The sequence below is a fragment of the Brevundimonas sp. genome (assembly GCF_044336875.1).
Taxonomy (GTDB): Bacteria; Pseudomonadota; Alphaproteobacteria; order Caulobacterales; family Caulobacteraceae; genus Brevundimonas.
Map to the genome: position 1 here is coordinate 277,552 of NZ_JBIIOP010000002.1, position 85,921 is coordinate 363,472.

83 protein-coding genes and 3 pseudogenes (1 of these 86 cut by a window edge) are annotated in these 85,921 nt (G+C 66.6%); 52 read left to right on the forward strand and 34 right to left on the reverse strand.

Annotated features, from left to right (window positions below; genetic code table 11):
* A protein-coding gene (locus tag ACIQ1T_RS04715; RefSeq protein WP_395943375.1) for a putative bifunctional diguanylate cyclase/phosphodiesterase crosses the window boundary here: on the reverse strand, positions 1-1,457 show its 5' portion. 697 nt of this gene lie to the left of the window's left edge; only the first 1,457 of its 2,154 coding nucleotides appear in the window; the start codon lies at positions 1,455-1,457; the stop codon falls past the left edge of the window.
* Positions 1,458-1,698: 241 nt separating this feature from the next.
* Between ACIQ1T_RS04715 and ACIQ1T_RS04720 the strand changes: the two genes are divergently transcribed.
* The 10 genes from ACIQ1T_RS04720 (at position 1,699) to ACIQ1T_RS04765 (ending at position 15,534) form a co-directional block, all read left to right on the forward strand.
* Complete coding sequence (locus ACIQ1T_RS04720; RefSeq protein ID WP_395943376.1) at positions 1,699-4,464, forward strand: PAS domain S-box protein; 2,766 nt, start codon at positions 1,699-1,701, stop codon at positions 4,462-4,464.
* A gap of 22 nt (positions 4,465-4,486) precedes the next feature.
* A complete protein-coding gene (locus tag ACIQ1T_RS04725; RefSeq protein ID WP_395943377.1) occupies positions 4,487-4,786 on the forward strand; it encodes a hypothetical protein in 300 nt (99 codons plus the stop codon).
* 530 nt (positions 4,787-5,316) lie between these two features.
* Positions 5,317-5,649 (forward strand): hypothetical protein, encoded by a 333-nt coding sequence (locus tag ACIQ1T_RS04730; protein WP_395943378.1) that lies wholly within the window; start codon positions 5,317-5,319, stop codon positions 5,647-5,649.
* Between the two features lie 56 nt (positions 5,650-5,705).
* A complete protein-coding gene (locus ACIQ1T_RS04735) occupies positions 5,706-6,959 on the forward strand; it encodes a TolC family protein (protein WP_395943379.1) in 1,254 nt (417 codons plus the stop codon).
* Positions 6,959-8,167 carry an efflux RND transporter periplasmic adaptor subunit gene (locus ACIQ1T_RS04740; protein ID WP_395943459.1) on the forward strand — a complete coding sequence of 403 codons (1,209 nt, stop codon included), beginning with the start codon at positions 6,959-6,961 and terminating at the stop codon, positions 8,165-8,167. Before ACIQ1T_RS04735 ends, ACIQ1T_RS04740 begins: the two co-directional genes overlap by 1 nt.
* Positions 8,168-8,178: 11 nt before the next feature.
* Positions 8,179-11,400 (forward strand): efflux RND transporter permease subunit, encoded by a 3,222-nt coding sequence (locus ACIQ1T_RS04745; RefSeq protein ID WP_395943380.1) that lies wholly within the window; start codon positions 8,179-8,181, stop codon positions 11,398-11,400.
* Entirely contained in the window at positions 11,400-11,999 is a 600-nt protein-coding gene (locus ACIQ1T_RS04750) for a cation transporter (protein ID WP_395943381.1), read from the forward strand. Before ACIQ1T_RS04745 ends, ACIQ1T_RS04750 begins: the two co-directional genes overlap by 1 nt.
* On the forward strand, positions 11,996-14,083 hold the full coding sequence (locus ACIQ1T_RS04755; protein ID WP_395943382.1) for a heavy metal translocating P-type ATPase: 2,088 nt from the start codon (positions 11,996-11,998) through the stop codon (positions 14,081-14,083). Before ACIQ1T_RS04750 ends, ACIQ1T_RS04755 begins: the two co-directional genes overlap by 4 nt.
* On the forward strand, positions 14,080-14,523 hold the full coding sequence (locus ACIQ1T_RS04760; RefSeq protein WP_395943383.1) for a DUF305 domain-containing protein: 444 nt from the start codon (positions 14,080-14,082) through the stop codon (positions 14,521-14,523). Before ACIQ1T_RS04755 ends, ACIQ1T_RS04760 begins: the two co-directional genes overlap by 4 nt.
* Before the next feature lie 732 nt (positions 14,524-15,255).
* On the forward strand, positions 15,256-15,534 hold the full coding sequence (locus tag ACIQ1T_RS04765) for a hypothetical protein (protein WP_395943384.1): 279 nt from the start codon (positions 15,256-15,258) through the stop codon (positions 15,532-15,534).
* A 3-nt stretch (positions 15,535-15,537) separates the two neighbouring features.
* Here the strand turns inward: ACIQ1T_RS04765 and ACIQ1T_RS04770 are convergent, their stop codons facing one another.
* Positions 15,538-15,852, reverse strand: a complete 315-nt coding sequence (locus ACIQ1T_RS04770; RefSeq protein ID WP_395943385.1) for a DUF411 domain-containing protein — start codon at positions 15,850-15,852, stop codon at positions 15,538-15,540.
* Positions 15,853-16,837: 985 nt separating this feature from the next.
* Between ACIQ1T_RS04770 and ACIQ1T_RS04775 the strand changes: the two genes are divergently transcribed.
* From ACIQ1T_RS04775 to ACIQ1T_RS04795, 5 genes are all read left to right on the forward strand, one after another.
* Positions 16,838-17,734 carry a DUF3313 domain-containing protein gene (locus ACIQ1T_RS04775; RefSeq protein WP_395943460.1) on the forward strand — a complete coding sequence of 299 codons (897 nt, stop codon included), beginning with the start codon at positions 16,838-16,840 and terminating at the stop codon, positions 17,732-17,734.
* Positions 17,735-17,785: 51 nt separating this feature from the next.
* Entirely contained in the window at positions 17,786-19,273 is a 1,488-nt protein-coding gene (locus ACIQ1T_RS04780) for an efflux transporter outer membrane subunit (protein WP_395943386.1), read from the forward strand.
* Positions 19,273-20,304, forward strand: coding sequence for an efflux RND transporter periplasmic adaptor subunit (locus tag ACIQ1T_RS04785; protein ID WP_395943387.1), 1,032 nt, complete (start codon positions 19,273-19,275; stop codon positions 20,302-20,304). Before ACIQ1T_RS04780 ends, ACIQ1T_RS04785 begins: the two co-directional genes overlap by 1 nt.
* A complete protein-coding gene (locus ACIQ1T_RS04790; RefSeq protein ID WP_395943388.1) occupies positions 20,301-23,351 on the forward strand; it encodes an efflux RND transporter permease subunit in 3,051 nt (1,016 codons plus the stop codon). The genes ACIQ1T_RS04785 and ACIQ1T_RS04790 overlap by 4 nt, the downstream gene beginning before the upstream one ends.
* A gap of 146 nt (positions 23,352-23,497) precedes the next feature.
* Positions 23,498-23,842: a DoxX family protein gene (locus ACIQ1T_RS04795; protein WP_395943461.1), complete on the forward strand. Its 345-nt coding sequence runs from the start codon at positions 23,498-23,500 to the stop codon at positions 23,840-23,842.
* A gap of 136 nt (positions 23,843-23,978) precedes the next feature.
* On the opposite strand, the gene ACIQ1T_RS04800 is transcribed toward ACIQ1T_RS04795, so the two are convergent.
* The 3 genes from ACIQ1T_RS04800 to ACIQ1T_RS04810 form a co-directional block, all read right to left on the reverse strand.
* A complete protein-coding gene (locus tag ACIQ1T_RS04800) occupies positions 23,979-24,926 on the reverse strand; it encodes a sensor histidine kinase (RefSeq protein WP_395943389.1) in 948 nt (315 codons plus the stop codon).
* Positions 24,927-25,006: 80 nt separating this feature from the next.
* Positions 25,007-25,681, reverse strand: coding sequence for a response regulator transcription factor (locus tag ACIQ1T_RS04805; protein WP_395943390.1), 675 nt, complete (start codon positions 25,679-25,681; stop codon positions 25,007-25,009).
* A gap of 26 nt (positions 25,682-25,707) precedes the next feature.
* Complete coding sequence (locus ACIQ1T_RS04810) at positions 25,708-26,496, reverse strand: MipA/OmpV family protein (protein ID WP_395943391.1); 789 nt, start codon at positions 26,494-26,496, stop codon at positions 25,708-25,710.
* A 408-nt stretch (positions 26,497-26,904) separates the two neighbouring features.
* On the opposite strand from ACIQ1T_RS04810, the gene ACIQ1T_RS04815 reads away from it, so the two are divergent.
* The 5 genes from ACIQ1T_RS04815 to ACIQ1T_RS04835 all read left to right on the forward strand — a co-directional run bounded on the left by ACIQ1T_RS04815 (position 26,905) and on the right by ACIQ1T_RS04835 (position 33,402).
* Positions 26,905-30,339, forward strand: coding sequence for a response regulator (locus tag ACIQ1T_RS04815; protein ID WP_395943392.1), 3,435 nt, complete (start codon positions 26,905-26,907; stop codon positions 30,337-30,339).
* Between the two features lie 8 nt (positions 30,340-30,347).
* Entirely contained in the window at positions 30,348-31,172 is an 825-nt protein-coding gene (locus ACIQ1T_RS04820) for a CheR family methyltransferase (protein WP_395943393.1), read from the forward strand.
* On the forward strand, positions 31,169-31,741 hold the full coding sequence (locus ACIQ1T_RS04825; RefSeq protein ID WP_395943394.1) for a chemotaxis protein CheB: 573 nt from the start codon (positions 31,169-31,171) through the stop codon (positions 31,739-31,741). Before ACIQ1T_RS04820 ends, ACIQ1T_RS04825 begins: the two co-directional genes overlap by 4 nt.
* Positions 31,738-32,883: an ATP-binding protein gene (locus tag ACIQ1T_RS04830; protein ID WP_395943395.1), complete on the forward strand. Its 1,146-nt coding sequence runs from the start codon at positions 31,738-31,740 to the stop codon at positions 32,881-32,883. The genes ACIQ1T_RS04825 and ACIQ1T_RS04830 overlap by 4 nt, the downstream gene beginning before the upstream one ends.
* Before the next feature lie 195 nt (positions 32,884-33,078).
* Positions 33,079-33,402 (forward strand): hypothetical protein, encoded by a 324-nt coding sequence (locus ACIQ1T_RS04835; protein ID WP_395943396.1) that lies wholly within the window; start codon positions 33,079-33,081, stop codon positions 33,400-33,402.
* A 771-nt stretch (positions 33,403-34,173) separates the two neighbouring features.
* On the opposite strand, the gene ACIQ1T_RS04840 is transcribed toward ACIQ1T_RS04835, so the two are convergent.
* The 3 genes from ACIQ1T_RS04840 to ACIQ1T_RS04850 all read right to left on the reverse strand — a co-directional run bounded on the left by ACIQ1T_RS04840 (position 34,174) and on the right by ACIQ1T_RS04850 (position 37,948).
* Positions 34,174-35,363 (reverse strand): IS3 family transposase gene (locus ACIQ1T_RS04840; RefSeq protein ID WP_395943397.1). Its coding sequence is split into 2 segments (ribosomal slippage): positions 34,174-35,105 and positions 35,105-35,363, totalling 1,191 coding nucleotides; the frame shifts between segments, so codons are not numbered across the junction.
* 417 nt (positions 35,364-35,780) lie between these two features.
* On the reverse strand, positions 35,781-37,004 hold the full coding sequence (locus ACIQ1T_RS04845; RefSeq protein ID WP_395943398.1) for an acetate/propionate family kinase: 1,224 nt from the start codon (positions 37,002-37,004) through the stop codon (positions 35,781-35,783).
* Positions 37,001-37,948, reverse strand: a complete 948-nt coding sequence (locus tag ACIQ1T_RS04850) for a bifunctional enoyl-CoA hydratase/phosphate acetyltransferase (protein ID WP_395943399.1) — start codon at positions 37,946-37,948, stop codon at positions 37,001-37,003. The genes ACIQ1T_RS04845 and ACIQ1T_RS04850 overlap by 4 nt, the downstream gene beginning before the upstream one ends.
* Before the next feature lie 508 nt (positions 37,949-38,456).
* Here ACIQ1T_RS04850 and ACIQ1T_RS04855 point away from each other — a divergent pair.
* The gene (locus ACIQ1T_RS04855) at positions 38,457-39,062 is read left to right on the forward strand and encodes a YoaK family protein (protein WP_395943400.1); all 606 of its coding nucleotides are present in this window, start codon (positions 38,457-38,459) and stop codon (positions 39,060-39,062) included.
* Between the two features lie 221 nt (positions 39,063-39,283).
* On the opposite strand, the pseudogene ACIQ1T_RS04860 reads toward ACIQ1T_RS04855, so the two are convergent.
* Both ACIQ1T_RS04860 and ACIQ1T_RS04865 read right to left on the reverse strand, forming a co-directional pair.
* A pseudogene (locus ACIQ1T_RS04860) lies at positions 39,284-39,896 on the reverse strand (HAD-IC family P-type ATPase); the annotation flags it as partial.
* Between the two features lie 294 nt (positions 39,897-40,190).
* A complete protein-coding gene (locus tag ACIQ1T_RS04865; RefSeq protein ID WP_395943401.1) occupies positions 40,191-40,460 on the reverse strand; it encodes a toxin-antitoxin system, antitoxin component in 270 nt (89 codons plus the stop codon).
* A gap of 540 nt (positions 40,461-41,000) precedes the next feature.
* On the opposite strand from ACIQ1T_RS04865, the gene ACIQ1T_RS04870 reads away from it, so the two are divergent.
* Positions 41,001-41,186: a hypothetical protein gene (locus tag ACIQ1T_RS04870; protein ID WP_395943402.1), complete on the forward strand. Its 186-nt coding sequence runs from the start codon at positions 41,001-41,003 to the stop codon at positions 41,184-41,186.
* A 556-nt stretch (positions 41,187-41,742) separates the two neighbouring features.
* Here ACIQ1T_RS04870 and ACIQ1T_RS04875 read toward each other — a convergent pair.
* Positions 41,743-41,886: pseudogene (locus tag ACIQ1T_RS04875) on the reverse strand (transposase); the annotation flags it as partial.
* A gap of 137 nt (positions 41,887-42,023) precedes the next feature.
* Here ACIQ1T_RS04875 and ACIQ1T_RS04880 point away from each other — a divergent pair.
* A complete protein-coding gene (locus ACIQ1T_RS04880) occupies positions 42,024-42,353 on the forward strand; it encodes a hypothetical protein (RefSeq protein WP_395943403.1) in 330 nt (109 codons plus the stop codon).
* Between the two features lie 607 nt (positions 42,354-42,960).
* Here ACIQ1T_RS04880 and ACIQ1T_RS04885 read toward each other — a convergent pair.
* Positions 42,961-43,425, reverse strand: a complete 465-nt coding sequence (locus ACIQ1T_RS04885; protein WP_395943404.1) for an alpha-ketoglutarate-dependent dioxygenase AlkB — start codon at positions 43,423-43,425, stop codon at positions 42,961-42,963.
* Positions 43,426-43,429: 4 nt separating this feature from the next.
* Positions 43,430-43,693 (reverse strand): DksA/TraR family C4-type zinc finger protein, encoded by a 264-nt coding sequence (locus ACIQ1T_RS04890; protein ID WP_395943405.1) that lies wholly within the window; start codon positions 43,691-43,693, stop codon positions 43,430-43,432.
* Between the two features lie 226 nt (positions 43,694-43,919).
* Here ACIQ1T_RS04890 and ACIQ1T_RS04895 point away from each other — a divergent pair, with 226 nt between their 5' ends.
* Together ACIQ1T_RS04895 and ACIQ1T_RS04900 are read left to right on the forward strand one after the other, a co-directional pair.
* Complete coding sequence (locus ACIQ1T_RS04895) at positions 43,920-44,162, forward strand: hypothetical protein (RefSeq protein WP_395943406.1); 243 nt, start codon at positions 43,920-43,922, stop codon at positions 44,160-44,162.
* A 9-nt stretch (positions 44,163-44,171) separates the two neighbouring features.
* Entirely contained in the window at positions 44,172-44,492 is a 321-nt protein-coding gene (locus tag ACIQ1T_RS04900; RefSeq protein WP_395943407.1) for a hypothetical protein, read from the forward strand.
* A 71-nt stretch (positions 44,493-44,563) separates the two neighbouring features.
* On the opposite strand, the gene ACIQ1T_RS04905 is transcribed toward ACIQ1T_RS04900, so the two are convergent.
* Positions 44,564-45,166 carry a DUF4142 domain-containing protein gene (locus ACIQ1T_RS04905; protein WP_395943408.1) on the reverse strand — a complete coding sequence of 201 codons (603 nt, stop codon included), beginning with the start codon at positions 45,164-45,166 and terminating at the stop codon, positions 44,564-44,566.
* 71 nt (positions 45,167-45,237) lie between these two features.
* Positions 45,238-45,537 (reverse strand): hypothetical protein, encoded by a 300-nt coding sequence (locus ACIQ1T_RS04910; protein ID WP_395943409.1) that lies wholly within the window; start codon positions 45,535-45,537, stop codon positions 45,238-45,240.
* Positions 45,538-45,675: 138 nt separating this feature from the next.
* Here ACIQ1T_RS04910 and ACIQ1T_RS04915 point away from each other — a divergent pair, with 138 nt between their 5' ends.
* Positions 45,676-46,146 carry a hypothetical protein gene (locus tag ACIQ1T_RS04915; protein ID WP_395943410.1) on the forward strand — a complete coding sequence of 157 codons (471 nt, stop codon included), beginning with the start codon at positions 45,676-45,678 and terminating at the stop codon, positions 46,144-46,146.
* Between the two features lie 15 nt (positions 46,147-46,161).
* Here ACIQ1T_RS04915 and ACIQ1T_RS04920 read toward each other — a convergent pair whose 3' ends face one another.
* Together ACIQ1T_RS04920 and ACIQ1T_RS04925 are read right to left on the reverse strand one after the other, a co-directional pair.
* Positions 46,162-46,413 carry a hypothetical protein gene (locus ACIQ1T_RS04920; RefSeq protein ID WP_395943411.1) on the reverse strand — a complete coding sequence of 84 codons (252 nt, stop codon included), beginning with the start codon at positions 46,411-46,413 and terminating at the stop codon, positions 46,162-46,164.
* The gene (locus tag ACIQ1T_RS04925; RefSeq protein ID WP_395943412.1) at positions 46,410-46,592 is read right to left on the reverse strand and encodes a hypothetical protein; all 183 of its coding nucleotides are present in this window, start codon (positions 46,590-46,592) and stop codon (positions 46,410-46,412) included. The genes ACIQ1T_RS04920 and ACIQ1T_RS04925 overlap by 4 nt, the downstream gene beginning before the upstream one ends.
* Before the next feature lie 121 nt (positions 46,593-46,713).
* On the opposite strand from ACIQ1T_RS04925, the gene ACIQ1T_RS04930 reads away from it, so the two are divergent.
* The 6 genes from ACIQ1T_RS04930 (at position 46,714) to ACIQ1T_RS04955 (ending at position 50,628) form a co-directional block, all read left to right on the forward strand.
* A complete protein-coding gene (locus ACIQ1T_RS04930; RefSeq protein WP_395943413.1) occupies positions 46,714-47,115 on the forward strand; it encodes a DUF6766 family protein in 402 nt (133 codons plus the stop codon).
* A complete protein-coding gene (locus ACIQ1T_RS04935) occupies positions 47,108-48,514 on the forward strand; it encodes a hypothetical protein (protein WP_395943414.1) in 1,407 nt (468 codons plus the stop codon). The genes ACIQ1T_RS04930 and ACIQ1T_RS04935 overlap by 8 nt, the downstream gene beginning before the upstream one ends.
* 105 nt (positions 48,515-48,619) lie before the next feature.
* Positions 48,620-48,895 (forward strand): hypothetical protein, encoded by a 276-nt coding sequence (locus tag ACIQ1T_RS04940; protein ID WP_395943415.1) that lies wholly within the window; start codon positions 48,620-48,622, stop codon positions 48,893-48,895.
* Positions 48,896-49,068: 173 nt separating this feature from the next.
* A complete protein-coding gene (locus ACIQ1T_RS04945) occupies positions 49,069-49,419 on the forward strand; it encodes a hypothetical protein (protein WP_395943416.1) in 351 nt (116 codons plus the stop codon).
* A gap of 90 nt (positions 49,420-49,509) precedes the next feature.
* Positions 49,510-50,013 carry a ferritin-like domain-containing protein gene (locus ACIQ1T_RS04950; protein WP_395943417.1) on the forward strand — a complete coding sequence of 168 codons (504 nt, stop codon included), beginning with the start codon at positions 49,510-49,512 and terminating at the stop codon, positions 50,011-50,013.
* A 6-nt stretch (positions 50,014-50,019) separates the two neighbouring features.
* A complete protein-coding gene (locus tag ACIQ1T_RS04955; RefSeq protein WP_395943418.1) occupies positions 50,020-50,628 on the forward strand; it encodes a cysteine hydrolase family protein in 609 nt (202 codons plus the stop codon).
* On the opposite strand, the gene ACIQ1T_RS04960 is transcribed toward ACIQ1T_RS04955, so the two are convergent.
* The 3 genes from ACIQ1T_RS04960 to ACIQ1T_RS04970 all read right to left on the reverse strand — a co-directional run bounded on the left by ACIQ1T_RS04960 (position 50,625) and on the right by ACIQ1T_RS04970 (position 53,407).
* Positions 50,625-51,500, reverse strand: coding sequence for an ATP-dependent DNA ligase (locus tag ACIQ1T_RS04960; protein ID WP_395943462.1), 876 nt, complete (start codon positions 51,498-51,500; stop codon positions 50,625-50,627). The two genes, ACIQ1T_RS04955 and ACIQ1T_RS04960, sit on opposite strands and share 4 nt — an antisense overlap.
* 115 nt (positions 51,501-51,615) lie before the next feature.
* Positions 51,616-52,794 carry a zinc-dependent alcohol dehydrogenase gene (locus ACIQ1T_RS04965; RefSeq protein WP_395943419.1) on the reverse strand — a complete coding sequence of 393 codons (1,179 nt, stop codon included), beginning with the start codon at positions 52,792-52,794 and terminating at the stop codon, positions 51,616-51,618.
* Between the two features lie 40 nt (positions 52,795-52,834).
* On the reverse strand, positions 52,835-53,407 hold the full coding sequence (locus ACIQ1T_RS04970; protein WP_395943420.1) for an SRPBCC family protein: 573 nt from the start codon (positions 53,405-53,407) through the stop codon (positions 52,835-52,837).
* A 120-nt stretch (positions 53,408-53,527) separates the two neighbouring features.
* Here ACIQ1T_RS04970 and ACIQ1T_RS04975 point away from each other — a divergent pair, with 120 nt between their 5' ends.
* Positions 53,528-54,331, forward strand: a complete 804-nt coding sequence (locus ACIQ1T_RS04975; protein ID WP_395943421.1) for an SDR family NAD(P)-dependent oxidoreductase — start codon at positions 53,528-53,530, stop codon at positions 54,329-54,331.
* Positions 54,331-54,900, forward strand: coding sequence for a YbhB/YbcL family Raf kinase inhibitor-like protein (locus ACIQ1T_RS04980; RefSeq protein WP_395943422.1), 570 nt, complete (start codon positions 54,331-54,333; stop codon positions 54,898-54,900). The genes ACIQ1T_RS04975 and ACIQ1T_RS04980 overlap by 1 nt, the downstream gene beginning before the upstream one ends.
* An 818-nt stretch (positions 54,901-55,718) precedes the next feature.
* On the opposite strand, the gene ACIQ1T_RS04985 is transcribed toward ACIQ1T_RS04980, so the two are convergent.
* Both ACIQ1T_RS04985 and ACIQ1T_RS04990 read right to left on the reverse strand, forming a co-directional pair.
* Positions 55,719-56,786 carry an IS110 family transposase gene (locus ACIQ1T_RS04985; RefSeq protein WP_395943423.1) on the reverse strand — a complete coding sequence of 356 codons (1,068 nt, stop codon included), beginning with the start codon at positions 56,784-56,786 and terminating at the stop codon, positions 55,719-55,721.
* Positions 56,787-57,729: 943 nt separating this feature from the next.
* A complete protein-coding gene (locus ACIQ1T_RS04990; RefSeq protein WP_395943424.1) occupies positions 57,730-58,374 on the reverse strand; it encodes a TetR/AcrR family transcriptional regulator in 645 nt (214 codons plus the stop codon).
* 118 nt (positions 58,375-58,492) lie between these two features.
* On the opposite strand from ACIQ1T_RS04990, the gene ACIQ1T_RS04995 reads away from it, so the two are divergent.
* From ACIQ1T_RS04995 to ACIQ1T_RS05025, 7 genes are all read left to right on the forward strand, one after another.
* Entirely contained in the window at positions 58,493-59,242 is a 750-nt protein-coding gene (locus tag ACIQ1T_RS04995) for an SDR family oxidoreductase (protein WP_395943425.1), read from the forward strand.
* Between the two features lie 168 nt (positions 59,243-59,410).
* Positions 59,411-60,151, forward strand: coding sequence for an SDR family NAD(P)-dependent oxidoreductase (locus ACIQ1T_RS05000; protein WP_395943426.1), 741 nt, complete (start codon positions 59,411-59,413; stop codon positions 60,149-60,151).
* A gap of 322 nt (positions 60,152-60,473) precedes the next feature.
* Positions 60,474-60,851 (forward strand): nuclear transport factor 2 family protein, encoded by a 378-nt coding sequence (locus tag ACIQ1T_RS05005; protein ID WP_395943427.1) that lies wholly within the window; start codon positions 60,474-60,476, stop codon positions 60,849-60,851.
* 7 nt (positions 60,852-60,858) lie between these two features.
* Complete coding sequence (locus tag ACIQ1T_RS05010) at positions 60,859-62,028, forward strand: amino acid ABC transporter substrate-binding protein (RefSeq protein WP_395943428.1); 1,170 nt, start codon at positions 60,859-60,861, stop codon at positions 62,026-62,028.
* A gap of 16 nt (positions 62,029-62,044) precedes the next feature.
* Complete coding sequence (locus ACIQ1T_RS05015) at positions 62,045-62,779, forward strand: MoaF-related domain-containing protein (protein ID WP_395943429.1); 735 nt, start codon at positions 62,045-62,047, stop codon at positions 62,777-62,779.
* 28 nt (positions 62,780-62,807) lie between these two features.
* Positions 62,808-63,113: a GNAT family N-acetyltransferase gene (locus ACIQ1T_RS05020; RefSeq protein ID WP_395943430.1), complete on the forward strand. Its 306-nt coding sequence runs from the start codon at positions 62,808-62,810 to the stop codon at positions 63,111-63,113.
* Between the two features lie 17 nt (positions 63,114-63,130).
* Positions 63,131-64,048: an alpha/beta hydrolase gene (locus ACIQ1T_RS05025; RefSeq protein WP_395943431.1), complete on the forward strand. Its 918-nt coding sequence runs from the start codon at positions 63,131-63,133 to the stop codon at positions 64,046-64,048.
* 24 nt (positions 64,049-64,072) lie between these two features.
* Here ACIQ1T_RS05025 and ACIQ1T_RS05030 read toward each other — a convergent pair whose 3' ends face one another.
* Positions 64,073-64,921: an enoyl-CoA hydratase/isomerase family protein gene (locus ACIQ1T_RS05030; RefSeq protein ID WP_395943432.1), complete on the reverse strand. Its 849-nt coding sequence runs from the start codon at positions 64,919-64,921 to the stop codon at positions 64,073-64,075.
* A 95-nt stretch (positions 64,922-65,016) separates the two neighbouring features.
* On the opposite strand from ACIQ1T_RS05030, the gene ACIQ1T_RS05035 reads away from it, so the two are divergent.
* Positions 65,017-65,385, forward strand: coding sequence for a winged helix-turn-helix transcriptional regulator (locus ACIQ1T_RS05035; RefSeq protein ID WP_395943433.1), 369 nt, complete (start codon positions 65,017-65,019; stop codon positions 65,383-65,385).
* 32 nt (positions 65,386-65,417) lie between these two features.
* On the opposite strand, the gene ACIQ1T_RS05040 is transcribed toward ACIQ1T_RS05035, so the two are convergent.
* Positions 65,418-66,347 (reverse strand): SDR family NAD(P)-dependent oxidoreductase, encoded by a 930-nt coding sequence (locus tag ACIQ1T_RS05040; RefSeq protein WP_395943434.1) that lies wholly within the window; start codon positions 66,345-66,347, stop codon positions 65,418-65,420.
* Positions 66,348-66,475: 128 nt separating this feature from the next.
* Between ACIQ1T_RS05040 and ACIQ1T_RS05045 the strand changes: the two are divergent.
* From ACIQ1T_RS05045 to ACIQ1T_RS05055, 3 genes and pseudogenes are all read left to right on the forward strand, one after another.
* Positions 66,476-66,607, forward strand: a pseudogene (locus tag ACIQ1T_RS05045) (hypothetical protein); the annotation flags it as partial.
* Entirely contained in the window at positions 66,598-66,876 is a 279-nt protein-coding gene (locus ACIQ1T_RS05050) for a prolyl oligopeptidase family serine peptidase (protein WP_395943435.1), read from the forward strand. The pseudogene ACIQ1T_RS05045 and the gene ACIQ1T_RS05050, both read left to right, overlap by 10 nt.
* A 268-nt stretch (positions 66,877-67,144) precedes the next feature.
* Positions 67,145-67,633 (forward strand): retropepsin-like aspartic protease, encoded by a 489-nt coding sequence (locus ACIQ1T_RS05055; protein WP_395943436.1) that lies wholly within the window; start codon positions 67,145-67,147, stop codon positions 67,631-67,633.
* Positions 67,634-67,651: 18 nt separating this feature from the next.
* Here the strand turns inward: ACIQ1T_RS05055 and ACIQ1T_RS05060 are convergent, their stop codons facing one another.
* Positions 67,652-68,572 carry a LysR family transcriptional regulator gene (locus tag ACIQ1T_RS05060; RefSeq protein ID WP_395943437.1) on the reverse strand — a complete coding sequence of 307 codons (921 nt, stop codon included), beginning with the start codon at positions 68,570-68,572 and terminating at the stop codon, positions 67,652-67,654.
* Between the two features lie 144 nt (positions 68,573-68,716).
* Between ACIQ1T_RS05060 and ACIQ1T_RS05065 the strand changes: the two genes are divergently transcribed.
* From ACIQ1T_RS05065 to ACIQ1T_RS05090, 6 genes are read left to right on the forward strand one after another with little or no spacing between them, the layout of a single operon-like run.
* Positions 68,717-69,379, forward strand: coding sequence for a hydrolase (locus ACIQ1T_RS05065; RefSeq protein WP_395943438.1), 663 nt, complete (start codon positions 68,717-68,719; stop codon positions 69,377-69,379).
* 50 nt (positions 69,380-69,429) lie between these two features.
* On the forward strand, positions 69,430-70,467 hold the full coding sequence (locus ACIQ1T_RS05070) for an LLM class flavin-dependent oxidoreductase (RefSeq protein WP_395943439.1): 1,038 nt from the start codon (positions 69,430-69,432) through the stop codon (positions 70,465-70,467).
* Between the two features lie 10 nt (positions 70,468-70,477).
* The gene (locus tag ACIQ1T_RS05075; protein WP_395943440.1) at positions 70,478-71,371 is read left to right on the forward strand and encodes a pirin family protein; all 894 of its coding nucleotides are present in this window, start codon (positions 70,478-70,480) and stop codon (positions 71,369-71,371) included.
* Positions 71,368-71,796: an OsmC family protein gene (locus tag ACIQ1T_RS05080; protein WP_395943441.1), complete on the forward strand. Its 429-nt coding sequence runs from the start codon at positions 71,368-71,370 to the stop codon at positions 71,794-71,796. Before ACIQ1T_RS05075 ends, ACIQ1T_RS05080 begins: the two co-directional genes overlap by 4 nt.
* Positions 71,796-72,239 (forward strand): OsmC family protein, encoded by a 444-nt coding sequence (locus tag ACIQ1T_RS05085; protein WP_395943442.1) that lies wholly within the window; start codon positions 71,796-71,798, stop codon positions 72,237-72,239. The genes ACIQ1T_RS05080 and ACIQ1T_RS05085 overlap by 1 nt, the downstream gene beginning before the upstream one ends.
* A gap of 20 nt (positions 72,240-72,259) precedes the next feature.
* Complete coding sequence (locus ACIQ1T_RS05090) at positions 72,260-74,020, forward strand: monovalent cation:proton antiporter-2 (CPA2) family protein (RefSeq protein ID WP_395943443.1); 1,761 nt, start codon at positions 72,260-72,262, stop codon at positions 74,018-74,020.
* A gap of 12 nt (positions 74,021-74,032) precedes the next feature.
* Here ACIQ1T_RS05090 and ACIQ1T_RS05095 read toward each other — a convergent pair whose 3' ends face one another.
* The 7 genes from ACIQ1T_RS05095 to ACIQ1T_RS05125 all read right to left on the reverse strand — a co-directional run bounded on the left by ACIQ1T_RS05095 (position 74,033) and on the right by ACIQ1T_RS05125 (position 81,710).
* Entirely contained in the window at positions 74,033-74,863 is an 831-nt protein-coding gene (locus tag ACIQ1T_RS05095; RefSeq protein ID WP_395943444.1) for an alpha/beta fold hydrolase, read from the reverse strand.
* A gap of 50 nt (positions 74,864-74,913) precedes the next feature.
* The gene (locus ACIQ1T_RS05100) at positions 74,914-75,843 is read right to left on the reverse strand and encodes a hypothetical protein (RefSeq protein ID WP_395943445.1); all 930 of its coding nucleotides are present in this window, start codon (positions 75,841-75,843) and stop codon (positions 74,914-74,916) included.
* A gap of 209 nt (positions 75,844-76,052) precedes the next feature.
* Complete coding sequence (locus ACIQ1T_RS05105; protein ID WP_395943446.1) at positions 76,053-77,009, reverse strand: zinc-binding alcohol dehydrogenase family protein; 957 nt, start codon at positions 77,007-77,009, stop codon at positions 76,053-76,055.
* A 238-nt stretch (positions 77,010-77,247) separates the two neighbouring features.
* Positions 77,248-78,007 (reverse strand): IS5 family transposase gene (locus ACIQ1T_RS05110; protein ID WP_395943447.1). Its coding sequence is split into 2 segments (ribosomal slippage): positions 77,248-77,692 and positions 77,691-78,007, totalling 762 coding nucleotides; the frame shifts between segments, so codons are not numbered across the junction.
* Positions 78,008-78,067: 60 nt separating this feature from the next.
* Positions 78,068-79,516, reverse strand: coding sequence for a succinylglutamate-semialdehyde dehydrogenase (astD, locus tag ACIQ1T_RS05115; protein WP_395943448.1), 1,449 nt, complete (start codon positions 79,514-79,516; stop codon positions 78,068-78,070).
* Positions 79,513-80,520: an arginine N-succinyltransferase gene (locus tag ACIQ1T_RS05120; RefSeq protein ID WP_395943449.1), complete on the reverse strand. Its 1,008-nt coding sequence runs from the start codon at positions 80,518-80,520 to the stop codon at positions 79,513-79,515. Before ACIQ1T_RS05120 ends, astD begins: the two co-directional genes overlap by 4 nt.
* Positions 80,520-81,710 carry an aspartate aminotransferase family protein gene (locus tag ACIQ1T_RS05125; protein ID WP_395943450.1) on the reverse strand — a complete coding sequence of 397 codons (1,191 nt, stop codon included), beginning with the start codon at positions 81,708-81,710 and terminating at the stop codon, positions 80,520-80,522. Before ACIQ1T_RS05125 ends, ACIQ1T_RS05120 begins: the two co-directional genes overlap by 1 nt.
* 136 nt (positions 81,711-81,846) lie before the next feature.
* On the opposite strand from ACIQ1T_RS05125, the gene gcvA reads away from it, so the two are divergent.
* Complete coding sequence (gene gcvA / locus ACIQ1T_RS05130; protein ID WP_395943451.1) at positions 81,847-82,743, forward strand: transcriptional regulator GcvA; 897 nt, start codon at positions 81,847-81,849, stop codon at positions 82,741-82,743.
* On the opposite strand, the gene ACIQ1T_RS05135 is transcribed toward gcvA, so the two are convergent.
* A complete protein-coding gene (locus tag ACIQ1T_RS05135) occupies positions 82,740-85,670 on the reverse strand; it encodes an FAD-binding and (Fe-S)-binding domain-containing protein (RefSeq protein ID WP_395943452.1) in 2,931 nt (976 codons plus the stop codon). The genes gcvA and ACIQ1T_RS05135 overlap by 4 nt on opposite strands.
* On the reverse strand, positions 85,670-85,921 hold a 252-nt coding region (locus tag ACIQ1T_RS05140), incomplete at its 5' end, for a 2-oxoadipate dioxygenase/decarboxylase family protein (protein WP_395943453.1). The genes ACIQ1T_RS05140 and ACIQ1T_RS05135, both read right to left, overlap by 1 nt.

An 85,921-nucleotide genomic window follows, 5' to 3' on the forward strand; every position in this document is an offset into this window, starting at 1 on the left:
AGCTCGAACTCATCGTTCTCGAAAGCGGAGTGGAGCTCGCGCTCGAAGGCTCGCCGTGCGACCGCGACTTCCCGCAACGCCGGGGCGAAGAGCTCGAACCGCCCCTTGCCCAGGGCCTTGGCGCGGTAGAGGGCGAGATCGGCGGCGTTCAGAAGAATTTCCGGGACTGTTCCATGGTCGGGCGCCACGGCGATCCCTATGCTGGCCCCGACCGCGACGGGCTGGCCCAGAAAGGCGTATGACCGCGAAAGGGTGGTGATCAGGTGCGTCGCCACGGCCTGCGACGCTCGGCGGCTGTCGCCCGCGAGCAGGACGACGAACTCGTCACCGCCGAGACGCGCCACCATCTCGGCCTCGGGACAGATGGCGCACATGCGCTGGGCAGCCTCCTTCAACACCGCGTCCCCGGCCAGGTGACCCAGAGTGTCGTTGACGTCCTTGAACCCATCCAGATCGAGAAGCAGAAGGCTTGCCGGCTGGCCTGCCCCCAACATCTGGCCAAGGCGGGCCCTGAGGGCCGACCGGTTCGGCAGGTCGGTCAGGGCGTCGATCGACGCCAGGCGAAAGAGGCGGTCCTCGTTCTCGCGGCGCTCGGTCACATCCCGCACGATCGCGCCGATGCTCGCGGCATCGCCTTCGCGCCAGGTGGAGAGCGAGAATTCAGCGGGAAACTCTGTCCCGTCCTTGCGCAGACCCGCCAGCTCGACGGTGCGATCCGCCAGTTCCAGGACCTGCCCGTGGCGCAACCGTTCCAGCTCTGCCTCATACACCGGTCTCAGGCTGGGCGGGACGATCTCGCCGGCCCCGGCGCACATCTCTTCGGCGGTGTAGCCGAAAAGCCGTTCGGCGGAGCGATTCCAGAAGGTCACCACGCCCTCCGCGTTCGAGCAGATGATTGCGTCCGGCGAGGTCGCTGCGATATTCTCGAACCGCGACTGGCTGACGTTGCGAATGGCGTCCAGCCGCCGCATCTCCATCCGATCGACGACCAGCGCGGCCAGGTCGGTCAGGTTGTGCCGATCCTCGGACGAGAAGCCCGCATGGGGCTTGGTGTCGATCAGGCAGACAGTGCCGATGCGATCCCCATTCGCCACCTTGAGGGGCTTGCCAGCGTAGAAGCGGATGAACGGGGGACCGAGCACCAGGGGGTTGCTGGCGAAGCGGGGGTCCTTCAGTGCGTCCGGCACGACCAGTATGTCATCCTGGGCGATCGCGTGGGAGCAGAAGGAGACCTCGCGGCTAGTTTCGCAGACATCCAGGCCGACCTTGGCCTTGAAGAACTGGCGATCCGCATCGACGAGGGACACCAGGACGATGGGGACGTCGAACAGGCGGGACGCGAGCCCCACCAGCCGATCGAACTCGGCTTCGGGCAGGGTGTCGACCAGGTGATAGTCGGACAGCGTGCGGAGGCGCTGGTCTTCAGGTGGGAGGGGGGTAGCAGCGCTCGGGGTCATGGGCCGATGTTAGCTCGCCACCGTTAAGACTTCGTCCTCTGGCTGTATTCTGCGATAATCCGTCCAAATGGGCCTCGATATTGAATGGTCGGGACCTTCCGGCGGTAGAGAGCGTTGACTTGCGGCGCCGCCCGCCGCTGTTCCCCATCCGGCCCGTGCAGACGTCTGTGATCCGCCGTGGTTCATGTGATCCGCCGTGGTTAAAAGGAGGTAGGATGATCCGGTTTTCAGGCCAGCCATCATGAGCGCGCCGAGCTCGGCGGACGATCTCGCTTCGCCGACCGAAGATGGGACGCCTCCGCCGTCCCGTGCCGTCGAAGCCCAGTACCGTCAGATCCTGGACGGCGCGATCGACACGGTGATCGTCAGCACTGACCTCGACGGTCGTGTCCTCAGTTGGAACGCGGGCGCGACACGCGTCATCGGCTACACGGACGAGGAGATGCTTGGTCGTCCGGTGGACACCTTCTTCACGCCGGAGGACCGCGAAAGCGGGTTAATACGGGCCGAGATGGCCGAGGCTTTGGCGTCCGGATTCAGCGAGCATGAAGGCTGGCGGATGCGGCGCGATGGAAGCCGGTTCTGGGCCAGCGGTCAGATGACGCCTTTGCGCAGCGAAGCGGGGGAGATCACGGGCTTTGTCAAAATCGTCCGGAACAGGACGATTGAGCGATCCGCCCAGGATGCTCTCGCGGCCTCCCAGGAACAGCTTCGCCTGGCGCAGTCGGCGGGCGGCATCGGAACCTTCGCGGTGGATATCGCCGGCGGACGGCTCCAGTTGACGCCCGAATTCTGCAGGCTGTTCGGGGTGCAACCGAGCGACGACCTTACTCCCGAGGATTTCGAGGCCCTGGTCTTCGAGGAGGATCGATCCTTGGTTTCCGGGGCCCACACCCGGGCCAGCGGAGAGGCTCCATCCGATGTGGAGTATCGGATCCGACGGGCGAGCGACCAATCCCTGCGATGGATCCATCGGAAGGCCCAATTCATCCGCAACCCTGAGGGGCAGCCCATCCAGATGGTGGGCGTCGTTCAGGACATCACCCGGCGGCGTCGCGCCGAGGACGCGCTGCGCCGCAGCGAAATGCAATTTCGCGCTTTCGCCCAGGCTCTCCCCAACCAGATCTGGACGGCGGGTCCCGATGGGAGAATCGACTGGTTCAATGAACGCCTGCTCGATTATGTCGGCATCCCGACCGACGAACTCCTCGGCCTGGACTGGAGCCAGTTCGTCCATCCGGAGGATCTGGAAGCAACCACCCGGGCTTGGAACGCGGCGTGGGCCGCTCGATCGCCTTTCGAGATCGAGTATCGCCTTCGCCGGCGAGACGGGGCTTTCCGCTGGCATCTGGCGCGAGCGGTTCCGCTGGATGCAGACGATCCGGCGAGCAGGTGGATCGGCTCCAACACCGACATTGAAGACCAGAAGGCCGCCATGGCCCTGCTGGCGGCCTCCAAGGAAACCCTCCAGCGCCAGATCGCGGAAAGCACGGCCGAGCGCGACCGGATATGGCGGCTCAGCACAGACGTGATGATCGTCGCGGATTTCGATGGCGTGATCACCGGGGTCAATCCTGCCTGGTCCCGGGCCCTGGGGTGGGCGGCGGACGACGCCGTCGGGCGCAAACTCATGGAGTTCGTCCATGAGGAGGATGTGGCGGCCACGCAGCAAGAGGTCGGCAAGCTCGCCGCCGGTGAGACCACTCTCCGCTTCGAAAACCGCTATCGATGCAAGGACGGTTCGTTCCGGGCGTTCAGCTGGACCGCCGTTCCGGAAGCGGGCTTCCTTCACGCCGTGGGCCGTGACGTTTCCGCCGAGCGTAAAGCCAACCGGGAGCTGCAGACCGCGCAAGAGGCGCTTCGCCAGGCCCAGAAGATGGAGGCCGTGGGGCAACTCACCGGCGGCATCGCCCACGATTTCAACAATCTGCTGACAGGCATCATCGGCTCCCTGGACATGATGCAGCGCCGGGCCGAGCAGGGCCGACCGGTGGATGTGATGCGCTACGCCTCCACAGCGTTGACCGCGGCCAATCGCGCCGCTGCTCTCACGCACCGCCTGCTGGCCTTCTCGCGTCGTCAGCCCCTCGATCCGCGCCCGATCGGGGCCAACCAACTGGTGCGGGGGATGGAGGATTTGCTTCGTCGCACCATAGGGGAGTCCATTCGTCTGGAGATCGTCACTGCGGCCGGCCTATGGCCCACCAAATGCGATGCCCACCAGCTGGAGAACGCCATCCTCAACCTTGCGATCAATGCCCGTGACGCCATGCCGAACGGCGGCGTGATGACGATCGAGACCTGCAACACCCACCTCGACGCCGCCTATGCCGAGACCTTGGGCGATGTCAGCAAGGGCCAGTATGTCTGCATCTGTGTAACGGACACCGGCGTCGGGATGCCCCCGGATGTGGTCGAGAAGGCTTTCGAACCCTTTTTCACCACCAAACCCCTCGGCGAGGGTACGGGACTAGGTCTCTCGATGATCTACGGGTTCACGCGGCAATCGGAGGGCTACGCGCGCATCTACAGCGAGCTCGGGAAGGGAACGACGGTCAAACTCTATCTGCCGCGTTATCACGGGGCGATGGCAGGACCGGAAGCCGGCGCCCTGCCGGCCCCCGCACCGTCCAGCCTGACGCACGAAGTGGTGTTGGTGGTGGAGGACGAGGTCGCCGTTCGCGGACTGGTCGTCGACGTTCTCCAGGAGCTGGGTTACCAGGCTGTCGAGGCGCCGGACGGGCTCGAGGGGCTGCGCCTCGTCCAGAGCGACATGGCGATAGACCTGCTCGTGACGGATATAGGCCTTCCTGGACTGAACGGCCGCCAGTTGGCCGACGCGGCGCGGGCCGCGCGCCCGGGTCTGCGGGTTCTTTTCATGACCGGCTATGCAGAGAACGCCGCCCTCGCGGGCGGTTTCCTGGAACCGGGGATGGAGATGATCACCAAGCCCTTTGCGATCGAAGCCCTGGCGAAGCGGATTCGGGATATGATTGACGCCCCCTAGCGACTGGCGCGGCGCACACGAGATGGACCCTTCCTCCAAGGCCGCGATCCTGAAGTCGCGGCAGGGTGGAGGATGTCAGGACGTCGCCCAATGGGCGGTGGAAGACAGATCGCCAACCGGCCCAGAAGTGTCCTGTCGGCCGCAGGTCATGATGAAGGCGGCCATCATGATGCTCGGATTGAACGGTGCCAACCCCACAAGGCGCCTGGCAGCCGTCGGACGGCTCATGGGTCGGCCAAGCGCCGAAACCTGTCGCAGCCTCGCACGGCGCATCGGCGTTCATCAGATGTTCGGCGATGTCTGCGACCTCGGCCAGGCATGACAGTCGAGGCCGTGTCGGAGGCGGCGGGCACCCCGCATCGTCGGACGCCAGGCGGCCGTCAACGGGGCCGCGCGCATCGATGGCGGGATCGCGATCGTCGAGGGAGGGCGACCGCGGGAGGGGGACCGTCATCGGCGGGGCGTTTCGAGGCCGAAGACCTCGAAACGCCGGCCTCGGGCGCTCGTGACCAAGGGGAGCGCGCCCGTGAGGACGGTCTTCGCCCGGTGCTGGGCCGGAGCCGCAAGCCTGGTCGTCGCGACGGCCGGCGGACTGGTCTGGTTGACCGCCTCGCGCTGGCCGGACCTGATCGCCGGGGGGGATCCTCGCGGCTGTCTTCCTGCGGTCGGCCTAGTCGATCGTGCGGCAGCCGCAGGCGGAACGGAGAGCAGCGCATGCATGATACGTCGCGAGGGTCTCGCTGGCGCGGTGATGGCCACGAGCTACGCGTTCACGGGTGCTGAGCGTGCGGACTGTGTAACAGATTGCCCCTTTGACCGAATAAAAGTATTCAGCGCGCGATGACCTGGTCAATGGCGACATGGGCAAGACTGACTCTGGCGGTGACCCTGGTCGTGGCTGTCTTTTTCGTCGCCCCGATCGCCGACGCTGCGACGTGCGCCCCTGAGACACCCTCGGCTCACGCCGTGGTCGGTCAGGACACAGGCGACAGCGATCAAGGCGACCTTGGCGGCGGGCATGGAATCTGCGGCCACGGTCACTGCCACCACAACGGAACCGCGCGCGCGGATGTCGCCGACGACATCGCGATACGGATCTATGCGCGGCCGGTTCACGCCTTCCCCTCGAGTAGTTTTCCGTCGTCGATTTCGCCCGACGGCCTGAAGCGCCCTCCCAAGGTCTGACCCGACGTCTGCGCCCCGTGCGCGCGATCTCGTGTCAAATCTCTGGAAGATGAATCATGCCTCTCTCATATCGCAGGCCGCCGCGTTTCGCGGTCGGCTGCGCGCTGGCCGCATTCGCGGCCGTACTCGCCAGTCCCGCCTGGGCTGACCCTGCTCCCTCGTTCGCCGAGTTGCTCGCCCGCCTCCATGAAGCGCCCGCCGCTCTTGAAGCCGGCGCCCTGTCGGACGCCGCCGAAGCGCGGGTCCGTCAAGCCCGCGTCAGGCCCAATCCGACGATCGCCCTCGACGCCGAAAACGCCTTCGGCACGGGTCCCTTCTCCGGCTACGCCAATGCCGAAACCACCCTGGCGATCAGTCAGGACCTCGAGCTCTGGGGGCGCCGCACCGCGCGGGTGAATGTCGCCCGTGCAGAAGCCGGGACCGCCGCCCTGCAGCGGGATCTCGCCATCATCGACGCCGCCGGACGGCTCGCGCAGGTCTATGCCGATGCGGAAGCCGCCCAGCGGCGCGCTGTTCTTGCCGAGGAAAGCCTGACCCTGACCATCGCCGACGCGAGGGCCGCCCTGGTCCTCGTCGAGGAGGGGCGCGAGCCCCTGCTGCGCGGCATCCAAGGCGAGAGCGAAGCCGCTGCGGCCCGCGCCGCGCGGGATGAGGCCGTCGCGGAACGCGATGCCGCGTTCGCGAGGCTGACCGCGGTCGCCATGCTGGCCGCGCCGGTGACGACGATCGACACCAGCCTGCTCGACCTGTCGCCTGCCGCCACCTTTGTGGCGCAGGGGGATGCGCCGACCGTCCGCGTTGCGGAGGCTCAACGCGCTGCGGCTGAACGGCGTATCGACGTGGAGCGGGTACGCGCTCGCCCGGACATCAACGCCAGCGTCGGCGTGCGTCGCTACGAGATGGAGGACGCCACGGCGCTGACCTTCGGCGTCAGCATGCCCCTGCCGCTGTTCGACCGGAACCGAGGAAACATCGACGCGGCCCAGGCGGACTTCCGGGCCGCAGAGGCTCGACTTCTCGGCGCCCGTCAGGAAGCCCAGGCCGACCGGGCCGCAGCGCGGGCGCGGCTTGCGGCCGCCGTCAGCCGGGTCTCGGCCGCCGATGCGGGGGTGGCGTCCGCAGAGGAGGCCTACCGCCTGTCGCGCATCGGAACCGAAGCCGGGCGGATCTCCCAGCTCGAACTTCGGGTCACCCGCACCGCCCTGATCTCAGCACGGACTTCGGCCGTCGATGCCCGCCTCGCGCGCGTCCGAGCCGAGATCGAACTCGCGCGCCAGGACGGCCGCGCCCCCTTCCAAGGAGCCCAATGATGCGCAAGCGCACATACAGCAAGACTCTGCTCATCGGCGGCGCCGCCGCCGTCGTCATTCTTGGCGGAGGCGGGCTCTTCCTGCTCACCCGTGGCCCTGATGCCGCACCGGTCGCCGCTGAAGGCGAGGCAGGTCACACCGAAGAGGAGGGCGGGCACGCCGAGGGCGAGGCCGGCCATGAAGGCGAGGCCGAAGCGCCGGAAGGCTTCGTCGCGCTCAGCGCGGCCCAAGCCCGGGCCGCCAACCTGATCGTGGTCGGGATCGGTCGGGGAGGGGGCGCCGAAACCCGGCTCTCCGGACGGATCGAACCCATGGTCGACGCCCGCGCCGCCGTGGCGGCCGCCGTCGGCGGTCGCGTTGAGCGGGTCCTCGTGGCGCCGGGTCAGACGGTCCGGATCGGTCAGCCTCTGGTGAGCCTCGTCAGCGGCGAAGCCGCGACCTTCCGCGCGGACGCCGATGCCGCGACCGCAGAAACCGAGGCCGCGCGCCAGGCCTACCAACGCAACCGCAATCTAGCCGACCAGGGGGTCGTCGCCCGACAGGAGGTTGAGGCGTCGCGGGCGCAACTGCTCAGCGCCGAAGCCGGCGCCCGGGCGGCTCGCGCGCGGTCAAGCGCGGCCGGCTCGCCGAATGCGTCGGGCCGCCTCAGCGTCACCAGCCCCATCGCCGGGGTCGTGACCAGCGTTCAGGTCGGGCCCGGCGGCTTTGTGGCCCAGGGCGCCGTCGTCGCCGAGGTGACCAACCCGGCGCGCGTCGAGCTCGTCTTCAACGCACCGCCCTCTCTGGCCGCCAATGTGCGGGCCGGAGCCCCCCTCCGGGTCAGCAGCCCCAGCGGCGACTTCGACGCCATCGTGACCGGCGTCGCCGCCGGCGCGGGTGGCGAGAGCGGCGCCACGGTCATCCGGGCCCGATCGACGAGCTCTGTCCTCCCGCCGGCCGGGTCGGCCGTCACCGGCGCGATCGTCACGGGCGAGACGACGGGCGGCCTTACCGTGCCAACCGAGGCGGTCCAGACCGTCGACGGGAACACCGTCGTGTTCGTCCAGGTACCGAACGGCTTCCAGGCCCGTCCCGTGCTTGCCGGCCGTCAGGCCGGGGGGCGGACTGAAATTCTCCGCGGCCTCACCGGGGCTGAACGCATCGCCGGCGCCAACGCCTTCCTCCTCAAAGCCGAGCTCGCCAAGGGCGAGGCCGAGCACGGTCACTAGGGGCGCACCGCATGTTCAAATTCATCATCGAGCTCTCGGTCAAGTTCCGATGGTTCGTGGTCCTCGCCACGGCGCTCGTCGCGGCCTACGGATTGCTCGAACTGACACGGCTTCCGATCGACGCCGTGCCGGACATCACCAACCGCCAGGTCCAGGTGACCACGGTCGCTCCCGCGCTCGCGCCCGAGCAGATCGAACGGCAGGTCACCTATCCCATCGAAACCGCCATGGCCGGCATCCCCGGCCTGACCACGACGCGTTCCCTGAGCCGCAACGGCTTCAGCCAGGTCACGGTCATCTTCACCGACCAGACGGACATTTATTTCGCCCGTCAGCAGGTCGCCGAACGCCTCGCGGGCGCCCGGGAAGCCATGCCCGAAGGCGTGGAACCGACCATGGCCCCGATCACCACGGGCCTGGGCGAGGTCCTGATGTGGACGATCGACTACAAGCCGTTCAACAGCGAGAACCTCGCCAAGCCCGGCGAGACCGGCTGGCAGGCGGGCGGCGCCTATTTGACGCCCGAGGGGGATCTGCTGGCGACGCCGCAGCAGCGGGCCACCTATCTGCGCACCGTGCAGGACTGGATCGTCGCGCCGCAGATGCGGACTGCTCCCGGTCTCGCGGGCGTCGACACCGTCGGCGGCTATGTGAAAGAGTACGCTGTCCGTCCCGACGCGGCGCGCCTCTCTGCTTACGGTCTGGGCCTGGGCGACCTCATCCAGGCCCTCGACCGCGCCAACACCCAGGCGGGCGCGGGCTATATCCAGCGCGCCGGTGAGGCCCTCACGGTCCGCACCGACGCGCTCGCCTCCACGGTGGAGGATCTGGCGCAGGCGCCGGTCGTCAACCGCAACGGCCTGATCGTCCGCGTCGCCGACGTCGCCGCTGTCGAGATTGGCCAGGCTCCGCGCCTCGGCGGCGCCAGCCGTGATGGCCACGAGGCCGTTCTCGGAACGGCGCTGATGATCGCCGGCGGCAACAGTCGCACCGTCGCCCAAGCGGCGGGGGAGCGGCTTGAGGAGTTACGCAAGACCCTCCCTGCGGGGATCGAGGCGGTAACGGTTCTCGACCGTAGCGCTCTGGTCAATTCGACGATTTCGACAGTCGCGCGGAACCTCACCGAGGGCGCTCTTCTGGTCATCGTCGTGCTGTTCCTGTTGCTCGGCAACATCCGTGCGGCCAGCATCACGGCCCTGATGATCCCGATCAGCTTCCTGTTCGCCGTCATCGGCATGAACCGGTTCGGGATCAGCGGAAACCTGATGAGCCTCGGCGCGCTGGACTTCGGCCTTCTGGTCGACGGCGCGGTCATCGTCGTCGAGAGCACGCTGCTGATGCTGTCGCAGCGGCGGATCGATCTCGGACGGGCCCTGACCCGCAGGGAGCGGCTCGATGTCGCCGTGGCCGCAGCCCGCAAGATGGTCAAGCCGGCGGCTTTCGGCCAACTGATCATCCTGCTGGTCTTCACACCCCTGCTGATGCTCGAAGGTGTCGAGGGCAAGACCTTCGTCCCGATGGGCGCAACGGTCATGCTGGCCCTCGTCGGCGCCTTCATCTTCTCCTTCACCTTCGTTCCAGCCATGACGGCCCTGCTGGTTCGGGAGCCGAAGAAGGTCGAGACCGACGAATACGGTCACGCCCACGAGCACGAGACCTTCCTGCTCCGCCACGCGCGGCGGTGGATTCAGCCGGCCATCCGCGCCGCCGTCGATCGTCCGAAGATCGTGCTGATCTCGGCGCTCGGCGCGGTCGTCGTCGGCGGTCTGGCTTTCTCGTCCCTGGGCCGGGAATTCATCCCGACCCTGGATGAGGGCGACATCGCCATGCAGGCGTTGCGCGTTCCCTCGGCCTCGCTGGAGCAGTCCCTCGCCATGCAGATGGCTTTGGAACGGGTCATCACCGCCCAGCCGGAGGTCGAGACCATGTTCTCCAGGACCGGCACCGCCGAGGCGGCGGTCGACCCGATGCCGCCCAACATCTCGGACAGCGTCATCGTCCTGAAGGACCGCAAGGACTGGCCGGATTCCGGTCTTGAGAAGGAAGCCCTTCTGGCAAGGTTCGAAGAGCTCGCCAATCAGCAGATCGGCAATAATTTCGAGTTCAGCCAGCCGATCGAGCTTCGCTTCAACGAGCTGATCTCCGGGGTCAGGACCGACTTGGCGGTGATGGTCTACGGCGACGATTTCGACACGATGCAGCGCGTGGCTGACCAGGTGGCGGGGGCGCTGCGTCAGACCTCCGGCGCCGCCGACGTTCGCGTGGAACAGGCGTCTGGCTTGCCAACCCTGACGGTCAGCGTTGATCGGTTCGCCGCGGCCAGCTACGGCCTGTCCGCGGCCGACGTTTCAGAAGCGGTTTCGGCCGCCATCGGCGGCGCCGAAGCCGGCCGCATCTTCGAGGGCGACCGCCGCTTCGATGTCGTCGTCCGCCTCCCGGACGAGGCGCGCAACGATCCGGCGGCGCTGGCGGCCCTGCCGATTGTATCCCCGACGGGCGTGACCGTGCCCCTGTCTTCGGTGGCTCGCATCCAGAGCGCCGAAGGACCGAACCAGATCAGTCGCAACGACGGCAGTCGCCGGATGGTGGTTCAGGCCAACGTTCGGGGCCGGGATCTGGGCGGCTTCGTCACCGACGCCCAGCAACAGGTCGAACAGATCGCGCTCCCGCCGGGCGTTCGCCTGACGTGGGGCGGTCAGTTCGAAAACCTGGAACGCGCCCAGCAACGGTTGGGCCTGGTCATCCCGATCGTGTTCGTCCTTATCGGGGTGCTTCTGTTCATGGCCTTAGGGTCGTTCGCGGAGGCCGGTCTGGTCTTCGCCTGCGTGCCTCTGGCCCTGATCGGCGGCGCGCTCGCCCTGCTGTTGCGAGGAATGCCATTCTCGGTTTCTGCGGCGGTCGGCTTCATCGCCGTTTCCGGCGTGGCGACCCTGAACGGCCTCGTCCTGATGCAGGCCATTCGCGAGCGCTTGCAGGCAGGGCTCGCACCCCGTGATGCGGCGATCGAAGGCGCCTCGAGCCGGCTGCGCGCGGTGCTTACTACGGCCTTCGTGGCCATTGTCGGCTTCATTCCCATGGCCATCGCTCATGGCGCCGGGGCAGAGGTGCAGAAGCCTCTGGCGACCGTGGTGATCGGCGGGCTCCTGACGGCGACCGCCCTGACCCTGCTGGTCCTTCCGACCTTCGCGGCCAGGGCGGTGCGTCACAGGACGGATGAAGGGATCGAGGATTGATGGCTCACGATCAGGACGACTGTCAGCAGCGGCGAACGCTGCTGACGGTCCTCGCGCTCAACGCGGGCCTGGCGATGGCGATCGGGGTCGGCGGCTGGTCCGCCGACTCCAGCGCGCTGCTGGCCAACGCGGTGGACCACGCCTCGGACGCCGCAGTCTATCTGATCAGCTTTCTCGCGATCGGCCGTGCCGGCTCATGGAAGCGGGGCGCGGCGCGCTTTTCCGGCGTCGCGCTCCTCATCTTCGGCGCCGGGGTTCTCCTGGACGCCGCTCGCCGCTTCATCGTCGGGACAGAACCGGTCGGCCCGACCATGATGGCGCTCGCGGTCGTCGCAGCGGTCATCAACCTCATCTGCCTGCAGTTGATCCGTCGCCAGCACAGCGGCGACGTCAACGTGAGGGCGGCCGAGACCTTCAGCTTCAACGACTTCGCGTCCAACGGCGGCATCCTCATCGCCGGGGGGCTTGTGCTCTGGCTCGATCAGGCCTGGCCTGACCTGGTCGTCGGCGTCATCGTCGCCGCCGTCGCGGTGAAGAGCGGCGTGGACATCCTGCGCGAAGCCGCCCGCGCCAAATCTGACAAGGAGGGCGTCGCATGACGTCGACACAGTCGTCCCAAGAGCATCACAGTGCGGCAGGCCACGGTCCCGCTGATGGCCACGATCATGGCCATGGCGGAGTACTCGGTCCCAACACAGAGGTGATCTTCGCGCTCTCCTCGGGCGGAGCCCTGGGGGTGGGGTTTGCACTGGAAAAGCTCGCGCCAGGCGTCCCGGCCTGGATTCCCCTCGCGCTCTACCTTGTCGCCTACGCGTTCGGCGGCTTCTTCACCGTCCGCGAGGCCTTCGAGAACCTCCGGCGGAGGCGCTTCGAGATCGACACCCTGATGCTGGTCGCAGCGGCGGGCGCGGCGGCGCTTGGCGCCTGGGCCGAAGGCGCGCTGCTGCTGTTTCTGTTCAGCATCGGTCATGCCCTTGAGCACTACGCCATGGGCCGCGCCAAGCGGGCGATCGAGGCCCTGGCGGAGCTGGCGCCTCGGACCGCCCATGTTCGACGCGACGGCCAAGTCGTCGAACTGCCGGTCGACGACCTCCTCGTCGGCGACACCGTGGTTGTGCGACCCAACGAACGCCTCCCGGCCGACGGCTTCGTCGTGGTCGGAACGTCCAGCATCAACCAGGCGCCTGTAACCGGCGAAAGCATGCCGGTGGACAAGCAGCCGGTCGCGGACGCCGCCGCCGCCCGGGAGCGGCCGGCCCAGGTCGGCGCGGCGTCCCTCGTCTTCGCGGGCACCATCAACGGCGCCGGCGCCATCGAGATCGAGACAACCCGCAAATCCAGCGACACCACCCTCGCCAAGGTGGTGCGGATGGTCAGTGAGGCAGAGACCCAGAAGTCGCCGACCCAGCGCTTCACGGACGGGTTCGAGCGCATCTTCGTGCCCCTGGTCCTGGGCCTGGTCTCGGTGCTGCTGTTCGCTTGGGTCGTGATCGACGAGCCGTTCCGCGACAGCTTCTACCGGGCCATGGCCGTGCTGGTCGCGGCGAGCCCCTGCGCGCTCGCCATCGCCACCCCAAGCGCGGTCCTGTCGGGTGTCGCCCGGGCGGCGCGCGCCGGTGTTCTGATCAAGGGCGGCGCGCCGCTGGAGAATCTCGGCTCGCTCAACGCCATCGCCTTCGACAAGACCGGCACCCTCACCGAGGGGCGGCCCCGCATCACCGACGTCATGCCGGTGGGCGGGACGACGGAAGCCGACCTGCTGGCGACGGCCGTGGCCGTCGAGCGGCTCAGCGACCATCCGCTCGCGGAAGCCATCGCCCGGGACGGCGCCGAGCGGTTGGGCGAGACGGCCATGCCCACTGCGACCGACCTCAAGAGCCTGACCGGCAAGGGGGTAACGGCCCGGCTCGGCGGCGAGATCATCTGGATCGGCAAGCCCGAGATGTTCGGGGCCGACGGCGTGGCGGCCCTCGACGACGAGACGACGGCCGTCGTTGCGCAACTGCGCCAGCAGGGGCGGACCCTGATGGTGGTGCGACACGGCGCGCAGGACCTCGGCGTTATCGGCCTGCTCGACACGCCGCGGGCTGCGGCCGGTCCGGCGCTCGCGGCGCTCCACGCCCTCGGCGTCCAGCGCATGATTATGATCTCGGGCGATCACCAGAAGGCGGCCCAGGCGATCGCGGACCAGGTCGGCCTGACCGAGGCCTGGGGCGATCTGATGCCGGAGGACAAGGTCGATGCAATCAAACGCCTGCGCGCGGATGGCAAGATCGCCATGGTCGGCGACGGGGTGAACGATGCGCCGGCGATGGCTACGGCCACGGTCGGCGTCGCCATGGGCGCGGCCGGGTCCGATGTCGCCCTGGAGACCGCGGATGTCGCCCTGATGTCCGACGACCTGTCGCAACTGCCGTTCACGGTTGGCCTCAGCCGGCAAACCCGGCGGATCATTCTTCAGAACCTCTACGTTAGCCTCGGCGTCGTCGCCTTCCTGGTGCCGGCGACCATCTTTGGCCTCGGCATCGGGCCCGCCGTGGCGCTCCACGAAGGCTCGACGCTGCTGGTGGTGTTCAACGCCTTGCGTCTGCTCGCCTATCGCGACCCGGCCCGGACGGCCGTCTCAACCGCAATCCCGGAGAGCCCTGCGGCCGCTCCAGCGCTCTCAAGGCCATCGACATGAAACGGATCAGCTGGGTCTCCGTCATCGCCGTCTTTCTAGCCCTGGCGGCCTTCGCCTTCGGCATGATCTCGCGCCAGGTCCGTGACGTCCCCGATAAGGACTCGGCGGTGGACGCCCGTCCGATCGACACCGTGACGAGCCATGCCGGCCGTCCGACCGACAGCCCGTCGACCGTGGCCTATCGTGAGGCGAGCGCCCGGATGCACGAGGCCATGGGCATCGACTACACGGGCGAGGCCGACATCGACTTTCTGCGCGGCATGATCGCTCACCATGAAGGCGCTCTCGCCATGGCGAAGATCGCCGTCGAGCACGGGGAGGCCCAGGACGTCCGCAATCTCGCCGAGGAGATTATCGCGGCCCAAGAGACAGAGATCGTCCGGATGAAGGTGATGCTGGCCCGGCACGAGGGCGCCCCGGCGCCCGTCGGAGGGCGTTGACCCTGTGGCTGGCAAGCGCTTAACCGTCCGGAGCCGGGACATTCGCTGGCGGCAAGGTCGCTATCGCAAGCGAGGGCGATCGCAACTACTGACCCGCCCGCCAAAGCCGCGGCCCGTCCTTGATGTGGTGATCGCGCTCGTCGCCAGCCTGTTCGCGGGCGGACTCGTGCTCTGCATGGCCTTCATACTGTCAGGCGCATACGGGTTGCCCCCTCACCTGGGGTATGGCGCAGTCCTCGCCGGCGCCACCCTCTGCAGCCTGCTCATGGGACCGCGCGACCGGAGCGGGGTGATGATCACAGCCGGCCTGGCTGTCGTCTGGGTTCTGGGAACGGCCGGCCTCTACCTCGTTCGGGACGATGTCCATCTCCGGCCACATGAACACCGGAAGCCGGCCGCGGTGGTCTCCGGACGGGAACCGTCCTGAATGCCTTCGTCCGCCGAACTCGCGCCGCCGCCTTGGCCCGCCCGGATTGCGCGCGGGGGTGGTTGGATGCGCTCCGGTTCATCGTCGGGGCGCTGATTATCGTCTACCGCTTCCGCGAGGTCTCGCCGGTCCCACTACCGTAACTGCATCCGGTGTTCGACTGCGGATATCTGCTGATAGACTTCTTCATCCTCGTTTCCGGCTAAGGCTTGGCCCGCATCTGCGGCGACCGCCTCGCCGCCGGCCAAGCGTTCTGCCGCTTCTCCTGTTCCGCGGCACGGCGGCCTTCTACGGCTCGCGCATCTATGTCGCCCTCGGTCACCAAGCCGTCGCGCCCGGTCGAGCCCCTGGCCCTGATGTCGTTCCCGATGCGCCTGACCAACGAGGTAAGCCGCATCATCTGGTTCGGCCTCCTCGACGCCTTGGGCCAGGAGGCTCTCGTGTCCGGCGCCCGCTGGGCGCTCTGGACCGTCGGGTTTGTCGGCGGGTTCGTCGTCGCTGCCGTGTTCCGCTACGGCTTCGATCGTCCGGTGCAGACCTGGCTCAACCCGTCCCGAACGACCGTCCGCGCTTCCGATGACTAGGCGTCAGGCCCCGTTGTGCCGGCCGAACACCCGCGTTGAACCGTCGTTGAGGATCAGCAAGGTCGTGTAGGGCTCGCGTCTGGCCGCCTCCATGCCCGGTGACCCCGCTGGCATGCCTGGAGCGCTGAGCGCTCGGGCCGCCGGTCGTTCGCGAACCAGCCGATCGATATCGCTCGCCGGGACATGGCCCTCGATCGCGTAGGCGCCGACGACGGCCGTGTGGCAGGACGCGAGGCCGTCGGAAATTCCGTGCTGGGCCCGGATCGGCGCTAGGTCCTCGCGCTCCACCACGTCCACAGTCCAGCTGGCCTGACGCACGTTGGCGATCCAGCCGCCGCAGCAGCCGCACCAGGGTGTCCTGTAAGCAGTCACCCGTCTGGGCGGCGCGGCCGACGCAGGGCCTGCGAGCAAGGACGGGAAGGCCGAGCATCACCGCGCGGCGAGGGAGGATTGAAGTCGGGGTCCTGTGGCGGCTCCAGGGCTCGTCAGCCAGCATGATCACTTATGCGCCAAGTGGCGACGGCCCCGTTGTCGCGCCTGGTCGCTCCGGTCTGCTGCTGCGCGGATCGGAAGCTGTCGGCCCGGCTGGATCAGTCGCGCCATGCCCCACTAGGCCGAGGGCGCAAGCACCGCGGCGCTCGCCACCCCCAAGCCGTAGCGGAAGCCGCCGCGAGCGAGGAAGGGAAAGATGGAACAGCTCTGTGATCCCCATAGCGGAGAAGAAGATTCACGCCAGGTTGTCGCCGAACGCATGGCCCCGTTTCACCAAAGGCAGAACCAGCACCCGGGCGCCGACCAAGGCCAAGACGAGACCGATGACCGGCCAAGACGCGATGGCGGGCGTCTCGACGCGGCGGCTGACCAGGAGTCAGAGAGGAATCTGTCCCGGAATCCGGACGAGAAGATTAGCGAGGTGGAAAGGCCAAAGGCAATATAGGCGAGGCCGAGAACGGGCCCAGCGAAGGCGATGCCGCAGCGACGACTTTGGGCCGATAGATGAGCGATGGTCGTCCATCCGGCCGCCCTCTCGTTCAGTGACTCGGATCTGGCCGACCGCTGGCAGCGACGTATCGTCAAAAGGGGGGCGTCGTTTTTGGAAACATGGCGCTCAACCCCCGGCGATCATCCACTCTGGGCTTGCCACGGCGCTTGGGGAATCGGGCTCCAGCCGAGCCATCTGCTCGTCCATCAGCCGACAGTCCAGTCATGTATACAGACCCCTCGGAGCCTGAATCAGATCGTATACCTGGAACAAAGGGCCCTGAGCCTAGCCGAAAGGTTGGTGGAAGAATGGGTGATCACCATGACCTTCCCTCCTTTGGAAAGGTCATCCATGTCCGCCTTTACGGTCACTTGTCCCAAATACGCCGGCCTGACCCTCAAAGCCGCCGCTGCTCTGGCTCTCCTCGGCGTTGCCGCCTGTCAATCGACCCCTGCCGCTCATTCGGGATTCCTTTCGGCCTATGATGGCCTAGGCCGGCAACCTGACGGATCCCGCGGCCCCGAGCATCGACGGGAAGACGCCGCTTCGGATCAAATCCGGGACGTCTATATCGAACCTGCCGTTCTCGCGCTTCGAGCCCCAAGCCCGCTCAGCGCCGAGGAGCAGGCGATGGTGTTGAGTGAGGTCGATCGCCAGATTTGTTTCGAGGTCAGCGAGCGGTTCACCATCGTGCCAGCGCCCTCGCCTGAAGCCGGAACAATCCGCACGGCCATCGTGCGCATTGACACTACCAATCGCGTGGGATCGGCCGTCAGCGCGGCGGCGGGATTCTTCATCCCGGTTCCCGTCGTGAAGTTCCGGGCGCCCATGACGACGGGTGGGCTGGCCATAGAGTCCGAGCTGATCGCGCCCGACGGCCATCAGGTCGCCGCGGTCACATGGGCCCGGCAGGCGGAGATGGTCGGGCGCGCCGAACCCTCATTGTCGCGGATCGGCGACGCGCTGCAATTGGCCGAACCGATGGGCGACGCCGTGGGCGACGCCTTCTCTACTGAGGCGAGGCAGGTTCGCGACATTCCCGATCCCGATCCCTGCGCGCGTTACGGATCCCGTCGCAACATCGGCCGCACGGTCGCCAATGGCGTCGTCGGCTTCGCTACCGGTCTTTATGTGCCGCAGGTCGCGGGAACCGGCTCGGCCACCGTTTCGGAGCCGGCCCAACCCCAGCCTGAACCGCGGCCTCAGCCGCGTCGCTGACTCGCTCGCTCCGACTGGGCGGCAGGACTGCTCGTTTCAAAGTGAACTGACGTGAACACCACACACCGAAGCGCCGGTGCGCGCCCGCGCGCCGCGTATCGCCTTCCCGCGACCGCGACCCGGACGCTCATCGCAGTCCTGATCGCGCCGGCGCTCGCCGTTGCGGGCTGTGCGCCGGCCCTTGTCCCGTTTCAGCCGGACACCCGCCTGCCGGCGGCTTACGAGGCCGCGATCATCGTTCCGGCGCAGACGGCGGTCCTGGACCAATGGTGGCGTCTGTTCGGCGATCCCCAACTGGACGGGCTTGTGGAGGGGGCGCTGGGCGCCTCCACCGATGCGCGCCTGGCGCTCGCGCGGCTCAAGGAGGCTAGGGCGATCCGCGGCGGTGCGATGGCGCGCTATCGCCTGCAAGGCGATTTGCAGGGCAATGCCGCCGCCGAGCGGCTCGACCTGCTCGACGGCGATGTCGGCAGCGGGTCGAACGCCGCGGTCGGAGACACCCGATTGGCGACCGCTGCCTTCAACCTAAGCTGGGAAGCGGACCTGTTCGGACGTGCGTCGTCGACCCGCCGGGCCGCGGACGCGGACCTGACCGCCGCCCGTTTTCTCTATGAAGGCAGCCGGGCGGCCCTGGCGGCCGACGTCGCCGAGGCGCTGTTCAGCGCGCGCGGGCTGGCGGTCCAGCTTGCGGACGCCGAGCGCAGCCTGGCGGTCGAGGCGGAACTGCTCGACGTGCTGCGCATCCGCGCCGAGCGCGGATTGACCGCCCGATCTGACGCGTCTCGGGCCGAGGCGAACCTGCGCCAGACGCAGGCCCGCGCGGCGCAGCTTGCGGGGGATCTCCAGGCGGCCAAACGCGCGCTTCTCGTCCTGACCGGCGCGCCCCGGACCGCCACCATCGATCTGGCGATCGATCCGAGCCTCCCGGAGGCGCCGCCCCCGCCGAGGTCCATGCCGGGCGACCTGCTGGAGCGCCGCCCCGACATCCGCGAGGCGGAGGCCCGGTTCAGGTCGGCGACGGCGCGGAGCGAGCTGCAAAGGCTCGAGCTATTTCCCCGCTTCACCCTGGAGCCGGGCGTCGGTCTGACGGCGGCGACGGGCGTAGCAGACTATGCGATCGGGACCTGGACCCTGGGCGCGAGCGTCTTCCTGCCCATCCTCGACCGGCCACGACTTCTGTCCGAACTGGGGGCTCAGACGGCGCTGGCGGAACAGGCGGCCGTCGCCTATGAGCGCACGGTTCAGGTCGCCTTCTCCGAGGCCGACCAGGCGCTTGTCCGGCTGCAGGCGGACCGTTCGCGCGTCGCCCTGCTGACCCAGGCCGAGGCGCGCGCCGCAGAGGCCTGCGCCGCCGCGCGCGAGCGGTTTGCGCGCGGCCTCGGAGACCTGACCACCACCCTCGACGCCGAACGGAGCTGGCGGGCGACCCGTCTCGAACTCTCTGTCGCCCGCATCGACGCACTCCAGCGCACGGTGACCGTATTCCGCGCCCTGGGCGGGGGATGGAGCCCCTCCCGGATCGACAAGGACCAAGTCTGATGAAGAATACATGGATCCTCGCCGGCCTGGGACTGCTCGGCGCCTGCGCGGACAAGGGCGGCGAATCGACGCCGGTGCGGCCGGACCCAGCCCCGGTCGTCACGGCCTCCACCGTCACCCTTCGGACTATCGCGCGTGAAGTGACCGTCTCCGGCGTCCTGATCGCCCGGGAGGAGGCGGCCGTCGGCGCCGAACTGTCGGGTTATCGGGTGCTGCGGGTCTTGGCAGAGGAGGGGGATTACGTCCGTCGCGGGCAGGCGCTCGCCGTGCTCGACCCGGGCCTGCTGAACGAGGAGCTCGCCCAAGCTGAGGTGGCCGCAGAACGGGCCGCCGCCGAATACCGCCGCGTCGCCGGCCTGACCGGGACGGGCGTAATCGCCGAAGAGGTGATCGAGCAGCGCGGTTTCGACGCCCGCACCGCTGCGGCGCGGCTTCGCGATCTCCAGGCGCGTCGGGGGCGACTGACTCTGCGGGCCCCGGTATCCGGCCGTGTGCTGGCGCGCTCGCTGCGGCCGGGCGACGTGTCGGGCGCCGCAGGCGAGTCTTTCCGGCTCGCCCGCGACGGGGTGATGGAGCTGCAGGCCGAGCTGCCGGAAGCGGAGTTCGGGCGTATCCGGGTGGGGGCGAGCGTCCCCGTCCGGCTGTCCTCGGGCGAAGCGCTCACCGGTACGGTCCGCCTGCTGAGCCCCCTGGTGGATCCCCTGACAAAACTCGGGCGGGTTCGCATTCTTCTGCCGGCCCATCCGGCTTTGAGGGTCGGGGGATTCGCCACCGCCGTGATGGACGCGCACGGCGACCCCGCCCCGGCCGTACCCGAGCGCGCCGTCCAGTACCGGGCGGGCGGCCCCACCGTCACCGTGATCTCCACCGAAAATCGCGTCAGCCGTGTCGATGTGAGGCCCGGCGCGCGGGGCGGGGGATATGTCGAGATCATCGGCGGCCCGCCGGTCGGCACGCGCGTTCTGTCCGGCGGCGACGCCCTTGTCCTGCCCGGCGATGTCGTTCGGATCGCGCCGGAGTCCGGCCAATGACTCTCGGCATCTCCGCCTGGGCGATCCGCAATCCGATTCCGGTCGCGGTCCTGTTCGTCGCCCTGATCATCGCCGGGATCGGCGCCTATCTCCAGCTTCCGGTCAAAAGCGTGCCGGACACCGCCTTTGCGGCGGTGCAGGTCTCGATCAGCCAGAGCGGGGCGGCCCCGGCCGAACTCGAAAGCCAGGTGACACGTCTCGCCGAGAACGCCGTCGCTGGGCTGCCCGGCGTCAACCACGTCATGTCCACCGTGACGCAGGGGCGGTCCGTAACAACCGTCGAGTTCTACATCGGCGAGGACGTGCAGAAGGCGACCGATCAGGTCCGCACAGCGATCGACCGTATTCGCGCCAGCCTGCCGCGCACCATCGACGAGCCGATCATCGAGCGGCTCGAGGCCGACAGCCAGCCGATCCTGACCTATGCGGTTTCGGCACCGACGATGTCGGCGTCCGACCTGTCCTGGTATATCGACGATGCGCTCACCACCCGCCTCCAGTCGATCGGAGGAATCGCGTCGATCGCCCGGGTGGGCGGGGTCGATCGCCAGATCAACGTCACCCTCCATCCGGATCGGCTGGCGGCCTATGGCCTGACCGCGCCGGCCGTCAGCGCGGCGCTGCGGGCCTTCGCCGCCGACGGACCGGGCGGCCGGGCGGAAATCGGCGGCGGCGAACAGACCATCCGTGTCCTGGGCGCGGCGCGGGACGTGAACGCCCTGCGGGCCATGACCCTTCCGACCGGCGCCGGGCGCTTCGTCCGCCTGGCCGACGTCGCCGACATCGGCGCGGGCGAGAGCGAGGCGCGCAGTTTCGCACGACTGAACGGCCGGCCCGTGGTCGGCTTTCAGATCACCAAGACCCGGGCGGCCAGCGACGTCGGGGTCGAGGACGAGGTCCACCGCGAGATCGCCGAGATCGCGCGAACCACGCCGGGCGTGACCATCACCGAGATCGTATCCACCGTCGGAGACACGCGGGCCAGCTTTCACGCCACGGTCGCGATCCTGCTCGAAGGCATGGCATTGGCGGCCGTCGTCGTCTTCCTGTTCCTGCGGAGCTGGCGCTCGACGCTGATCGCGGCGCTTGCCATGCCGATCTCGCTGATCCCGACCTTCGCGGTGATGGCGTTGATGGGTTTCTCCCTCAACATCGTCACCCTGCTGGGCCTGACGCTGGTCGTCGGCATTCTGGTCGATGACGCCATCGTCGAGATCGAGAATATCGAGAAGCGCATCGAACGCGGCGAAACCCCTTACCAGGCCGCCCTCCTCGGCGCCGATCAGATCGGTCTGGCGGTGGTGGCCTGCGCCCTGGCCATCGTCGTCGTCTTCGTGCCGGTGTCATTGATGGGCGGCGCCGCGGGGCAGTATTTCCGCGAGTTCGGCCTAACTGTCGCCGCGGCGGTGCTGTTTTCGCTGCTCGTGGCGCGCCTGCTGACGCCGCTGCTCGCGGCCTGGTTCCTCAAGCCGGTGGCCCGGCCACATGCGCCAAAGCCGTTCGAGGGCCCCTACCGTAAGGCGCTCGACTGGGCGCTGGCGCATCCGGGTCTGTCGCTTCTGCTCGGAGCGCTGGTCTTCGCCGGATCGCTCGGTCTCGCCACCCGGCTGCCGACCGGCTTCATCCCTGTCGGCAATCCCACCTCCATCGCTCTGGACATCCAGGCTTCGCCCGGAGCCACGCACGCGGACATGGACGATACGGTCGCCCAGGTGACCCGCCTGCTCCGCCAGCAACCTGACGTGCGCACCGTGTTTGCGACGGTCGGCGGCGAGGACCTGTCTTCCGGGTCGGTCACTGTGGCCTTCCAAGAAGCGCGGACGTTGACGGCCACACAATTCAAGGACCGGATACGGCCCCTTCTGAGATCGATCCCGGACGTTCGCGTGACCCTCCAGGGCGAGCGCGGCCCCGCCGATGTTGAGATCACCCTGGTCGGCCGGGACGACGTCGCCCTCGCGGAGGCCGCTGAACGGGTGCAGCAGGAGATGCGATCTTTGCCGCAACTGACCAACATCCGCCTTGCCGCGCCTCCGGCCGGACCGGAGCTGATCATCCGTCCCCGAACCGAGGAGGCCGCGCGTCTGGGCGTCATGGCGGAGACCCTGGCCGAAATCACGCGTGTGGCCACCATCGGCGACATCGACGCCAATGTCGCCAGGATGACGGAAGGAGAACGGCGCGTGCCCATACGGGCGCAACTGGCCGGGAGCGCCCGGCGCGACCTAACCACCCTGGCCGACCTGCAGGTTCCGACCGTCGGCGCCGGTACGACCCGTCTGGGGGCGGTCGCCGACCTCGGCTTCGAAGCTGGCCCCGCCCGTATCGAACGTTTCGATCGGGAGCGACGGGTGTCGATCCACTCGGATCTCCGTGACGCCAGCATCGGTCAGGCTCTCGCCGCCGTAGAGGCCTTACCCGCCATGACCGCGCTCCCCGACGGTGTCCGCAACGCCGCCTATGGCGACGCCGAACAACTCGGCGAGCTCTTTGGCGGCTTCGCTACCGCCATGGCGGCGGGGGTTGCGCTGATCTTCGCCGTCCTGGTGCTTCTATTCCGTAGCCTCTTCAAACCGGTGACCATCCTGACGGCTCTGCCGTTGTCGATCGTGGGGGCGATCGCGGGCCTGTTCGCCTTCGGCTTTGGACTGACCCTGCCAGCCTTGATCGGCTTCCTGATGCTGCTGGGACTGGCGGCCAAGAACTCCATTCTTCTGGTCGAGTTCGCCATTGAACGGGAGCGCGAAGGGATGAGTCAGCACGACGCCCTGATCGCCGCCTGCCGCGAACGCGCCCGGCCGATCGTCATGACCACGGTGGCGATGGCGGCGGGCATGGTCCCGACGGCGATCGGGCTGGGCGAAGGCGCCGCCTTCCGCCAGCCGATGGCGATCGCGGTCATCGGCGGACTGATCAGCTCCACCCTGCTTTCCCTGCTGCTGGTGCCTGTTGTCTATCGCTATGTGGACAGCGTCGAGCTCTGGCTGAAGCCTCAGCTGGCGCGTGTTCTTACACCGCGGTCCATTGAGACGGACGTGGAGAGATGACCGACCTGCCACGATCACGGCTTTTGCGCAGCCGCTCCGACGGGCGCGTGTCGGCCACGCGCCTTCAAGGTTCGGGCGAACCTTGCCCGCCGGGGCCGCAAAACCTGTCCCGTCGATCAGACCCTTGGCGACATCCCTTGCTGTGGATGCTCCAGGGATGGCTGGCCATGTTCTATCTTGCCGCCGGCTACGCCAAGATCACAGAGACCCGGGACATCCTCATTGCGCTTCTGAACTGGCCGGTCCGGGTCGATCCGGCCGTCGTGATCGTCATCGGCGTGTCGGAGATCGCCCTGGCGCTAGGTGTTCTCCTGCCGGTCCTGTCGTGGCGCCTGTTTCGCCCCGTGGCCCTGGCGTGCGCCGGCGGAATTCTGGTCGAGGCGGTCGTCATGGGAGCCATACACCTGATCCTGCTCGACCCCGGTCTGACCCTGATCAATGCGGCGCTCGCTGTTTTCGCCGGTCTGGTCCTGAAGGGCCGCTGGCGCTGAGGGCGTAGCCTTCCGGCCTTGGGTCGGGGCGGGGGCAGGGCAGGCAGCCGTTTGACTGTCTGCTGGGATGGCGCTGACAGGCGGATAGGTCTGCAGGTCGTCGCCGGGGGCGCGGGCAAGCGGTGAACGTCCGGGACTACGCGCCTGCTGGGGAGGGGGGAATGTGCAGCTTGAAGCAGGCGCCTTGCGCCGTCGGTTCCAGCCAGACCCGACCGCCGTGGAGGTGGGCGATCCGCGCGGCGATCGACAAACCCAGACCCGCGCCTGAGCCGCCGGCGTCCGCCCTGGCGAAGGGCTGGAACGCTCGGCCGGCGAACTCGGCCGTCAGGCCGGGCCCGTCATCCAGCACAGAGATCACGCCGGTCTCATCCACACGGATCGTGACGGTGGATCCGACGGGCGTGTGCTTAAGGGCGTTATCCAAGAGATTGCGTACCGCTACGCCGAGGAGAACGGCATCGCCGCGACGCTCAAGGAAATCGGGGTGAGGATCGAGGCCGATGTCGCGTCCGCTGGTCACGAAGGCCGGCGCGCATTCGGTTGTCGCGGTCATGACGACCTGGACCAGATCGAAGGGGCAGGTCTTGCGCAACGGGCCGTGTTCGCCTTCTGACAGGACGAGCAATTGCGTAATGATGCGCGAGAGCCGGTCGAACTCAAAAGCGGCTTCCTGGCGATGGCCGGCCGGAAGAAGGCTTTCGACCTGGGCTCTAAGCGCGGCGAGAGGCGTGCGCAATTCGTGCGCCGCATTCGCGGAAAACGCCCGCTGCGCCTTCCAGGCGTCCTCCAGTCGGTCCAGGGCGGTGTTGAAGGCTTCGACCAGCGGCGCGATTTCCGAAGGCGCGTCGGCGGCGGGCAGGCGTTCGTCGAGATTGTTCGGACTGATTCGACGCGCTTCCTCCGATAAACGTCTCACCGGCGCCAGGGTCCGCTGCAAGACGATCCAGATCGTCACCATGACAAGCAGGAGGAAGACAGCGACGGGCAGACCGCTGTCGCGCGTAGTGTCCAGAAAGTAGGACGCCGTGAGCCGCTCCCCGAGGGGAATGGAGCGGTCCGGTTCATCCGGGATCAGGAACTGCATGAGCAGGTAGATCGACAGGGCGACGCCGGCGATGGAGAAGAACAGGACGGACTTCAGCGACCGTCGCGCCTGTCTGCGGATCATGGGGCCACCGTTGCAATATAGCCCATGCCGCGAAGCGCCTGGATTGAGACGTCCCCTCCGACGCCCGCCAGACGCCGCCGCACCCGATGGAGCAAAATGTGCAGGGAGTTCTCGCTGTAGTGCCCTTCGAGGGGGTGAAGGGCTTCGCCCAGTTGCGCCTTGCTGATCACCCGCTCCGAGCGGCGAAAGAACCGCTCGATCACCATGCTTTCGGCGCGAGAGAGGTGCACTTGACCCTTCGGTCCCGAGAGCATCTGCGCCGCGACGTCGTACTGGATGGACCCCAGCGTCAGGATGGCGTCCACCAAATGCTCCGGGCGCCGTCCCAACGCGCGCAGCCGGGCGATGAGTTCATCGATGGCGAATGGCTTGACGAGGTAATCGTCCGCGCCGCGGTCCAGACCGCGCACCCGATCATCGATCTCGCCCAAGGCGGTCAGCACCAGGACGGGCGTGGTCAATGCCGCCCGTCGCGCTTGCGACAGGAGGTCGAGGCCGTGATCCTCGCCGAGCATCAAGTCGAGAACCACGGCGTCGTAGGGGGTGGTGTTCCAAGCTTCCCACGCATCGGCGACGGTGTGGAGGACGTCCACGGTGAAACGCGACGCGGTCAGGGAACGGGCGGTGCTTTTCGCCAGCAGACGATTGTCTTCGATCAACAGGATACGCATGAAGTTCGGGTCTGGGTCGTTTGGACCTAGAACCTATAGAACACCGCAAGGGCGCCGGTATATTGATCCGGCGATCCTTCCAGGACCACGATCGGGCTGTCAGCGGCGGAATCCAGCAGTTTGTCATACCCACCGAAGACGCCGACGCCCCACCGTTCGGTCAGCCGGTAGATCAGATTGACGTTCACCCCGGCCTTCTCCATGCCGGCCTCGGCCGCGTAGCTCGGCAGGCCGCTGGCGAACGCCCCCGGCAGATCGACGCCATAGTAGGTCTGCATATAGTTCTCGTCGGCCCACTTGACCTCGGCGCCCACGCCGACGCTGAGCCTTGACGTCACAGGCATGCGGTATCCCACGTTCAGCGCCACGGAATATCCGTCATGGACGCCGCTGAGGTCGCTCAGGGCGGTCACGCCCGCGCTGAGGGAGCCGGGACCCATCAATGTCTCGAAGTCCAGATAACCGCCGCCTTCCACCGCCCCGTCGATGGTCGACAGCTGGCGAATGACCGGGTTGGTGATGTCGTCTTCCCGGCCCTGTTGGTAGGAGATGACCGGGCCTGCCGAGAAGGTGTGGCCGGCGAGCACGTCGAGCTTCAGCGCTGCGCCCTGCAAGCTGAGCGTCAACCCGCTGATGGGATAGCGGACGCTGAAATAGGGGAAGGGCTGTACCTCGTAATCGTCCGACCCTTTGTACTCCGGTCGGTAGGCGCCGCCGCCGCCAACAACGAAAATTCGGTCATTGTCGTCCGATGCCGTCTGGGCCGAGGCGGGCTGGGCCGCCGTCGTCGCCGACAAAGCGAGGATGGCGGCCATGAAGGATCGATGGGAGAGCATGGAGTGCGGTTCCGGCTGGAAAGGTCGTCAACCGTGACCGTCCAACCTTCCGCGAACCTTTCGCTTGTAAACTGATCTGTCGGGGCTTGGGGCGATCCGTCCGGTCAATCTGGCAAGGCTCGGAAGATGTCGGCCTAGGTTCCCCGCTCCCCCTCCCCGGTGCTCCGTGTCCGGACATGATCGCGGCGGCGGGCGCAGGCCGCCTTCGCGCAAGACGGAAGCGTCCTTGCAGGCTCGCGGTCTTTGCCGCTGCCTTTCGTGTCGATCGAGACCGTTCGTCGCCCCACGCATAACAGGCTGCGGCGTATCGCATCGTTCGATCTCAATTTGCTTTCCTCCGCCTACGCGGTACGCAGCTAGGCATCCAAGGCCGCCAAAGAGTTTCGAATGTCGCGTGTCACTGTCCGCCGTCCCGGTGTCGGGTCGAAGCTGGACGCCTGGTCTGCGGGTGGGCTGGCTGTTGTGCTCGGCTTCTTCATGCTGACTGGCGTTCTGGCGGTTTTGAACCTTCAAACTCTGCGCGAGAACAATGACAGGATTAGACAGTCGCACACGGTAATCGTCGCGTTGAACGATATGCTATCCACGGCGCAGGACGCCGAGACTGGACAGCGCGGATATCTGCTAACGGGGGATGTGCGTTATCTCGCTCCCTATGAATCCGCGGTTTCCGCTGTGACGGCCCAGCTCGACGAGGTTGCTGCGCTGACAAGAGGCAACCCGGCCCAGCAAGCCCATGTGGCGCAGCTCCGTAACCATGTGGAGGCCAAGCTTTCCGAGTTGGCCGAAACCATACGCCTCCGCCGCACCGAAGGCGAGCAGGCTGCTCTTGCGATCGTCACCACCGATCGCGGGAAGGTCGAGATGGACGCCATTCGCTCCCAACTGGACCTGATGCGGCAGGAAGAAGTGCGCTTGCGCCAACTGCGGCTGGCAGAGATGGAAGCGGCCTACCGGACCGCCACCATTAGCGGCGTCCTCTCTGGCCTTTTCGGCGCGCTGCTGACGATCGCCATCTTCATGTTGATTCGACAGACGGCGCGGGCGCGGGCCCGCCAGGAATGGCTGCAAACCGGTCATGTCGGTCTGGCGGAAGCCATGATGGGCGACAAGACCGTCGAACAACTCGCAGACAGCATCCTGACCTATCTGGCGCGATACGCCGGATTCCAGGCCGGCGTTCTGTTCAAGGGCGAAGGCGGCGTCTATCGCCGCGCCGCCTCCTTGGGCGTGCCCTCCGAGGCGGCCATCGTCGAGCGCTTTGGCCTGAAGGAGGGGTTGATGGGACAGGTGGCGGCGGAAGGGCGGGCCATGCTCATCACTGATGTGCCCGAAGGCTATATGACGATCGGTTCCGCCCTGGGTCAGGACAAGCCGCGGCACCTGCTGATCGTCCCCGCGCTGGCGGACGGGGTCGTCAACGCCGTCATCGAACTAGGTTTCCTGCATCCGGCGGATGAACGGGTCAGAGAGCTCCTCGACGAAGCGTCGGCAGCCATCGGCATCGCGCTTCGATCGGCCCGCTACAGATCCGAACTGCAGGAAGTGCTGGAGGAAACCCAACGGCAGGCCGAGGAACTCCAGGTCCAGAGCGAGGAGCTTCGGGTTTCGAACGAGGAACTTGAAGAGCAGGGCAGGGCGCTGAAGGAGTCCCAGGTCCGTCTTGAACAGCAACAGGTCGAGCTTGAGCAGACCAATAGTCAGCTGGAAGAGCAGGCCCAGACCCTCGAAACGCAGCGTGACGATCTCGAACGCGCGGGAGCAACCCTGACGCTGAGGGCGCGCGAGCTTGAGCAGGCCAGCCAGTACAAGACCGATTTTCTGGCCAATATGTCCCACGAACTGCGGACTCCGCTCAACTCGCTTCTCATTCTTTCAAAACTTCTTGCCGACAATTCGGAGGAGAACCTCACGGAAGAGCAGATTCGCTTCGCCCGAACGATCGAGTCGTCGGGCAATGATCTTCTTACCCTGATCAACGACATTCTGGACCTGTCCAAGATCGAAGCGGGCCACGTCCAGATCCGTCCGGAAGTCCTGCCGCTTTCGCGAATGATGAGCGATCTGCGGCGGACCTTCGAGCCGGTGGCGGGCGAGCGGGGTCTCGCCTTCGAAATCAATATCATAGAAGCGCCCGACACGCTGGAGACGGATCGCCAGCGACTGGAGCAAATCCTGAAGAACCTGCTGTCCAACGCATTCAAATTCACCGAACGGGGCAGCGTGCGCCTGATCGCGCGGGCTGCGCAGGATGGCAGGGTGGCCCTTGATGTGACGGACACCGGGATCGGCATTGCGCCGGAGCAACAGGAGAGCGTGTTCGAGGCCTTCCGACAGGCGGACGGGACGATCAGCCGCAAGTATGGCGGCACGGGCTTGGGGCTGTCGATCTCGCGGGAGTTGGCGCGGCTGCTCGGCGGCGAACTCAGGCTGCAAAGTCGACCGGGAGAAGGGAGCACCTTCACGCTCTTGATCCCGCAAATGTACGACCCGGATCAGATCGCGCCGCGTGAACGGCCCCCGAGCGTAATCCGCGAGGAAGCGGCCCCTGCGGAGCCGACGACGCTGTCGCCCCCAATGGCGAGCCGTCGTTCCGGCGCGGTTGAGGACGACCGCGACCATCTGCAGGGAGGCCGCCGTCTTCTGCTGGTGATCGAGGATGACGATGTCTTCGCCGCCATCGTGCGCGACCTGGCGCGAGAGATGGGGTTCCAATGTCTTGTGGCAGGGACCGCCGAGGACGCACTGCGTCTGGCCAAACAGTTTCAACCCAGCGCAGTCGTGCTTGACGTGGGTCTGCCGGATCATTCTGGCCTGACAGTGCTCGACAGTCTCAAGCGTGACGACACCACCCGGCACATCCCCATCCACATCATTTCCGGAGAGGATCACGGTCCTACTGCTCTCTCGCTGGGCGCGGTGGGGTCCCTCGTCAAGCCTGTGAGGCGCGAGGCGCTGGCGGACGTGTTACGAGCGCTGGAGTCCAAGTTGAACGGCGCGGCCCGGCGCGTCCTGATCGTCGAGGACGATCCCGTACAGAGGGACGCCGTCAGCCGGCTACTGTCCTCGGCGGACGTAGAGACGGTCGGCGTGGGGACAGCCGCGGAGTGTCTGGATCAGCTTCGCAGCCAGACCTTCGACTGCATGGTGCTGGATTTGTCCCTGCCTGATGCATCCGGTTTCTCGCTTCTCGAGACGCTGAGCCAAGACGGCGACCACGCCTTCCCGCCGGTGATCGTCTACACCGGCCATGACCTGACCGCCGAGCATGAGCAGAGTCTGCGTCGCTACTCCAGCTCGATCATCATCAAGGGCGCGAAGTCTCCGGAGCGACTGCTCGACGAGGTTTCTCTGTTCTTGCATCAGGTCGTCTCCGACCTGCCTCCGGAACATCAGAGGATGATCCGCAAGGCCCGCAATCGCGACGCTGTCCTGGAAGGGCGGCGTATCCTCATCGTCGAGGACGATGTGCGCAACGTCTATTCCCTGACGAATGTGCTGGAACCTCGGGGCGCGGTTGTTCAGATTGCGCGGAACGGCAAAGAGGCCCTTGACGCCCTGGCCGCCTCATCCGACGCTTCTGAAAGCGGCATCGACCTCGTCCTGATGGACGTGATGATGCCGGTGATGGACGGCCTGTCGGCGACGCGCACGATCCGGGCCGACCCGCGCTGGGCGAAACTACCCGTCCTGATGCTGACCGCCAAGGCCATGCCCGACGATCAGGAACGTTGCATCGCAGCGGGCGCTAATGACTACATGTCCAAGCCGATTGATATCGACAAGCTCTTGTCCCTGGTCCGTGTCTGGATGCCGCGTTAGGACGATCTGTGATCGATACGACCGAGGACCTCGAAATCCAGCTTTTGCTGGAAGCGCTCTATCATCGCTATCACTACGATTTTCGCCACTACGCCCGGGCGTCGATTAAACGACGGCTCCTGCAGGCGCGCGAGCAGATGGGCTTTTCCAGCCTGTCCGCCTTGCAGGAGCGGGTTCTTCATGACGGCTCGATGCTGCCGCGCTTGCTGGGCTATCTCACGGTCCAGGTCAGCGAGATGTTCCGTGACCCCTCCTATTTTCTCGCCCTGCGGGAGCAGGTTTTGCCGCACCTGCGCACCTATCCCTCGCTGAAGGTCTGGATCGCGGGCTGTAGCGCGGGCGAGGAGCTCTACTCGCTCGCCATCCTGTTCAAGGAAGAGGGGCTTTATGATCGCGCCCTCTTTTATGCGACGGACATCAATCCCGACGCGCTTCGCGCGGCCGAAGCGGCCGTTTACCCCTTGGATCAAATCCGCAGGTTCACCGAAAATCACCAGAAGTCTGGAGGACGGTCTTCCCTCTCGGACTATTATACGGCGGACTATGGACGCGCCGCGTTCGATAGCGCCTTACGGGCTCGAGCGGTCTTTTCGGATCATAGTCTGGTGACCGATGAAGTGTTTTCCGAAATGCACCTTATCTCCTGTCGCAATGTGATGATCTATTTCGATCGTGCCCTTCAGGACCGGGCGGTCGGTCTATTCAAGGACTCTCTCGCCCGTGACGGCTTCCTGGGTTTGGGGGCGAAGGAAAGTCTTCGGTTTTCGGAACACCTCTCCGCCTTCCGAGAGTTTGTCCCCGAGGAAAAGATCTACAGGCGCAAAGGCCGATGACGCCCCCTGCGAGAGCCGTCGTCATCGGCGCTTCCGCAGGGGCGGTGCAGGCGCTGTTGAGGATATTGCCGGCTTTGCCGGCCGCCTATCCATGGCCGATCATCGTCGTCGTTCATGTTCCGCCGGATCGAAGCAATGTGCTCGTGCCCCTCCTTCGCGACCGCTGCAAACTTCGGGTGAAGGAGGCCGACGACAAGGAGCCGTTGCTGCCGGGCGTCGCCTACTTCGCGCCTTCCGACTATCATCTCCTGGTCGAGGCCGAGGCCAGTGTCGCCCTCTCGGCAGACGAACCCGTCAACTATTCGAGGCCATCGATCGACGTTCTGTTCGACAGCGCGGCGGACGCTTACGGCGAGGGCCTCACCGGCGTCATTCTCAGCGGCGCGAATGAGGACGGCGCCAAGGGCCTCGCGCGTGTCGTGGCGAGAGGCGGGACGGCGGTTGTGGAAGACCCTGAGGCCGCCTATGCATCGATCATGCCGGCCGCCGCCTTAGTCGCCTGTGTGGCCGCGCGCAAGATGACCCTCGACGAAATCGGCGCGCATCTGTTGGAGTTAGGCACGGCATGAGCGTTATCGACGATCCTATCAACGTCCTCCTCGTCGATGACCTCGAAGAGAATCTGATCGCTTTGGAGGCCCTTCTCAAGCGTGAAGGCCTGCGCTTCCTGACGGCGCGCTCCGGCGACGAAGCCTTGGAACTTCTGCTCCTCAACGACGTCGCTCTGGCGCTTCTGGATGTGCAGATGCCGGGTATGGACGGGTTCCAACTGGCCGAATTCATGCGCGGCGCCGAACGGGTGCGCCACGTCCCCATCATCTTTGTCACGGCGGGGAGTGCGGACGCCCGACGGCGATTTCGGGGCTACGAGGCTGGAGCCGTGGATTTCATCCAGAAGCCGATCGAGGCCGATGTCTTGCGGAGCAAGGCCGATGTATTTTTTGATCTTTATCAACACCGACGCGAAGTTCTTGCTCAGCGGGACTCGCTAGAGGCTTATGCCGAGGCTCTCCGAGCCGCTGATCTGAACAAGAATCAGTTTCTGGCCATTTTGGGTCATGAACTCCGTAATCCCGTGATGGCGTTGAAGGCCGGCCTAGAGCTCATGGAACGGCGCGGCGCGCACGAGGGCAGTGAAAAAATTCGTCAGCGAATGCAGGTGCAGTTGTCGCAACTCGGCCGATTGGTCGATGATTTGCTGGACATCACTCGCATCGATCAAGGCAAGATCGAACTTCGTCGAGAGCGGGCGGATTTGCGTGCCGTATTGGAAGCCGCTGTCGATGGGGCGCAGCACAAGATTGATATGGGCGGACACGCCTTGAACGTGGATATCCCCCCAGCGCCGATCTGGCTGACGATTGACGCCGCACGCATCACACAGGTCGTCGGGAATCTGATTGGAAACGCAGCCAAATACACTCCTCGCGGCGGCCGCATCGCCCTGTCCGTGACAGAAACCGGAAGTGTCGTCATCATCCGTGTCAGTGACAATGGCATCGGCATTCCCAGGGATATGCAAGACGCGGTGTTCGAGCTCTACGCTCAGCTCAAAGGGCCAGATGCGCGATCACGGGAAGGTCTGGGCATCGGTCTGGCCCTCGTGAAGCAAATCGTCGAGCTTCATGAGGGATCGATCTGTGTGGCGAGCGACGGCGAGGGGGCGGGTAGCACCTTCACCGTTCGATTACCGGTGAGCCTGCCAGTCTGAACGCCCGCCGGTTCGCAACGGGCCGGCAGGCCGAGGCCCTTAAGACCAGAGAATAACAGCGTTCGAGGCTCGGGCCGATACGGCCGCAAGCGTTGGAGCGCGGCCTCACACACCGCTGAATGCGACGTCAGAGGGCTGGCGGTCGCCCAGCCGTGCGGAACCGAGCAAGGCAAGCCTGCCCAACTAAGAAAAGCGATGATCGGCATTGCGCACAAGGCGGGGCAGGCGTTTGAATGGGTCATGTCCCATCCATCGCCTCCCCGGTCTGACACCGATCGTATCGCCGAACTCGAACGGCTGCTCTTCATGCAGCAGGGGCAGCTTATCGCGCTCCTGTCCCTGGAAGTCTCGAGGGTTTTGCGTACCCCCGAAGATCGGGAGCTGATCCGGGGCGTCTGCGTCGAACTGGCGGCTGCTCAGCCGGATCCGGACACCCCGCTGGGGGCTGGCTATCTGAGCATTCTTGATGCGTTGACCGAGGCGACGGACGATGGGGACCTCGGCGCAGGGCCCCATTGAAACGCCGGAGCGTCCGAACGACATCTGGGCGTACGGCGCCCTCGCGGTGTGAACGCCGTCTGGCCAGGCTCCCTCCCGCCCGGATCCAACGCGTCTCTCTGAGGATCAAGCCGGTTGCGGCAGCGCCATCCAGCCGTCTCGGGACATAAGGCCTTCCGGCGATCGGCCGGGTCCAGATCGGCGCGCCAAGGTCATGACCCGACTTGGACTGATCGGTCGCCGGTCCGCCGCTCCCGTCGACGGGACGCACGGTCTGCGTCCGACCTCGAGATCCGGGCCGGATCGCCGCATATCGGCGCTGATGACGCCGCGCCAGGGATGTGACCTGCGGAGAACGGATCGGCGGCGATCCGCCCGATCTCACCTCTCCCCTGACATCGTGGAAACCCCTGGGCCAGCGCCCTGACAAGAACCTTGCATCTGTGTTCCACCCTATCCGGATTTGTTCGAGAACATCCGACGACCGTCGTGGATCTGGCGAATGATTTGAGCGCGAGGGTCATCTCCCTGTGCAAGGCGCATGCCCCCACCCTGCCGGATCTTTCATTAGGCGCGGCTGATGAGCGGGTGACCAGCGTGAAGTCGCTTCTGGCCGTCCTGGCGGCGCCCATGAGCGCGCCGGCGAGGCCATCGTTATCGCGGGCGACGACCTCGACATCGGCGCAGAAGCGTTCCCCATGGTGGCGCTCCTTTTGCACAAACTGGCCACGAACGCGTCAAATAGGGTGCGCTCTCTCATTCGGAGGAACGACTTGACGTGACCCCCGTTTCTCATCCAGCCATAACGAGAGTCCTTTGGTGATCTGAACTGGGGTTTGTGGGGTTGGCAAGAGGCCGGTCAGCGCAGCCTTCAACCAGCGCAGCGGACCGGCCGATCTTTCCGCTGAGGGCATCTGCGTAAGCCTGCGGCGTCAGCCATCCCAGCTTCGAGTGCGGCCGGGTTTCATTGTAGTCGCGCCGCCAGGCTTCGAGCACCGCACGGGCGTGCGGCAGGGATCGGAACAGCGTCTCGTTCAGCAGCTCGTCACGCAGACGGCCGTTGAAGCTCTCGTTGAAGCCGTTCTGCTGAGGCTTGCCCGGCGCGATGTAATGCCAGCCTACGCCGGCGTCGTCGGCCCAGGCCAGGATGGCGTTAGACGTATATTCCGTGCCGTTGTCGCTGATGATCGTCTCGGGGCACCCGCGTCGCAGGATGATGGCGTCCAGCTCGCGCGCCACCCGCCGGCCCGACAGCGAGGTGTCGGCAACGAGGCCGAGGCATTCACGGGTGCAGTTGTCGATCACCGTCAGGATGCGGAAGCGCCGCCCATCGGTCATCTGATCCGACACGAAGTCGAGCGACCAGCGCTGGTTCGCGACCAGTGGGGTCTCCAACGGACGCCGCGTGCCCATGGCCCGTTTACGCCCGCCTCGCCGCCGCACCGTCAGCTTCTCCTCGCGATAGATCCGCTGGACCCGCTTCTTGTTGACCGCATGCCCCTCGCGCCGAAGCATCACGTGCAGGCGGCGATAGCCGAACCGCCGTCGCTCCTGGGCCAGGGCCTTCAGCCGATCACGCAGGGCGCCGTCGTCCGGTCGGGTCGTCCGATAGCGCACGGTCGTCCGATCAACGCCCAGCACCCGGCAGGCCCGCCGTTCGCTCATCTCGCAGGCGGCCTGCAGATGACCAGCCGCCTCGCGCCAGCCGGCGGGCGTCACCACTTTTTTCCCAGCAGGTCCTTCAGCGCCACGTTGTCCAGCATCGCGTCCGCCAGCATCCGCTTCAGCCGGGCATTCTCATCCTCGAGCGCCTTCAGCCGCCGAGCCTCCGACACGTCGAGCCCGCCGAACTTGGCCTTCCACTTGTAAAAGGTCGCAGAGCTGACCCCGTGCCGCCTGCACACCTCCGCCGTCGCCACACCGGCCTCCTGCTCGCGCAGGATCCCGATGATCTGCTCTTCCGTGAACCTTGATCGCTTCATTCTGTCCGTCCTTCGTTGGGCGGACTCTAGCTATTCCTGGAGGAGTTTCAGGGGGTCACGTCAGACTTTCCATCGCGGTTCTCTCCACGAAGGATCGTAGGGTGGAGATCGTCTGGACGGAGGCTGGCGGAAATGTCCAGTCCGGTGAAAGACCGCAGGGCTTCGGCAGGCTGCTGAACGGGCCACCGTCACGAGTCTGGACGCGACGCTTGAGCGAGAGTGGGAAGAGGACGGGGTTGTCGTGACGCTTCGGACACCGGCGTCTCGCCTGCACGAACAGACTTGACGCAAGGGGCCGGACCCTCCGCGGCCGGCACGCTTGGCGAGCGCCACGTCCGGGGCCTCAATCAAATGTCGAGCTCAAGCGCCCTCGTTGATTGACCCTCTTGTGAGCCGGTCGGGCAGCGGCGGCCTTTATCAGATCGGCAGGCGACCGGACGCCGTCGGACTGACAACGTTACGAATCACGCTGACGGCTTGGCGGGCGATGATGCGCTCCTCGTCAGTAGGGATGACCCGGACCGTCACGCGACTGCCGGGGGTGCTGATGACAGGACCATGTCGTCGATTGGCTTCAGGATCGATCTCGACGCCGGCCCACGCCAGCCTTCGGCCGATGCGAGCGCGGACATCCGCGTGATTTTCACCGATGCCGGCGGTGAAAACGAAGCCGTCCAGACCTTCGAGGCTGGATATGAGTCCGCCGGTCTCGCGCGCGACCCTCCAGGCGAACAAGTCTATGGCCTCCTCCGCTTCCGGAGCCTCGCTCGTAGAGAGGGCGCGCATATCGCTGGCCAAGCCGGAAACCCCAAGAAGGCCGGAGCGGCGGTAAAGGAGGTCCTCGACCTCGGCGACGGTCATTCCTCGTTGCGTCTGGAGGTGAAGCACAACGCCGGGATCGAGCGTCCCGCAGCGCGTCCCCATCATTAGACCGTCCAGGGCGGTGAAACCCATCGTGGTGTCTATGCTGCGGCCGTTCCGCAGGGCACAAAGGCTGGCCCCGTTGCCGAGATGGCCGACCACGACCCGGCCGGACGCCAGCACTGGATCCAATTCACGCAGGCGTTGGGCGACGTATTCATATGAAAGCCCGTGGAAGCCGTAACGGCGGACCCCCTGCTCATGGAAGCGTCGGGGTAGAGCGAAGCGCGTGGTTACGTCGGGTCGTCCGTGATGAAAGGCCGTGTCAAAACAGGCGACCTGAGGCAGGCCTGGCCGCAACTTGGCGATCGCGCGGATGGCCGCGAGGTTATGAGGCTGATGAAGGGGCGCAAGAGGGCAGAGAGCATCCAACGCCGCCATCATGTCATGGTCCACGAGCCGGGGGGCTGAGAATAAGGTGCCGCCATGAACGACACGATGGCCCATCGCTACCAGGACATGGTTCTCCAGCAGCGCGGCCGTCCGTTCGAACAGGTCGGCCAGAAGCTGATCATGCGTTAGGGCTAACGGGCTGCCGGGCCAAGCGTGGTCCATGATCACAGCGTTTCGCGCGTCATGCATTCGCAGGCGAGGAGATGTGCCGATGCCTTCGATCTTGCCGCGGGCCAGGAGCGGCATTTGATCATCATCCTCCAGCGCGAACAGTGAGAACTTGATGCTGGACGACCCCGAATTCAGGCTGGAGACGACCCTTGTCATGTGAGGCCCGGAGCCGCCTTGGTCGCGGCGCGCACCAAAAGGACGGCTACAGCGCACGAGGCCAGCTTCGTTTTCAACGAATCCGCCCGGCTGGGAAGGATGATGGGAACTCGCGCGCCCAAGACGACGCCAGCGGCCTCGGCATCGCCTAGGAAGGTCAGTTGCTTGGCCAGCATATTGCCCGCCTCGATATTGGGCACAATCAGAATCTCGGCCCGGCCAGCGACCGGAGAGACGATGTCTTTTTCGCGGGCGGCCGCTTCATTAATGGCGTTGTCGAATGCGAGCGGGCCGTCCAGAAGTCCTCCCGTGATCTGACCCCGGTCGGCCATCTTGCATAACGCCGCCGCGTCCAGGGTGGCGCGCATGGCGGGGTTGACCGTCTCCACGGCGGCCAGAATGGCCACGCGCGGTTCCGGTATGCCGATGACATGAGCCAGATCGATGGCGTTGCGCGCAATGTCCGCCTTGTCCATTAGGGTCGGCTCGATGTTGATCGCGGCGTCGGTGATGATGAGCGGCGTCGGATAGCCCGGGACGTCCATGACATAGGCATGGCTGATGCGGCGTTCGGTCCTGAGTCCTGTTGCCGTGGGCACGACCGCGCCCAACAGTTCGTCAGTATGGAGAGATCCCTTCATCAGCAATCTGGCCTCTCCCGCTCTCACCAGAGCCACAGCCTCGGCTGCGGACGCATGGCTGTGGGAGGCGGTCACCATACGGTAGGCGGTCACGTCCCGCCCGGCCTCTTCGGCTGCTGCCCGTATCCTCGCTTCCGGCCCCACCAGAATCGGCGCGATGAGGCCGGCCTCGGTGGCGTCCGCCACCACGGCGATGGCGGCGGGGGTGCAAGGATGGACGACGGCCGTGATTTCGGGCGGGCCGCCCCGGACCTTTTCCATCAACACCCGATAGTTGTCGCCCAGGGCGCGGTCCGGACTCATCGGGCGGCGTGCGGGATCGGGAGATTTGCGGCGCCGCGAGGGGCCTGGGTCCGCACGATAGCCGCGCCGATCCCGACCGCGCCCCGGGTCGCCAAGGCGGTCTGGCCCGTGAAATCCGTCATGGTCGTCCTTTCGTCTGATGCAGAGAGGGGCGTTTACCGGAAGCCCGCAGTGGAGTATCGACCCCTATCTCAATCCGGGCCACCGTGTGGGAGCGAGGCGAATAAACGCAGCACCGGCCGGTTCGCCAGGCAGCCTGCGTTGAAGGCGCCGCTTGTACTGATCGACCAAGCATAAAGAGTTTTTCGGGAGTCCGCGACAAGACCCCGTCAACCTGGGACGGCCCGCTCGCCGCGGACCATGTTAAATCCCGATCCGCAGACCAGCCAAAGGCGAGGCTCGGGTCGTTCCGCGATGGAGCCCGGCGTCGGGTACGGCGGCGCTGGTCCCGATCCCGACCAGGGGCTAGTCTCTCGACGTGCTCAGCTATCCTCGTCGCCTCAGAAGCTTGGCCGTCGCGCTCGCCGCGCTCGCCGGCTTTGTCGACGCGATCGCCTTCCTGCAGCTGGGCGGCTTTTTCGTGTCCTTCATGAGCGGGAATTCCACTCGGCTGGGCGTCGGCCTGGCGCAGGCGCCGGTCGCCGCCTTGATCGCCGGAGGACTTATCGTATGTTTCGTCCTTGGGGTGGTGACGGGCTCGCTTGTGGGGCGCCACGCCGGCCGACGCCAACGACCGGCGGTGCTGGGGGTGGTCGCGCTCATTCTCTCGCTGGCGGGCATGGCTCATCTGGCCGGTCTCGTTCACCCTTCAGCTCTGCTCCTCGCGGTGGCGATGGGGGCGGAAAACGCCACTTTCGAACGAGACGGGGAGGCCCGGATCGGGGTGACCTACATGACGGGCGCATTGGTAAAGCTGGGACAGGGCCTAGCGTCAGCCTTCACCGGAGGCGACCGCAAAGCGTGGCTCGCCTATCTGTTCCTCTGGGCGGGTCTGGTGTCGGGCGCCTTCCTCGGTGCCATGGCCTATTCCGCAGTCGCCGGACAGGCTGTCTGGTGCGCAGCGGGCGTGGCGGCCCTTCTATCGCTCCTCGCTCTCATTATAAATCCGGAATGAAAGCTTGCTTGGCCAAAGCCTCGCGACGTGACGCGACGAGCGCGCCATCTGCCTGTGCTGATCATCGGCGTTTGACCCCGTGACATGATTGCTGATGCGCGATCAGACGCCATGAGAGACTGACCGCCATGCTCGAAGCCTCGAGCTTTTTGTCCTGTCCGACGAAGCCTCAGGGCGCGCGACCGCCTCACCGGCAAGCCAATAACCCATATCCCACGGCCTTAAAGCTTCACGCCTTTCAGCCGCACGGCATTGGAGATTATGCTGACGGACGACAGCGACATGGCCAAGGCTGCGATCATCGGGGACAGCAGCAGGCCGAAGGGTAGAGCGCTCCCGCCGCGATCGGCACGCCTAGGGCGTTGTAGCCGAAGGCGAACAGCAGGTTCTGGCGGATGTTGCGGATCGTTGCCCTGGACAGGCCGCGCGCGCGCACCACTCCGTTCAGGTCACCCGACAGAAGGGTGACGCCGGCGCTCTCAATCGCCACGTCGGCAGCGGCGCCCATGGCCACCCCGACGTCGCCGGCGGCGAGGGCGGGGGCGTCGTTGACCCCGTCGCCGGCCATTGCGACGATGCGGCCCTCATTTGCAGGCGCTCGACTACTACGGCCTTGTCGGCGGGGGAGACGTCGGCCTCGACCTGGTCGATGCCCGGGCGGACGGCCACCGCGCAGGCGGTGACGGCGTTGTCGCCGGTCAGCATGAGGATGCGGATGCCCTCGCCGTGCAGGGCGCGGATGGCCTCGGTCGTGGTGGGCTTGACCGGATCGGCGATGGCGAGCGCCCCGGCTAGGGCTCCGTCCACGGCGACCAGGATGGCGGGGGCGCCGTCGCGTCATAGCGTCTAGGTCTTGGCATCTTGCCTGCAGGCGGTGTTTGGCTCGCCGCCGAGCCGTAGTCGAGACCCCTGTCCGCTGACGCCGCAGCGCGGTGATCCCATCCGGGGGTCGGAATGAGCGGCTTCGCCAGGTTGGCTATCGCAGGTCGCGCCCTCGGCTCTGGCCGCGAGGATTCGAACTTGACCCTGCGGCTTGCAATCCGTCCGGCTTGACAATCTGGACCGGACGGGATGCGCCCCCGCAAGGGCGGATCCGGGGCGCGCCATCCCGCCCAAGCCAGCAGCCGTCTAGGTGTCGTGTCCGACAACCGATGCAGGCTTGCGAATGAAGCGGACCCGCTCGTGCTTCAGATCCGGCTCGGCATGGAAGCCTGCCGCCCCCCAAGCGATTTTTTGGGGCTCAGTTTGAGACGGGTGGTGTCCGATCCACCACTCCAACTTGCGAGCTGCCTTGGGCAGGATGCCGCTGACCAATCGCTCGATGTCTCGAAAGCTGAGATCGACCACAGCCTGTCGTTGGCGCGCCAGATAGGCGGCAAGCGGATCGTATTTGCCCATGATTAACAATAGCCACGTCGGACGCGGGCCTCAAGCCGGCGTCTCAGGAAGCAACGGGGGCGTGTGTGCACCTTCAAAGCTGCGAAGACGACCTGATCAGGCGAATGCCGCGCCCATGTTAGCCTTCGCTGCGCGGAATGCTGGAAGACCAACGCCAGCCTGCTTCGCCGAAGAGACTTCATCATTACGACCTCTGTGTGAAAATATTGGACCGTCAAGCCATGTGAACGGCGGTTTCCGCCCCGGATGACACCTCGGGCTTGCATGTCATCACGCCCCGGCTTCGTCATATCGGACATGCCGGGTATAACGGGGCAGGGGACGGACCACATGGACCGGAGCCTAGATGGTTCGGGCCGAACTCTACGGAGCTCCGTCCCGGACCGTCGCCCCGCGGCCGCCCCACCGGCGCAGGCCAGTGTTCGCCTGCGGCCTCTTCGCGGGAGCGGTCGCGTCGCTCGACGACGATGGATGTTCTGCAGGCGCGGTTACGATCAAGAGTCGGTTTCACGCCCTACGGATGGGGCCGAAGGAATGCCGATGGCGCACTATACTCTGGTCAATAATGATGGTCGCAGTTCCGAGCTCTTCGAAAAGAACGTCGAAGCTTCGCATGACGACGCCCGACGGCTTGCCCGTCAACCTCTGGATGCGGCCCCCAAGCTTCACGATGCCATGGTCATGAAGCGGGGGCTGGATACTGCCATCCTCAGCCGGCCGAACTGACGCCCGATCCCGCTGATGGAACCGACCCGGAGAAGAAGAGATGGATCAGCCTCTGGCTCGCAACTCGAATGCCTCCGCTGCAATCCCCGGAGGCAGCAGACGAGACCCGGCGAGCATCTCCCTGAGCGTGACGAAGTCGAGAGGTTTTGTGAGATAGGCATTCGCGCCGGCCGCCAGGCCCACGTGCTGATCTTCCAGCCGAGCCGACGCGGACAGGATAACGATCGGGGTCGCGAGACGTGGACATGGTCGCCCGCGAATAAGCCGCGACGCCGCCCTTGGGATCCTCGCGCGGGCCGCCGTCCTCGCCCGCCTCGGCCAGGCTGTTGGGTTCATAGTTGGCGCGGCCCTTGGGCACGGCCATCTGCATATGGCCGTCGCCTTGGAAGTTCTGGAAGGGGCAACCCTTGGCCTGATTGATCGGGATCTGGTGGAAGTTGACCTCAGGCATCAGGCCGATGAAATCCCAGAAGGTGTCATGGACGCTGGCCGCCTGGAGATAGCCCTTGTCGGCCTCCATCTTCACCGCATGGATCAGATCCGGGAATTTGATCGCGTCCATGCCGCCATACCTGGCCTTCCACTTGTAGATGGTCGGCGAGCGCAGCCCGTGCTTCCTGCACAGATCCGCCACCGGAACACCGGCCTCCTGCTCGCGCATCCCGATGATCTGCTCTTTCGTGAAGCGTGATCGCTTCATTCTGTCCGTCCTTTCGAGGGGCGGACTCTAGCCATTCCTAGAGGAGTTTCAGGGGGTCACGTCAGGCGCGACCGGGCGCGGCGCTCAAAAAGGAAGCCGATTACAGAGCGATCTTCAGGGAGGACGCCGCCCACCCGATGGCCATGTATCATGTCACCACAGTGTTGCTGATGCAGGTCGAGGCATACTTCCGATCCATTCGAAAAACGACTGATCGGGCTTTGGTCAACAAAATGAAATTCCATGTACTGACGGTGTTGGCTTGGACGCTAAATGGGAACTCCACCCTACCGGGCCAGCGGATCTCGCAGCTTGATCCGACGAATGTGAACGACGCGATGCTTCAGAAGGTGGCAGCCTGGGTGTTCGGGGAGTTCTCGAACTTCGGAGCAACCGATGCCAAAGCGAGGGATCCGAACTTCACGAAGCGCTTGAAGGACAACTGGAGCGTTTCAGCCACGGCCTAATCACGGCCAATCGGGGGAGTGAGCGTCGCATTGTTAGAGCTGCAGAGCCGTCTTGTGTTGGGCGCTGCGATGGCCTGCGATCGAAAATGACGGTATCGTGGAAGTCTGCCAGTCGCTCATGTCGGTATGGATTGTCGGTATCAAAAGCCGCTCTGAGATTGGTGCCGAGCTGAGCTCGGCAGACGTGCTGACGGCCTTTTGTCTGCGGATAGGTAGCTGTGCATGAATGTCGGTATCTCAAGTATATCGAAGAAAAGGCGTCGATAAATCAATGCCTTCCAGCCCATTGGACGATCGAGTGGGCGTGAGGGTGAGGGCATGATGGTTCGGCCCTTTCGCGAGGGGGCGTTGATGACCCGGTGATATTAGCGGGCGAATCCGGACAGGACGATCCCGTATCCCTACGGTGGAACAACGGGCGGAAAGGCTGGACGTTTTCAGTTTGTGGCGCGACGCAGTTGGCGGACGGGTAGGAGCCTCACTGCGCCAGTCGGCGCAGCGTCCGGAAGGTCACCGAGTATCGGAGCAGATCGCCCGGCGCGATGCTGTGCTGCCAGACCTCACGCGCGGGGCCGTCGAGGAGATAGCCGGAGCCGGGGGTTAGGATCTAGGATGCGCGTCGCCAACCGCCGACTTCGGGGCGACGGAAACGCAGCACGCAGTCAGAGACGAATGACAGGCCGACGACCTTGCCGTACTCGGGGCGGTCCCGATGCCAGCCGATGCCGGCGCCTGGCGTGTACTCGGTGACGAGGGCCTGGACGAGTTCGGCCTCGGGAACGTCGGCGAAATCCGCCGCAGTGGCCCGCAGGGGGATCAGCCAGTCGGGGAGGGGATCAGCTTGGGCAACCCGGTTGTGAGTGAAGTCGTACCGGGAGCCGAACGAGACCGTCCGGCGGTTGCCCTTGAACCCGCGAAAGTCGAAGGGGGCGAAGGGGAGCTTTCGAGCCCGGCCGATCAGATCCTCCTGGACCTCCGGCGAAACGACGGCGTCGGCATAACGCAGACCGGACGGCTCATGCCGGTCCGGCACGGAACCCGGTTCCGGGAAGAGCGCGAAGGTGTCGGTCATGGGATCAGCGCAGCTGGCTGTCCTTGCTGCCGCGTCGGTTGATGCCGGCGACGACGACGCGGCTGTCCCGGCCGGACTGGCAAGGCACGCAGGTGGTGACCCCGGGGACCGCCAGACGGCGCCCCTCGGGGATGGGATCGCCGCATTCGATGCAGTCCTCGGTCCCTTCGCCGGCGGGCATGCGGGCGCGAGCGGTCAACACGCCGTCGAGGATGGTGTCGTCGATCTGATCCAGAACCGCTCCGTCGCGGGTCCAACCTCCAGCCATCTGGGGCTCCGTTTCTTCATTTGTGGAAACAACGAGATAGGAAATTCGGCGGCCACCACGCGTTGCCGCCGGCCGGGTGCGCCCCGCCGGGTTTCTCAGGAATACGCTGATCGGCTGATCACAGGCTGGGGCGCCGGCGATCCTCCATTAGGCAACTCCGCCGTATGGAACGTCGTCCTCCAGCGTCGATTCTCTCAGTAGGGCATCAAGCTGCGAGGACACGAACATGCCAGAGAAGAACGACAGCACGGACCGGTGGGGCGGACCGGGGGCGAGTCACGAAGACCGTTCGAAGGCGAAACCGGATCCCGTCGTCAAGGATGCGGACGCGCCCGATCACCTCTCTCCGAGAAGCCAGATATCTTCGGGCGGCGAGCGGGATATCCACCATGGCCATTCTCCGGAAGCCAAAGGCGCCCGGCAGGCGACCAGTGAAGAGAAGCGCCACGAGCGCGACAACCGGCACTAGGCGCGTCCGATGGCTCATCAGAACACCACCTCATCGTCGGCGACCGCGCAAAACGCCGCAACCGATCCGCTCGCGCCGGGTGACCAATCGCGTGACGGCGAGCGCGGGGCCGAACCCCGGAGCTATGCCGACGGCACGCCGGAAACATCCGCCGTCGCGTCGCCTACCGCTGCTGAACTCGCGGACTATGCGGACGAGGGCGAGGCCCTCAACGCGGACGATGTGCCGCAGGGCCGGACCCACGCGGATCGGGCTGACCGGTTCGAGCGGCAATCGCCGCAGGGGCCGAAGACCGTCGCCGGCAACCGGGACAGGCTGAAAGGCGAATAGAGCGAAACGACCGCCTGGCGGAAGACAGGCCGGTCGTTTGCTTCAAGCTCCGCGATGGCTTTGGGCGAGCGTCAGTGCGGCCGATCCGCATCCGCTTCGTCGGCCTGATCCACCATTTCCTGGTGCGCGCGCACGACGGGCAAGGTCTTGGCCGCCCATCCCTTGAGCGCCGCGTTGCCGCCGACGCGACCGTAGGTTTCCAGCAGCGACGCGGTCTCGTTATGGGCGGCTTCCTGTTGCTGCAGATAGACGCGATCGAAGTCCTGGTCCGTCGCGCCGCGAAGGTTGTCGATGAGACCTTGGTGGCGCTGGTCGAGCGCCGTCGGGACAGTCAGGCCGGCGGCGGTGGCGATGGGCTTGAGTTCGTCACCGGCCTTGGAGTGATCGGTCACCATCATTTCGCCGATGCGCTTGATCGCCGGATTGCGGGACCGCTCCGCTGCGATCCTGCCGGCCTCGACCTCATACATGCCGCCGATGGCCGCGTTAGCGACGAAGCCGCCGTCGGTCGTCGCGCCGGCGGGACCGGCCGCTGTGCCGACCACGCTGGCGGCGTGATCCTGAGCGGCGTTGACGGCCTGGTTCTGCTGGTCCGACGCGCCGCCGGTTTCCTGCTGGCAAGCCGCGGTGAAGAGGGCGAGCCCGCAGGCTCCGGCGAGTAGGGCGTGTCTCATCAGGTCCTCCCTTGGATGAGACCAAAATGCATGTTGTGCGACGGCGTTCCAAGGTCGCTCGCCGCCCCGGATCAGGCGATCGCGGGATCACCGTCCGCGTTGGGAACCGTTCGCCTGACGCCGGGGGTTTCGATCATCACCGGCGGCTCGGTCGGCCGGGCCGGCGGCAGACAGAGATATCGGGCGGCAAGGGCGCCGCCGCGCAGGCGCAAGGTGAGCTCGGTCAACTCGCCGACCGTCGCCAGTTGCTGCGCGAGGTGGCGGGCGGAACGCTCCGCTGACTTGCCGCTCAGAAAATACTGGTCCCCGATATCGGCGCTGGCGGCGACGCGCCAACCGACCGCCAGGGGCTCTACGACGACTGTGTGCATGCATGACCTCCCTGTTGAACGACAGCGATTTGGTTTGACTCAACCGACTTGCAAGAGGGCCCGCCGTCTCTTCCGAGCCTCGGAACCTGAGCCGTACCTGCTCGTTTTTTCCGCCGTGCTTTGCAGGGAGATGTCGTCATGCCGACCTATGTCTTCCATCTGCATGATGGGCCGGACACCCCTCCGCGGCGGGAAACTGTGGAGGCCAGCGATGATCAGGAGGCGCGCGCGCTGGCCGAACTGCGGCTCACGCTCGGCGCGGCTTCAAACATGTTGAAGTTGAGCGGGACGGGGTGGAACTCGCCCGACTGCACCGCGACAACGAATGGGCACGCCACGCCTGAAGCGGTCCTCGATTGGTCCCGAGATCGTGAGTTGCGAAACCAGCGCTCCCGGCGTTTTTCCCCCTCGGGAGGAAAGGAAATGAGCAGCGAAACGAATACCCTGTCAGCCCCCGATTTTGGTCCTGACGACATCGAGCTGTTGGGTAGGCAACTGGCCGAACGCGGATTTTACGTTATCGGCCGGCTGGCTCCAGCAAGCCGGAAACCGCCGCGGCCACCTGCCCTGAATGCGCGACCGAGCCCCCAAGCCACAAGACCTGGCTAAGGGCAGGGTTCTCGATCAGGGGTTCTGGACCGCTGCAGCTTCCGGCGTCACCGGAGCCAGTTCAGCCGCCTGGGACCTGGCGGGCGGTGCATCGACCACGACAGACCCGTCGTCCTCGATCTCCTCGATCGAGAGAATGGCCTCGCCGGCCGTCATCAAGGGCGCGGCGGCGTCCCCGGCCTGGACGTCGGTTTCCGACATCACGTGGACCTTGCGAGACGGACCGCCGTCCTGCCCGAGCCCGACCCTGTAGAGCCGCAGGCTCATGTTCCGGTCCCGAAGCCGTCGGGGCCTCCGGCGCCGGCGGCGCCTTCGCCGCCGCTGGCGGGGCGTTCGGGCGTCTGGCCCGGCTGATCCGCGCCGCCCTGGTCAGGGCGACGAACGCCGGCGCCGGTTTCGTCGTCTACGCCATTTTCGTCGGGGCGGGGCGTGCTGGTGTCGGTCATGGCGACTCTCTTCTGCTCCTGGAAGAAAGCGGGCGAGCCGATGCGGGTTCCAGTGTCGGCGAGCGAACTGAGAAACCCCAACGGTCCTTCAGCATTCAGGGCAAGGACCACGGAGGGATCGATGAAACGCTATGCCTACGCCTGGATCACCCTGGGCTTCTTCGCCATCTCGATGATCGGACACTGGCTGTTCGGCTGGTTCACCTTCGTCGACGACGCCCGCGAGCACGGCCAGGCCGTCGAGTTGACGCCCTATCTGATGATGATGGGCCGGGACACCTTCGAGAACTGGCAGTCCGAGTTCCTGCAACTGCTGTGGCAGGTCGTCGGCCTGGCCTACTTCCTCTACGTCGGCTCGCCCGCGTCCAAGGAGAATGACGACCGCACCGAGGCCAAGCTGGACGCCCTTTTGCAGCTGGTCGGCAAGGAGCGGGGGGAGGCCATCATCTGCGAAATCGACGAGACCCACGAGCGGCGCGGCGGGCACGCCAAGATCCATGTGGACCCGCCGTTCAATGCCTAGGGTGTCAGCTCCCGAGGCGACGACGCCGATCAATCCGCCTCCCGCGCGGGGCCCTCGCAACGGCGATCTGCCCGCCTACGTCGGCAACGGACTGATCGGGCTGCGCGTGCGCGAACAGCCGCTACAGGCCGGCATGATGATCGTCAGCGGCTTCGCGGGGGAGCATCCGGAACGCCGGATCGAAGCCGCCGCGCCGGCGCCGTATCCTCTGGCCGGTGATCTCGCCCTCAATAACGTCTGGCTCAGCGACCAGCCGTCGGCGGTGTCGAACCTGATGCAGGCCTATGACTTCGCCACCGGAGAGTTGACCAGCGGCTTCCGGTACGAGGCGGCGGGCGTCATCGCCGAGGTCGAGGTCCTGACCTTCGCCAGCCGATCGGCGCCCTCCATCGTCCTGCAGGAGATCACCGTTCGCGTCGATCAGGCCTGCGAGCTCGCCCTGCGCGCCGTGGTCGAGACGAGCGGCTTGAGAGGACGGGTGATCCGGCGTCGAACCGATACCCCCGGGGAGCCGGAGCCGGTCTGTGACGGCTCGCTTCTGTGGGAGTCGGAAGGCGGGCTCAGCACCTGCGGCTTCGCCCTGGCGACGGAGGTGGTTGGAGGCGCGGCGGACCGGTCGGTGCAGACCTGGGACATTTCCGGACCGTTGCGCACCGAGTACAGGCTCCGCGCTCGAGCCGACCGCACGGTGAAGCTCCGCCAGCTGGTCGCCATCCTGCCGTCGGTCGTTCACGACCGGCCCGACGAGGAAGCGGTGCGTCGCGTGGCGCGCGCCCAAGGCAGCGGGGTCGAGACGCTGCGCCGGCGCAATCGCAAGGCGTGGGCCGAAATCTGGAAGGGCCGGATCGTCGTGCACGGGGCGGAAGCCGAGCACCAGGCCATGATCGACGCGGCGGTCTTTTACCTCAACTGCTCGACCCACGAGGCGTCTCCGTCCGCGACCTCGATCTTCGGTCTCGCGGCCTGGCACGACTACAACTACTATTTCGGCCATGTGATATGGGACGTGGACGCCTTCTGCGTTCCCCCGCTGCTGTTCTTCCAACCTGATGCGGCGCGCGCCATCCTCGACTTTCGCACCCGGGGGCTGCCCGCGGCCCGATCGATCGCCCGGCTGTCCGGGCGCGACGGAGTTCAGTTTCCGTGGGAGGCGGCGCCGCTGTCGGGGCAGGAGGCCTCGCCCGGGGGCGGCGACGGCGCGGCCCACGAGGATCATGGCTCCCTCCACACGGCGCGCGCCTTCGGCCTCTACGCCGACGTCACCGGCGACGACGCTTTCCTGAGGGAACACGCCTGGCCGGTCCTGTCGGGCGTCGCGGACTGGATCGTCAGCCGCACGACGCGGACGAAGCGCGGACTGGGAAATCCTGCGCGCGACAGGGCCGGCCGAGGTGCCTGAGCCGCCTGACAATGACGCCTTCACGATCATGGCCGCCAAACAGGTCTTGCGCCGTGCTGTGCGAGCGGCCGAACAGACGGGCGGGCGGCTCCGCCGGAATGGGCGATGACCGCAGACGACCTGTACCTGCCGGTTCGGTCTGACGGGGTGATCGCCGCGCACGACGGCTTCCGGGTGTCCGAGCCGAAGGGGGCGACGCCGTCCCCCTTGGCGGGACTGTTTCCCTACGATCATCCCGCGTCGGAGCGGGAGCGGCGCAACACCCTCGACTTCTATTTGAAGCACTGGGCCGAATACGTCGGCGCGCCGATGTTCCCGGCGCTGTACACGACCTGGGCGGCCATGGCGGGCGACCGCAACCTGTCGCTCAGGCTCTTCTAGGAGGGTTATGCCGCCTACGATCAGGGGCGCTTCCACCAGTGTCTCGAATATCGCCCTGATCATCCCGACAGCCAGGTGAAGGCCGGCCCCTTCTTCGCCAATCTCGGCGGCATGCTGTTGGGTCTGATGCTCGGCTTGACGGGGGTTGTCGTCGACGACGGCGATCCCGGGACTTGGCCGCGCCGTCCCGTCGTCCTGCCCAGGGGCTGGACCGCTATCGAGATCGGGCGGGTCTGGGTGAGGGGACGCCCGATGCGCCTAACGGCGCGTCAGGGCGCGAACCGGGCCGTCCTAACGCCGGCGGCCTGATCCTGAACCGGCCCTGCGACGGTCTGTTTCCCATGGAGGAGATCGAGATGATCCAGACCCAGACACCTGCGGAACCCCCGCCCACGGAGAAGCCGACCGAAATGGCGCCGACGCCCTTGTCGCCGGAGGAAGCGCACCGCCTGGGTTTGAAGACCGAGCAGGAGGCTCGCCGACAGGCTGAGGTCGGCCAGATCGTGCGTGGCGACGGGGGCTAATCGGGCTGGGATCGCGTCCGGCATCGAACATTGGAACGCTGTCGCGGCGAACGTTTTTTATGGGCTCAACCTTCAACGTGGAGAGCCCAGATGGCTGAGAAGACCCTCGACAACCTGTTCTACGACACGCTCAAGGACATCTATTACGCTGAGCGGAAGATCGTGAAGTCGCTGCCCAAGATGGCGCGTGGCGCGAACTCACCCGAGCTCAAGGCTGCCTTCGAGAAACACCGCGAAGAGACCGAGGGCCAGATCGAACGCCTGCAGCAGGTGTTCGAGATCATCGGCAAACGCGCCATGGGCAAGACCTGCGACGCGATCGAGGGCATTCTCGCCGAAGGCGACGAGATCCTCGAGGAATATGCCGGTACGGACGCGCTGGACGCCGGCCTGATCGCGGCGGCCCAGGCGGTCGAACACTATGAGATCACCCGGTACGGCACGCTCAAACGCTGGGCGACCCTGCTCGGCTTCGACGATGCTGCGGCCCTGCTCGATGAGACCCTGCAGCAGGAATCCGCGACGGACGAGAGTCTGACGGCCCTCGCCGATGCGGCAGCCAACGCCAGGGCCCAGGGCGCCGCGGCGGCCTGATCCGCCATGGCGGACGGACTGATCCGCGGCGCGATCCCGGCGAAAGCGGTCCATCTCTGCGTCGACATGCAGCGGATGTTCGCCGAGGACACGCCCTGGCGGACGCCGTGGATGGAGCGGGTGCTGCCGGTCGTAGTCGGACTGTGCGAACACAAGGCCGACCGGACCTGGTTCACCCGCTTCATTCCCGCCGCCACGGTCGGCGAAGGCTGGGGCACCTGGCGCGGCTACTGGGAACGCTGGCCGGACATGACGATCGAGCGGCTGGGCGCCGACAAGGCCGATCTGATCCCGGCGCTCGCCGCCTTCACGCCGCCGGCCCGCGTGCTGGACAAGCGCATATATTCGCCTTGGCCGGGCACGGGGCTCGACGACGCCCTGCGGGCGGGCGGTGTCGATACGCTGGTCGTCACCGGGGCGGAGACTGACGTCTGCGTCCTGGCCGCCGTGCTTGGGGCGGTCGATCTCGGCTATCGGGTGATCGTTGTGACCGACGCCCTGTGCAGTTCCTCCGACGAGAGCCATGACGCCTTGCTGGACCTGTACCGCAATCGCTATGGACAGCAGGTCGAGACGGCGCAGAGCGCGGAGGTGCTCGCCTGTTGGCCTGCCTAACTCTCCAGCTGCTCCATGCGGCACTGGGCGGGCGGCTTGTCGGGACGGAAGCGCAACAGCTTCGTCCCGTGGCGGAAGCGATCATCGGACACCTGGTCGAAGCCGACTTCGACCACCCGCTCGGGCCGCAAGGGCTCCCAGGCCGCAGACCGTTCGATGGACCAGCGGCTCGGCCCGCCGGGGGCGCGGCCGCTGAAGCCTTCACTACCGCGCAGCGCTTCCAGGTTGCGGGTCAGGGCGATCTTGTCGACGCCCGCGAACCCGGATGTATGGCCAACGTGGTTGAGCTTCCCCTCGTCATCATAGAGGGCGAGCAGCAGCGAACCGACAACGGGCGCGTCTGACGCATAGCGGAAGCCGCCGATGACGCAGTCCGCCGTGCGGGCGCGCTTGACCTTGATCACGGCCCGCTCCCCTTCGAGGTAGGGGCCGTCATCGGCCTTGGCCACCACACCCTCCAGCTTGCCCTCGTCGAGCCACGCCTGGGCGAGACGTCGGTCGGTCGTACCGGGCGTCAGCGTGAGGTCGGCCGACTGATGAGCCTTCAAGAAGGCCTCCAGTCGCTTGTGTCGCTCTGACCAGGGCCGGCTTCTGAGATCGGTCCCGTCGACATCAACGAGCATGTCGAAGAGGGCGTAGATCGCCGGGGTCTCACGCGAGAGGCGCTGGATGCGGCTTTCCGCGGGGTGCAGGCGGGCCTGCAGCACCTCGAAGGAGAAGGCGTCGCCGTCGCGCGCCAGCAGTTCGCCGTCAAGACCGAAGCGGGCTTCCGGAAGGGCGGCGAGGCGATCGACCACCTCGGGAAGAAATCGGTTCAGCGATTTTCCCGATTTGGCGATGAGCTCCACCTGACCGTTTCGCTTGAAGGCCAGACAGCGAAACCCGTCCCACTTGGGCTCGTAGACCCAGCCGAACCTTCGGGCAGGTCGGGTCGAGAGCGGGCCTCCATGGGGCGGGCGTCCAGGTCGGTGCGCATCGGGCTCGGCCTCAACCCGGCTTCAGCACGACCTTGGTCCACTCGTTCTGGTTTTCCTTGAAGTTCTTGTAGCCCTCGGCGGCTTGTTCCAGCGGCAGCCGGTGAGAGATCAGGTCCGTGGTGTCGATCTTGCCGTCTAGGATCAGCTGCAGAAGCTGGGGCAGATAGTTCTGCACGTGGGTCTGGCCGGTCTTCAGGGTCAGGCCCTTTTCCATGAAGGCGCCGATCGGCCATTTGTCGGCGAAGCCGCCGTAGACGCCGGGCACTGAGACCGTGCCGCCCTTGCGCACGGCCATGATGGTTTCGCGGAGCACGTGGGGGCGGTCGGTGCCCAGGATCTTCGTCTCCTGCTTGATCGCGTCGACGATATTGTCCGGCGAGAAGCCGTGGGCCTCCATGCCGACGGCGTCGATGCAACTGTCCGGACCGATGCCGGCGGTCATCTCCATCAGGGCCTCGCGCACCTTGACCTCGTGGTAGTTGAGCACTTCCGCGCCGTTCTGCTTCGCCAGCTCCAAGCGACGCGGATGGTGGTCGATGGCGATGACCCGGCCGGCGCCCTGGAGGACGGCGCTTTTGATCGCGAACAAACCGACGGGACCGCAGCCCCAGATGGCCACGGTGTCGCCGGGCTGAATCTGGGCGTTCTCGGCCGCCATCCAGCCGGTGGGGAAGATGTCGGACAGAAACAGGACGCGCTCGTCCTCGATGCCGTCCGGGATCTTGATCGGGCCGTAGTCGGAGTAGGGCACCCGGGCGTACTCGGCCTGGCCGCCCGCATAGCCTCCGGTCAGATGTGAATAGCCGAAGGCGCCCGTCATGGCGTAGCCGTAGGCGATCTCGGAGGCGTCGGCCTTCTCGGCCGGATTGGAGTTGTCGCAGGCGGCGGGCATCTTGTGGTCGCAGAAGAAGCATTTGCCGCAGGCGATGACGAAGGGCACCACGACCCGGTCGCCGCGCTTCAGCGTCGTGTTGGCGGGGCCGACCTCCTCGACCACGCCCATGAATTCGTGGCCCAGGATGTCGCCGTTCGACATGCCCGGGATCATGCTGTCGTAGAGGTGCAGGTCAGAGCCGCAGATGGCGGTGGCGGTGATCCTGATGATCGCATCGCGCGGATTGACGATCTGGGGGTCGGGCACGGTATCGACCTGGACGTTGTGTTTACCGTGCCATGTGAGTGCGCGCATGAGACTCTCGCTGTTTGAATGGTGGTCGGCGTGGCCGGGATCAGAAGTGACGGCTGGCGCGGGGCGCAGCGTCGGGCGCTTTCGACGTCGAGACCTCGCCAGTCTCCATCAACTGCTTGAAGCGCCGCAGTTCCCGGCGGGCTTGGATGCGCGGCTCACGCTGCAGGACCTTGGCGACCACCTTGCCGACGGCGCCGGCAGGCGGATCATAGCTGATGAAGATGCGGACCTCGGTGCCGCGACCAAAGGCGTTGTCCTTGAATCCGACCCAGCCCTCATGATCGACGTCGGATCCTTTGCTGGAGCGCCAGGCGATCCGCTCGCCGGGGATATCCTCGGTGATCTCGGACACCAGATCGATTTCGGTGCCCGCCGGCCCGGCGATGGTCCACTGCGACCGGGTGTCATCCAGGATTTCCACCTCCTTCACGTTCTCGGTGAAGGAGGGCAGGTTCGTGAAGTCCCGCCAGAACGCATAGAGCTCCTGGCGCGGTCGGTTGATCATGGCCGCACGGATGCTCGAAGCGGCGTGGTCGCCCTCGACATTGTCCTTGTCGATGAAGGCGGGGGAGGCGACCTCGGCGTCGGTCGAAATAGGGTCGGTGTCAGGCATGGCGAACTCCGTCTGCTAGCTCTTCCCAATCCGCTCGGCGGCCCGGCGTTCCAGCGTCGCAATACGGAACTTTGATTGCCGTGACCGATTTCCGGGTCTGACCAGAAATCGGAGATTCCCATGTCGGATAGCGCACTTAGCTCAGCGGAGACCGCCCGCCCTCTGGCCCTCGTCACGGGCGCCTCGTCCGGCATCGGCTATGAACTCGCCAAGTTGTTCGCATCGGATGGCTTCGATCTCGTGGTCGCCGCCGACATGCCTCTGGCCGAAGCGAAGCAAACCTTCGAGGCACTCGGCGCACGCGTCGAAACACTTCAGGCCGACCTCTCCACGGAGGATGGTGTCCAGTCGCTCTACGCCATCGTCGCCGGCCGGCCGGTCGATGCGCTCGCCGCCAACGCCGGTCACGGGCTCGGCCAAGGGTTCCTCGACCAGGACTTCGACGACATCCTGCACGTCATCAACACCAACATCACCGGAACGACGCGGCTGCTGCATCTGGTGGGTCGCGACATGCGCGCTCGCGGCAGGGGGCAGATCCTGCTCACCGGCTCGATCGCCGGCTTGATGCCAGGCGCCTTCGCGGCGGTCTACAACGCCTCCAAGGCCTATGTGGACAGCTTCTCCTTCGCCCTGCGCAACGAGCTGAAGGACAGCGGCGTCAGCGTCACCGTCCTGATGCCGGGACCGACCGACACCGAGTTCTTCCACCGCGCCGGCCTCGACGACACGGTCGTTGGCCAGGCCAAGAAGATGGACGCCGGCGATGTCGCCAAGATCGGATACCACGCCATGCAGCGCGGCGAAGGCGACGTCGTCGCCGGGGTGATGAACAAGGTGCAGGCGGCGATGGCGGCCGTGACGCCGCAGACGGTCCTGGCCGAGATGCATCGCAAACAGGCCGAGCCGGGGAGCGCGAACTGATGTTCCAGAAGCTTCCCGCCTTCCTCGGCAAGGCGCTCGACGGTGTCCGCGCCGGCCCCGACAAACTCCTCCTGAACGAGGAGGCCGCCGCCGCACCCGAGACGATCCGAGTCGAGAGCGCCGCGTTCGACGATGGTCAGGCGTTACCTGTCCGGTTCACCGCCGATGGCGAGGGAGTCTCGCCGCCGCTGGCGTGGTCGAACCTTCCAGCCGAGACCCGCCAAGTCCTGGTGGTGGTCGAGGACCCCGACATTCCCGCGCCTCAGCCCTTCATCCACCTGATCGCGGTGTTCGATGCGGCGACGGCCTCGGTCGCGGAGGGCGATCTCAAGGAAGGCTCAGGCTCCGGTCGCTTCGGCAAGCATTCGATGGGCGGGATCGGCTGGCTGCCAAACGACCCCCCGCCGGGACATGGGCCCCACCACTACCTGTTCCAGGTCTTCGCCCTGAACCGCGTCATCGACTGGGGCGCCAAGCCCGACAAGGACGAGGTCAAGGCCGCCCTCAAGGATGCGGTCATCGCCAAGGGCGTCCTGGTCGGCGTCTACGAACGGATTCGATCCGCCTGACGATCAGGCCACCTTCGCTCGCGGAGACCTTCACCGGCGTCGGCGAGAAGGTCAGGGACAATGAAGGGCGGGCGACGCGGGTTTCCCACGCCAAGTTCACGGGACTGCTCAAGGGCGAACTGGAAATCCTCCCAGGCCTGTCGCCCGAACTCGCTCAGGGGATCGCCTCCACGCCCGCGCGCTTTGAGGTCGTCGCCCGGGGAGCATCTGGACGACAAGATCTCGACCCACCGAGGCTTCGCCCTGAAGATCCTCGGCGTCGACGGCCCCCGTATCGTGGAGACGGTGGAGGCGGCGACGCAGGACTGGCTGTTCGAGGCCGAGGAAACCGGTTTTCTCAACAAGGACGCCGGCCGATTCCTGCTGAACCTGAAGGCCGGCGTCTCCCATGCGCCCGATCTGCCGGAGGGGGTCAAGAAGGTGGTCCGCGACGTCTCGGCCGCGACGCAGACGGCGCTGAAGGCGGTGGGCCTGCCGTCGCGAAGCCTGGGCTTCTTCGGCCACCCGCCACGCCACCCTCTGGCCGAAACCTACTTCAGCCAGGCGCCGATCCGGTGGGGCGACCACATCGGCAAGCTCGGCCTCTCCCCCACGGAGGATACCGTGGACGCCCTGATCCAGACCGCGCTTGAACTCGGCGGCGATCCCGACGTCTTCCGCCACGCCATGGTGGAGCAGTTCGCCCAGACCGGCGCCGCGTTCGAGCTCAGGGTCCAGCTCTCGACCGACATCGACAGTATGCCGATCGAGGACGCCTCGGTTCGCTGGGACGAGAACGACAGCCCTTATCGGACTGTCGGCGTGATCCGGTTTCCGCCTCAGAGCGCGTGGAACGAGCCAAGGCGCAGGCCTGGGACGAGCGCATGGGATTCAACCCGGCTAACAGTCTCGAGGCGCACCGACCGCTCGGACAGATCATGCGCGCTCGGCTGTTCGTCTACAAACGTCTGCAAGACTGGAGAAACGCCACGAACGCCGTCCAGAAGGTCGAACCGATGAACCTGGCAGATCTTCCCGACTGACCGGTCGTCGGACCGGGTCGGCGAACGAACGGTGGAACCAACGGCGTTCGGCCAAGTTTCGCAACCAACTGAAGACCTTACTGGAACATTTGACGATGAAACCGCCACGATGGCGCGCCGGCGGCCCTTGGTTTTCATCAGCCGCATGCCCCAGGCCTTCAGGCTCGACCACCTGATCGAGCGCATGAGCATGGCATTGGCGGCTGCATAGAGGGTGGCGCGCACATCGGAGTCGCTGGCATGGGATATGCGACCGGGATTGTCTTTCTCGCCGGATTGGAAGCGTCGAGGCGTCAGTCCGAAGTGGGCGCCGACGGTGCGCGAGCTCTTGAAGCGGGTCGGGTCATCGACGGCAGCCTTGAAGCTCAGCGCCGTGATCTCGCCGACGCCCGGAATGCCCATGAACCGGGTGCAGACCTCATCTTCGTGAGCCGCCTTTCGCACCCGTCGATCGAGCTCCATGAAGGTGTCGAACAGCATCTGACGCGCTTGGAGCATCGGCAGGAGGGCGTGGCTCAGCGCCGGATCACTCTCGACGGTGTCGCGCACTGCGACGTTGAACGCGCCGCGCGACAGGCGCATCGGCAGCTTCACGCCGAACACTTTCAGCAGGCCGCGGATCTCGTTCTCGAGGTCGATGCATTTACGCTGCATTACCTTGCGGCTGGTCAGCAGGGCCCGCAGGTGATGGCTTTCGACGCTCTTCACATGAACGCGGCTGTACCAGCCCGAGCGCAGGATCTGGGCGATGCCACGGGCGTCGTGCCTGTCGGTCTTGTTGCGCATGGCTGACAGGGCCGCAGCCACCTGCCTGGCCTCCATGCAGACGACTTCGAAGCCAGCTTCGCGAAGGCCGTAGGTCAAGTGTTGGGTCAACGTGCCGGCCTCCAGGCGACCTCGTGGATCGGCTCGCCGAACTCCTTCAGGCATCGGACCAGGTCCGGTACGTCAGAGGGCACAGATCGCTCGAGGCGGACCTTCCCATCTTCATCGATAATGCAGACCGCCACTGAGCGCAGCGACACATCCAACGCAGCGTAGAACATAGTCGTCTCCCTTCATCTCGGACTGAGCCGAGCATCTTATGGGAGCTTGCCCCATCGCGGGACTGCCCGATTACGCATGCTTCTGGCGCACTGACGACATTGGCCGACCATTCAAATGACGGTATCGTCGAGTCCCGCCAGTTGATCGTGTCGGTATGGATCGTCGGTATAGAAGCCGCTCTGAGGTCGGAGCCATTTGCGCTTGGCGGACTCGCCAGCGGCGGTTACGTGTCGATAGATGGCGAGATCACTGAAATTTTATATTGGCAAAATTCCCGTTAGTTTTCAGTAGTCGTGTATAAGTGTCGGTATCGCTGACGGCATATTCAGTAGATCAAAGAAAAGACGCTGATAAATCAGCGCCTTCGGGTCTTTTGGACAATCGAGTGGGAGTGAGGGAAGGGGGCGTGCGGGAGCGGCCTCCGGCGAGGGGATTCGGTTGACGACAGGGCGACATTAGCGGTCGGGTTGGGATAGCGCGAACCCGTAGCCCTACGGTGGTGGAGGGTGGCGGAGAGGCTTGATCTCTCGTGCGTACCTAGGGTCCGCTTCTGACCCATTGCGGCGGTTCGAGATGTCTGTTCCAGGTACACCGGTCGTAGGCACGACTGCGACCGATCACGGCTGGGGCGTCGCTTTAGCTTGCCGGTTCCGGCGCAGGTCCGCTCCCGCACGTCCCAGACGACACGCCAACAGCCGCCAAGCCTGCAACGGTCGCAGACGTGATCGTGACGGGATCATCTACTTCACCGCGAGAGCGGTTACGGGCCGGGCCGCCCCGGCTTCGTCGCGCCATATCGAAGCCCATCGATCAACAGCATAACCATGCGTTCGGTGTGAGCCGCGCCACCATCGTCGGAGGCCACGGCCAAGTTCCCGATTGCGCGGAGAAGGTCATAGGCCGCGACGCCCGCCCGGATTTCGCGGCTGAGGGCGGCCGCCTCCAGCAGCATGGACAAGGCGGGCTCGAACCGTTTGCGAAAATAGTCGGGCAGGGCGGCGAAGGCGGGATCGCCGGAGTGGAGGGCGGCCGCCAATCCCTGTTTGGTCGCGATGAACCGCGTGTAGCGCATCAACCAAGCCGCCAGCGCCTCCCCAGGCCGGTGTTGGGCGGCGAGCGCACCGGCCGCGTCGGCGCAGGCATCGACCTCACGTCGAAACACGGCCGCGACCATGTCGGCTCTTGTCGGAAACCGACGGTAGAGAGTCGCCAGGCCGACGCCGGCCTGGGCAGCGATTTCGCGAATAGGTGCGTCCACTCCCGAGCGCGCGAACACGATCTTGGCGGCTTCCAGGATCGCTTCCTCGTTCCGCCGCGCGTCGGCGCGCATGCGTGGTGCGGCCGTTTGGTCATCCGCCGTCGTCATAGGCGCGGGCTCGGCCGCCAGTCGCGACTTGGTCGACATTGTCGCCAACATCCTCTCTTGATAAGTGGAACGGTGATCCGTATTTGACTTTATCGGATCAATGATCCGTTTTCTAGTCGCAGCAGCGCCCCCGTTAGGCTTTACAGGAGCTTTTGTCATGAAGACCATTCTCATCACCGGCAGCTCGTCGGGCTTCGGGCTTGAGACCGCCCGCTATTTCCTTGATCGCGACTGGACGGTGATCGCGACGATGCGCGCACCGCAGGAGGATCTGCTGCCTTCTTCCGAACGGCTTCGCATCATCGAGCTCGACGTGACCGACGCCGCCAGCATCGCCCGGGCCGTGCAGGAAGCGGGGCCGATCGACGCCCTTGTCAACAATGCGGGCGCCGGCCTGATGGGGGCGCTGGAAGGCGTGTCGATTGATGCGATCCGCCAGCTTTTCGAGTTGAACACCTTCGGAACAATGGCGGTGACCCAGGCGGTCCTGCCGGGCCTTCGCGCGCAGGGCTCGGGCGTGATCGTCAACCTGTCGTCGGCCGTGACCCTCAAGCCGTTGCCGATGCTGTCCGCCTACACGGCCAGCAAGGCGGCGGTCGAAGCCTTCAGCGAGGACCTGGCCCTTGAGGTGGAGCCGTTCGGGATTCGCGTGAGGTTGGTCATCCCGGGGCGCGCCCCGGAAACCTCGTTCAGCACGACCGCTCGCGCCCGTTCGCAGGGCGGCGTCCCTGAAGCCTACGCCGTCTGGGCCAAGCAGGTCTTTTCCGCATCGCCGCAGCCGCCTGTCGAAATCACCACGGCGAGCGATGTGGCGGAAGCGGTCTGGCGGGCCGTGACGGAGCCGTCTTCGCCGTTTCGCATCCCCGCCGGTGAAGACGCCGTCACGCTTGCCGCCGGCGCCGTCTAACGCCGAGGTTCGCCGTTCCCTCTTCCGGAACGCTGTTTGACGCTTCCCGACACTAAGGGCTGCAGGCGCCGAACCCCAGATTGGCCTGACAAGTTGTCGAGCGTCTTTTCTGATCCCGCGCCTGTCGCGGGGGCGTCTCATCCCAATCTGGCGAAAGAGGACAAATAGATGATTGATCTGACTGGCAAGCGCGCCCTGGTGACCGGCGGGTCGCGGGGCATCGGCGCAGCGATCGTTCGGGCTCTGGCGGAAAACGGAGCCGACGTCGCCTTTACGTACCAGAACTCCACCGAGAAGGCCGAGGCTCTGGCCAGGTCCATCGGCGGGACGGGGCGACGCGTCGCCGCCATCCAGGCCGACAGCGCGGACCCCGACGCCATCACGCGCGCCGTGGGCGAAGCCGTCGCCGCGCTCGGCGGCCTGGACATTCTCGTCAACAGCGCCGCCATCGGTCTCGCCGGTCCGATTGCAGACCTCGATCTCGGCGACTATCAGGCCGTCATGGACGTCAATGTCCGCGCGCCGGTGCTCTATGCCAAGGCGGTCATTCCGCATCTGGGCGACGGTGGGCGGATCATCACGATCGGCTCGGCGCTGGGCGAACGCGTGCCGTTCCCGGGCATCACGACCTACGCCATGTCCAAGTCGGCGCTGACCTCCTTCACCCGCGGCCTGTCGCGCGAACTCGGCCCCAACGGCGTCACGGTGAACCTGGTCCAGCCCGGGGCGACCAACACCGACGCCAATCCGGCTGACGGCGAGGTGGCGGACTTCCAGCGCAGCCTCACGTCCATCGGCCGCTACGGCGAACCGCACGAGGTGGCGAACGCCGTGGTCTTCCTGGCGAGCCCGGCCGCAAGCGTGATCACGGGCGTGACCCTCACCGTCGACGGGGGGGCGATCGCCTAGTTCGGACCGAGGTGATGCCCCTCTCGCGCCGGCGGCGGCCTCTCAAGGCGGCGACCGGCCTGGTCCGCCAACCGCTGCAATCAGAGATTGGCGCGGGGCCGCTTTCACCTGGTTCGATTTTTGCGCCAGCGTGTCGCGTTTTTCGGGACGCGCAGATGCGCGACTTCGGCGTTAGTCAAGCTTAGGAAGGTGTGCTCCGCCGACCGAGCGGGCGCCTGGCGCGCAACCTCCGGGGCGTGGCGGGACGAAGCAGCGAGGACGTGGAAACAACGAGACGCCTCCGGCGACTGAGGCTGCGGCGTCCAGGACAAGGAAACGGCGCATGGAAGACGACACCATCGACTATGACGGCTTGCTCCAGGCCAACCTCAAACGCATCTTCAGCGAGCCTGATGCGGAACGGCGCAAGACAGCCATCGCAGAGATCTACGCGGCCGACGCCGTGCTCTACGAGCCGGGCCACATCGCCACGGGCCACGCCGAGATCACGCGCACGATCGACGCGCTTCTGACGAGCTTCCCGCCTGACTTCGCCTTCGCCGCCGACGGACCGGCGGTCGGCCATCACGGCCTGGCCCGCCTGCGCTGGCGGGCGGGCCCGGCCGACGGGCCGGCGGCGGTCACCGGCACCGACGTCGTTCAGGTCGAGCAGGGTCGGATCAAGACGATCCACGTCTTCCTCGATCCGACGCCGGCCTGATCCCGCCATGTCCGCCGCTCCCTTGCGCATCGGCTACTGCCTGTCTCTGACCGGGCCGGTGGCGGGAAACACCCGCTCGGCCCAGCTGGCGCATCAAATCTGGTGCGAAGACGTCAATCGCGCCGGCGGCCTGCTGGGCCGGCCGGTCGAACTGGTCTGCTATGACGACGAGGGCCGGGCGGATCGCACATCGAGCCTCTACGCGAAGCTGATCGATCAGGACCGGGTCGATCTGGTCCTGGGCGGCTACGGCACCAACACGCTCCTGGCGGCCCTGCCGGTCGTGTCGCGTCACGGGCGCTACTTCGTCGGGCTGATGGGGCTGGGGGTGAACCGCGGGCTCGACTACCCGAAGTACTTCGCCATGATCCCGACCGGTCCGGACCCGAACGCCGCCCTGACTGAAGGCTTCTTCGCCCTGGCGGCCGAACAGTCGCCGAGGCCCAGGCGTGTCGCCCTCCTGTCCGCCGACGCCGAGTTCGCCCGCAATCCCATCCTGGGCGCCAAGGCCAATGCCGCGACCTACGGGTTCGAGGTGGTCTTCGAACAGACCTACCCGCTGTCGACCGAGGACTTCTCTCCGATCCTGGACGCGATCGCCGCGACGGACGCCGAGCTTCTGTTCGTCTGCTCCTACCTGAAGGACTCCGCCGACTTCATCCGCAGCCTGCGTCGTCACGTCTGGCGGCCGAAAATGGTCGGAGCCTCCATGATCGGTCCGCAGAACACCGAGGTGAAGACGGCGCTCGGCCCTCTTCTCAACGGCGTCGTCAACTACGAGTACTGGGCGCCGTCGCCCAGTCTGATGTTCGATGGCGCGGCGGAGGTGCTGACGATCTACCAGTCGCGTGCGGCGGATGCGGGCGTCGACCTGCTGGGCCACTACACCGCGCTTCTCGCCTACGCCCAGATGCAGGTGGTGGCGCAGGCCGTGGGTGAGACGGGGAGCCTGGATGACGAGACGCTGACGGCCCACACGCGAGACGCGACCTTCCAGACCGTGATGGGGGATGTCCAGTTTGGGACGGGCGGCGAATGGAGCCGACCCCGTGTCCTCCAGGTGCAGTTCCAGGACATCGAAGGGGAGGGGGTCGAGCAGTTTCGAAACGGCTCGCGCCAGGCGGTGGTCTGGCCGCCCGAACTGGCGAGCGGCGCGCTTCGCTACCCTTATGTTTGAACCAGGGATCCGGCCGATGCCATCCGATCACTACCCCGTCGGGCTCGAACTTGACGTCGTCTTCGAGCCGTTCCAGGCGACCTTGACCCTGCTCTCGCTGAGCCAGCTCCGGTTTGAGATCAAGGAGGGCCCCTTTGCGCACAGCGAGGTCGTCGACATCGCCGTGACGCCACTGGGCGGAGGCCTGTTTCTCGTCAGCTGGGTCGAGGAGACCGGCGCGACCGTCGTCCACGTACAGGATTTTGACCGGGGGGTGATCCACTCGCACGCCACCCTGGCGGACGGGCGCTTTCTGCGCATGAGCGGACCGATCACCGTGGTCACCCCGCCCGACGCGACGTCGGATGCGCGCCCGCACCGCAACAAGGCGCTGGTGATCGAGGCGATGACCAGCCTGTTCCAGCGCCGCGACACGTCTGCCATCGATCGCCTCTATGTGGAGGACTATGTGCAGCATAACCCGCACATCCTTCAAGGCCGCGCGGCGTTGAAGGGCTTGGTCGCAGGTCTGTCCACGGACGTCTTCTACGAGCCCGGCCTCATCGTCGCCGAGGGGGACCTAGTCGCCATTCACGGTCGCATTCGCGGCTGGGCGGACACGCCCCAGGTCGTGATCGATCTCTTCCGCATCGAGAACGGCAAGCTGGCCGAGCACTGGGACGTCCTGCAGGACGAAGTCTCGGCTACGGCCGGGGCGAACGGCGTCGCCATGTTCGATCCCGATGAAGCCGACCGACTGCCGGCCGCCTGATCCTTTCCTTCCACTACCGAGGCCCGAGATGTCCGACCCCGAGATCCGCAACAATGTCGAGCAGAGCCGCTATGAACTGTCCATCGACGGCGATGTGGCGGTCGTCACCTACAATCTGTCCGAGCCCAATCTGATGATCACCGAGACCCTGGTGCCGGAGCGGCTGGAGGGCCGCGGCATCGCCAGTCGCCTGGCCAAACATGTGATCGCCGACGCCAGGGAACGCGGCTTGCTCATCCTGCCGGTCTGCCCCTTCTTCTCGGCCTATCTGAAGAAACATCCCGAGCACGCTGAGGCCGTTCACCCGACCTATCGGGGCATCCTCGGCATCTAGGCGAAACGGAGCACGCCATGAAGCGCATCACGTTCATGAACCGCGGGATCGAGGTGGTCGGCGACCTCCATGTTCCCGAGGGTTTTGATCCGCAGAAGACCTACGCCACGCTTGTGCTGACGACGCCGGGCAGCAGCGTGAAGGAACAGATCGGCGGCATCTACGCCGCGAACATGGCGGAGCGCGGCTTTGTCGCCCTGACCTTCGATCCGTCGTTCCAAGGACAGAGCGGCGGGGAGCCCAGGGGTCTGGAAGATCCCGCCGTCCGCGTCGAGGACGTCAAATGCGCCGTCGACTGGCTGATGACGCAGCCGTTCGTCGACGAAGCGCGGCTGGGCCTTCTGGGTCTTTGCGCCGGCGGCGGCTATGCGATCGGCGCGGCGCTGACCGACCACCGCTTCAAGGCCATTGGAACTGTGGTCGCCAACGATATCGGCTCGGCCTTCCGGGGCTTCCATAGCGAAGAGGAACTGCTCGAAAAGATCGCGGAGGTCGGTCGTCAAAGGACGGCCGAGGCGCGGGGGGCGCCGCTTCGCTATGACCCCTGGATCCCCGACAGTCTTGAGGACGCCAGGAACCAGGGCGTCACCGACCGTGACACGCTGGAGGCGGTCTACTTCTACCGCGAGAGCGAGTACCGGAACGCCAACTCCAACAATCGCCTGCTGTTCACCAGCTTCAGCCAGGTCCTGGGCTTCGAGGTCTTCAGTCTGGTGCCCGATCTCCTGACCCAGCCCCTGTCGGTCGTCGTCGGCGGACGTCGCGGATCGACCCCGCAGTACGAAGCCGGAGAGAAGCTGTTTGGACTGTCGCGTTCGAAGGACAAGGAGTTCCTGGCCGTCGAGGGCGCGGGCCATTACGAGATGTACTGGAAGCCCGAATATGTGGGGCAGGCGGTTGATCGGCTGACCGCCTTCTTCCGGCGCCATCTCTGACGACCCGACGCCGGGCCCTTGCGATCAGGTCGGTCGCAGACGCTCCCACAGGCGTCGGAGCAGGGCTTCCAGGGTCCGCTCGCCGTCTGGCGTCTGGGCGCCGTCCTTCAGGCCGCCACGGATGAGGGCCTCGGCGGCGGGGCGGGTGAACAGGCCAGCCCAGGCGTCATGCTCGCGCTGCAGCCCGACATCGAGATCCAGCGGAGGCAGGGCGGTCTTGGCGGCGGCGATCACACCCTCCGGCAGGGCGGCGATGTTTCGCGCCAATCGGTCGACGAAGCCGTCGAGGTCCGCGGCCGGAAGCGCGCGATTGATCCAGCCGTACCGTTCGGCCGTGGCGGCGTCGAACAGGTCGGCGCCGAGGACGATCTCCAGGGCGCGCCCCCGGGTGGTCCGCTCGCTAAGCAGTTGGGTTCCCGCGCCGCCGGGAAGGATGCCCATCAGGGCCTCGATCTGTCCGAGCCCGGCGCTCTCCAGCGCCGCGAAGCTGAGATCGGCCGCCGCGACGAATTCCGCTCCGCCGCCACGCGCCTGGCCTTCGAGCTTGACGATCGTGAGCTGAGGTTGGGCGCGCAGTCTGAGCGCCAGGGCCTGGAACGGGTTCGGCGCGGCAGGCAGCCTCCGAGCCACCTCGTCGAACGCTGTCGGCGTGTCGATCAACGTCATGTCCACATGAGCGATGAAGAAGTCCGGATTGGCGCTCTCAAAGACGATGACGCGGACCGTCGGGTCATCCCGCAGGACGTCCAGAAGCGTGACGAGCTCACCGGCGAGTGCGGCGTCCAGCACATTCACCGGAGGATTGTCGATGACGACGCGCGCGACGCCGGCGTCGATGGTCACGATGAGGCGGGAGAGATGTGGAAGGGTCATGACGGGGCCTTTCTGAAGGAGGGCCGTTTAGGTATCTCTTGAATACCTAGGGTCAAGAACGCACTTGAAGCATCCCAGGTATGCTCAGGGACACGATGACCCTCTCGACAGAAGCCTTTGACCCCGTCTATCGCGCCGATTGCCCCAGCCGCGCGATCCTCGATCAGATCGCCGACAAATGGTCGATGCTGGTCCTGCAGGTGCTGCGGGAGCCTCGGCGTTTCAATGCGATCAAGCGGCGACTGGACGGCGTCACCCAGAGGGTGTTGACCCAGACGCTGCGCAAGCTGGAGCGCAACGGCATGGTCGAACGGCGCGTCCTGCCGGGGTCGCCGCCGGGGGTGGAGTATTCGCTGACGACGCTGGGGCGCTCGCTGCAGACGCCTTTCGCCGCCCTCTACGACTGGACGGTCGAGAACATGGACGTCATCCAGTCGGCCCAGAGGGACTACGACGATCGTTAAGCGGGCGTCATGCGTTGCCTGAACGACGTCCGTCACGGCGCATCCGTTCCGGGGAGGCCATATCTCCGTGCGGGTCGGCCGGTCTGTGTCGCGGCGAACAGGGCCTGGCGCGCCGCCTCATAGCGGGACCAGAGCAGGTCGTCCTCGACGGTCGGGAAGGTGACCGTTTCGCCCTGATCGAACCCGGCCAAGGCCGCATCGACGACCTGGTCCGGCGTCATGATCGAAGCCGGATCGAGCGCCGAAAGCGGCACCCCCGCACTGTCCCAGAACTCAGTGGCGGTGCTGGCGGGCAGGACGGCCTGGATGCGAACGCCGGTTCCGGCGGTCTCGAGCTGAAGGCCGCGACTGAATACCAGGAGATAGCTCTTGGTCGCGCTGTAGAGGGTGGTGACCGGCAGGACCTCGACCGCCATGACCGACGCGATGTTGATGATGGCGCCGGCGTTGCGCGCGAGAAGGCCGGGAAGCGCCGCGCGGCTCAACCGGGTAGGGGCCACGACGTTCAGGTCCAGTGTGAAGGCGGCGTCGGCGTCGCTCGTTTCCATCGAGGGACTCAGTCTGCCGATCCCGGCGTTGTTCACCAGTGTATGCAGGCGGGGCTCGCTGCGGATGAGCGTCTCGAGGCTGGCAATATCCTCCAGCTGAGTCAGATCGGCGGCGACCGTGCGGACGTCGATGGAATAGGTGGCGGCGAGGCGGTCGGCGAGGGCGCGCAATCGCTCGGCCCGCCGGGCCACGAGGACCAGATCATGGCCGCGCCTGGCGAGACGATCGGCATAGGCGAGCCCGATCCCGGACGAGGCGCCGGTGATGAGGGCGACGGGTGTTTCAGCAGTCATGCTGGTCTCCACGGTGGGTCTGGGAACCCACCTGTCCATTGATCGAACGCTGAAGAAGAGTCGCACGCCGAAACGCCGTGTCGCCGAACGCGGAACGGACCCATCGGCGGCCTTGGCCATTCTCCCCGGCGGGGCGGAGCGTTGTCGAAGACCCGGTTAGCCCCGAACCCCGAGACCGCGCGATGCGCCTCGTGCTTAGCCTGATATCTCGGAACTTCGTCACCGGTTGCAGCCGTCAGGAGGCCCCCATGCCACTCGATTACCCGACGACCACCCGTGGATCCGTCACCGATGAGTATTTCGGCCAGAGCGTTCCCGATCCCTACCGTTGGCTGGAGAACGACGCCCGGGCGGACCGAGCCGTGGCCGATTGGGTGGAGGCGCAGACGCTGTCACGACTCCCCATCTTCGGAGCCTGCCGGCGCGCGAGACCGATTTCCGGGCCCTGGTCGCCTATTCGCCCCTCCACACCATTCGCCCGGGGGAGACCTACCCTGCGGTCCTGGTCACGACGGCCGATACCGACGACCGGGTCGTTCCGGCCCACAGCTTCAAATACGTCGCCGCTCTCCAGGCCGCTGACCTAGGGACCGTCCCCGCCTCATCCGCATCGAGACCCAGGCGGGCCATGGCGCGGGCAAGCCGCTGAGCAAGATTATCGTGGAGACCGCGGACATGTGGGCCTTCGCCGCCGAATGGACGGGGCTGGATGTGGGGCGTCCTGTTCCGGCGGGTCGGTGACGTCGCGCCTGAGACAGGCGTGTCGCGCAAATCGCGACGCGGCGTCTCCGAGCCGGGGGCTACGCGACGGCGTGGTCGAACGCCAGGTAGCGGGCTGACCGCAGCTCAAGGACCTTTTCGGCATGTTCTCCAAACCCGCCTCACTCGCCGCGGCCCTGGCGATCCTGAGCGCAGGCGTGACTCTGGCGCCCAGTTCGGTTCGCGCTCAGGATCTCGCCGGCTACCTCGGGCGGCACGGCTATATTGCGATCCAGATGACCAAGCTTTCCACCGGCCACGAGACCGTCAAGGTAACGATAAACGGCGTCGAAGGTCAGTTCGTGGTCGATTCGGGCGCGGGCGGCACGGTCGTCCACAGCGCCAGACTTGGGAAATTCTCCCTGCAGGCGCCGAAGGGCGACGGCGAGGTCTCGAGCGGCGCGGGCGGGCAGACGACCATGCATCGCCTGCCCATCCGGTCCTTTGGGATCGAAGGCGTGACGCTCGACATTGAGGAGATCCGGACCCTGGACCTGACATCGGTCGTGGATCGCCTCAAATCGTTGGCGGGCGCGGATATCGACGGCGTCATCGGCCAGGATGTCCTGACGCGGTTCAACGGCGTTCTGGATGTGGGAAGCCAGACCTTGTTTCTGCGAGCGACCGATGAGGTCGAGGGGCGCTGATCCTCTCGTCCCGCAGTCCTAGCCCGGGTCCATGTCCGGCCGCTTCCCCTGCATCAGCGCCGTCAGCGCGTCTCTGTCGTTCCAGTACCGGATCAGCAGTTCGGTCAGGACGCGGATCTTGCGCACCGGATGAGAGCCCGGCGGCCGAAGGACATAGGCCCCGGCCGGCGGCGGCGGATAGTCGCACATGACCGAGATCAGCGCTCCGGAGGCGATGTGATCGTCGACGAAATCGTCGGGAATGCAGGCGAGGCCCAATCCCGCCATGGCGGCGCAGGCGAGGGCGGTCGCGTTGTCGGCCTTGAACCGGCCCTGAGGACGGACGGTGATCAACTTCTCGCCGTCGAGGAATCGCCAGACCTCCGTGCCCTGCATGAGCGCTTCGTGGTCGGCGACCTCGTCCGGCGTCCTGGGCGCGCCGTGCTTGCGCACATACTCCGGGCTGGCCACCATCTTGCCCTTCAACGGGCCGATCTTGCGCGCCACGAGGTTGGAATCGACCAGATAGCCGATGCGGATCGCGCAGTCGTAACCCTCCGCCACCAGATCGACGAAGCGGTCGGTGTAGCAGGTCGTGATGCTAAGCTGGGGATGCAGGCGCGCCATCTCGGCCAACACGGGCGAGATGTGCGTCGGACCGAAGGTGAGCGGAGCGGAGACGCGCAGTCGGCCGCGCAACTCGCCCTCAGGCAGGATGGTCTCCCTGGCGACATCGACCTCGGCTGCGATCCGGACGGCGTAGTCGCGGAAGGTCTGACCCGCCTCCGTCAGCGCCGCGCCACGCGTCGTGCGGGCGAGCAGCTGAACGCCAAGCGATTCCTCCAGTCGCTGCAGCCGGCGGCTGACGATGGATTTCGCCACGCCAATCCGGCGCGCGGCCTGGGACACGCCCCCGGCGTCGGCCACCTCGACGAATGTGCGCAGTTCTTCGATGTCCAAGGCGGCGTTCCCCAAACGGCGACGCGGAGTAGCGTCTAAGGATCATACCGCATCACATATCGGAGTGCGAATGTAGATCGCGACGGGCGCCGTGTCTGGTGACTGTCGTCCCCTGAAGCTGCCTGCACTGCTGGAGAGATACCCATGAGCGTTCGTAACGGCCTCGACTCGCTGCTCCGCCCTGAAGATTCCGTCCTCGTCCTGATCGACCACCAGCCCTATCAGCTGGCCAATCTGAACAGCCACGACCCGCATATGGTGGTGAACAACTCCGCCGGCCTCGCCAAGCTGGCCAAGGCCTTCAAGGTGCCGACCATCCTGACCAGCGTGATCGCGGCCCGCGGCGGCAAGATCTTTCCGCAGATCACGGACGTCTTTCCGGACCAGGCGGTGATCGACCGCACCTTCATCAATACCTGGGAGGACAAGGCCGTCGTCGACGCCGTCAAGGCGACGGGCCGCAAGCAACTGATCATCGCCGGCCTCTGGACCGAGATCTGCGTGGCCATGCCGGTGATCCACGCCCTCGGCGAGGGCTGGGATGTGACCGTGATCACCGACGCCTCGGGCGGCGTTTCGGTCGAAGCGCACGAAGTCGCCATTCAGCGAATGATCGCCGCCGGCGCCAATATGATGACCTGGACCGCCCTGATGGGCGAGTGGCAGAGGGACTGGGCCCGCGTCGATACCGCCGCCCTGCTGTCGGACATCGCCATGGCCCACGCCGGGGGCTCCGGAATCGCCGGCTTCTGGGAGCAGCAGCTGCTCGACACCCCCGTCGGAGCCGCGGGCGCCGGCAGCCACTAGGCGCGGATCGGGCCGCACCCGTAGCGGCCCTCATTAAAGGAAGGATCGCTATGGAAATCGGCATCGACAGTTTCGCCGCCATCCTGCCCGACCCGGAAACAGGCCGGACGCCGTCGCCGACGGACCGGATGGCCGACCTTCTCGACGAGGTGCAGGTCGCTGATCGCGTCGGGCTGGACGTCTTCGGCGTCGGCGAACACCACCGGGCGGAGTTTCTGGACTCTGCCCCGGCCGTCATTCTGGCGGCTGCCGCCGCGCGAACCGAGAAGATCCGGCTGACCAGCGCCGTGACCGTGCTGAGCGCGGTCGATCCGGTCCGGGCGTTCCAGGAGTTCTCGACCGTGGATCTCATCTCCGGAGGCCGCGCCGAGATGGTGGTCGGGCGGGGCTCGTTCGGCGAGGCTTTCCCCCTGTTCGGTCTGGACACCCGCGCCTACGACGACCTGTTCGCCGAGAAGCTCGATCTTCTCATGACGCTACGCGAGACCACCTTTCCGACCTGGCAGGGCCGGTTCCGTCCCGCGCTGACCGGGCAGGGGGTGTTTCCGCGTCCTGCGCAGGACCGTCTGCCGATCTGGCTGGGCGTCGGGGGCACGCCGGAATCGTTCGGCCGCGCCGGTCTGCTGGGGCTTCCGCTGATGGTCGCCATCATCGGCGGGAGCTTCGAGCGGTTCCGTCCGCTGGTCGATCTCTATCGCGAGGCGGGGCGACGCGCCGGTCACGATCCGGCGACGCTGAAGGTGGGGGTCCACGCCATGGGCTTCGTCGGCGAGACCGATGCGGCGGCCCGTGACGCCTTCTTCCCCGGTTGGGCGCATCTGACGTCCAAGGTCGGTCGCGAACGCGGCTGGGCGCCGCCGTCACGCGCACAGTTCGACGCCATGGCCGGGCCGGAAGGCGCCTTCCTGGTCGGAGACCCGACGACCGTGGCGGCCAAGATGCTGGCGGCGAGCGAGACGCTCGGCGGCCTGTCGCGCATCACCTTCCAGATGAGCACCGCCTCGCTCGAAACGGCCGCGATGAAGCGGTCGATCGAACTGCTGGGCTCGGAGGTCGCCCCGATCATCCGCGCCGCGCCGAAAGCCTGAGGAGAACCCCATGATCGAGATGATTATCGACCAGCGCCGCCGCAGCCTGGGCGGGGCGTTCGAGGTGGGACGCGTCCTGCCGTTTGCGAAACGTCGGATGGTGGGGCCCTTCATCTTCTTTGACCATATCGGCCCGATGGACATTGCGGCCGGGGTGGATCGCAGCGCCGACGTTCGTCCGCATCCGCACATCGGTTTGTCGACCGTCACCTATCTGTTCTCCGGCGAGATCATGCACCGCGACAGCCTGGGCTTCGAGGCGCCGATCCGGCCGCAGGAGGTCAATTGGATGACCGCCGGCAGCGGCATCACCCACAGCGAACGCCTGGAAAAGGCGCGGGCGGTCGGCGACCGGCTGCACGGCATCCAGGCCTGGGTCGCCTTGCCGACCGAGTATGAGGAGACGGCCCCGGCCTTCACCCACTACGAGGGCGAGGACCTGCCGTTCTGGGATGCCGGCGGCGTGCGGGGTCACCTGATCGCGGGCAGCGCCTATGGCCTGACCTCGAAGGCCAAGACGCATTCGCCGCTGTTCTACGCCCACCTCGAGATGACGGCGGGAGCCACGGCGGAGATCCCCGGCGGCCATGCGGAGCGGGCGGTTTATGTCGCGACCGGGACGGTGGAGCTGGGCGATCAGACGCTGCACGCCGGCCAGATGGCGGTGGTGGCGCCGGACGCCGGCGCCCTGCGCGCCCTCGAGGCTTCCACCGTCATGGTGTTGGGCGGGGAGCCACTGGGCGAACGCTATCTCTACTGGAACTTCGTTTCATCCCGGCCCGAGCGCCTGCGTCAGGCCGCAGAGGACTGGAAGGCCGGTCGGATCAAGCTGCCGGACGCCGATGATCAGGAGTTCACCCCCCTGCCGGACGAGGTCCGGATCACGCCGGCGGTTGACCGATGACCGAGGAGCATTCCGCACGCCTGCTGCTCGGAAAGGCGCACGCCCACATCGGCGAGACGCCCTATGCCGTGTCGATCCAGGTCGGGAAACACGCCCTTTCTGCCGACGAGCCGAAGTCGCTCGGCGGGCAGGATGCGGGGCCGTCGCCCTTCGGGCTGCTGACGGCGGCGCTCGGCGCCTGCACCTCGGCGACGCTGAAGATGTATGCCGAGAAGAAGGGCTGGCCGCTGACGTCGCTCGATGTCGATCTCCGGTTCCTGCGCTCTGAGATCGAAGGCGACCATATCGAACGGGTTCTGACGATCGAGGGTCTCGATGACGCCCAGAAGGCCCGGCTGGCGGATGTCGCCGAGCGGACGCCCGTGACCCTGGTCCTCAAGAGCGGCGTCGCCATCAACACCCGTCTCGCTTCGGAGACGGCGTGATGGCCGCGTTCAAGGCCCGTGCCGTGGTCGCCGAGACCGGGAAGAGTCCCTACGCCGTCCGCATCGAAACCGGAGGCCATGTCCTGACCGGCGACGAGTCTTTTGCGGCCGGCGGTGGAGGGCTGGGGCCGGCGCCGTTCGAGCTGCTCGCCGCCGCGCTGGCCGAATGCACCGCCATGACCATGCGCTGGTACGCGCGCGGGCAGGGCTGGTCCGTCGAGGCGATTGAGGTCGCGGTCGAGTATGGCAAGAAGCAGCGCGCCGGTGACACGGCTCCAAGCGACGTCTTCGAAAAGACGATCACCCTCCGCGCGCCCGACCTGAGCGACGAGCAGCGGACCCGGCTGCTCAACATCGCCGCCCAATGTCCGGTCCAGCGCACCCTCGAGAACAACCCTGTGATCACCACCCTGGTCGGAGCCGCCGATGCGGACTCGGCCTGACCGTCTGAAGGGACGAGCCCATGGCTGAAGCGAGCGTCACCGAGACCATCGCCCCTGCCGTCGCCCTGATGGCCGCCGCCGTGATCGCCGTGCCCCTGTTCCGGCGGTTGGGACTGGGATCGGTGCTGGGCTATTTCGCCGCCGGGGTGCTTGTCGGGCCGTCTGTGTTCGGCCTGTTCCGGGATGCTGAGACCATCCTGCACTTCTCTGAGCTCGGAGTGGTGATGTTCCTGTTCATCATCGGGCTGGAACTGAGGCCGAAGAAACTCTGGGCCATGCGCGGCTCGATCTTCGGCCTCGGCTTCGCCCAGGTCGGGCTCGCCATCGCCGCATTGTCGGTGGCGGCCTGGGCTGGGTTTGATCTCTCGGGGCCGGCGGCCTTCGTCGCGGGCGCGGGGTTTGTCCTGTCCTCGACCGCCGTCATCATGTCGGTGTTGCAGGAGCGGGGAGAAATCTCCACGCCCCAGGGGCAGCAGGGGGTCGCCATCCTGCTGTTCGAGGACCTGATGATCGTGCCGCTGCTGGCGGTGGTCGCCTTCCTCTCGCCTGTGGGGCAAGGCGAGGCGGGCTGGACCGGAGGTCTGATCGCCCTTGCCGCCTTGGTGGGGCTGCTCGGCGTGTCGCGTTACGCCCTCAATCCTTTCTTCGGCCTTCTGGCCAGGGCCAGGACGCGCGAGGTTCTGACGGCTGGGGCCCTGCTCGTAGTTCTCGGCGCGGCGCTTCTGATGGATATCGCGGGGCTGTCGATGGCCATGGGCGCCTTCCTGGCGGGCGTCATGCTGTCCAGTTCCAGCTACCGCCATCAGATCGAGAGCGACATCGAACCCTTCAGGGGGCTCCTAATGGGGCTCTTCTTCCTGGCCGTCGGGATGTCGCTGGACCTGTCGGTAGTCGCGGCGGAGTGGCCGCTGCTCTTGGCGCTGCTTGGCCTTTTCACACTGGTGAAAGGGATCGTGGTCTTCGGCGTCGCGCGTCTTTTCGGCAGCGCGAGCCGGCCCGCGCTGCACCGCGCCTCGATGTTCCTCCAGGGCGGCGAGTTCGCCTTCGTCCTCTATACGGCGGCCCGCGCCGGGGGGGTGATCGACGCACGCGAGACGGCGCTGTTCTCGACTGTGGTAATCCTGTCCATGGCCCTCACCCCGCTGCTGATGCTGGCCGCGGATCGGCTGCTGCGGGAGCCGGTGTCCATGGAAGGGGTGGAGGCGGCCCGCGACCTGAGGGGGCAGGTGCTGCTGATCGGCTTCGGCCGGTTCGGCCAGATCGCCTCGCAAATCCTTCTGTCCAGGGGCGTTCGCCTGTCGGTCATCGACAGCAATCCCGACCGCATCCGAGACGCCGCCCGCTACGGGTTCAAGGTCTTCTTCGGTGATGGTGCGCGTCTGGACATCCTGCGCCAGTCCGGCGCCGCCGTGGCCGATGCGGTCATCGTCTGTATCGACGATCCCAAGGCCGCGTTGCAGATCGTTGAGCTGGTCCAGCATGCCTTCCCGCAGGCGAAGGTGCTCGTCCGCGCCTACGACAGGGGACATTCGGTGGAGCTGATCCGGGCAGGGGTCGACTATGAGATCCGCGAGACGGTGGAGTCGGCCTACCGCATGGGCGTGGCAGGCCTGCGGGCGCTCGAAGTCCCTGAAGCGGACATCCAGGAGGCTGCTGAAGACATCCGCCGCCGCGATGCGGAACGGCTCGCCGAACAGGTGCAGGGCGACGACATGTCCGGGATGGACCGGCTGCACATCGAGCCGGTCCCGGAGCCTTTGAGCCGTCCGCAGTCGCCCTGACCGGCCGGCAACTCAGCCCTTGATGAAGGCCAACAGGTCCGCGTTGATCACCTCCGGGTGGGTGGCGAACATTCCATGCGACAGGCCGGGATAGGTCTTCAAGGTCCCGTTCGACAGCAGCTTGATCGCCTCTCGCGCCGAGGCGTCGATCGGCACCACCTGATCGTCCTCGCCGTGCATCAGCAGCACCGGCAGCGACACCGCCTTGAGATCCTCGGTGAAGTCCGTCTCCGAGAAGGCCTCGACGCAGTCCCAGTGCGCCTTGGCGCCGCCGCTCATGCCTTGGCGCCACCAGTTGCGGATCAGACCCTCGCTGACCTCGGCGTCCGGCCGGTTGAACCCGTAGAAGGGACCCGACGGCACATCGATGAAGAACTGGGCGCGGTTCTTCTGCAGCGCCTCGCGGAACCCGTCGAACACTGAGATCGGCAGGCCGCCCGGATAGGCATCGGTCGCCAGCATGATCGGCGGGACGGCCCCGAGGAGCACGGCCTTGGCGACGCGGCCTGGCTTGCTGCGTGCGACATAACGGATCACCTCGCCGCCTCCGGTGGAGTGGCCGACGTGAATGGCGTTCTTCAGGTCGAGCGCCTCGGCCAGTTCGGCGACGTCGGCGGCGTAGGTGTCCATCTCATTGCCGGTGTCGGTCTGGTCCGAACGCCCATGACCGCGCCGGTCATGGGCGATGACGCGATAGCCCTTCTCGAGGAAGAACAGCATCTGGTTGTCCCAGTCGTCGGAACTCAGCGGCCACCCGTGATGGAAGACCATGGGCTGGGCGTCCTTCGGTCCCCAGTCCTTGTAGAAGATCCGGATGTCATCCTTGAGGGTCAGATAGGCCATGTCAGGGGTCCGTTTGCGGCGGCTGGCGAGGGGAGCGAAGGCGTCGGGGTTCAGGGCTCCAGCAGGATGATCCGACCCTGCGGAAAGTCCCAGACGGTCTTGAACTGCTGAAGCAGGCCGTAGCCGAGCGTCATGTGATCGGCCTCCGTGATGCCGATTGAACCGGACGCAGGGGAGGGTTCCGTCCGCACCTCGACCGCAGGGATCACGGGCAGGCGATGGCCGTTGATGTCCAGCCCATGAACGTCGAACGCGTCGGGATCCGTGGCGGAAGGCGTCAGTATGCCCTCGCTCAAGAGCCGCGCCTTGCCGGCTTCGGTCGTGTAGAGCGCGCCGTACTGACCCGTATCCCAGCTCACGACAATGCGCATGTCGCTCAAACCGCCCGTCATGAGCGGCATGTTGGGCAGTCTGCGGATTTCGAACGGGAGGTCGGCGACAATGCGCTCTCCGGCCAGATAGTCGCCGCCCTCTGCATAGAAGCTCGCTTGCAGAGCCCGGTAGTCGAGTTTGAGGGCATGAGTTCCGAAAGCCTCGAAGCCGAACCAGCCGAGGAAGTCCGGCGTGATGCTCTCAAGCAGACGCGCGTCCTGGGTCCGGACCTCGGTGACGCGGGGGTAGGCGAGCCCGCCGATCCGAACATCCAGAACTTCCGGCATCAGCCGGACTTCGAAGGTCTGGCCGCTGCCGAAGAAGCCGCTTCCGATGGTCCGTCCTCCGGCCACCGGCACGCGGTGATCGTTGACGACCAGTGCGCCCCGATAACCGGTATCGAGCATGAGCTTTCCAGCGACGCCTGCGATGGAGGCTTCGATGAACGGGTATTCCCGGACCATGACGATCGGCAGGGTGACGACCTCGCCGGTCAACCGAACTTCCGGCGCCTGCTCCGAGACGGGAGGCGCAGACGTGTCCTGATCCGCGAGTGCAGGCGTTGAGATCATCGCCGACAGGGCGAACGCCGCAACCGTTCGGGCCATCGACGTGACCTGAAGCCTGAAAGGGTTCGCACGCCGCCTTCGTTGAACCGTCGTTCCCATCGCGTCTGATCCCTGGTGTTCAGGCGAGGGGCCGGTGAGGCGCCAAGCCGTCGCTCACGAATGTCATTCCGATACGGCGTCCGATAGCGCCGGCGAGCGCAACCCGGCGTTCCAGTTGATGGAACGGGCCCGTCGTCGCTTGGAGCGCGCTATGGCGTCACCACCACCCGGCCGAAAATCGGAGTCGTTTGAGCATAGCGGTGTGCAGCCTCGATCTCGTCGAGACGGAACCTCCGGTCGATGATCACTTCGAACTCACCGACCGCCGCCCGGTCCAGCAGACGACTGACCGAGGCGTGGATATCCGGCTTTTCCAGCTGCGTTCCCATGAAGACGCCGATCACGGACTGGTTGGCCTGGAGGACCGGCCAGAGATCGATTTCGAGCGCGCCGTCGCCCGCGTTGCCGACCGCCACGAGACGGCCTTCAGGACGCAAGGCGGTGAGGGAGGAGCGGACAGTGGATCCCACCGGATCGACGATGAGATCGACGCCCTGACCGGCTGTCAGCCCCTTGACGGTCTCCTCGACATGATTGGCGCGGTAATCGATCGCGTGATCCAGGCCCAGCCGCTTCAGGCGCTCGACCCGTTCGGCGCCCGACACCGTCGCGATCACCGTGGCCCCGGCGTGGTGCGCCAGTTGAATGGCTGCCAGGCCCACGCCGCCGGCGCCGGCTTGGATCAGGACGGTCTCGCCGTGCTGCAGCCCGCCGCGATCGAAGAGGCAATAGTGAGCGGCCCCGAAAGCGATCGGCACGCAGGCCGCTCGGGCCAGGCCCAGTGCGTCCGGGACGATCCAGGTCCGGAGGGCGGGCACGGCGCGATACTCCGCGTGGGATCCCGCGAGATCCCAACTCGTGACCCTCTGACCGATCTCGCGATCGGAGACCTCATCGCCCACCTCGACGATGATCCCGGCCGCGGCGTATCCAAGGGCCACGCCGGGCTGCAGTTCGGAGCGCGCGCGGTTGATGAGGTCGCCGCCTTCTAGACTGATCGCCTCGATCCGGATCACCACGCCGTTGGCGGGGCAGGCGGGACGCGGCAGATCAACGACGCGAAGCACCTCTGGCGGTCCGGGGCGATCATAGACAGCGGCGCGCATGGGTTATGCTCCCAAGGTTCTGTAGCGTCGGCGGGCCGCCTTTGCAGGATGTCCCGCCTCCGGCGCGGCACTGGCCTGGCGACATCCCGCGCCACAAGAAATGTCACCGCCTACGTAGGGGCGGTAGCACCCCTTCGATGGACGCTGTGTTCCGGCCTTAGGAACGCGCCCGCCTGGGCGCCGAAGTCAGTTTTCAGGATGTGAAGTCGTCGGTGGAATCCCGGGCTAGGCTCAGGACTCATAGCCAGAACAGGACGGTTGCGGCGAGGGCTATGGCGGAGAGGAAGACGGTCGGGCAGCGATCATAGCGAGTGGCGACGCGTCGCCAGTTCTTCAAGCGGCCGAACATGATCTGGCTGCGCCGACCTTCGGCTCTATGCGGTTGCGTCGTCTGGCGGCGCTTGTCGTAGCGGACGGGTTCGGTCCGGGTCTTGCGGCCCAGGATGCAGGGCGCGATCCATTTGGCTTCCAAGGCGTCCCTGAACCAGTCTGCATCATAGCCTCTGTCGCTCAGCAGCCATTGGGCTCGGGGCAAGCTGTCCAGCAGGGCGGCGGCGCCGGTGTAGTCGCTGACATGGCCCGCCGTCATGAACAGGCTGATCGGGCGTCCGTTCGCATCGGTTACGGCGTGCAGCTTGGTGTTCATGCCGCCCTTGGTACGTCCGATCAGCCGCCCGAGGCCCCTTTTTTACCCGCAGGCTCGAAGCCGTGCGGTGCGCTTTCAGATAGGTCGTGGGGCGCTCGGGCTGAGCGCCCGACAAGCCCTGCATCATCCGGATGAAGACGCCCGCCTCGCTCCAACGCTTCCAGCGATTGTAGAGCGTCTTGTGCGGCCCGTAGGCCGCCGGCGCATCCCGCCAACGCAAGCCGTTGCGATTGACGAAGATGATCCCACTCAGCACCCGGCGATCATCCACCCGGGGCTTGCCGTGGCTTTTGGGGAAATAGGTCGCCAGCCGAGCCATCTGCTCGTCCGTCAGCCAATACAAGTCGCTCATGATCCAGACTCCTCAGGAGCCTGAATCAGATCGTGTCCTTCGGATCAATGGGTCCTGAGCCTAGGTCGCGAGGCCCTTGATGGGCAAGGTCATCGACAAGGCAGGGCTTTCGAAACTTGCGACAGGATAGGCGCAGTAGTCGGCCGCGTAATAGGCGCTGGGGCGATGATTGCCCGACTCGCCGAGCCCGCCGAACGGCATGGCGCTCGAAGCGCCCGTGGTCGGCCCGTTCCAGTTGACGACGCCGGCGCGGATCTCCGTCTGGAAACGCGACCACAGTGTATCGTCAGACGAGACAAGGCCCGCCGAGAGGCCGAAGCGGGTGGCGTTGGCCGCCGAGATCGCCTCGGCGAAGTCAGCTACGCGCGTAACCTGCAGAATGGGTGCGAAAATCTCCTCGTCGACCACGTGAAGCTCGGTCACGTCCAGGATCGCCGGGCGTACGAAGGGTAGGGGGCGCTCGCTCTTCAACGGGCGGATCACCCGGGCTCCCTCCGCGATCCGCGCCGTATAGGCCATGTCGGCGCCGCGTGCGGCGGCGTCGCTGACAAGCGGGCCCATGAAGGGTTCCTCCGCCGCATTCCAGGCGCCGGCGCGAAGCCGGTCGGACAAAACCGCGACCGCCTCGATCGTCATGCGTCCGAACGCGGTGTCCGGTACGATGAGTCGTCGCGCGCACGAGCAGCGCTGTCCGGTGGTGGCGAAGGCGGACAGGGCGATGACACGCGCCGCCGCCTCTGGATCGCCGTCCCAGACCACGAGCGGATTGTTGCCGCCCAGCTCCAGAGCAAGGATGACGTGCGGCCGATCGGCGAAGGCGCGGCGGAAGACGGCGCCGGCGCGCGCGGAGCCGGTGAACAACAGGCCGTCGATGTCGGCCTGGACGAGCGCCTGGCCGACCGCCTGTCCGCCCTGGATCAGGTTCAATACGCCGGCCGGAAGTCCGGCCTCGATCCAGCAAGCGACCATGGCGGCGCCGACCGCGGGCGTGATCTCGGACGGCTTGAAGACGATGCAATTGCCGGCCAGCAGCGCCGGGATGATGTGGCCGTTGGGCAGGTGTCCGGGGAAGTTGTAGGGGCCGAGCACGGCCATGACGCCGTGCGGGCGATGGCGCAGGACGGCGCGTCCGGCCGGGAGCGCCTGTTCACGTTCTCCGGCCCGTTCGACGCGCGCAGCAATCGAGATCGCCGCCTTGCCGATCATGGCGTCGACCTCGCCCTGGCTCTCCCACAGGGGTTTGCCGGTTTCGCGGGCGATCAATTCCGCGAGCGCCGGTTTGCGCTGCGTCAGGATCTCGGCGAAGCGCCGTACATAGGCTTCACGCACCTCGGCGGACGTGCGCGACCAGGTCGAGAAGGCTCGGCGCGCAGCCGCCACGGCGGCCTCCACCTGGGGCGGATAGGCGGACGGGCCATCCCAGACGGTTTCTCCGGTCGCCGGATCCTTGGAGATCATTCGGTCGCCGCGACCGGGCGTCTGCCGGCCGTCGATGAAAAGAGCGTTCATGCGCTGATCCTGATGATGTCGCCGGGCTTGACCTCCAGCGCCTCGGCCGCCGCCGTGGAGATGATGGCGCGCTCGCCGACCGGGGTGAACGGCGTGCGCACCGCCCGAAAACCGTCGATGGCGGGGCGCGAGACGAGGGCGGGCCGGTCCTCGAGCGGGTCGCCCACGACGGTCGTGTAGTTGCGCGCGCGGGCGATCGTGCTGATCCCGTCCTTGGGGGCGCGGTAGGTGGGGCCGCCGTCGAAGATGTCGATCAGGCCGGAGGGCTGAAATCCTTCGCGCTCCAGCAGGGCGCGGGCGCCTTCGCCGTCGCGGTGAACCCGGCCGATGGCTTCACGGGCCTGGGCCTGCATCATCTCGACATAGACGAGATGGCGCGGCGCCAGATCGAGGATGAACTGACCGTCCGTCGCCGCGATCCGGTAGTCCGCCTCCGAGAAGGGGATCCGGTAGAAGGGGCTGGCGAAACCGTCCCAGAAGGGACTGGATCCGTCTTCCTCGAACCAGCCCCTCAGTTCGGCCATCACCGTGTCGGCGAAACGGTCCGGCTGGGCGCCGATCAGCATGTAGCGAGCGCGGGACAGAAGGGCGCCTGCACCGCCGGCGCCGCGGCGTTCGGGGCGAAGGAACAGCGAGCCGACCTCGGTCCAGCCGCCGCATTCGTTGACCAGCAACAGGGCGCGATGATCGAACCGGGTGGCGACGGCCGAGGAATACTGGGCCAGGGTCACCACGCGGAACGAGAAATGGGGTCGCTGCAGGCCGACGGCCGCCTTGACCGCCGCCACTCCCTCCACGGCCCCGGACTGGGCGTCGATCAGCATCAGGGTGTACCAGGCCGCCTGGGGGGCGAGCCGACCTGCGAAACTGGCCTCTGACAGAGCCAGGCGTTCGCCGAGGACCGCCTCGTCCTCGGGCAGACTGGTGAAGCCCGGACCCGACAGGATCGCCAGATCCATCAGCGCTTCCAGATCGCCGGGACCGGCCGCCCTGACGTAGAGCATCAGGCGGCGATCGCCAGGCGAACGCCCCGGCAGGTGGCGTCGAAACGGTCCAGCGCCTGGTCGACCTCCTGAGCGGTGATCGTCAGCGGCGGCAGAAGGCGAACGCAATTCTCGCCGCCGCCCGCGACCAGAAGCTTGTGACCCCTTGCGGCGGCCATGAACTCGCGATTGTTGGTCACCAGCTTGACGCCGATCAGCAGACCCTTGCCGCGCACATCGACCACGAGGTCGGGATAGCGGCGTGCGATCTCTTCCAGCCCCGCACGCAGGCGGTTGGCCGAGGCCCAAGCCGAGTCCATCAGGGCGGGGCTGGAGATCTCGTCGAAGGCGGCGTTGGCCACAGCCATGGCCAGGGGATTGCCGCCGAAGGTGGAGCCATGGACGCCGGCGGTCATGCCGCTCGCCGCCCGTTCCGTCGCCAGGCAGGCGCCGACGGGGAAGCCCCCGCCCAGAGCCTTGGCCGTCGTCATGATGTCGGGGGCGGCCTTGTCGAACCACTGGTGGGCGAAGAGGCGGCCGGTGCGGCCCATGCCGGACTGAACCTCGTCGTAGATCAGCAGCACGCCGTTGTCGTCGCACAGGCGGCGCAGGGTCTGCAGCCATTCGCCGGTCAGGGCGCGGGCGCCGCCTTCGCCCTGCACCGGCTCGACGATCACGGCTGCCGTGGTCGGTCGGGCGACGGCCTGGGCGATGCCCTCGGCGTCATCGACGCTCAGCTGGACGTAGCCGGGCAGGCGGGGGCCGAAGCCCTCGACATAGGACGGATTGCCCGCCGCATTGATCGCCGCGTAGGTGCGGCCGTGGAAGGAGCCGGCGAAGCCGATGACGTCGATCCGCTGGGTGTCGCCCGCGACGGCGTGGAAGCGCCGGGCGGTCTTCAGCGCGCACTCGACCGCTTCGGAGCCCGAGTTGGTGAAGAAACAGACATCGGCGAAGGTGGCGGCGCACAGCTTGTCGGCCAGGGTGACCTGGCCCTCGACCGGAAACAGGTTGGAGACGTGCCACAGGGTCTTGGCCTGGCGGGTCAGGGCGGCGACCAGCTTGGGGTGGGCGTGACCCAGGCCGTTGGTGGCGATTCCGGCGACGCAGTCCAGATAGGCCTCGCCGGACGCCGTATAGAGCCAGACGCCCTGACCGCGCACGGGGGTGATCTCGGCGCGGTTGTAGACCGCCATCAACTTGTCGGACATTGGAGGCTTCCCGGGCAGCCGAAAGCATTCGCCCGAAGGCGCGTGCTTATGCGGCAGGTGCATGATGAAGACCGTCTTGACCCAGGGGCAGGCTTCGAGCAAACGCCTTTCCATCATCTTCAAATGAGCAAATCGAATGAACGAGCGCGGGCGTCGCCTGCTGCCCCCGATGGGCGCCCTGACCTGTTTCGAGGCGGCGGCGCGGCTGGGCAGCTTCTCGCGGGCCGGCGACGAGGTGGGGCTGACCCAGAGCGCCGTCAGCCGACAGATCCTGTTGCTGGAGGACTGGTTGCAGACGCCCCTGTTCGACCGACTGGGACGTCGGGTGCGGCTGAACGCCGACGGGCGCGCCTATGCCGATCAGGTGGGGCCGGCCTTGCACCGCATCCGACGCGCCACGGCCAAGGCGATCGAGCGACGGCCCGAGAACGAGCTCAACATCGCCACCCTGGCCAGTTTCGGCATGCGGTGGCTGGCGCCGCGCCTGCCGCGCTTCACTGAGCGATATCCGGAATACACGGTCAATTTCGCCGCGCGCACCTCTGTCTTCGAGTTCGCGGACGAGCCGTTCGACGCGGCGATCCATTTCGGTTGGCCGGACTGGCCGGGCGCGGGCCATGACCTGTTGTTCCAGGAGCAGGCCTTTCCCGTCGCCTCGCCGCGCCTGATCGCGGAGCGCGGCGTGACGACGCCGGCCGATCTCGCGCGCCTGCCCCTGCTGTTTCAGGAGAGCCGCCGCGCCGCCTGGGCGGAATGGTTCGATCAGGCCGGGGTGTCGATGACGGGGGCGCCGGGCGGCGCGACCTATGACCATTTCCTGATGCTGGCCCAGGCCGCCGTCGCCGGCGCTGGCGTCGCCCTGATCCCGTCCTTCCTGATCGAGCCCGAACTGGCGTCGGGCGCCCTGGTGCGGCCGTTCGACATCAGCGTGTCGAGCGAGCGCGCCTATTATCTGGTCCATCCGTCCGATCGGACGGTCTCGCCGGCCCTGTCGGCCTTCCGGTCGTGGATCGTCGAGGAGGCCACGGCCTAGGCTGCGTCCCTGCCTTCCAGGGCGTCGAGAAGGATTTCGGCCGGGTGGGGCGGTCGTTCCCCGGTGAAGCGCTTGGCCTGGCAGCGGCAGGAAAAGCCGGTCGCGGCGACACGTCGATCCGTTGCGGAGAGCGGCGTGCGCCAGCTCATGTCGAACAGGTCGCGCGACATCGTCTGGTGTTCGGCCTCGTGGCCGAACAGGCCCGCCATGCCGCAGCAGCCGGCGGCCGGCGTGTCGGCCTCCAGTCCGAAGGCCGAGAAGACGGTCTTCCAGTCGGCGCCGGATCGAGGCCGGGCGGTGCGCTCGGTGCAATGCAAAAGGACGGACGCCGGGCGAGAGGCGCCGACGCCAGGAGGGCGAAGACGGCCGCTCTCGAATTCGGCGGCCAGGAACTGCTCCAGCCCGAGCGGGGCGGACGCGGGTTCGCCGTCGGCGCGGTATTCCTGGGCGAACATCAGGCTGGTCGCCGCCTCGACGCCGATGATCGGCAGGCCTGCGGCGACCAGGACCGCCTGGCGTCGTCTCGCGCGTGTGGCGATGCGTGCGAAACGGTCGAGTTGACCGCGCACATGCAGCGCCTTGCCGTTGGCGACCGCCGGGGCCGCGAAGACGCGATAGCCCAGGTGTCGCAGAAGACGCGCCACGGCGTCGCGCGCGGCGCCGTCGAAGGTGGAGGTGAAGCCGTCCTCGGCGAGGATGACGGCGCGGGACCGGTCGGCGGCGGAGAGCCGGCGGATCCGGCTCGGCCTGAAGCGCTCGACCTTGAGGCGCGGTGGCTGAACGGGCGGCAAGTCGACCAGGCCGAAGGTCCGGGCGAAGATTTGGCGCACTGGGGCGAGGCCGAGCATGGCGTTGGCCGGGCCGGAGGCGCGGCGCGCCAGGGGCAGGACGGTCTCGAACCGGGCCAGCAGTCGATCCCGCGCCGAGCGGGGCCTGTTTCGATGGCGCTGGTGAAGATAGCGCGCCTTCAGGGTCGGGATGTCGACCTGGACCGGGCATTGGCTCGAACAGGCCTTGCACGAGAGACAGGTGGCGAGGCTGGCGTCGAGCGCGGCCTCGACCTCGGCCCGGTCGGTCTGAGGCGCATCGGCCTTGGCCATCCAGTCGCGGAGCAGGGCGGCGCGGCCCTTGGGGGACTGCCGACGATCCCGCGTCGCCTTCCACGAGGGGCACATGGGGTCGGCCGGGTCCCAGTTGAAACAGGCGGCATTGCCGTTGCAGTTCAGGGCCTTCTCGAACCCGATCCGGGCGGAGACGGGAATGGCCCGGTCGCGGTCGCCCCGCAGGTTCGGCGCGTCGATGCGGGTTACGGCCTTGCCGACCGGGGCGACGATCTTGCCGGGATTGAGCAGGCCGAGCGGGTCGAAAGCGGATTTGATCCTTTGCAGCGCCGGATAGAGGACGGGGCCGAAAAACTCAGGCGAGAACTCGCCGCGAAATCCCCGACCATGCTCGCCCCAGATCAGGCCGCCATAGCGCCGGGTCAGGTCGGCGACGGCGTCGGAGATCGGGCGGATCAGGGCGGCGTCGGCGGGATCGGCCATGTCCAGGGCCGGACGGACATGCAGGCAGCCGACATCGGCGTGGCCGAACATGCCGTAGGCCAGGCCGTGACCGTCCAGGATGGCGCGGAACTCGGCGACGAAGTCCGCCAGCCGTTCCGGCGGAACGGCGCAGTCCTCGACGAAGGCCTGTCCCTTGCGCCGCCCCTCCATTCGGCCCAGCAGGCCCACGGCCTTGGCGCGCAGGGTCCAGAACTGGGCGATCACGGCCGGATCTTCCACGATCCGGCAATCGATCTGGCTGGGCGGCGCATCGGTCGAAACCAGATCGCGCAGGCCGTCCAGCCGGGCCCGCAAACCTGCGGCGTCATCGGCCAGCACCTCGACGAAGCTCAGACCGGCTACCTCTTCGGCCGAACCGAGCGCCTGTTCGACGGCGGCCCACACGACGTCCTGGCGCGCGAGCGTCAGAATGCGGTCGTCGATCACCTCGATGGCGGACGGGTCGGCCTCCAGCAGTCGCGCGACATCGCGCAGGGCGCCGTCGAAATCGCGGTATCGGACCGCGGCGAGGGCGCGATGCCTGGGGCGTGGCGTCAGCCGAACCACGATCCGGGTCGTGACCGCCAGACTGCCTTCCGAACCGCACAGCAGGGGGATCAGCGAAGCCCCGCCGTCCGCCGGCCGCACGCCCTGGAGATTATAGCCGGTCAGGCCGCGATTCATCTTCGGGAAGACATGATCGATCTCGTCCCGGCAGGCGTCGACCTCGGTCAGGACCAGATCGAGCAACCGGTCCAGGGGGGCGGCCCCGGCTCGGCGATGCTCGGCCTCTGCGGCCGACAGCGCGGTCACGGTCCCCGTCTCGCCGCCGGCCAGCACCACCTCCAGCGCCTCGACATGGTCGGAGGTCCGCCCATAGAGGCGCGATCCCTTGCCGGAGGCGTCGGTGGCCGCCATCCCGCCGAGCGTGGCGCGCGAGGCGGTCGAGACATTGGGCGGGAAGAACAGGCCGTGGGGCGCTGCGGCGGCGTTCAACTGGTCCAGGACCACGCCCGGTTCGACCACGGCGAGACGACGGACGGGGTCGATCTCGAGGATCCGGTTCATGTGGCGCGACAGGTCCAGGATCACGCCGGGGGTCAGCGACTGGCCGTTCGTGCCCGTGCCGCCGCCGCGTGCGGTGACGGCGACCGGGCCGACCGCAGGGTCTGCGGCGAGCGTAAGGACGCGTTGCACATCCCGCGCGTCGCGCGGCAGCAGGACGGCGGCCGGAAGCACCTCGTAGATACTGTTGTCGGTGGCCCAGACGGCGAGGCCTGGACGGTCGCTGACGATGTCGCCGGTGAAGCCGATCTCGACGAGGCGCGCGAGATAGGGGGCGATCGACGCAGGCGTGGGGCGCCACCCGCCGTCTGCGGCCATCAGGCGGTGATCGGCGCTGGGCTCAGGGCCTTCAGCGTCGCGGCGATCGAGGCGTCCTGCTCGGCGCGGTACAGGGCCATCTCGTCCTGCACCGCGCGGCCCAGGGCGGTCTCGAACTCGGCCCGGGCCGGGTCGACGGCGTAGGCGGCAGCGCGGGCCTCGGCGCCGAGGTTGGACTGGAAGATGCCGGCGGCGCTGACGGGCAGGAAGTCCTCGTAGGTGATCGGTTCGGCGACGACATGGCCCAGGGC

What these genes read in the sequence shown, in the direction of transcription:
- ACIQ1T_RS05085 (WP_395943442.1), top strand. Translation starts at nt 71,796, where the DNA reads ATGGCCGCGTTCAAGGCCCGTGCCGTGGTCGCCGAGACCGGGAAGAGT.
- ACIQ1T_RS04930 (WP_395943413.1), top strand. Translation starts at nt 46,714, where the DNA reads ATGAAACGCTATGCCTACGCCTGGATCACCCTGGGCTTCTTCGCCATC.
- ACIQ1T_RS05020 (WP_395943430.1), top strand. Translation starts at nt 62,808, where the DNA reads ATGTCCGACCCCGAGATCCGCAACAATGTCGAGCAGAGCCGCTATGAA.
- ACIQ1T_RS04830 (WP_395943395.1), top strand. Translation starts at nt 31,738, where the DNA reads ATGAGCGTTATCGACGATCCTATCAACGTCCTCCTCGTCGATGACCTC.
- ACIQ1T_RS05080 (WP_395943441.1), top strand. Translation starts at nt 71,368, where the DNA reads ATGACCGAGGAGCATTCCGCACGCCTGCTGCTCGGAAAGGCGCACGCC.
- ACIQ1T_RS04765 (WP_395943384.1), top strand. Translation starts at nt 15,256, where the DNA reads ATGTCGCCCTCGGTCACCAAGCCGTCGCGCCCGGTCGAGCCCCTGGCC.
- ACIQ1T_RS04935 (WP_395943414.1), top strand. Translation starts at nt 47,108, where the DNA reads ATGCCTAGGGTGTCAGCTCCCGAGGCGACGACGCCGATCAATCCGCCT.
- ACIQ1T_RS04795 (WP_395943461.1), top strand. Translation starts at nt 23,498, where the DNA reads ATGCTCCAGGGATGGCTGGCCATGTTCTATCTTGCCGCCGGCTACGCC.
- ACIQ1T_RS04950 (WP_395943417.1), top strand. Translation starts at nt 49,510, where the DNA reads ATGGCTGAGAAGACCCTCGACAACCTGTTCTACGACACGCTCAAGGAC.
- ACIQ1T_RS04910 (WP_395943409.1), bottom strand. Translation starts at nt 45,537, where the DNA reads ATGCACACAGTCGTCGTAGAGCCCCTGGCGGTCGGTTGGCGCGTCGCC.
- ACIQ1T_RS05030 (WP_395943432.1), bottom strand. Translation starts at nt 64,921, where the DNA reads ATGACCCTTCCACATCTCTCCCGCCTCATCGTGACCATCGACGCCGGC.
- ACIQ1T_RS04965 (WP_395943419.1), bottom strand. Translation starts at nt 52,794, where the DNA reads ATGCGCGCACTCACATGGCACGGTAAACACAACGTCCAGGTCGATACC.
- ACIQ1T_RS05095 (WP_395943444.1), bottom strand. Translation starts at nt 74,863, where the DNA reads ATGGCCTATCTGACCCTCAAGGATGACATCCGGATCTTCTACAAGGAC.
- ACIQ1T_RS04895 (WP_395943406.1), top strand. Translation starts at nt 43,920, where the DNA reads ATGCCAGAGAAGAACGACAGCACGGACCGGTGGGGCGGACCGGGGGCG.
- ACIQ1T_RS04750 (WP_395943381.1), top strand. Translation starts at nt 11,400, where the DNA reads ATGGCTCACGATCAGGACGACTGTCAGCAGCGGCGAACGCTGCTGACG.
- ACIQ1T_RS04740 (WP_395943459.1), top strand. Translation starts at nt 6,959, where the DNA reads ATGCGCAAGCGCACATACAGCAAGACTCTGCTCATCGGCGGCGCCGCC.
- ACIQ1T_RS05035 (WP_395943433.1), top strand. Translation starts at nt 65,017, where the DNA reads ATGACCCTCTCGACAGAAGCCTTTGACCCCGTCTATCGCGCCGATTGC.
- ACIQ1T_RS05105 (WP_395943446.1), bottom strand. Translation starts at nt 77,009, where the DNA reads ATGCGCGCCGCTGTCTATGATCGCCCCGGACCGCCAGAGGTGCTTCGC.
- ACIQ1T_RS04995 (WP_395943425.1), top strand. Translation starts at nt 58,493, where the DNA reads ATGAAGACCATTCTCATCACCGGCAGCTCGTCGGGCTTCGGGCTTGAG.
- ACIQ1T_RS05025 (WP_395943431.1), top strand. Translation starts at nt 63,131, where the DNA reads ATGAAGCGCATCACGTTCATGAACCGCGGGATCGAGGTGGTCGGCGAC.
- ACIQ1T_RS05065 (WP_395943438.1), top strand. Translation starts at nt 68,717, where the DNA reads ATGAGCGTTCGTAACGGCCTCGACTCGCTGCTCCGCCCTGAAGATTCC.
- ACIQ1T_RS04730 (WP_395943378.1), top strand. Translation starts at nt 5,317, where the DNA reads ATGGCGACATGGGCAAGACTGACTCTGGCGGTGACCCTGGTCGTGGCT.
- ACIQ1T_RS04890 (WP_395943405.1), bottom strand. Translation starts at nt 43,693, where the DNA reads ATGGCTGGAGGTTGGACCCGCGACGGAGCGGTTCTGGATCAGATCGAC.
- gcvA (WP_395943451.1), top strand. Translation starts at nt 81,847, where the DNA reads ATGAACGAGCGCGGGCGTCGCCTGCTGCCCCCGATGGGCGCCCTGACC.
- ACIQ1T_RS04845 (WP_395943398.1), bottom strand. Translation starts at nt 37,004, where the DNA reads ATGACAAGGGTCGTCTCCAGCCTGAATTCGGGGTCGTCCAGCATCAAG.
- ACIQ1T_RS05040 (WP_395943434.1), bottom strand. Translation starts at nt 66,347, where the DNA reads ATGGCCAAGGCCGCCGATGGGTCCGTTCCGCGTTCGGCGACACGGCGT.
- ACIQ1T_RS04980 (WP_395943422.1), top strand. Translation starts at nt 54,331, where the DNA reads ATGTTCCAGAAGCTTCCCGCCTTCCTCGGCAAGGCGCTCGACGGTGTC.
- ACIQ1T_RS04905 (WP_395943408.1), bottom strand. Translation starts at nt 45,166, where the DNA reads ATGAGACACGCCCTACTCGCCGGAGCCTGCGGGCTCGCCCTCTTCACC.
- ACIQ1T_RS05010 (WP_395943428.1), top strand. Translation starts at nt 60,859, where the DNA reads ATGTCCGCCGCTCCCTTGCGCATCGGCTACTGCCTGTCTCTGACCGGG.
- astD (WP_395943448.1), bottom strand. Translation starts at nt 79,516, where the DNA reads ATGAACGCTCTTTTCATCGACGGCCGGCAGACGCCCGGTCGCGGCGAC.
- ACIQ1T_RS04915 (WP_395943410.1), top strand. Translation starts at nt 45,676, where the DNA reads ATGCCGACCTATGTCTTCCATCTGCATGATGGGCCGGACACCCCTCCG.
- ACIQ1T_RS05100 (WP_395943445.1), bottom strand. Translation starts at nt 75,843, where the DNA reads ATGGCCCGAACGGTTGCGGCGTTCGCCCTGTCGGCGATGATCTCAACG.
- ACIQ1T_RS04885 (WP_395943404.1), bottom strand. Translation starts at nt 43,425, where the DNA reads ATGACCGACACCTTCGCGCTCTTCCCGGAACCGGGTTCCGTGCCGGAC.
- ACIQ1T_RS04720 (WP_395943376.1), top strand. Translation starts at nt 1,699, where the DNA reads ATGAGCGCGCCGAGCTCGGCGGACGATCTCGCTTCGCCGACCGAAGAT.
- ACIQ1T_RS04880 (WP_395943403.1), top strand. Translation starts at nt 42,024, where the DNA reads ATGGCCATGTATCATGTCACCACAGTGTTGCTGATGCAGGTCGAGGCA.
- ACIQ1T_RS05125 (WP_395943450.1), bottom strand. Translation starts at nt 81,710, where the DNA reads ATGTCCGACAAGTTGATGGCGGTCTACAACCGCGCCGAGATCACCCCC.
- ACIQ1T_RS05005 (WP_395943427.1), top strand. Translation starts at nt 60,474, where the DNA reads ATGGAAGACGACACCATCGACTATGACGGCTTGCTCCAGGCCAACCTC.
- ACIQ1T_RS05120 (WP_395943449.1), bottom strand. Translation starts at nt 80,520, where the DNA reads ATGCTCTACGTCAGGGCGGCCGGTCCCGGCGATCTGGAAGCGCTGATG.
- ACIQ1T_RS05075 (WP_395943440.1), top strand. Translation starts at nt 70,478, where the DNA reads ATGATCGAGATGATTATCGACCAGCGCCGCCGCAGCCTGGGCGGGGCG.
- ACIQ1T_RS04955 (WP_395943418.1), top strand. Translation starts at nt 50,020, where the DNA reads ATGGCGGACGGACTGATCCGCGGCGCGATCCCGGCGAAAGCGGTCCAT.
- ACIQ1T_RS05090 (WP_395943443.1), top strand. Translation starts at nt 72,260, where the DNA reads ATGGCTGAAGCGAGCGTCACCGAGACCATCGCCCCTGCCGTCGCCCTG.
- ACIQ1T_RS04815 (WP_395943392.1), top strand. Translation starts at nt 26,905, where the DNA reads ATGTCGCGTGTCACTGTCCGCCGTCCCGGTGTCGGGTCGAAGCTGGAC.
- ACIQ1T_RS04925 (WP_395943412.1), bottom strand. Translation starts at nt 46,592, where the DNA reads ATGACCGACACCAGCACGCCCCGCCCCGACGAAAATGGCGTAGACGAC.
- ACIQ1T_RS04870 (WP_395943402.1), top strand. Translation starts at nt 41,001, where the DNA reads ATGGCGCACTATACTCTGGTCAATAATGATGGTCGCAGTTCCGAGCTC.
- ACIQ1T_RS04755 (WP_395943382.1), top strand. Translation starts at nt 11,996, where the DNA reads ATGACGTCGACACAGTCGTCCCAAGAGCATCACAGTGCGGCAGGCCAC.
- ACIQ1T_RS04745 (WP_395943380.1), top strand. Translation starts at nt 8,179, where the DNA reads ATGTTCAAATTCATCATCGAGCTCTCGGTCAAGTTCCGATGGTTCGTG.
- ACIQ1T_RS05135 (WP_395943452.1), bottom strand. Translation starts at nt 85,670, where the DNA reads ATGGCCGCAGACGGCGGGTGGCGCCCCACGCCTGCGTCGATCGCCCCC.
- ACIQ1T_RS04850 (WP_395943399.1), bottom strand. Translation starts at nt 37,948, where the DNA reads ATGAGTCCGGACCGCGCCCTGGGCGACAACTATCGGGTGTTGATGGAA.
- ACIQ1T_RS04900 (WP_395943407.1), top strand. Translation starts at nt 44,172, where the DNA reads ATGGCTCATCAGAACACCACCTCATCGTCGGCGACCGCGCAAAACGCC.
- ACIQ1T_RS05015 (WP_395943429.1), top strand. Translation starts at nt 62,045, where the DNA reads ATGCCATCCGATCACTACCCCGTCGGGCTCGAACTTGACGTCGTCTTC.
- ACIQ1T_RS05000 (WP_395943426.1), top strand. Translation starts at nt 59,411, where the DNA reads ATGATTGATCTGACTGGCAAGCGCGCCCTGGTGACCGGCGGGTCGCGG.
- ACIQ1T_RS04725 (WP_395943377.1), top strand. Translation starts at nt 4,487, where the DNA reads ATGGACCCTTCCTCCAAGGCCGCGATCCTGAAGTCGCGGCAGGGTGGA.
- ACIQ1T_RS04920 (WP_395943411.1), bottom strand. Translation starts at nt 46,413, where the DNA reads ATGAGCCTGCGGCTCTACAGGGTCGGGCTCGGGCAGGACGGCGGTCCG.
- ACIQ1T_RS04810 (WP_395943391.1), bottom strand. Translation starts at nt 26,496, where the DNA reads ATGGCCGCCATCCTCGCTTTGTCGGCGACGACGGCGGCCCAGCCCGCC.
- ACIQ1T_RS04970 (WP_395943420.1), bottom strand. Translation starts at nt 53,407, where the DNA reads ATGCCTGACACCGACCCTATTTCGACCGACGCCGAGGTCGCCTCCCCC.
- ACIQ1T_RS04990 (WP_395943424.1), bottom strand. Translation starts at nt 58,374, where the DNA reads ATGTCGACCAAGTCGCGACTGGCGGCCGAGCCCGCGCCTATGACGACG.
- ACIQ1T_RS04940 (WP_395943415.1), top strand. Translation starts at nt 48,620, where the DNA reads ATGACCGCAGACGACCTGTACCTGCCGGTTCGGTCTGACGGGGTGATC.
- ACIQ1T_RS04865 (WP_395943401.1), bottom strand. Translation starts at nt 40,460, where the DNA reads ATGGGCAAATACGATCCGCTTGCCGCCTATCTGGCGCGCCAACGACAG.
- ACIQ1T_RS05070 (WP_395943439.1), top strand. Translation starts at nt 69,430, where the DNA reads ATGGAAATCGGCATCGACAGTTTCGCCGCCATCCTGCCCGACCCGGAA.
- ACIQ1T_RS04735 (WP_395943379.1), top strand. Translation starts at nt 5,706, where the DNA reads ATGCCTCTCTCATATCGCAGGCCGCCGCGTTTCGCGGTCGGCTGCGCG.
- ACIQ1T_RS04790 (WP_395943388.1), top strand. Translation starts at nt 20,301, where the DNA reads ATGACTCTCGGCATCTCCGCCTGGGCGATCCGCAATCCGATTCCGGTC.
- ACIQ1T_RS04775 (WP_395943460.1), top strand. Translation starts at nt 16,838, where the DNA reads ATGACCTTCCCTCCTTTGGAAAGGTCATCCATGTCCGCCTTTACGGTC.
- ACIQ1T_RS04800 (WP_395943389.1), bottom strand. Translation starts at nt 24,926, where the DNA reads ATGCAGTTCCTGATCCCGGATGAACCGGACCGCTCCATTCCCCTCGGG.
- ACIQ1T_RS04975 (WP_395943421.1), top strand. Translation starts at nt 53,528, where the DNA reads ATGTCGGATAGCGCACTTAGCTCAGCGGAGACCGCCCGCCCTCTGGCC.
- ACIQ1T_RS04805 (WP_395943390.1), bottom strand. Translation starts at nt 25,681, where the DNA reads ATGCGTATCCTGTTGATCGAAGACAATCGTCTGCTGGCGAAAAGCACC.
- ACIQ1T_RS04825 (WP_395943394.1), top strand. Translation starts at nt 31,169, where the DNA reads ATGACGCCCCCTGCGAGAGCCGTCGTCATCGGCGCTTCCGCAGGGGCG.
- ACIQ1T_RS04835 (WP_395943396.1), top strand. Translation starts at nt 33,079, where the DNA reads ATGATCGGCATTGCGCACAAGGCGGGGCAGGCGTTTGAATGGGTCATG.
- ACIQ1T_RS04785 (WP_395943387.1), top strand. Translation starts at nt 19,273, where the DNA reads ATGAAGAATACATGGATCCTCGCCGGCCTGGGACTGCTCGGCGCCTGC.
- ACIQ1T_RS04760 (WP_395943383.1), top strand. Translation starts at nt 14,080, where the DNA reads ATGAAACGGATCAGCTGGGTCTCCGTCATCGCCGTCTTTCTAGCCCTG.